Below are 115,033 nucleotides of genomic sequence, written 5' to 3' on the forward strand. Positions count from 1 at the left end.
ACGCCGTCGATCGCATCGCCGTGCTGGGAGATCTGGCCCTCGACCCAGGTCTGGGCCTTGTCCGGGCTCCAGTCGGGGGTGTCGAACTCGCCGAGCACCTTCAGGTTGCTGGCGTCGATGGCCGTGTGGGCGCCCTTCTTGAACTGGGCTGCGTTGCTGTCCGTCGGGGAGCCGTTGACCATCAGGATGCCGCCGTCCGCCTTGCCGCGGCTCGTGAGCTCGTCCACGAGTGCGGTGCCCTGGAGCATGCCGACCTTCTCGTTGTCGAAGGAGACGTAGTAGTCCAGCCCGCCTCCGGCGATCAGGCGGTCGTAGGAGACGACCGGGACGTCCTGGGCCGCGGCCGCGTTCACGATGCTGCCCGCGGAGGCCGCGTCGACCGGGTCCAGCACCAGGACCTTGATCCCGGCGGCCAGCGCGGACTCCGCCTGCTGCTGCTGCTTGGCCGCGTCCTGGTCGGCGTTGCTGTAGACGACCTCGTAGTTGCCCAGGGACTTCAGCTTTTCCTCGAACAGGGGCTTGTCGAACGCCTCGTAGCGTGCGGTCTTCGTCTCGGGGAGCAGCAGGCCGATCTTGACCGCCTCTCCCCCGGAGCCGCCCCCGCCCTCGTTGCCACACGCCGTCAGGGTGCCGGCCGCAAGGGCCGCCCCGAAGGCCACGGCCGCAATCCGCTTGATGTGTTTCCTCATTGAAATACCTCTCGCTGGGCCGATTGGTCGTCGGCGTGGTCCTAGGCAAGTGCCCCGATTGTGGCACCGCTCACATCTTGGCGTCAATTCTTGAACACAAGGATTGGAGGCAAGGTCAGGACACGATTCGGCAACGCCACACCGCGTCCCGCGCGGGGCCCGGAGGGCGGGGGGGAACGCCGGCGGCGGGTTAGGCGGGGTTGGGAACGGTGTCGGCAACGACGTCGACGTGGTCGACGGCCAGCGCGATGGCCCCCTGCAGTTCGGCCTGCGCGGCGAAGCCGGCGGGGACCACCGCGGGGGCCCCGGCGGCCCCGCCCAACACGGAGCGCTCCAGCTCGTGCCGCAGCGGGGAGAGCAGCAGTTCGCCCGCCAGGGAGAGTTCCCCGCCGACGACGATCGTCTCCGGATCCAGCAGGTCCACCAGCGCGGCCGCGGCCCGGCCGATGTGCCGGCCGGCGTCGGCTACGATCCGGCGGGAGGCGGCGTCACCGGCCTCGGCGGCCAGGACCAGGTCCCCGATCCGGTGCATCCCGGAGTCCGGGCCGAAGTGGCGCAGCAGGGCCGGCCCGCCGGCGACGGTGTTCAGGCACCCGCGGTTCCCGCACGCACACGGCTCGCCGTTGGGGTCCACGCTGACGTGACCGAGCTGCCCGGCCTTGCCGGAGTGGCCGGCCTGCACGGCGCCGGCCAGGACCAGCCCGGCGGAGACGGTGTGCCCGGCCCGCAGGTACGCGGCCGTCACGGCCCCGCGGGCCGCCCCGGCGCGGGTTTCGGCCAGCGCCCCAAGGTTGGCCTCGGCCTCCACGTGCACGGGTCGGCCGGTGCGGCGGGCGAAGGCCGCAGCGATGTCGACGTCGGCCCAGCCGGGCAGCATCCACGGGGCCGCGACGGCGCCGGTACGCCGGTCCACGGGCGCCGGGACGCCCATCCCGATGGCCTGCAGCTCACCCAGGGACACGCCCAGCGAATCGGCCAGGTCGGTCAGCAGCAGCACGGCTCGGTCCAACTCGGCGTCGTGGCGGTGGCCCGGGGCCAACGGAACCTGGCTTTCGGCGACCACGGTGCGGCCGATGTCCGCGATGGCCACGCGCAGGCGGCGGGCGGAGAAGTGCAGCCCGGCCACCAGCCCGACCTTTCGGGCCAGCCGGACCTGGACGGCGCGGCGGCCGCTGCGCGAGGTGGCGGAGGTGTCCAGGATCCCGGAGGCGGAGAGTTCCTTGACGATGTTGGATACGGTGGCCGGGGACAGGCCGGTCGCGCCGGCCAGCTCGACCTGCGTCAGCTGGCCATGCTGCTTCAGGGATGCGACGATCCGCGCGCGGTTGGCTTCGCGCAGCGACGTCTGCGAGCCCGGCGTCGGATTTCGGCGTGCCACGGCCCAACCATACACGCTGGCGGGCCCGGCGGCCCGTGGTTCCCGAAAACGCCCGACGGCGGTGCCCCGCGCACGCGTGGGGCACCGCCGTCGGGCGTTGGGGCCTGGGGCTAGGCCAGGTTGACCTCGTGGGCGAAGGCGGCGCCAATGGTCTCACGGACCCGGTCCAGGACGCCGGCGGGCAGCTCGGCGTCGATGGCGAGCACGGCCAGCGCCTCGCCGCCCTCCTCGTTGCGGGAGACCTGCATGCCGGCGATGTTCACGCCCTCCTCGCCGAGCACGTTGCCGAGGGAGCCGATGACGCCCGGGCGGTCGGTGTAGCGCAGCACCAGGAGGTGGTCGGTGATGGGGATTTCGAGTTCGTAGCCGTTGACGCCGACCAGCTTCTCGATCTGCTTCGGGCCGGTCAGGGTCCCGGAGACGGAGAACTGGGCGCCGGTGGAGACGGCACCCTTCAGGGTCAGGACGTTGCGGTATTCCTCCGACACGCTGGTGGTGACCAGGCGGGTGGTGACGCCGCGCTGCTCGGCCAGGATCGGGGCGTTGACGTAGGAGACCTGCTCGGAGACGACGTCCATGAAGACGCCCTTCAGCGCGGCCAGCTCCAGGGCCTTGACGTCCAGCGAGGCGATCTCGCCGGCCACCTCGATGTCCACGGAGGTCAGCGAGCCCTGGGCGAGGGCGGTGAAGATGCGGCCGAGCTTCTCGATCAGCGGGATGCCCGGGCGGACCTCGGGGGCGATGACGCCGCCGGCGACGTTCACCGCGTCCGGGACCAGCTCGCCGGCCAGGGCCAGGCGCACGGACTTGGCGACGGACACGCCGGCCTTCTCCTGGGCCTCCTCGGTGGAGGCGCCCAGGTGCGGGGTCACCACGACGTTCTCGAGCCCGAAGAACGGCAGGTCGGTGCTGGGCTCCTTGACGAAGACGTCGATGCCGGCGCCGGCGATCTGGCCCTCGACCAGGGCGGTGTGCAGGGCCGCCTCGTCGACCAGGCCACCGCGGGCGACGTTGATGACGTAGGCGGTGTCCTTCATCTTGGCGAAGGCCGCGGCGCCGAGCATGCCCACGGTTTCCGGGGTCTTCGGCATGTGGATGGTGACGAAGTCGGAGGTGGCCAGCAGCTCGTCCAGCTCCACCAGGCGCACGCCCAGCTGCTGGGCGCGGGCCGGGGTGACGTAGGGGTCGTACGCGACGATGTCCATGCCGAAGCCCTGCAGGCGGGCGGCGACCAGGGCGCCGATCCGGCCCAGGCCGATGATGCCGGCGGTCTTCTCGAACAGTTCGACGCCGGAGTACTTGGAGCGCTTCCACGCCCCGCCCTTGAGGGAGGCGCTGGCGGCCGGGATGCGGCGGGCCAGGGAGACGACGTGGCCGACGGTCAGTTCGGCGGCGGAGATGACGTTGGAGGTCGGGGCGTTCACGACCATGACGCCGGCCTGGGTGGCGGACTTGATGTCGACGTTGTCGAGGCCGACGCCGGCGCGGGCGATGACCTTCAGCTTCGGGGCCGCGGCGATCGCCTCGGCGTCGACCTGGGTCGCGGAGCGGACCAGGATCGCATCGACATCGGCGATGGCGGCCAGCAGCTGCGCCCGGTCGGCGCCGTCGGCGTGGCGGATCTCGAAGTCGGGGCCCAGGGCCTCGATGGTGGCGGGCGAGAGCTCTTCGGCCAGGAGGACGACGGGCTTGGAGTCTGACACGGGCGTGGCACCTTTGCTGTCAATGGGGGCTGGTTGGGGGCCGGGTCCGCCCTTGGCGCGTCCCTGCCCACTTCAGGGTATCCCCCGTGGCGAGGCCCAAATGCCCCCGCGACGCATGTTACGCACCCAAGTTTGTGAAAAGATTCACTTGGCGCGGGGTTGCCTTGGCCGCCCGCTGCTCCCCCGCCGCCGCCGTCCCGGGCGCAGGCTCGGGAACAACGACGCCGGGGCGCCACCGATCGGTGGCGCCCCGCCGTCGTGCACCTAGGGTGCCGTCCAAAACGAGCGGCCGAGGGTCCCGCCCCGAGCGAAGCGCGGGGCGGGCGGCCGGTGGTCGTTAGCGGGCGGCGGAGCCTTCGGTGTAGTCGTCCGTGGTCTTCCAGGAGAAGAGGCTGCGCAGTTCGCGGCCGGTGGCCTCGATCGGGTGGGCCTCGCCCTTGGCGCGCAGGGCCAGGAACTCCGGCGCTCCGGCATCCTGGTCGTCGATGAAGCGCTTGGCGAAGGCGCCGTTCTGGACGTCGGCGAGAACGGCCTTCATGTTCTCCTTGACCTCCGGGGTGATCACGCGCGGGCCGGAGACGTAGTCGCCGTACTCGGCGGTGTCGGAGACGGACCAGCGCTGCTTGGCGATGCCGCCCTCCCACATCAGGTCGACGATCAGCTTGAGCTCGTGCAGCACCTCGAAGTAGGCGATCTCCGGCTTGTAGCCGGCCTCGGTCAGGGTCTCGAAGCCGTACTGGATCAGCTGGGAGGCGCCGCCGCAGAGCACTGCCTGCTCGCCGAAGAGGTCGGTCTCGGTCTCCTCGGTGAAGGTGGTCTCGATGACGCCGGCGCGGGTGCCGCCGATGGCCTTCGCGTAGGACAGGGCCAGTTCCTTGGCCTTGCCGGTGTAGTCCTGCTCGACGGCGATCAGGTCCGGAATGCCGCGGCCGGCCTCGAATTCGCGGCGCACGGTGTGGCCCGGGGCCTTCGGGGCAACCAGGGCGACGTCGACGTTGGCCGGCGGGGTGATGTAGCCGTAGCGGATGTTGAAGCCGTGGCCGAAGAACAGGGCGTCGCCGTCCTGGAGGTTCGGTGCGATGTCCTCGGCGTAGACGAAGCGCTGGACCTGGTCCGGGGTCAGGATCATGATCAGGTCGGCTTCGGCGGTTGCCTCGGCGACGGAGACGACGCGCAGGCCCTCGGCCTCGGCCTTGGCGCGGGACTTGGAGCCTTCCTTCAGGCCGACGCGGACGTCGACGCCGGAGTCGCGCAGGTTCAGGGCGTGGGCGTGGCCCTGGGAGCCGTAGCCGATGATGGCCACGGTGCGGCCCTGGATGATCGACAGGTCGGCGTCGTCGTCGTAGTACATTTCGGTCACTTTTTACTCCTTGTGGTGGGGCGTTGTGTCAGGCGGAGACGGAGCGCAGGGCGCGGTCCGACATCGACTTGGAACCGCGGCCGACGGCCAGGGTTCCGGACTGGACGATCTCACGGACACCGAACGGTTCCAGAACGGCCAAGAGGGCGCTCAGCTTTTCGGCGGTTCCGGTGGCCTCGATGGTCAACGAGTCGGTGGACACGTCCACCACCGAGGCGCGGAAGAGGTCGGCTGCCTGGGTCACTTGCAGCCGCATTGCGGCATCCGCGCGGACCTTGACCAGGATATGGTCCCGCTGCACGGACGATTCGGGGATGAGTTCGACGATCTTGATGACGTTGATCAGCTTGTTCAGCTGCTTGGTCACCTGCTCCAGCGCGTCGCCCTCGGCATCGACGACGACGGTGATCCGGGAGATCCCGGGCACCTCGGTCGGGCCGACGGCCAGCGAATGGATGTTGAACGCGCGGCGGGCGAACAGGCCGGCGACGCGGGTCAGGACGCCGGGGACGTCTTCGACCAGGACGGAAAGGGTGTGGCGTGCCATGGGTTAGTCCTCCTGCTCCCATTCCGGGGTCATCCCGCGGGCGATCTGGATTTCGTCGTTGCTGACGCCGGAGGGGACCATCGGCCACACCATGGAGTCACGGCTGACGACGAAGTCGATGACCACCGGGCGGTCGTTGATGGCCAGCGCCTGCTGGATGGTCGCGTCGATGTCCTCGTCGCGTTCGCAACGCAGGCCGACGCAGCCGTAGGCGTCCGCCAGCTTCACGAAGTCGGGCACGCGCACGGTGCCGTGGCCGGTGTTCAGGTCGGTGTTCGAGTACCGCTCGTCGTAGAACAGGGTCTGCCACTGGCGGACCATGCCCAGCGACGAGTTGTTGATGATCGCCACCTTGATCGGGATGTTGTTGATGACGCAGGTGGCCAGTTCCTGGTTGGTCATCTGGAAGCAGCCGTCGCCGTCGATGGCCCAGACCACGCGGTCCGGGTTGCCGACCTTGGCACCCATGGCGGCGGGCACGGAGTACCCCATGGTGCCCAGGCCGCCGGAGTTCAGCCACTGGCGCGGGCGCTCGTACTTGACGAACTGCGCCGACCACATCTGGTGCTGGCCGACGCCGGCGACGTAGACGCCCTCCGGTCCGGTCAGCGCGCCGATGCGCTCGATGACGTGCTGCGGCGCGGAGAGGCCGTCGGCCGGCTGGGTGAAGCCGATCGGGTAGGTCTCGCGCAGCCGGTTCAGCATGGCCCACCACTCGTCCAGGCGCGGGGCGCCGTCCTCGGCGAAGCGGGTGCGGCAGGCATCGGCCAGTTCGGGGATGATCTCCTTCACCGAGCCGACGATCGGGATGTCGGCGGTGCGGTTCTTGGAGATCTCGGCCGGGTCGATGTCCGCGTGGATGACCTTCGCGAACGGAGCGAAGGTGCTCAGCACGCCGGTGACGCGGTCATCGAAGCGGGCACCGAGGGTGATCAGCAGGTCGGACTGCTGCAGCGCGGTCACCGCGGAGACGGACCCGTGCATGCCGGGCATGCCGACGTGCTGCTGGTGCGAATCCGGGAAGGCGCCGCGGGCCATCAGGGTGGTGACCACCGGGGCTCCGACGAGCTCGGCAAGCTCGCGCAGCTCCGCGGTCGCCTCGCCCTTGATGACGCCGCCGCCGACGTAGAAGACCGGGCGCTCGGCCGCGGCGATCAGCTTGGCGGCCTCGCGCACCTGCTTGGCGTGGCCGCGCACGACGGTGCGGTAGCCGGGCAGGTCGATCTTCGGCGGCCAGGAGAAGTGGGTCTTGGCCTGCTGCGCGTCCTTGGTGATGTCCACCAGGACCGGTCCCGGGCGTCCGGTCGCCGCGATGTGGAACGCGGAGGCGAGGACGCGGGGGATGTCGTCGGCCTTGGTCACCAGGAAGGAGTGCTTGGTGATCGGCATGGTGATGCCGACGATGTCCGCTTCCTGGAAGGCGTCGGTGCCGATGAACTGGCTGTTGACCTGGCCGGTGATGGCGACCATCGGGACCGAGTCCATGTGGGCGTCGGCGATGGCGGTGACCAGGTTGGTGGCGCCCGGGCCGGAGGTGGCGATGCACACGCCCACTTCCCCGGTGACCATGGCGTAGCCCTGTGCGGCGTGGCCGGCTCCCTGTTCGTGGCGCACCAGGATGTGGTTGATCCGGGTGGAGTCCATGAGGGGGTCGTAGGTGGGGAGGATGGCCCCACCCGGCAACCCGAAGACGTCTGTGACGCCGAGTTCTTCCAATGAGCGGACGATGGCTTGTGAGCCAGTCATCTCCGTGGGTGCAACGATGTTGTTCGAGCCCTGGACCGGGTTCGACGCATCCACGACGGAAGAGACAGGAGTGGCATCCTTGGCACGGCCGGCGGCTTGGGCCACCAGCGACGGGCTGGCGGGTGTTCCGTTACTCATAGGAGTCTTCCTTCTCTTCTCTGCATTCTGCACATAAAAAAACCCCCTCGGCCTTGCGGCGTCAGTGGGGTTTGCGCGTCACCGGGTCCCTATCAAGGGGCCTAGGCCACGCGCTTGATAACGACTAGTACGGTGTTGCGGATCTGCATGCCACTCAGTCTCCCCGTCCTAGGCGAGTACTGTCAACACGCACCCCCTGCGTCTCACAATGCGGACAAGCCGTCCGATGGCTGGACACCAGCCATCGGACGGCCCGTTCCGCTAGCCGCAGTACGCGCCGGTGCTGGCGGAATTGACCAGCTTCGCGTACTTGGCCAGGACACCCGTGGTGAACTTCGCCGGCAGCGGCTCCCAGCCGACCTTGCGCGCTTCGAGCTCCGCCGGCTCGACCAGCAGGTCGAAGCTGCGGGCGGCGATGTCGACGCGGATGCGGTCGCCGTCCTTCACGAAGGCGATCGGGCCGCCGTCGACGGCCTCCGGCGCGACGTGCCCGATGCACAGGCCCGTGGTGCCGCCGGAGAAGCGGCCGTCGGTGAGCAGCAGGACGTCCTTGCCCAGGCCGGCGCCCTTGATCGCGCCGGTGATGGCGAGCATCTCGCGCATGCCCGGGCCGCCCTTGGGCCCCTCGTAGCGGATGACCACCACGTCGCCGGCCTTGATCGCGCCGTTGTCCAGCGCGTCCAGCGCGCCCTGCTCGCGCTCGAACACGCGGGCGGTGCCCTCGAAGACGTCGGCGTCGAAGCCGGCGCTCTTGACGACGGCGCCTTCCGGGGCCATGGAGCCGTGCAGGATGGTGATGCCGCCGGTCTTGTGGATCGGGTTGTCCATGGCGCGCAGGATCTTGCCGTCCACGTCCGGCGGGTTGATCTCGGCCAGGTTCTCCGCCACGGTCTTGCCGGTGACGGTGAGGCAGTCGCCGTGCAGCAGGCCGGCGTCGAGCAGGGCCTTCATGATCACCGGCACGCCGCCGATCTTGTCGACGTCGGTCATCACGTAGCGGCCGAACGGCTTCAGGTCGCCCAGGTGCGGGATCTTGTCGCCGATGCGGTTGAAGTCGTCGAGGGTCAGCTCCACTTCGGCTTCGCGGGCGATCGCCAGCAGGTGCAGCACGGCGTTGGTGGAGCCGCCGAAGGCCATCGTGACGGCGATGGCGTTCTCGAACGCCTTCTTGGTCATGATGTCGCGGGCGCGGATGCCCTTGCGCAACAGTTCAACGACGGCCTCGCCGGAGGCGCGCGCGAACATGTCGCGGCGGCGGTCGGCCGAGGGCGGGGCCGCGGAGCCGGGCAGGGACATGCCCAGCGCCTCGCCGATGCAGGCCATGGTGTTGGCGGTGTACATGCCGCCGCAGGCGCCTTCGCCGGGGCAAATCGCCTTTTCGATGCGGGTGAGGTCTTCCATGCTCATCTTGCCGGCGGCGCAGGCGCCGACGGCCTCGAAGGCGTCGATGAGGGTGACTTCCTTCTCCGTGCCGTCCTCCAGCTTGACCCACCCGGGCATGATGGAGCCGGCGTAGAGGAAGACCGAGGACAGGTTCAGCCGCGCGGCGGCCATGAGCATGCCGGGCAGGGACTTGTCGCAGCCGGCGAGCAGGACGGAGCCGTCCAGGCGCTCGGCCATCATGACCGTTTCCACCGAGTCGGCGATGACCTCGCGCGAGACCAGGGAGAAGTGCATGCCCTCGTGGCCCATGGAAATGCCGTCGGAGACGGAAATGGTCCCGAACTGCATCGGGAAGCCGCCCCCGGCGTGGACGCCTTCCTTGGCGCCCTGGGCCAACCGGTTCAGGGAGAGGTTGCAGGGGGTGATCTCGTTCCAGGAGCTGGCGATGCCGATCTGCGGCTTGGCGAAATCGTCGTCGCCCATGCCGACGGCACGGAACATGCCACGGGCGGGCGCCGCGTGGATGCCGTCGGTCACCACGCGGCTACGGGGCTTGATGTCTGGAGTGTTTTCGGTCATGGGTCCTACTTTATGACGCCCCGGGACCCCCCACGAACCCGTGACCCCGCCCTGCAACATTCCGGGCCGCAGGCCTGGTTCCATCCCGCAGAATCCCTTCCCCGCCTCCGCCGCCTAGCGTCCAGGCGACTCCCGCCCCTCGCTTCGCCCGGAGCGGGGCCCTCGCCGCCTAGCGTCCAGGCGACTCCCGCCCCTCGCTTCGCCCGGAGCGGGGCCCTCGCCGCCTAGCGTCCAGGCGACTCCCGCCCCTCGCTTCGCTCGGAGCGGGGCCCTCGCCGCCTAGACTTAGGGGCATGGCGAACCAGAACGACGGCGCCGACGCTGCGCTCAAGGCGCACCTGCACCGGGCCTTCGATGGACAGATCCCCAATTTCGGTTCCTACAACCTGGTCTATGCGGCCGGCCGGGCGGGAGGCGCCGGAATCTTCGTCGTCGGCTACCGGCGCCAGCCCATGGAACTGCTCGTGGCGCCCCTGGACGGCCACACCCTGGCCGCTCGCGGACCCGCCGTCGCGGTGAACCTGACCAACGTCAGCCACATTGCCCAGCCGCTGGAAGGCGGGCACGAGATCGGCACCACCACCGGCCGCGTCTACCGCTTCGACGTCGCCGCCCACCCCTTGGTCGACACGGTCGACGGCGCCCGCGTCAGACTGGAGCAGGATGCGGATGCGGAGGATTTCGCCCAGTTCATGGATGAGTTCATGGCCGTGCTGGACGGCTACGCGGGCGACCCCGAGCCCTGACCCCCACCGGAATTTTGCTACCTCCCGGGCGCACTGCCCCGGAGGTAGCAAAATTCCGGGGGGACCCGCACTTACGCGTCAGGATTCCGGCCAGGACCCGCACTTACGCGTCACAATTCGGGAGGGGTCAGAGCCTGGCGCCGGGGTGGACGAGGTTTTCGGGCTCGCGGCCCGCGGCAAGGGCCTCCAACTGGCGGCGCAGCAGCGCCACGACCCGGCGCGGGAAGGCCTCGGTGTTGCCCCCGTTGTGCGGGGTGATGAGTGCCCCGGGCATCCGCCACAGCGGATGCTCCGCTGGCAGCGGCTCCGGATCGACGACGTCCAGGGCGCAGCGCAGCCGGCCGGTGCCGACCTCGGCGGTCAGCGCTTCGGTGTCCACCACCGGCCCGCGGGCGACGTTGACGACGACGGCCCCGTCCGGAAGCGCCGCCAGCACCCGCCGGCCCACCAGTCCCTGGGTGGCGTCGGTCAGCGGGACGATGCAGATCAGGACCTCGAGTCCGGGCGCCAGTGCCTCCAGCTCATCGATTCCGTACACGGGGCCGTGGGCGTCGGTACGCGCGCTGGTGCCGAAGCGCACCAGGTCCACCTCGAACGGTTCCAGCCGGCGGCGGATCTCCTCGCCGATGCCGCCCACCCCCAGGACTCCGACGCGGCGGTCGGCCAGCCCGGGCCAGCGGCGCGGAGCCCAGGTGCCGGTGGCCTGGTCGCGGGCGGCCTCGCCGATTCCGCGCAGCGACGCCAGCGCGAGCCCGACGGCCAGCTCCGCGGTGGCCGCGGCGTGGACCCCGTGCGCCGAGGCGACGGCGACGTCCTCCCCCACCAGGGCGGACACGCCGTCGTACCCGGTGGATTGGGTCTGCACCAGGCGCACGTTCGGGGCCTCGCGGACGGCCGCGAAACGCTCCGTCCCTCCGGTATAGGGCAGCACCACCGCTTCGACCTGGTCCAGCGGCACGCCGACCGGCGGGCTCTCCAGGTCCCAGACGCCGGCGCGAAGCCCCGCGGGCAGGGGTTCGCAGGCCTGGAGCAGGGCGGAATCGGGAAAAGTGACAACGTTGATGGGCTTCACCCCGCCAGCGTAGGGCCGCCGGGCCCGCCGGACTGTGATCCGCGCCGCAAAACCGCCCCCGATTTGGCGTTTGGCGAAAAAGGGCCTAGAGTATTTCCTCGTTGCAGACGCCAACCACGCAAGTGGGAGCCCGTCCGGCAGCGATGCACCTCTAGCTCAATTGGCAGAGCAATTGACTCTTAATCAATGGGTTCCGGGTTCAAGTCCCGGGGGGTGCACCAGGGAAAATCCCCAACGAAAATCCCCCGATCCGGTCCGCCGGGTCGGGGGATTTTTGCGTTCCCGCACAGCGGCCGGCGGACCCGGCCCGCGGGCATCCGGCAACCGCCTGGGCGGACGGCCCGCGCGTCCGCCCGGATCGGCAGCCGAGTCCGCCGCCGCGGCCACGTCGGAGCCGCTTTCCGGTCCCTTTTGCGGGCCGGCTGTCGGGCGGCCGGCGGCGGTCAGCGATGTGGAATGGCCCGATTTGGAATTGGACCGCGGAGACGCTATTGTTTTATCTCGTTGCGAACGACGCCGGACTCCGGCGCAGGACGCGATGATGCACCTCTAGCTCAATTGGCAGAGCAATTGACTCTTAATCAATGGGTTCCGGGTTCAAGTCCCGGGGGGTGCACCAAAACAGGGAAGGTCAGCCGAAAGGCTGGCCTTTCTTGGTATCCGGCCCCGTCCAGGGGCGCGGCCCGCGGCGCACCGCCCATCCAGCCCAAGGAGAGCACCATGACCGACCAGCCCACCCGCCTCGGCACCGGCGATGCCGCGCCCGTCTTCTCCCTGCCGGACGCCGACGGCAACACCGTCTCGCTCGCGGACTTCGCCGGCTCCTCCGTGGTGGTCTACTTCTACCCGGCCGCCTCCACCCCGGGGTGCACCAAGCAGGCCTGCGACTTCCGCGACAGCCTGGAATCCCTCGCGGCCGCCGGGTACCAGGTGGTCGGCGTCTCCCCCGACGCCCCGGCCAAGCTGAAGAAGTTCACCGAGGCCGAGGCCCTGACCTTCCCCCTGCTCAGCGACGAGGACCACGCCGTGGCCGCCGCCTACGGGGCCTGGGGCGAGAAGAAGAACTATGGCCGCACCTACGAGGGGCTCATCCGCTCCACCGTCGTCGTCGACCCTGACGGAAAGGTGGCGGTGGCCCAGTACAACGTCCGGGCCACCGGGCACGTCGCCAAACTGCGGCGCGACCTCGGACTCGACGCCGCCTAGCGTCCAGGCGACTCCCGTCCCGACTGCCCGGTCCTCCGGGTCCGTTCCGATACACTGGGTGTGCCGAACGGGCCAATGGCACCGGCAAGCGAGCGTGGCGAAATTGGCAGACGCGCTGGATTTAGGTTCCAGTGTCTTCGGACGTGGGGGTTCAAGTCCCCCCGCTCGCACCCACCCGGCCGCGGCAAGCACCGCGGAACGCCGGCACGCAGGGCTCCCGGAACTTTCCGGGAGCCCTGCGTGTTCCCCCGACCGACGTCCCCAACACCAAGGAGCACAACCGCGTGGACCGCAGCACCGGGTTCGGCGACGGCCCCTCCACTCCCGGCGCCCCAGGGCTCTCGCGCCGCTCGTTCCTGGGCCTGGGCGCGGTCCTGGCCGCGACGCTGACCGGCTGCACGGCGGCCTCCACCGCTTCCCCGTCGGCCTCCGCCACGGGCACCGCGGCCGCGCCGGCGCTCCAGTCCTTCGTCTTCGGCACGCCCGCGATCCCCCGGACCCTTGACCCGGCCCTGGTGGCCGACACCGACACGTTCCGCATCACCCGGCAGATCTTCGAGGGCCTGGTCGGCGTGGACCCCAACACCGGCAGCCCGATGCCGGCGCTGGCCACCGAGTGGTCGGCCAGCGACAACGGACTGGTCTACACCTTCACGCTGCGCCAGGGCGTCCGCTTCCACGACGGCACCGACTTCGACGCCGCCGCCGTGGTGGCGAACTTCACCCGCTGGGCCTCGCTGCCGGCCACAAGCTCCGGCCGGGCGGCGCTGTCCTTCGAGTCCGTCTTCCACCAGCACCAGAAGGTGCCCGCCGAGGACGGATCGGGCACCGTCCCGGCCGGCCACTTCAGGTCCATCCGCGCCACGGGGCCCTACACCGTGATCCTGACCCTGACCCGCCCGCTGCCCTCCCTCATCGAGGCCCTGACGATGCCGGGGTTCGGCATCGCCTCCCCCGCCGCCCTGGAGGAAACCGACGCCGATTCCCTCAGCGTCGACAAGTACGGACGGGTGGCCAACGGCTTCGGGGAGCGCCCCGTCGGCACCGGCCCCTTCTCCTTCTCCGCCCGGGACGAGGACACCGTCACCCTCAAGGCCCACCCCGGGCACTGGCGCGGGGGCGGGCAGATCGGCACCGCCACGTTCCGCACGCTGCGGGACCCGGACTCCCGGCTGCGCTCGCTGCGCCGCAAGGACATCGACGGCTACGACCTGGTCACCGTCGAGGGCCTGCGCGACCTGGTCCGCGGGGGCCAGCAGGTGGTCCAGCGCGACCCGTTCTCCGTCCTCTACCTGGGCATGCACCAGTCCAACGAGTTCCTCTCCCGTGACGCGGTGCGCCGCGCGGCGGCCCACGCCGTGAACCGCCAGTCCCTGATCGACTCCTTCTTCATCAGCGGCACCAAGGAGGCGCGCAGCTTCATCCCGCCGAGCCTGGGCATCCCCAACCCGGAAACGTACCGCGGCTACGACCCGCAGCAGGCCCGCCAACTGCTCGCCTCCAGCGGCTACGACGGCGAGCCCATCCCCTTCGCCTACCCGCTGAACGTCACGCGCGCCTACCTTCCGCTGCCCGAACGGATCTACGCGGAGATCAGCCGCCAGCTCACCGCCGTCGGATTCACGATCCGGCCCGTGCCCGTCCCGTGGGACGAGGGCTACCTGGAGCAGGTGCGCGCCGGCCGCCACAAGGGCTTCCACCTGATGGGCTGCAGCGGCGGCTACCGCGACCCGGACAACTTCCTCGGGGTGCTGTTCGGGACGCCCTCCGCCGCGTTCGGCTACAACGACGGCGGGGTGCGGCGCCGCATCTTCGAGGCCCGCGCCCTGCCCGCCGGGGAGCAGCGCACCAGCGCCTACCAGGAGATCGGCGAACAGCTCGCCGCCGACCTGCCGGCCCTGCCGCTGGCCTACCCGATCTCGGCGCTGGCGCTCAGCGACCGGGTGCGCAGCTACCCCTCCAGCCCGGTGCTGGACGAAACGTTCGACCGTGTGGGCCTTGCCACCTAGGAACCGTCCCGCGGCATGCTGATTTCTTGCCGGTCCCGCCGTGGCGCTACCCTTGGCACTGAGCCACCAGACCCGTCGGATGGAGATTTCCCGTGCCCTCGCAACCCACCCAGAACCTCGACGTCGCGTTGATCGGGGGTGGCGTGATGAGCGCCACGCTCGGCACCTTCATCAAGCAGCTGGAGCCCGAGTGGAGCATTGGCCTGTTCGAGAACCTCGACCAGGCCGGCCTTGAGTCTTCCGACCCATGGAACAACGCAGGCACCGGCCACGCCGCCCTGTGCGAACTGAACTACGCCCCCGCCGGCAAGGACGGCCGCGTCGATCCGGCCAAGGCCATCGGCATCAACGAGCAGTTCCAGGTTTCCCGCCAGTTCTACGCCCACATGGTGTCCCAGGGCCTGATCGGCTCCCCCAAGACCTTCATCAACCCGCTGGCGCACATGAGCTTCGTCATGGGCGATGCGCACGCCGACTACCTCAAGGCCCGATACGAGTCCCTGAGCGCGCAGCCTTTGTTCGAGAAGATGCAGCATACCGAGGACCTGGCCACCATCAACGAGTGGGCCCCGCTGGTCGCCGAAGGGCGCGACGCGTCCGTGCGCGTTGCCGCCTCCCGCGTCGAGGGGGGCACCGACGTCGACTTCGGTTCCCTGACCCGCCAGCTGACCAGCTACCTCGGCGTCGCCGGCGCCGAGCTGAACTTCGGCCACCGCGTCACGAACCTGGAGCGCTCGGGCAACGGCTGGCAGCTCACCGTCAAGAACCGCGCCACCGGGGCCAAGCGCACCGTCAACGCCAAGTTCGTCTTCGTCGGCGCCGGCGGCGGCGCCCTGCACCTGCTGCAGGCCTCCGGCATTCCCGAGGCCCAGGGCTTCGGCGGGTTCCCGGTCTCCGGCCAGTTCCTGCGCTGCACGAACGAGGAGATCATCTCCCGCCACCACGCCAAGGTCTACGGCCAGGCTTCCGTGGGCGCCCCGCCGATGTCCGTCCCGCACCTGGACACCCGCTTCGTCGACGGCAAGCGCTCGCTCATGTTCGGCCCCTACGGCGGTTTCTCGCCCAAGTTCCTCAAGACCGGCTCCTACCTTGACCTGGTCGGCTCGGTCCGCCCGCACAACCTCATCCCGATGCTGGCCGTCGCCAAGGACAACACGGGCCTGGTCAAGTACCTGGTCACCGAGGTGCTCAAGTCCCGCGCCAAGAAGGACGACGCGCTGCGCGAGTACTACCCCGGCGGCGAGGGCTCCGACTGGGAACTGATCACCGCCGGCCAGCGCGTCCAGGTCATCAAGAAGGACACGCAGAAGGGCGGCGTGCTGCAGTTCGGCACCGAGGTCATCACCAGCGCCGACGGCACCATCTCCGGCCTGCTGGGCGCCTCCCCGGGCGCGTCCACCGCGGCCCCGATCATGATCGAACTCCTGAACCGCTGCTTCCCGCAGCAGTTCTCCGGCTGGGAGTCCAAGCTCAAGGAGATCATCCCCAGCTACGGCTCCAAGCTGAACGAGAACCCGGGGCTGCTGGCCGAGGTCACCGCCGCCACCGACAAGGTCCTCGAACTGGCCTAACGGCTCCCCCCACGCAAGGAGTGCCGATGCATCGGCTCGCTTCACTGTCCCTGGGCAACCGCGCCCTGATCGCCCTGGTCACCGTCTTCACGGCGGTGTTCGGGGTGCTCACGATGGGTTCCCTCAAACAGGAACTCATCCCCTCGCTGGAATTCCCGCAGGTCACCGTCGTCTCGACGCTGCAGGGGGCCTCCGCCGAGGTGGTGGACAAGCAGGTGAGCCAGCCGCTGGAATCGGCGCTCCTCGCCGTGGAGAACCTGGACTCCTCCTCCGCGGTCTCCTCCGCCTCCGTCTCCCGGATCTCGCTGAGCTTCGCCTACGGCACCAACCTGGACCGCGCCCGCAACCAGGTGGAGCGGGCCATCGCCAACGCGTCGGCCGCGCTGCCCAAGGACGTCTCCACGTCCTCCTTCGCCGGCTCCATCTCCGACTTCCCCGTCATCTACCTGGCCGTCGCCGGCCGGGAGGACCTGAACGAGCTGTCCGCCGACGTCGAACGGCTGACCGTGCCCGCCCTCTCCAAGGTCGAGGGCGTGCGCGGGGTGGACGTGACCGGCGCGGCCGGGCAGCGCATCACCATCACCCCGGACGCCGACGAACTGGCCGCCAACGGACTCACCGAGAACAGCCTCAAGAGCGCCATCGAGGACGCCGGGATGCTCGTCCCGCTGGGCACCGTGCGGGACGGAACGCTGACCCTGGCCGCGCAGGCCGGCGGCGGTATCGACTCGCTCAAGGCGCTGCGCGCGGTCTCGCTGGCCGGGCCGAACGGCGTCGTGCTGCTCGGCGACGTCGCCGACGTCGAACTGGCGGACAACCCCACCACCAGCATCACGCGCACCAACGGCGCGGAGACGCTGGCGGTGTCCGTCACCAAGACGCCCGACGGCGACACGGTCGCCATCTCCCACGCGGTCGCCGCGCTGATCCCGCAACTGGAGTCCGAGCTCGGCCCGGACGCCGACATCACCGTGGTCTTCGACCAGGCCCCGTTCATCGAGCAGTCCATCCACGACCTCACCGTCGAAGGCCTGCTGGGGCTGGGCTTCGCGGTGGTGGTCATCCTCATCTTCCTGACCAGCGTGCGCTCCACCCTGGTCACCGCGATCTCCATCCCGCTGTCCCTGCTGGTCACCTTCATCGGCATCAACGTGGCGGGCTTCTCGCTGAACATGCTCACGCTGGGGGCCCTGACCATCTCGATCGGCCGCGTCGTGGACGACTCGATCGTGGTCATCGAAAACATCAAGCGCCACCTCGAATACGGCGAGGACCGGCGCCGGGCCATCGTCACCGCGGTCCGCGAGGTGGCCACCGCGGTCACCGCCGCCACCCTCACCACGGTCGCCGTGTTCGCCCCGGTCGCGTTCGTCGCCGGCGTGGCCGGGGAGCTGTTCCGCCCCTTCGCCCTCACCGTCACGATCGCGCTGCTGGCCTCCCTGCTGGTGTCGCTGACCATCGTGCCCGTGCTGGCCTACTGGTTCCTCGGGCGCAAGCGAACCGCCGCCGCCAGGGACCGCGAGCAGGCCCAGGCCAAGGAGCTGCGGTCTTGGCTGCAGCGCGGCTACGCGCCGGTGCTGCGCGGAACCCAGCGCCACCCGGTCATCACCCTGCTGGCCTCCGTGCTGGTGCTCGCCGGCACCGTGGCGATGGTGCCGCTGCTGCAGACCAACCTGCTCGGCTCCAGCGGGCAGAACTTCTTCACCGTCACCCAGGCGATGCCGGCGTCGACCTCGCTGGCCGCCACCTCCAAGGCCGCCAAGCCGGTCGAGGAGGCGCTGCGCGGACTCGACGGCGTCGAGGCCGTGCAGGTCTCCATCGGCGGCGGGAGCTTCGGCCGGCCCGGGGCCGCCGACTCCGCCTCCTACACCGTGATCACCGCCTCCGGCGCCGACCAGGCCGCCGTGCAGGACGCCGCCCGCGCCGCGCTCGCGGAGGCCGCCCCGCAGGGCGAGGTCGCCGTCGGCGGCGGCAGCGGGGGCACCATGGGCGCCTCCAGCACCATCGACGTGCAGGTCAAGGCGCCGACGCCGGAGGTCCTCGCCGAGGCCAACGACGCCGTCGTGGCGGCCCTGCGGGACATCCCGGACGCCCAGGCCCCGGAGAGCGACCTGACCGGCACCGTGCCGCGGCTGGAGGTCGAGGTGGACGCCCAGGAGGCCGCCGACCGCGGACTGACCCAGTCCCAGACGGCGATGCTTGCGGCCGCAGCCATCCAGCCCACCAGCTCCGGATCCGTGCGCATCGGCTACACCGACTACTCGGTGTACATCGGCGAAGGCCGCACGCTCACTTCCCCCGCCAAGCTGCGCGCGCTGGAACTGGCCACCCCGACCGGACCGGTGAGGCTCGACGACGTCGCCACCGTCCGCACCGTCGATGCGCAGGCCTCCATCTCCAGCTCCAACGGCGACCGCATCGCCACCGTGGCCGTCACCCCCGGCGAGAACAGCCTCGGCACGGTCTCGGCCGAGGTCGGCAAGCGCCTCGACGGGCTGTCCCTGCCGGAGGGCGCCACGGCGAGCCTCGGCGGGGCGGCCACCGAGCAGGCCGACTCCTTCGGCCAGCTCTACCTGGCCCTGCTGGCCGCCGTCGCGATCGTCTACGTGATCATGGTGGCGACCTTCAAGTCGCTGGTGCAGCCGCTGCTGCTGCTGGTCTCCATCCCGTTCGCCGCCACCGGGGCGATCGGCCTGCTGCTGCTCACCGGCGTCCCGCTCGGGCTGCCCTCGCTGATCGGCATGCTGATGCTGGTCGGCATCGTGGTGACCAACGCGATCGTGCTGATCGACCTGATCAACCAGTACCGGCTCCCGCGCGGCGCCGAGCCGGCGATGCCGCTGGAGGAGGCGATCTTCCACGGCGCCCGCCAGCGCCTGCGCCCGATCCTGATGACCGCGCTGGCCACGGTGTTCGCGCTGACCCCGATGGCGCTGGGCCTGACCGGTGGAGGAGGGTTCATCTCCCAGCCGCTGGCCGTCGTGGTGATCGGCGGCCTGGTCTCCTCCACCCTGCTGACCCTGGTGCTGGTGCCGGTGCTCTACCGCCTGGTCGAGGGCGCCAAGGAACGCGCGGCGCTGCGCCGCGACCGCGGACGGCCCGCGGGCACGCACGGCTCCGAAGCCGCCTCCCGGCGCGACGGCAATCTGGACGGGGACCTCGACGAGGACGCCGTGGGGGCCCGCGTCTAGCGCGCCTCCGCACCCCGGAACCCGCACGACGGCGGGCCGCACCTTCCGCAGGTGCGGCCCGCCGTCGTTTGGCGTTGGGCGTTTGGCGTCTGGCCGAAGGACCCTGCCCCATCTCCGCGTTTCGCCAAAGGAAGATGCGGGGTTTGGCCTCCAAATCCGGCATCATCCTTTGGCGAAACGCATCCCCGGAACGGGAAGCCTCGGCGAAGCCCGCCAGCGAGGGACTGCGCCCTAGGCCGGCGGACCGCCAGCGGATGCCTACTGCCCCGGGAGTCCTGCCTCGTCCGCCAGGCGGCGGACGGTCAGCTCGAACAGCTCCGCGGGGTCGGTGAAGGTGCCGGCGCCGTACTGGCCGAAGACCTCGAAGTTCACGGCCCCGAACAGGCCGGACCAGACGCCTACGCCCCGGGCCAGGACGTGGGCCGGGGCCGCGGCGCCGAATTCCTCGCGAATGCGCTCGAGGTCCTCGGCGAGCCGGGGTGGCAACCGTCTCACATCTGATTCTTCACGCGGCCCGCCTCCGGCGGCCCAGGCCTCGTCGAGGATCCGGAGCAGGCGGGCCACCACCCGGATGCCCGGACCGGTGGTCCGTTCGGCCGGGGCGTGGTAGCCGGGGACCGGGCTGCCGAAGAGCAGTCCGTAGCGGGCCGGTTCCGCCAAGGCCCACGTGCGCACCGCTCGGGCCAGGGCCGCGAAGCGCTCGAACGGGCCGCCGGGGGCGGCCTCCACGGCGGCGTCCACCCGGTCCCCCAGCTCCGTGTAGGCCTCCACCACCAGCATGGTCAGGAGTTCGTCGCGGCTGGCCACGTAGCGGTAGACGGCCGAGGAGACGACCCCCAGTTCCCGCGCCACCGCCCGCAGGGACAGCGCGGCGGCGCCTTCGCTGGCCAGCTGTTCGCGCCCGATGCGCAGGATCTCGGCGACGGTGCGCTCGCGGGCCTGCTGGCGGGGGGTTGGCGTCTTTCCCATGGGGCCATCACACATCACGTGCGCGAGCACCGTCAACTTTTGAGAGCAGTGCTCTTGACTTGATTCCGCGACGGACCCTAACCTCATATCGAGAGCAGTGCTCACTTTTTTGCCACCTCGACCACCAAGGACCCCGCCATGTCGCAGCCCCACCCCCAGCAGTCCCGCGCCCGGCACTACCTCGTCACGGGCGCGGGCCCGATCGGCTCCACCGTCGCGCTCCAGCTGGCGAATGCAGGGCACTCGGTCACCTTGGCCAGCCGCTCCGGCTCCGGTCCGGAGCACCCGGGAATCCGCCGGACCCGCACGGACGCCACCGACCCCGTGCAGCTGGCCGAGGCCGCGACGGGCGCGGAGGCCATTTTCCACTGCATCCACGCCGCCTACTCGGCGGAGGCCTGGAGGAAGGTCCTGCCGCAGGCCGAGGCGGTGGTCCTGGCGGAGGCCACCCGGGCCGGAATTCCCGCCGTCTTCCCGGAGAGCCTGTACTCATACTCGGAGCCGCGCGCAGTCATGCGCGAAGATTCGCCGCGCCGGGCCTCCGGCGGCAAGCGCGGGGTCCGCACGGCCCTGCTGGACGCCCGGGAGGCCTCGTCCGCCAACACGGTCAGCGTGGTGGCCTCGGACTACTACGGACCCGGCGCGGAGAACGCCCACGCGGGCACCCGCATGCTGGAGGCTGTCTTCGGCGGCAAGCGCCTGGCGGCCATCGGCAATCCCGATCTCCCGCACTCGTTCACCTACCTGCCGGACCTGGCGGCGGCGATGGTTCGCGCCGCGCAGCGGCCCGAACTGTGGAACCGGGTCCTGCATGCGCCAACGGCCCCGCCCACCACGCAGCGAGCCATGGCCGAAGGCTATGCCCGCGCCGCGAGCCTCACTGCGCCCAGGGTCTCCGGGATCCCCGGCTGGGTGCTGCGGGCCCTGGGCACCGTGAACCGGGACATGCGTGAACTCGCGGAGATGGCCTACCAGTTCGATGCCGCGTTCGTGATGGACTCCGCGCGCAGCGAGGCGGCGCTCGGCCTCTCCCCGACCCCGCTCGAGGAAGGCTTCGCCGCCACCGCGGCATGGTGGACCGAACGCTCCGCGGGCGCCTGAGCGCGGTGGATCTCGGCGCCCGCGGGCCCGCCCCCGCGTCGTGGCTCCTAGACTCAGGGGATGGCCACGGGAAAGCGGAGGGTAGAGGTGCGCGCCAGCAGTTACGAGACGTTGGAGATTCCGTTCGACCGCATTCGGAACGCGCTGGACCCGGGAACGGACCTGACGGTCGAACTGTTGAATGAGGGCCTGGAGCTTGTCATTGGCCGGCCCGAAGACGACGAAGGGTGGATCGCCCTGTCGATCGATCCGCGAAAGACCCTCTGGCCGCAGTGGAACCTGGGCAGCGGAAAGTTGGCCCAACTTCTGGAATTCGATCTCGGACACCCATCCCAGGAGGCAGTGGCATCGCTACTGCTGGACCGACTGGGAGTTCACCCCCTGCTCCTCGAGACCGATCCCCAAGACAAGCATGGGAAACGGTGGACACTTTGGCTCGGCAACGAGGCGATCGACCGCGGGCGGATCATGGACGGGCCGCCGCGGAGCGGCACGCTTTCCGTCCTGATCCCCGGCCGGCGCTAGCCCGCCGCCCACCAACGCCGCCGGAGTTGCGCACCCCATGAGTCCTCCAAGACGCACACTTCCCAGACAGCGTGTGCCCGCACGCCAGCACGTCCGGTGCAGGGCCCTACGGTCCAGGCGACGAGACGCATCCCACACCCCCGGGCGGGAATGATGTGGGGCCTTCGCGCGCTTTTACATGCAATTGCATAGATTTTCTGGCATCATGGATACAGGCCAAGCGAAGGAGCACACCATGCAGATCGGCGTTTTCAGCGTCAGCGACATCACCACCGACCCCACCACCGGCAAGACGCCGTCCGAGCAGGAGCGCATCCGCGCCTCGGTGGAGATCGCCAAGAAGGTCGAAGAGATCGGGATGGACGTGTACGCCCTCGGCGAGCACCACAACCGCCCGTTCTTCTCCTCCTCCCCCACCACCACGCTGGCCTACATCGCGGCGCAGACGGAGCGGATCATCCTCTCCACGGCGACCACCCTGATCACCACCAACGACCCGGTGAAGATCGCCGAGGACTTCGCGATGCTGCAGCACCTCTCCGGCGGGCGCGTGGACCTGGTCCTCGGGCGCGGCAACACCGCACCGGTGTACCCGTGGTTCGGCAAGAACATGCAGGACTCGGTGGAACTGACGGTGGAGAACTACCACCTGCTGCGCCGGCTGTGGGACGAGGACGTCGTGTCCTGGACGGGCAAGCACCGCACGCCGCTGCAGAACTTCACCTCCACCCCGCGCCCACTGGACGACGTCGCCCCGTTCGTGTGGCACGGTTCCATCCGCACCCCGCAGGTCGCGGAGATCGCCGCCTACTACGGCGACGGGTTCTTCGCGAACAACATCTTCTGGCCCAAGGAGCACTACCAGCAGCTGATCAGCCTCTACCGCGAGCGCTACGAGCACTATGGCCACGGCCGCGCCGACCAGGCGATCGTGGGCCTGGGCGGACAGTTCTACATGGCAAAGAACTCCCAGGACGCCGTTCGGGAATTCCGCCCGTACTTCAACAACGCCCCGGTCTACGGGCACGGCCCCTCGCTGGAGGACTTCACCGCCCAGACCCCGCTGAGCGTCGGGTCCCCGCAGGAGGTGCTGGAGAAGACTCTTTCCTTCCAGGAGTTCTTCGGCGACTACCAGCGCCAGCTGTTCCTGGTCGACCACGCCGGCCTGCCGCTGAAGACGGTCCTGAACCAGCTGGACCTCTTCGGCGAGTACGTGCTGCCGGAGCTGCGCGCCGAGTTCGCCAAGCGCAAGCCGGCCGACGTCCCCGAGGGGCCCACGCACGCGAACCGGGTCGCCGCCCGCGAGGCCAAGGCCGCGGAGGCCTCCCATGCCTGACACGCCCACGGTGCGCGAGGCCGCCGAGGCGTGGGAGGCGCTCTTCCGCTGCCAGGTGGGCATGATGCGCCGGCTGCAGAAGCTGGCCGAGTTCAAGGAACTGAACATGCGCGAGTACGACGTGCTGTTCAACCTGGGCCGCTGCCCCTCCGGCAGCAGCCGGCTCAGCGACCTCAACGAGCACCTGCTCATCAGCCAGCCCAGCCTGAGCCGGATGGCCGAGCGGCTCGAGGCCAAGGGCCTGGTGGAGCGCCGCACCGACCCGAGCGACCAGCGCGCGGTGCTGGTCTCGCTCACCGACGCCGGGCGGGACCTGCAGCGCAGGATCGGCCGCGAACACGTGCGCCACATCCACGAGCTGCTCGCCCCGGCGCTGGACAGCGGGGAAATGGCGCAGCTGAAGGAGCTGACGGGAAAGATTTCCGCGGCCCTCGACTAGCTCGCCCGAAAATCCAGCGCCCGGCGAAAAGTGACGCGTTTGTGCGGGTCCGACGCGGAATCCTGACGCGTTTGTGCCGGTGCGCGGCCGAATAATGTTCGGCAGCCGGGCCCCCGGACGCCGGGCAAGCGGCCGAAAACGGACGACGGCGGCACCCTTCCTTGGGTGCCGCCGTCGTTCGTGCCTCCGGACCCGGGGATCCCCATTCCCCCTGCCGGTTGCCGCGGATCAGGAGTCGATGGAAACCGGCTCGGCGATGGAGGAGACGATGATCGGCAAAGAGGAGGTGACCGGTACCTCAATGGTGTCGGTGTTGTGGTTTCCGTCCGGGCTCGGGGCCACGGAGCGGTAGCTGACCAGGTAGTCCTCGGCGCGCTCGGACGTCTGCGTGACGTCGTAGACGACGCGGGCTTCGCCGTCGTGCCAGGTGCCAACCATCCCGGGGGTGATGTTTTCGACCGGGATTTCGGTGACAGTACCGCTGGAGTGTCCGTAGGGCATGGGGTTGTCCTTTCGGGTCGGGTTCGGGTGTCCCAACCGTACAAGGTGTTTCTACATCCTGTCGAAAGGGACTTGTCAGCTGGCGTAATGCTTCCGGGTGCCCTAGGGCGCTTCCCGCCGTCGTCCGCGGGGCGGCCGCCGTTCCGGCCACCGTGTCAACAAATCCGGACTTCCGGTCAGTTTTCTCCCATGTCACGGGCCATTTAATGGCATGCCCCTACGCGGGGAGCCAGGCGTAGCCGCGTTCGGGCCGGCCGGCGCCGTAGCGCAGCCGGATCTCGACCCTGCCGACCTCGTTCAGGTACTCCAGGTACCGCCGGGCGCTGACCCGGGACGTTCCCAGCCCGGCGGCGGCCTCCGTGGCCGAGAGGTCGCTGGGGCTTGAGCGCAGCAGGTCCACCACGCGCTGCAGGGTCTCCATGCTGCAGCCCTTGGGCAGCGGCTGCTGGCTGCTGGCAACGCCGAAGATGCGGTCGATGTCCGACTGTTCGGCCGGATTGCTGGATCCGCTCAGCGGCTGGTACGCCTGCCGGTAGTGCTCCAGGCGGTCGCGCAGGTCCGCCGCGGAGAACGGCTTCATGAGGTAGTGGACGATGCCGCCGCGCAGGGCCCGGCGGACGGTGTCCGCTTCGCGGGCGGCACTGATCACCAGGACGTCCAGCTCCGGGTCGACCTCGCGCAACTGCTGGAGGAGGTCGAGCCCGTTGATGTCCGGAAGGTGGATGTCCAGCAGGGCCAGATGGGGGCGGTGCGTCCGGATGGCTTCGAGGGCGCTCGCCCCGGTGTGCGCGGCGCCGACGACGCTGAAGCCCGGCACCTGCCGCACGAATCCGGCGTGCACCTTGGCGACCATGAAGTCGTCGTCGATGACCAGAACCTTGATCACGTGTCCGCCCCGTCCTTGGCGAGGAACGCCTCGAAGACCGCCCCGCCGTCGTTCCTGATGCCGATGTCCCCGCCGCGCCTGATGCACACCAGGCGCGTGAGCGCGAGTCCGAACCCCCGGTCGCCGTCCATGCCCGGCTGCTTCGTCGTGTAACCCTGGCGAAAGATGTCGCCGATGTTCTCGGGCGGGACGCCGGGCCCGTTGTCCTTGACCCTGACCTCGATGGCACGCGGAGTGTCGCGGATCGTGACGTCGACGCCGGGCGAGGGCGTGCCGATCACGGCGTCCATGGCGTTGTCCACCAGGTTGCCGACGACGGTCGTCAGGTCCCGCGAAAGGTCCTCGGGCAGCCGGCCCAGCAGGGACGTCCCATCCAGGTGAAGCCGCAGCCCGCGCTCGGCCGCGATGCTGGCCTTGGCAATGAGCAGCGCCGCGACAGCCGGATCCTCGATGCGCGAGGTGACCTCGTCGTGGAGGCGGGTGCGGCTCAGGTGCACGCCGTCAACGAACTTCACGACCTCCTCGTGCTCCCCGATCTGGATCAGGCCGGAGATCGTGTGGAGCTGGTTCGCGAACTCGTGCGTCTGGGCGCGCAGCATGTCCGTTGCCGCCCGCGTCATGCCCAGCTCCCGCTCCAGCGTGGACAGCTCGGTCCGGTCCCGGAGCGTGGTGACGGAACCGATCAGCCGGCCGTGCGAGCGCAGGGGCATGCGGTTGAGGGCAACGACCCGTTCGGCGACCAGGACCAGGCGGTCCGGCTGTTCCTGCTCGGAGGTGAGCACCTCCTGGAGCTCCGCGGCCAGGGGAAGGTCCCTGAGCTGGCGGCCCACGCAGTCGGGCGGAAGCGAGAGCAGCCGGCGCGCGGTCTCGTTCGCCAGCGTGACCCGCTGGCCGGGGTCCAGGGCGAGGACGCCTTCCTTGACTCCCTGCACGATGGCCTCGCGGTGCTTGACCAGTCCCGCGATCTCATCGGGTTCCATGCCCAAAGTTTGGCGCTTGACCCGCCGGGCCAGCAGCAGGGAGCCGGCGGTCCCCAGGGCCAGGGAGATCCCGAGGTACGTCAGGAGGTTCGGGGCCGCCTCGACGAGCCGTTCCGGGACCGAGGGATAGGCGCGCGCGGCCGCGGCAATGCCGACCATGGCGCCGGAGTCGTTGAACACGGGCACGTGGGCGGCCAGGTACGGCTGGCCACCCATGTCCAGGGGTCCCGTCCACGACCGCCCCGCCTGGACCTGGCTTTCCCCCAGCGGCAGCTTCTCGCCGATCTGCGACGGGTCCGGGGACGTGAGGATGGTTCCGTCCCACTTGGCCAGGGCAACGTAGCTGAAGCCGGATACGCTGCGCACCGACTCCGCCACGGCCGGCAGCGCCGCCCCCAGGCGCGGCTCGGCGGTGGGAAGCAGGGACCGGACGGCCGGGTTGGCCGCCAGGGATTCGGCGGCCGAGAGGGCGCGGCGTCCCTCGACGCGCTCGAACGACTCGGCGGCCTGGGCCAGGGACAACGCGACGACGCCGATCAGCACGGCGACGACGATCGCGAGCTGGAGCACCAGGTACTGCCCCGCGAGGGTCGTGCCGCGGGAGCGCATGCGCCGGCCAGGCGGCCTCTGCTGCGGCATGCGGTGTCCTCCCGGCTGGCATCCCCGCGCGTCCGCGGGTCCTTAACTACTGGTTCAATATAGGCGCCGCCTACCCAACGGGGCTCCGAAAAGTGAACACAATGAACACAAGTTTCTTTGAGAACGCAAGTGTGGCCGCCGTCACACCCACTCCTAGGGTGGAGTGCACTCAGCCACTTGTTCCGAAGGAAGTACATCATGCGTGGAAAGAACACCTTGCGCCTGGCCGCTGTAGCAACGGCGCTACTGCTGACCGCCACGGGGTGCGGCGTCACCGGATCAGGCAGCGGCGCCGCCAGCTCAAGCGCGGACGGTCCCGTCGACGGTCTCCGGATCCTGGTGCCCAACACCCCCGGCGGCGGCTACGACACCACCGCCCGCGTGGCCGCGAAGGTCATGGAAGAGGGCGACATCGCCTCGAACATGGAGGTGTTCAACCTGGCCGGGGCCGGGGGCACCGTCGGCCTGGCGCGCATCGTCAACGAAAAGGGCAACGGCGAACTGGCGATGCTCATGGGGCTCGGCGTCGTGGGCGCCAGCTACACCAACGATTCGCCGTCCAAGCTCACGGACACCACGCCGCTGGCGAAGCTGATCGAGGAGCCGGGCGCCATCATGGTCTCCAAGGATTCCCCGTACCAGACGATCGACGACCTGGTGCGGGCCTGGAAGGCGGACCCGTCCAAGGTGGCCGTCGGCGGTGGCTCGTCCCCCGGCGGCCCGGACCACCTGCTGCCGATGCAGCTGGCGCAGGCCGTGGGCCTGGACCCGAAGGACGTCAACTTCGTCTCCTACGACGGCGGCGGAGACCTGCTCCCGGCGATCCTGGGCAACAAGCTGGGCTTCGCGGCCTCCGGGGCCGGGGAGTACCTGGACCAGATCGAGTCCGGCGCCATCAGGGTCCTGGCCACCAGCGGCGAGGAACGCCTCGAGGGCGTCGACGCGCCCACGCTGACCGAGTCCGGCATCGATCTGGTCTTCACCAACTGGCGCGGCATCGTCGCCCCGCCGGAGATCTCCGCCGAGCAGCGCGAGCAGTGGACCGCCGTGCTGGAGAAGACGCACGCCACCGAGGCCTGGAAGGCGGAGCTCAAGAAGAACGGCTGGACCGACGCCTTCGCCACGGGCGAGGAGTTCGAGACGTTCCTGAAGGACCAGGACCAGCGCGTGGCGGACGTCCTGAGCGAGCTGGGACTGGGATGACCTCGCTGGCCGCGCGGCTCAAGGGCCGCTCCGAGCTCGGGATCGCCGCCCTGCTGGCGGCGGTCGGGGCGGTGGTCCTGTGGGATGCGTCCCGGCTCCACGTGACGTACTCGCAGGCGGACGCCGTCGGACCCAAGACCATGCCGTACATCGCCGCGGCCCTGCTGCTGGTGTGCGCGGTCCTCCTGGCGGTGGACGTTCTCAGGGGCGGCCGCGGCGAAGCGGAGGAAGGCGAGGACGTCGACCTCACGCACCCCAGCGACTGGCGCACCGTGCTCCCGCTGGTGGGGGCGTTCGCACTGAACATCGTGCTGATCGACGTCGCGGGGTGGGTGATTTCGGGGGCCCTCATGTTCTTCGCCAGCGTGTGGGCGCTGGGCAGCCGCCGGTACGTCCGTGACGCCCTGATCTCCGTCGCGCTGTCCCTGGCAACGTTCTACGGCTTCTACAGCGGGCTCGGCATCAAGCTGCCGGCCGGACTCCTGGAAGGGGTGCTCTGATGGAAACGCTCGACCTCCTGATGCAGGGCTTCGCCGCGGCGGCGACCCCGATGAACCTGCTCTTCGCCCTGGCCGGCGTGCTGCTGGGAACCGCCGTCGGCGTCCTGCCGGGCATCGGGCCGGCCATGGCCGTGGCCCTGCTGCTGCCCGTGACGTACAACCTGGAGCCGACCAGCGCGTTCATCATGTTCGCGGGCATCTACTACGGCGGGATGTACGGCGGATCGACCACGTCGATCCTGCTCAACACCCCGGGCGAATCGGCCACCGTGGTCACGGCCATCGAGGGCCACAAGATGGCCAAGGCCGGGCGCGCCGCGCAGGCGCTGGCCACCGCCGCGATCGGATCGTTCATCGCCGGCACGATCGGCACCGCGCTGCTGGTGGTGCTCGCCCCGGTGGTCGTGAAGTTCGCGGTCAGCCTGGGAGCGCCGACCTACCTGGCCATCATGGTGCTGGCCTTGGTCGCCGTGACCGCGGTCCTGGGCTCGTCGAAGATCCGCGGATTCGCGTCCCTGGGCCTCGGACTGGCGATCGGGCTCGTCGGCACGGACCCGGTGTCCGGTCAGCAGCGGCTCATCTTCGGGCAGCCGCTGCTGACCGATGGGCTGGACATCGTTGTGGTCGCGGTGGCGATCTTCGCCGTCGGCGAGGCCCTCTGGATCGCGGCCCACCTGCGCCGCAGCCCCCTGAGCACCATCCCCGTGGGCCGGCCCTGGATGGGCAAGGAGGACTGGAAGCGCTCGTGGAAGCCCTGGCTGCGCGGAAGCGCCTACGGCTTCCCCTTCGGCGCGCTGCCCGCGGGTGGCGCGGAGATCCCGACGGTGCTGTCCTACATCACGGAGAAGAAGCTCTCCAAGCACCCGGAGGAGTTCGGACACGGGGCGATCGAGGGCGTTGCGGGCCCCGAGGCCGCGAACAACGCCTCCGCCGCCGGAACGCTGACGCCGATGCTGGCCCTGGGCCTGCCGACCAACGCGACCGCCGCCGTGATGCTGGCCGCCTTCATCCAGTTCGGCATCCAGCCCGGGCCGCTGCTCTTCGAGCGGGAGCCCGAGCTGGTGTGGGCGCTCATCGCGAGCCTGTTCATCGGCAACACGCTGCTGCTGCTGGTGAACCTGCCGCTGGCTCCAATGTGGGCGAAGCTGCTGCAGCTGCCGCGACCCTACCTCTACGCGGGCATCCTGTTCTTCGCGACGCTGGGCGCCTACGCGGTGAACCTGCAGGCGTTCGACCTGGTCATCCTGCTGGTGCTGGGGCTGCTCGGATTCGCCATGCGCCGCTACGGGCTGCCGGTCCTGCCCCTGATCATCGGGCTGATCCTGGGCCCCCGCGCCGAGGAGCAGTTGCGCCAGGCGATGCAGCTCAGCGGCGGGGAGGTCTCCGGACTCTGGGGCGAACCGCTGGCGGTGGGCATCTACGGCATCGTGGTCCTGGTGCTGCTCTTCCCGCTCGCCGCCGCCCTGGTGCGCCGGCTCCGCCCGCGCGCCACGGTGCCGGCGGCACCCACGGGCCCGCAGGCCCCCACGGATCAGGAAACCCCCGCGGACCAGGAAACCCAGGACGGCTCCGTGGCAGCCGGTTCCGAACACCGCGGCATTCCGTCACTGGCGGCCCACCGCAACGAACCCGGGGAGAAGGCATGAGCATCGTCGTTGGCTACATCCCCACGCCCGAGGGCGAGGCGGCCTTGGAGCGGGCCATCGAGGAGGCCCGCTCCAGCGGGACGCTGCTGGTCGTCGTCAACTCCTCCCGCGGGGACGCCCTGGTCGACCGGAGGTTCGTCCAGCAGGACGACGCCGGCGGCCTGGTGCGGCGGCTCGAGGCCGACGGCGTCGAACACCTCCTGCTGCAGCCCCTCCGCGGGCACGACGCGGCCGACGAGGTCCTCGAGGCCGCGCGGGAACACCAGGCCGGCCTGGTCGTCATCGGGCTGCGGCGCCGGACCCCGGTCGGAAAGCTGATCCTTGGCAGCACCGCTCAGCGGATCCTGCTGCAGGTGGAGGCGCCGGTGCTCGCCGTCAAGGCCTAGGCGCGCGCTGCCGCGCCGGCATGGAGGCCGGGCAAGCGGAAACAGGGCAGCAGGAAGACCCGCCACGGTGGAGTCCCCCAGGGACCACACCGTGGCGGGCCTCCCTTGTGCCGGTCAGAGACCCTTTCCGGAAGGGGACACGAGGATCTTCACCGCCGAGTCGTTGTGGTTGATCAGGGTGTCGAATCCCTCATCCACCAGCCCGTCCAGCCCGATCCTGCCGGTGATGAACGGCTCGAGGTCGATCTTCCCGGACTCCACCAGCTCGATCGTCGCCGGGTGGGAGTTGACGTAGGCGATGGTGCCGCGCAGGTCGATCTCCTTCATGACCAGCTTGTGCATGTCGAACTCCGCGCGCTTTCCCCAGATCGAGACCACCACCAGCACCCCCGTGGGGCGGAGGGCGTCCATGAGGGTGTCCAGCACCACCTGGACGCTGGTGCACTCGAAGGCCACGTCCGCCCCCCTGCCTCCGGTCAGGCGCCGGACCTCCGCGGCGACGTCGGCCGTGCGCGGGTCCAGCGCATGGTCCGCGACGCCGGACTCCGTGGCCTTGCGCCGCCGCAGGTCGCTGACCTCCGAGATCACCACGGTGACCCCGAGCGCCTTCAGGACCGCGGAGGTCAGCAGCCCGATCGGGCCCGCGCCGCCCACCACCGCGACGTCCCCGGCCTTCGCCCCGGACCGCTGGACCGCGTGGTAGCCGACCGAGAGCGGCTCGATCAGGGCCGCCTGGTCCAGCGGCACCGAGTCGGCGATGGGGTGCACCCACCGGCGCTGCACCGCGATCTTCTCCCCCAGCCCGCCGCCGCGGCCGGCCAGGCCGATGAAGTTCATGTCCCTGGACAGGTGGTAGTCGGTGCTGTGCGGGCCCGTGTCGACCTCGTCGCGGATGATGTAGGGCTCGACGACGACGTGCTGGCCGACCGCGATGTCCGCCACGCCCTCCCCCACGGCGTAGACCACCCCGGAGAACTCGTGGCCCAGCGTGATGGGCGAGGTTTCCCCGGAGATCGGGTGGGGCGTGTCGTGGGTGGGGCAGAAGATGGGCCCCTCCAGGTACTCGTGCAGGTCCGTTCCGCAGATCCCGCACCATGCCACCTCGATGCCCACGGTCCCAGGGCCGACCTGCGGCTCGGGCAGGTCGTCGATGCGGATGTCCCGTTGTCCGTAATAGCGCGCCGCTTTCATCGCTGCTCCTCCACGTCCTGCGGCCGCGGACGTCCCGCGCCCGCTCACCATGCTACGGAGATTCTCCGGGCAATACAGGGGTGCCGGCCGCCGGTCCCGACGGAGCAATCCATCTCCTGGCCGAGTACACCCGGCGCCGGCCGCGGCCCGAGAATTTACCCTGCCGCGCCACATCCGTGATCTGCCGGAAATCATAGGTATATGTACTTATGGACACATAGCCCGTTATGAATGAAACTAACAGGCACGATCCATCCACATATCCAAACTTTTGGACATGATCCCTTGGGACTTCCCTCCCGAGCCAGAGGAGTAAACGTGGTTGTCGCACTTGTCGATCCCGGTTCCACAGACATCACCCCTTTGATCCACCACCCTGTCCTTTGGGCATCCGCGGCGGGCGTTTTTGCCGTCGTCATCCTCCAGTCGGCCATCTACTTCAAGGCCATCCGGAAGGCGGCACCGGCCGCTGACCTCACGCCGGGACAGGTCAGGAGTTCGGTCCGCTCCGGCGCCGTGGCGGCCATTGGGCCGTCCCTCGCCGTTGCGCTCATCGCCATCTCCCTGCTCCCGCTTTTCGGAACGCCCGCGGTACTGACGCGCATCGGGCTGGTTGGATCGGCCGCCTTCGACGTTGCCGCGGCCGGGATTTCGGCGGGAACGCAGGGTGCCCAATTGGGCGGGCCCACCTACACCCAGAAGATCTTCGCCCTGGCCTTCGCCGCCATGACGATCGGCGGCCTGGTCTGGATGCTGTCCGCGCTGGTCCTGACGCCCATCCTCAGCAAGGGCGACGCCAAGCTCCGCAAGGTCAACCCGGCCGTGATGGCCATCGTCCCGACGGCGGCGCTGCTGGGCGCGTTTTTCACCCTTGCCTTCCAGGAAGTGCTCAAGTCTCCCGTCCACCTCGGCACCATGCTCGCCTCGGCGGCGGCGATGGGCGTCTGCCTCCTGCTGGCCCACAGGCTGCGGCTTCCCTGGCTGCGCGAGTGGGGGCTGGGCGTGGCCATCATCGTGGCACTCTCTGCCGCCTTCTTCATGACCTCAGCAGCCTGAAACCCCCGACAGGAGCCATTCCGATGTCCACCTCGACCTCCGCTGGAAGTTCCGCCCGCTTTGCGGCCTTCGACCGCACCACGTCCCTGTGGGGACCCATCACCCTGGCCCTTGGGCTGCTGATTTCCCTGGCTGCCGCCCTGTATGCCGCTTTCGGCACGGGAGTGGGGGTGACGCCCCTGGAGCTGGCCACCGCCGTCGGTGCGGTCCTGGCCACCTTCGGCATCATCGCCGTGATCGAGCCGGTGTCCTACTTCCCCATCCTGGGACGTTCCGCGATGTACCAGGCGTTCCTGATCGGCAACATCGCCAACAAGCTGCTGCCGGCGGCCATCGTGGCCCAGGCCAACCTGGGCGAAAAGCCGGGCACCCGCCGGGCGGAACTCATCGCCGGCAGCGCCATCATCGGCGCGGTGCTGGTCCACATCACCACGCTCATCCTCTTCGTGGGCGTGCTGGGGACCTGGCTCGTGGGAATGCTCCCCGCCCCGCTCATTGCCACGGCCCGGGCCTACATCCTGCCGGCGATTTTCGGCGCCGTGCTGCTGCAGAGCGTCATGGCCATGAAGAGCCGCCGCACCACCCTCGTGGCGATCGCCGTTGCCGCCGTCATCGTGTTCGTGGTGGTGCCGCTGGCTCCGGGGCTCACGTACTTCGCCACCGCGCTGGCCGTCATCCTCACCATCGCGGCCTCCTGGTTTGCCCGGGCCCGGACGCCCCAGTCCCCCGAGGCGGGCACCGGCGAAGCCGGCCGGTCCACCCGGATTTCCGAACCCAGCCACTGACCAACCCAGCCACCGAAAGGAAAGGCAGCAATGACCACCACCACAGGCGTACGCCTGACACCCGCCGTCGAAGTTCCCGAAGCGTTCGTGGAGGACTACGTCGGCGTCTACAAGCACCTGCATGCGCACCCCGAACTCTCGGCCCAGGAACACCGGACCGCGGAGTACATCGAAAGCCACCTCGCCGGACTGGGCATTGATTCCTTCCGCTGCGGGGGAACCGGCGTTGTCGGCATCCTAAGGAACGGCGACGGCCCGGTCATCGGCTTCCGCGCCGACACCGATGGCCTGCCGATCGCCGAGCGGACGGGCCTGGACTACGCCAGCGAGGCCACCGGCACCCTGCCGGACGGAAGCACCGCGCCGGTGATGCACGGCTGCGGCCACGACACCCACATCGCGGCCGCCCTGGCCCTGGCGTCGCTGCTGAAGGAACGCAGCGAGCTGTGGGGCGGGACGCTGGTGCTCATCTTCCAGCCCGGCGAGGAGACGGCCTACGGCGCCAGGGCGATGGTCGACGACGGCCTGTGGGACCGGGCTCCGAAGCCCGAGGTGGTGCTGGCCCAGCACGTTATGCCGATGAGCCACGGAAAGCTGCTGATCCGGGGCGGTCACATGGCCAGCCTGGCGGACTCGTGGAAGATCACCGTCCACGGCGAGCAGGCGCACGGGTCCCAGCCGGAAAAGTCCATCGACCCGATCGTCGCGGCCTCCGCCATGGTGCTGCGCCTGCAGACCATCGTCTCCAGGGAACTGCCCCCGTCGACGCCGGCCGTCGTCACCGTGGGGACCTTCCACGCGGGCCTGAAGGAAAACATCATTCCGGATTCCGCCGAGTTCTCGGTCAACGTCCGGACCCCCGATGAGGACACCCGCACGAAGGTCCTCGCGGCGATCCGGCGGATCGTTTCCGCAGAGGCCGCCGCCTCGGCGGCGCCGGAGCCGACCATCGTCGAGCTGAACAGCTTCCCCCGCTGCTACAACGATCCCGCGTCCGCCGACCGGGTGATCGACGCGTTCGCGGCGGACTTCGGCACCGATGCGCTGATCGACGCGCCGCTGGGCATGGGTTCCGAGGATGCGGGGTGGCTCAGCGACGCCATCGGCGTTCCGGGCGTGTTCTGGGCCTTTGGCGCCTTCGATCCGGAGCTCTTCGAGGACGGGGCGGCACCGGCCGGCAACCACTCGCCGCACTTCGCGCCGGACGCACGCGCCGCCGTCGTCGGAGGAACGGGTGCCGCGCTCTCCGGAGTGCTAGCCTATCTGGGCCGGAACTGAGATGGGCGGGGCGGCGGCACGGCTGCCGCCCCGCTCCGTTCCGCCGGGGCCGGCTGCCGCCGTCGCACCTTTCCGGCCGCAGTGAAAGGAGCGGGACGTGGAGCAGCTCGATGCCCTGGACCGGCAGATCGTGGCCGCGCTGGTACGCAACGGCCGCGCCCCGTGGCGCCTGATCGCCGAGGTGCTGGGGCAGCAGGAACGCACCGTGGCGCGCCGCGGCAACAAGCTGCTGGAATCCGGCGTGGTGCGCACCAATTCCTTCATCAACCCGGCGACGGTCAGTTCGCGGTCCGCCTTCCTGCTACGCGTGACGGCCGCCCCGCGCGAGCTGCGCACGGTGTGCTCGTGGCTGGCGGAGCAGGGCGAGTCGTCCTGGGTGAGCGCGCTGTCCGGCACGAACGAGGCCGTGGCGGAGCTGTTCCTTGCTCCCGATGAGCTGGGCGGGTTCCTCTATCGCCGCCTGGCGGAGGTGGAGGGCGTGGTGTCCTTCACCCTGGCCCCGATCCTTGAATACTTCCGGACCCCCAGCGGCTGGACGCCGGAGATCCTGACCAAGGAGCAGTACGGGACCCTCCACCGCGACGAGGACGGCCAGTTGGCGGGAATCCGCAGCGGCCAGGCCCTGGCCTCGCTGGATGACACCAACAGGTCGCTCGCCGAACTGCTCCACCGCAACGGACGGGCCACGGTGGACGAGTTGGCCTCCGAACTGTCCGTTTCCAAGGCAACCGTCAGCCGCAGGCTGGAAGCGATGACCAGCTCCGGTGTCCTGTTCATCAGGGCCGTGGTGGACCCCGCCTCGCTCGGGTTCCCCGTGGAGGCCCTCATCAGCCTGATCCGCTCCGGCACGGCGGCGGACGGGCCGGGAAAGTATCTCGCGGCCCTGCCGGTGACCCGGTGGGCGGCCGCCTCCGGCGACCAGGTGATGGCGCAGGTGGCCGTCGCCACCCTGGACGAACTGCGCAGACTGCTCGACGACGTCCGCCGGCTGGACGGGGTCACGTCCCTCCGGTCCTCGATCTACGCCGAGGTTTTCAAGCGCAGCACCGTGATGTACCGGGACGGGGTGCCCGAGAAGCCCTTGGAGGCAGCGGCCCACGTCTACAGTCCGACGGCGAACATCACCGCGGCTCCCGCTTCCCGCTAGGCCGGCGGCATGTCGCTTGGGAAGCCGTCGCGCGGCAACTCAGCGCAGGAAGACCGGGACCCCGGCTCCGGGATCGGCGGCATCCTCCGCCGCAACGTCCCAGGTCGCGTCCACCTTGAGTTCGGCCAGGCGCAGCGAGCCTCCCACGGTGGAAAGGAACGCGGTGTCCGAGGCGTCCGCGCCCGTGGAGATGCGCAGCAGACCCTGCCGCGGAGCCAGGCCGGTGGCGTCCACCACGTGCCACGCGCCGTCCACGTAGGCCTCCACGACCGCGTGGAAGTCCATAGGGTCCAGCCCGGGGGCGTAGCAGGCCACCAGGCGGGCCGGCACGTTCTTGCCGCGCAGCAGGGACGCGACCAGGTGGGCGTAGTCGCGGCACACCCCCCGGCGGGCCAGCAGCGTGTCCACGGCGCCGTCGATGGGACGGGAGGAACCGGGCACGTAGGCCAGTTCGGCCGCCACCCAGTCGCGCACCGCGTGCAGCAGTTCAACGCCCTGCAGCGCGCCGAACTCGGCGTAGGAGGTCGGCAGCAGCTTGTCGGACTCGCAGTAGCGGGAGGGACGCACGTAGCGGATCAGGTCGGCCGGGTCGGCCGCGGACGCGTCGGCCTGGCCGCGGACCTCGGCCCGGTACTCGACGACGACCTCGGCCGCGTCGGGAGTCTCCAGCACGTGGAAGCGGCCGCCGTGGTGGTCGGCGACCTCGGTGATGGAGACTGCGACGCCGTCGATGGTGACGGTCAGTTCCTCGGCGAAGGAGTCGTAGCCGGGGTCGCGCACGGCGGCGACGGCGTAGACCAGCCGGGTGCCGGGCTGGGTGCGCGCGACAAGGCGCGACGTAACGGTCCTGTTCATGGGTGGGGGTGTCCTGCGGGTCGAAGGGAGGCGTGCCGGAACGGAACGGCCCGGACCGGCATGCCTTCCAGCGTACTGCCTGCCGCAAGCGGCTAGAGCCCGGCGACCGCCTTCACGGCCGCCACCGTCGCGCGGGCCGCCTGCGCGATCTCCGCCTCCTTGACCCCGCGGCTGAAGCTGAGCCGGACCGCGGTCAGGGCGGTGTCGGCGTCGTACCCCATCGCCAGCAGCACCGGCGAGGGGTCCGAGGACCCGGCGTGGCAGGCGGATCCTGAGGAGCAGACCACGCCGCGGCGCTCCAGTTCCAGCAGCACGGCCTCCCCGGCGGTGCCCGGGAAGCAGAAGGACACGATGCCCGGGACCCTTTCGGTGGGGTGCCCGGTGAGCAGGGCCGCACCGTCCAGGCCCTTGAGCACGTAGTCGGCCAGGAAGCGGCCGTACCCCTCGGCCGCGCCGCCGGCGGAAGCCTCCGCGGCCAGCTTCAGCGCAGTGGCCGTGGACACGGCCCCGGCCACGTTCTCCGTCCCGGAGCGGCGACCGCGTTCCTGCCCGCCGCCGTGCAGCACGGGTTCGGCCTCGAGCCGGCCGCGCAGGTAGAGCAGCCCGGCCCCCTTCAGCCCGCCCAGCTTGTGCCCGGAGACGCTGAGCGCGTCGGTGGCCGCCGCCAGCGGGGCCAGGTCCACCCATCCGGCCGCCTGCACGGCGTCGGTGTGCACCAGCGCACCCACCGCCCGGGCGGCCGCGGCCGCCTCGGCGACCGGCTGGATGGTGCCGACCTCGTTGTTCACGGCCATCACGGAGACCAGCGTGGTGTCCGGACGCAGCGCCGCGGCGATGCGCGCGGGATCCACCCGGCCCTCGCGGTCCACCGGGACCACGTCCACGGCGAAGCCGTGGTGGCGGACCAGGTAGTCGACCGATTCGCGCACCGAGGAGTGCTCGACGGCAGTGGTCACCAGGTGCCGCCCGCGCGGGTTGGCCAGGGCCAGCCCCTTCAGGGCCAGGTTGTTGGATTCGGTGCCGCCGGAGGTGAAGACGATGTCCCCGGCGCGCACCCCAAGCACGGAGGCGGCCAGGGTGCGCGCGTAGTCCAGGGCGCGCGCCGCGCTTTCGCCGATGGTGTGCCGGCTGGAGGGGTTGCCGAACTCGGTGGTCATCAGCGGCCACACGGTGTCCAGGATCTCCGGCCGGACCGCGGTGGTGGCCGCGGCGTCGAGGTAGATCACCACGCACCGTCCGCGGCCGGCGCCGCGTCCAGCCGGAAGTCCAGCCCCAGGTCCAGGGCGCGCACGCTGTGGGTGAGCGCGCCGGAGGAGATCACGTCCACGCCGGTAGCGGCGATGGCGGCCACGGTGTCCACGCGCACGTTGCCGGAGGCCTCCACCAGGCAGCGCCCGCCGACCCGGCGCACGCCCTCGGCCAGGTCCTCCAGCGAGAAGTTGTCCAGCAGGACGGTGTCCACTCCGGCGGAGACGACGGCTTCCAGCTGGTCCAGCCGGTCGATCTCCACCTCGAAGTGCACCGTGTGGCCCAGCCGGGCACGGGCCTCGCGCAGCGCCCGGGTCAGCTGCTCGCCCTCGCCCAGCAGGGCCAGGTGGTTGTCCTTGGCCATGACCGCGTCGGAGAGCGAGTCGCGGTGGTTGAACCCGCCGCCGCAGCGCACGGCGTAGCGTTCCAGCACACGCAGGCCGGGGGTGGTCTTGCGGGTGTCCGCGATGCGGGCCCGGGTCCCGGCGGCCGCGTCGGCGTACGCCCGGGTGGCGGTGGCGATGCCGCTGAGGCGCTGGAGCAGGTTCAGGCCCACGCGCTCGCCGGCGAGCAGGCCGCGCGCGTTGCCGCGGGCGGTGGCCAGCACGTCGCCGGCGGCGAAGGCCTCGCCGTCGGCCATCCGGGCCTCGACGGCCAGGCTCGGGTCGGTCAGTTCCATGGCGGCTCGGAACGCGTCCAGCCCGGCGCAGATCCCGGGTTCGCGGGCCACGACGTCGGCGGTGGCGGTCGCCTCGGCCGGGATCAGCACGGCCCCGGTCAGGTCGCCGGTGGGGGCGTCCTCGGCGAGCGCGGCGGCCACGATGGGCTCCAGCACGCGGGTGGGCACGGGGTACGGGGCGGGCTTGAGGGCGGTGCTCATGCGGTGGCGGGTCCTGTCTGGGTGGTTCGGGAGCGGATCGTTGCCGCGGCGGTGGTTCCGCGGCGCACGAAACCGTGGCGGGCGGCGGTTGCGGGCGGCTGCGGGTGGTCGGTGCGGTAGTGCGCGCCGAGGGAATTCTCCCGCAGGGCGGCGGCCGCGGCGACCACGCGGCCCAGGACCAGCAGGTTGGAAAGTTCGACGGCGGGCCGTCCTGCGTCCTCGGGGCGTCCGGCATCGTGGTGTTGGGCCTGCAGCCGTGCCAGGCGGCCGGCGGCGTCGCGCAGCCCCGCGGCGTCGCGTTCGACGCCCAGGGCGGGCCCGGTGACCGCGTGCAGGCCGGCCAGATTCACGGGTGGGGCATCCACCGGGGCGGCGTGCCCGGCGGCGGGAACGGTATCCAGCGTGTCCACTGCCTCCAGGGCCGCCGTTGCGGCGGTGCCCTCTAGGCCGGCCGAGGTGAACTCATCTCCCGCAGGATCCGCCGCGGCGGGATCCAGGGCGGCGACGGCGCGCCAGGCGTAGACCAGGGCCTCCAGCAGCGAGTTGGAGGCCAGCCGGTTGGCCCCGTGGACGCCGGTGCAGGCGGTCTCCCCGGCGGCGAGCAGTCCGGGCACGGTGGTGCGGCCGGCGTCGTCGGTCAGCACGCCGCCCATCCAGTAGTGCTGGGCCTCGGCGACCGGCACGGGGCCGGCGGCGAGGTCGAAGCCGAGTTCGGCGAGCCGGGCGGTGATCCCGGGGAAGCGGCGGGCCAGGAATCCGGTCCCACGGGCGCGATCGACGCCGGTGGCGTCCAGGTGGACGGCGCCGGTGGCCGCACGGGTGCGGTGGATGGCGCGGGCGACGACGTCGCGCGGTGCCAGCTCCGCGTCCGGATGCAGGTCCGGCATGAAGCGGCGTCCGGTGCCGTCCAGCAGCACCGCGCCCTCCCCGCGCACGGCCTCGGACACCATGAACGGGCCCTGCGGGACCAGCGTGGGGTGGAACTGGACGAACTCGGCGTCGGCCAGCACGGCGCCGGCCTCCCAGGCCAGGGCCGCACCGTCGCCGGTGGCGCCGGCCGGGTTGGTGGTCTGCGGGTACAGTCCGCCGATGCCGCCGGTGGCCAGGAGCACGGCGTCAACGCGCAGTTCAGTGGCGCAGTGCAGCTCGGTGATGCCGCGCAGTTCGGACGGCGCGTCCGCGCCGAAGGGGTCCCGCTCCCCCGGCCCGGACCCTGAGACGCCGGCCCCGACGGCAACGAGTTCGCGCTCGCGGACTACGGCTTCCCGTTCGGCGCCTCGTTCGGAACCCAGCAGCCGCACGCCGGCGACCCGGCCGGCGTCGTGCAGCAGCGCGGTGACGAACGCGCCCTCGCGGATCTCCAGCCGCCCCTGTGCCTCGAGCCGGCGGCAGGCGGCGATCAGGGCGCGGGAGAGGGCGCGGCCGGTGGCGTCGCCGCCGGCGTGCAGGATGCGCGGGTGCGCGTGCGCGGCCTCCAGGCCCAGCAGGTAGCGCGTCCCGGTGGCGTCGGTGTCGAACCGGGAGCCCAGCGCGGCCAGGTGCTCAACCTGCGGCCAGGCGGCGGCGCAGAGCAGGCGGACGGCGCCGGCGTCGTTCAGCCGGGCCCCGGCACGCAGGGTGTCCGCCACGTGCTGCTCCACCGAGTCGCCGGCGGCGATCCCGGCCGGGCCGACCGCGGCGAGGCCGCCCTGGGCGTACCAGGAGTTGGAGTCCTGCAGCCGGTCCTTGGTCAGCAGGACCACCGCGTGGCCGCGTTCGGCCGCGGCCACTGCGGCGTAGAGCCCGGCCACGCCGGAGCCGACGATCGCCAGCGACGGGCGCGTGGTCACGGCCGGGCCGCCAGCATCCGCTCGAGGGCGGTGCGCGCGTCGGCGGCGACGTCGTCGTCGACGGTGATGCGGTTGACGATGCGCCCGGCGACCAGCTCCTCCAGGACCCAGGCGAGGTAGCCCGGGTGGATGCGGTACATCGTCGAGCAGGGGCAGATCACCGGGTCCAGGCAGAAGATGGTGTGCTGCGGATACTGGGCGGCGAGGCGGTTGACCATGTTGATCTCGGTGCCGATGGCGAACGTGGTCGGTTCGGTGGCGGCGGCGATGGCCTTCTGGATGAAGTCGGTGGAGCCGGCCGCGTCGGCGGCGTCCACGACCTGCATCGGGCACTCGGGGTGCACGATCACCCGGACCCCGGGGTGCTCGGCGCGGGCCTTGTCGATCTGGGCGACGGTGAAGCGCTTGTGCACGGAGCAGAAGCCGTGCCACAGGATCACCCGGGCGTCCTCGAGAGTGTCGCGGGTGTTGCCGCCCAGGGCCTTGCGCGGGGTCCACATCGGCATCTGCTCCAGCGGGACGCCCATGGCCTTGGCGGTGTTCCGGCCCAGGTGCTGGTCCGGGAAGAAGAGCACGCGCTGGCCGCGCTGGAAGGCCCACTCCAGCACGGTGGCCGCGTTGGAGGAGGTGCAGACGATGCCGCCGTGGCGGCCGACGAAGGCCTTCAGCGCGGCGGAGCAGTTCATGTAGGTGACCGGGATGACCGGGACGCGCCCCTGCTCGTCCGGCTCGGTGCCGTAGAGCTCCTCGAGCTGTTCCCAGCACTCCTCCACCGAGGACTCGTCGGCCATGTCGGCCATGGAGCAGCCGGCGGCGAGGTTGGGCAGGATCACGGCCTGCTCGTCGCGGGAGAGCACGTCGGCGGTTTCGGCCATGAAGTGCACGCCGCAGAAGACGATGTACTCGGCCTCCTGGCGGGTCAGCGCCGCGTTGGCCAGCTGGAAGGAGTCGCCCACGAAGTCGGCGAACCGCACCACTTCGTCGCGCTGGTAGAAGTGCCCCAGGACCACCACGCGCTCGCCCAGGGTTTCCTTGGCGGCCAGGATCCGGGCGAAGAGTTCCTCGTCGGAGGCCTCGCGGTACTCGGCCGGGATCTCGCCCTGGCGCGGGGTGCTGGCCGGGGTCTCGTCGAAGCGGGACGCCCCGGGGCCGTAGGCGGGCGCTCCGGCGTCGAAGGCCCACGGGGCCTTGGCCAGGTCCGTGCCGCAGGTGGATTCCGGGGTCCGGGAAAGGACCAGGCGCTGGATGGTGGTGTTGACGCTGCTCATGGTGTGTCCGTCTCATGGGGGTCTGGATGGGGTGCTTGCTGGGGTGCTGCCGCCTCGGCTGTGGGCGGTGGCGCGGGCGGGCCGGTGGCGGCCGGGTTGGTGTCCCCGGTGTACCGGTACAGCCGCGGGGGGCGGTGCTTGCCGCCCTGGAGGAATTCGTCGGTGGCCTCGATGTCCGGGGTGCCGCGAAGCTGGCGGCGAAAGTTGGCCGGGTCCAGGGCACGGCCCAGGACGGCCTCGTAGACCTCCCGGACCTGGGCCAGCGTGAAGCGCTCGCCCAGCAGCCGGTGGGCGATCGAGCCGTACTCGACCTTGTTGCGCAGCCGCCAGAGCGCGTACTCGACGATCTGACGGTGGTCGAAGGCCAGCTCCGCCAGGACCCCGGGGTCCTCGGCGCGGTACCAGGCCACGTTGGGGTCCTCCCGAAGCCTGTCGGCAGAGTGCCGCCCATCAGCAGAGTGCACCGCATCGGCGGAATGCGGCCGGTCGGCGGGGCCGGGGTCTCCGGCGGCCGGTTCGGCGCCGCGCACCAACGCCCAGTAGACGATGGAAACGACCCGGCGGGAGGGCGAACGGTCCAGCCCGCCGAACGCGTACAGCTGTTCGAGGTACTGCGGCACCAGTCCCGTGGTGGTGCGCAGGTTGGCCGCGGCGGCGTCCTGCAGGGACTGGCGGGCGCCCAGGGGTCCGCCGGGCAGCGCCCACCGGTCCTTGAACGGTTCGCGGGTCCGGCGCACCAGCGGCAGCCAGAGCGTCTTGCGCCCCACGCGCTCGTCCTCGCGCAGCGCAAAGATCACCGTTGAGACGGCCAGGCCCGGGGGCTGTTCACGGCGTTCGGCGACGTTCGCGTACTCCATATGCCCACCACCCTTCCGCTCGCCGGCACCGGCCGACCTCGGCTCTTGCCGAACCTGGTTCTCGCCGGCACTAGTTATTGTCAAATTGACCTTAACTCAGGGTACGCCCCGGCCGCGTCCTTCGGCAATTCGTGACACCGGCGGGTCCGTTGAGCCGCCCCTGACTTCGGCATACGGTATCCCCATGGGTACGCATCGCGAGCATCTGGTCGAAGGATCCCCCAACGCGCTGGCGGTGGCGGTGCACGAGCCGGCGGAGGACGCGGGCCTGCGCCCGGTGCTGCTGCTGCACGGCTTCGCCTCCTCCACCGCCCTGAACTGGGGGAACACCGGCTGGATCCGCGCGCTGACCGACGCCGGCCGCCGGGTGATCGCCGTCGACCTGCCCGGGCACGGGACCAGCCCCGCGCCGGAGGAACTGGATGCGTACACGCCCAGCCGGATCCGCGCGGACCTGCTGCAGACCCTGCAGGACTGCCATGTGCGGCCGCTGCGGGACGGCGACCCCGCCTCCGGCGTGGACGTCGTGGGCTACTCGCTGGGGGCGCGCCTGGGCTGGGAATTCGGCGGCACGCAGCCGCAGCTGGTGCACCGCCTGGTCCTGGGCGGGCCGGCCAGCATCGATCCGCTGGCGGACTTCGACCTGGCCGCTGCACAGCGCTTCCTGGCCGACGGGGCCCCGATCGAGGACCCCTCGACGGCGGACCTGCTGCGAATGGCCCAACTGGTCCCCCACAACGACCTCTTCGCGCTGCTGAGCATGGTCGAGGCCATCAAGACCGAACCGTTCGACCCCGCCCACGCCACGCCCTCCATGCCGGTGCTCCTGATCGCCGGGGAACTGGACACGCTGGCGGAGACCATGCCCAAGCTCTCCGCGCTGCTGTCGGCGCGCGGCAACGAGGCCTCGGAGCAGCGGATCGCCGGACGTGACCACGCCAGCACCCTGACCTCGCGCGATTTCAAGCAGGCGGCGATCGACTTCCTCGGCGCCTAGCCGCGGCCGGCGGCACAACGAAGCGGCCGGCGGCCTCCCGTGGGAGTCCGCCGGCCGCCGTCGCGTGCCCGCTAGGCGGTTAGTGCGCCTCGGCGCGCGTCGTCGTCGTCGGCCCCTCCGCCGCGTGCAGGTCCACGCCCTTGGGCTCCTTCACGAAGGAGACGGCGATCAGCGAGATCAGCGCGGCCACCGCGATGTACACGCCGATGCTCCACGAGACCTTGAACTCGTTCATGAGCAGCTCGGCGATCATCGGGGCGAAGGCGCCGCCGACGATGGCGCCGAGGGCGTAGCCGATCGAGACGCCGGAGAAGCGCACCCGAGCGGGGAACATCTCGGCGTAGAGGGCCGCCTGCGGGCCGTAGGACAGGCCGAGGCCGACGGTGAGCACGAACAGCGCCACGAAGTACAGGACAATGCTCTTGGAGTCGATCAGGAACCACATCGGTATGGCCCACAGCGCCAACACGACGTAGCCGATCTGGAAGGTGCGCACGCGGCCGATCCGGTCAGAGAGCCGGCCTCCGTACAGCGTGAACGCGAGCCAGCCGAAGGACGCCAGCGTGGTGGCCAGCAGCACCGTTCCGCGGTCCATGCCCAGCCCCAGCTTGTCGACCGGACGCGAGGCGTAGGTCGCGAAGAAGGCGATGAGCAGGTAGCCGGCGGCGTTGTTGGCCAGGAAGATCAGCGCGGTCAGGATGACCTGCTTGGTGTTGGTGCGGAACAGCTGCCGCAGCGGGGCGTCGGACTCCCCATGCTCCTTCTGCATCTGCTTGAAGACCGGGGACTCCTCCACCGCCTTGCGGATGAGGTGGCCAACGATGATAAGCACGATCGAGAAGAGGAACGGGAGGCGCCAGCCCCAGGCGAGGAAGGCCTCGTTGCCCAGCACCGTGACCAGCAGCCAGATGGTAAAGGTCGCCAGGATCATGCCGCAGGGGACGCCGATCTGCGGGAAGGCGCCGAAGTAGCCGCGCTTGTTGGTCGGGGCGTGCTCGACGGACATCAGCGCCGCGCCGCCCCACTCGCCGCCGGCGGAGAAGCCCTGCAGCACACGCAGCAGGATCAGCAGGACCGGAGCCAGGATCCCGATCTGGGCGTAGGTGGGCAGCACGCCGATCAGCGAGGTGGCCGCGCCCATCAGAATCAGCGTTGCAACCAGGACCTTCTTGCGCCCGAACCGGTCCCCGAGGTTTCCGGCGACGATCGCGCCGAGCGGACGGAACAGGAAGGAGATGCCGATGGTGGCGAAGGACAGCACCTGGGCCAGTCCGGGGTTTTCCGCGGCCACGGGGGCCAGGAACAGGGGGGCCAGCACCAGGCCCGCGGCCTGCGCGTAGATGAAGAAGTCGTACCACTCGATGGTGGTGCCGACCATCGTGCCGGCGAGGACCTTGCGCTCTTCCGCGCGGTTCGCTCCCGTCGAAGGGATGGTAGAGGCCATGGGATCTCCGTTGTCAGGCGCAGGTCTGCGCATTCCTTCTTAACGACCATTCGGTCAGTTAATGTGACTTGGATCATCATAGCCGCAATTCGCTGTGGTTCACATCACCGGGCGTTCGGAAACAGGCCCCGCCTCCCGGTCAGACGATGCCGCCGGCGTCGAGCGCCAGGCCCAGCCGCGAACCCTCCCGCCCCTTGCTCACCCGCAACTGGACGGGAATGCGCTGCTTCATGTCCGCGACATGGCTGACCAACCCCACCACCCGGCCTCCGCGGCGGAGGCCGTCGAGCGCGTCCATGACCTGCTCCAGCGTCCGCTCGTCCAGGGAGCCGAAGCCCTCGTCGACGAAAAGCGTTTCCATGTCGACGCCGCCCGATTCCTGCTGCACGACGTCGGCCAACCCCAGCGCGAGCGCCAGCGAGGCCATGAAGGATTCGCCGCCGGAGAGCGTGGAGGTGTCGCGCCGCTGCCCGGTCCAGGCGTCCACGACATGCAGGCCCAGCCCCGACTTGTTGTTGCCCTTCTTGGAGTCGTCGTGGACCAGGGCGTAGCGGTCGCTGGTCATCACCAGCAGCCGTTCGGTGGCCGCGGCGGCGACCGCCTCGAGCCGGGCCGCCAGGACGTAGGTGGACAGGGTCATCTTGTACTGGTTCTCCCCGGCTCCGCGCACCAGCTCGGCCACGGAGCGCACGGTGGCGTAGCGTTCCAGCGCCGGCCCCTGGGCCTCGACCAGGTCGGCGATACGGCGGGAAGCCGCGGTGCAGCGCCCGGCGAAGGCATCCAGCACCGCCGCCGACCGCAGCGCGGCGTCCCGCCCGGCCGCGGCCTCGACGGCACGCTCGGCGGCCTCCTCCAGGGCGGCGCCGGTCGGGGCGGCCACCCCCCGCGCCAGGTCCGCGCGGGCACGGACCACCGCCTCGGCCTCCTCCAGTGCCGCGAGGCGGACGTCCTCGTCGTCATGGTCCTGCACCCGTGCGGTGGCCTCGGCCAGCGCGGCCGCCGGCAGCAGCGCGGCACGCTGGTCCTCCGCCGAGCCGAAACCGGCCTCGGCCAGCGCCTCCGCGCAACGGGCCCGGGCGACGGCCACGGCGGCCCGTGCCTCCCGGAGCCGGCGCGCTGCCGTTTCCAGCCCGGCGAGTGCCTCCGCGGCATCGGCCACCGCCGCATGCCTCTCGCGCAGGCTGGCGTGGCCGGCGCGCAGTCCGGCGAGCTTGCCGTCCAGTTCGCGACGGCGGGCCTCCAGCTGCTCCAGCGTTGCCTGCGCGGCAGCCCTGCGGGCCTGGCCGGCCGCCAGCCGTTCGGCGGCGGCCTGGGCTTCCCGTTCGGCGGCTGCAAGCGCCGAACGGGAAGCCTCCACTCCGTCGGCGGCGGCGGCGGCCGCGGCGGCGGCCTCCGCCGCCTCGGCCAGCGCCGCCTCGGCGTCGGCCTCCGGCAGGCTTCCGGCGCGGGCCAGCACCCGCGCCAGTTCCGCCTGCGCCGCATCGAGGGAAGCGCGGTCGCGGGCCTCGCGGGCCTCGGCGGCCTCCAGGCGTTGCCGGGCCCGGTCGTGGTCCTCCTGCCCCACGGCTTCGCCTGCGGGCAGCACGGCCGGGGCGGGGTGCTCGGCCGATCCGCACACCGCGCACGGTTCCCCGTCCGTGAGTTTGGCGGCCAGCCCCGCGGCGGCCTGGGCCAGTTCCAGCCGGCCCACCGCAATCAGCTCCTCGCGCCGGTCCAGCGTTTCCTTGCGGCTGGCCAGCAGGGTTTCCTCGGCGCGGGCGGCCGCCGCCTGGGCCGCGGCCCGTTCGCGAACGGCGGCCAGGACCCCGGCGGCGGCGTGGCGGGCCGCCTCCAGCGCCCCGCGGGAGGCACCGGCCAGCACCAGGCGGTCCACCTCGACCTTGAGCCCGGGCAGGCCGGCCTGGGCGCCGTCGCGGGCCGCGAGGGCCGCCTCAACGGCGTCCTGTCCGGCGGCCAGCTCGCCGCGTTCACCCGCAATCCGGGTGTCCAGTTCCCGAAGGGAGTCCTCGTCGGGCAGGGCCGCGGCAAGCACCGCGGCCTCCTCGGTGGCGGCTTGGGCCGCGCCTGCGGCCGCCAGCTCCAGCGCCCCGGGTTCGTCCAAGCCTTCGGGCTGCCCGGCAACCGCCGCCCCGGCGTCGGGGACCTGCCCGCGCGGGGTCGATGTCTCCTGGGACGACGCCTCAAGGTGCGCGCGTGCCAAATCCTCGGCCCCGACGCGGTCCGCGGCGCGCCCCAGCACGAAGGCTGCCTCGTCGACGGCGTCCTCGGCCCGGGCCAGCGCCTCGGCCAGCGGCACGACGCCGGCGGCGCGGCCGTGCGTGGCCAGCGCGGCCCGCAGCGCGGCGACCGCTTCCGTTCCGGCGGCGTGGCGGCTCCGGCGCTCCTCGAGGTCCGCGAGCTGCCGGTGGTCCTCGGCGCGCCGGCCGATGGCCTCCAGGTCCGCCCGCGCGGCCCGCTCCAGGGCCTCGGCCCCGCGGACCGCTTCCCCGGCCTCGTCCGTGCGCCGGGCCAGCCGGTCCCCCACCGTCGCTACGAGCGCCAGCGCAGGGGGGAGGGCCGGCCCGTCCGGAACGGATTCCTCCGGCGCGGATGCCTCGGGTGCGGGCCCGTCCCCGAGGGTGGCGTCGGCGTCCTCGCGCAACTGCCCGACGGCGGCATCGAGCGTGCGCTCGGCCTGCTCCGCCGCGGCGCGGACCTCGGCCAGCTGGGCGGCCAGCAGCCGTTCGACGGCGGCGTAGGTGGTGGTGTCGAAGAGCCGCTGGAGCAACGCCTCGCGGTCCGTGTCCTTGGAGCGCAGGAAGGCGGCGAACTCGCCCTGCGGCAACATGGCGACCTTCGTGAACTGGTCCTTGCCCATGCCGAGGATCTCGGTGAGCTCCGTGGAGACCTCGTCGTTGCGGGTGGACTTCTCCACCCAGTCCCCGCGCACCAGCTCCCGCAGCCGGCTCTGGGCCTGTTGCTTGGTGGTGCCGGCGCCCCGCGCCTTCGGGCGGTCCCAGGCCGGCGAGCGGGTGACCTCGAAGCGGCGCCCCCCGGTGCTGAACTCGCAGACGACCTCCGGGGTGGCACTGGCGGCCGCATGGTCGCTGCGCAGCCGGGTGGAGCCCGCGCGGGCCCCGGGCAGGCCTCCGTAGAGGGCGAAGCAGATCGCGTCCAGGACGCTGGTCTTGCCGGCGCCGGTTTCCCCGTTGAGCAGGAAGAGCCCGGCGGCGGATAGTTCATCGAAGTCGACGCTCTGGCGCTCGGCGAAGGGCCCAAAGGCCTCGATCTCCAGACGGTGGAACCTCATCGGGAGACCGCCTCGGACGCCGCGTCGGCCAGGACCTCGGTCAGGAGCCGGGACTCGGCGTCGTCGGTCCCGCGCTGGCGCACGTGCTCGACGAATCCGCAGCAGACCTCCAGCGGGTTTCGCGCCTGGGCGAGCCGTTCGCCGTAGCTGCGCTCCGGGCGCTCCTCGCGTCCCTGCGGGTCGAAGTGCAGCACCAGGGTCTCCGGGAACCGTTCGCGCAGCCGTTCCATGGCCCGGGCCGGACGGTCGGCATCGGTGAGCGTGGTCTGGCACCAGGCGGATTCGGCCCAGGCCAGCGCCGGATCCGCCAAGAGTTCCTCCAACTCCCCGCGCAGCACCGCCAGCGGCTGCGGGCACGGCCATTCGACCGGCCGGACCGAGCACAGCCCGGAGGCGTCGAAGTCCACCAGCAGCCCGCCCTTGGACTGGCTGGCTTCCGCAAAGGAGTACGGCAGCGGGGACCCGCAGTATCGGACGGACTCGGCGAGCCGCTGCCGGCCGTGCAGGTGCCCCAGCGCCGCGTAGTCGAAGTCTTCGAAATAGGGCACCGGAACGACGTCCAGCCCACCCATGCTCAGTTCGCGCTCGCTCTCGGCGGGGGTGCCCCCGGCGGCGAAGACGTGCGCCATGACCAGCGAGTGCACCGGCCGGTCCGCGGCGGCGCGGCGCCTGCCCAGGTCCGCGCGGACGCGGTCCAGGGCGGCGGCGACCACCGCCGGGTGCCGGGGCTCCTCGACGCCGAGCCGGGCCGCCACCATGCGCGGCTCCAGGTAGGGCAGCCCGTAGACGGCGACGTCGAAGCCGCTTCCCCTGAACAGCGCCGGCGTGTCCAGGTCCTCCACGCGGGTGCGCAGGTGCAGCCCGGCGGCGGCGAAGAGCCGCCCGCCAAATCCCAGCCGCGTCGCGGAGTCGTGGTTGCCGCTGGTCACCACCACCTGGGCCCCGGCCTCCCGCAGCCGCACCAGGGTCTCGTCGAACAGGGTGACCACGTCCACGCCGGGCAACGCGCGGTCGTACACGTCGCCGGCCACGAGCACCACGTCCACTGACTGCTCCACGACGGTTGCCACCAGGGCATCGGCGAACGCGCGCTGCGCGTCGAGCAGCCCCGCGCCGTGGAAGGAACGGCCCAAATGCCAGTCGGAGGTGTGCAGCAATCGCATGGGGCCCACCCTACCGGGGTGGTCCGACACCAAGCGTCCGCGGCGCCTAACGTCCAGGCGGCTCCCACACCTCGCTTCGCTCGGCGCGGGTCCCTCGCCGCCTAGCGTCCATGAGCCTCCCAATCCTCGCTGGCGCTCGGATCGGGGCCCTCGGCTCATAGACTTCTCCGGTGACCGAAACTCCCGCATCCCCGACCCCAGAGTTCCCCGACCGCGTCCTGGCGGTGTTGGCCGCCACGGCAACCGCACAGCGGACCGGAACCCGCCCCGGCGCCGAGGCCTCCCTCCAACTGTTCCTCCTCGACGGCCTGCTCGAGGCCCTCGAATGGGCCAACGACGGCATTGCCGCCGACGAGGCGGCCTGCATGTGGCTCGCCGGCCTGCGCTGGCACTGCGCAGTGACCGGCACCTTCCCGGAGGGCGCCCCCGAACCGATGCCGCGGTGGATCGACGAGGCGTTCGGCCCCGCCCTGGCAGCCGGCACGGAGCCGGGCGACCCCGCCAACCTCGCCGGACTGTCGGCGCCCGCCATGGGCACCACCTCCCATCCGCCGGCCGGGGACGCCGACGGCACCGGTGTGCTGGCCCGAGCCGCCGGGATGGCGCTGCTGCCGCTCGTGACCACCGAAACCACCACGAAGCTGGCCGTGGACGCGGCGGCGCTCACCCACGGCTCCCCCGCCGCCTGGGCCGGGGCCGCCGCGGCGGCCCGCCTGGTCCGCGCCGCGCTGGACGGACGCGAGGCGGCCCTGGTTGCGCTGGAGGACGTCACGGCGACGGAGGACCTCGCCGGTGAACCTTCCGAAGGGACCGCGTGGGCCGCCGTCCGCGGCTCCGCCGCGGCCGCCTCCGCTGCCCTGGCCGACCCCTCCCTGAAACCGGCGGAGGCCTTCGCGGCGGCCGGGGCGGCCGCCCCCGCGGGCGCCGCAGGCCTGGCCGGCGCCGTCGTCGCCGCCGCGCTGGGCTCCGAGGCGGTGCCCGCCGGGTGGGAGGCGGCGCCCGAGGGCCCGGTCATCGCCGAACTGGCGGCCCGCTGGACCAAGGCCATCCTGGGCTAGGCGCGTTCCCCGCGCCCGTTAGGTCACGCGCCCGCGGACACGTGGCATCAAGGAGGCTTCGGGGGTGTCTACGAAAGCCGTCGCATCCCCCGGATCCGTCAGTCCTCGATCACGTCCGCGATGGCCCGCAGCAAGGCGGCCACCTTCGCCGCCCGGGCCTCCGAGGTGCGTGCCGGGACGGGCATGGAAACGTCGGCGGAAGGCGGAGGCGACACGGGGACCATCCCGCCGGCTGCGGGTACGGAAACAGCTCCGTCGCTCGCGACGGCCAGCAGGATCCGTCCACGGCCGGAGACGGGACCATGCAGCTCGGGATGCTGCCGGGCATCGAATCCGTCCGCCACCTGGGCGTGGAACTGCTCGTTGGTCAGGCGGCCGAGCGCTGCGCCCAGCAGCGGGGCGGCTCTGGTGGTGAAGACGCCGTGCCCGGCGACTTCGAAGGCGAATTCGTCCGGACGGCACGCGCTGAAGAGGACCTCTCGCTGTGGCCCCCGGGCCCGTGCCTGGGTGGACGCGGCGGCCCTTCGGGCTCCGGCGGCGGACCCGTCGTCGTACCCGCGGCACCGCCGGAACTGGCGGCGGTCCTCCGCGGCGAGCACGGCGTACCGCCGCTTCACTCCCTTCGCCGCGTCCTCGGCTGCAGCACGGGCCTCCTCCTCGAGGCTTTGTACGACGCGCTGGGCCGATCCGGAGTGGCAGGAGTCGAAGAACAGCGTGAGCGCCACCCCTTCGGGCAGCACGTCCCAGACGAGGCCCAGATCGTCGTCGATGATGAGCTCTCCGGAGCGGAAATCCACCGGGCACAGGGCCTCGTCCTCGGTGTTGCCGACCTGCCCGGAGGCCGCCTCGTCGCCGTCCAGGTCCGGAGCCGTCGTGCCGTGGCCCGCGTACTGGATGACCAGCACGTCGCCGGAAACGCTCCCGGAGACCATTTCCAGCATCCGCAGCAGGATGTTCTCCCGGGTGGCCGCCGCGTTGACGACGGTGTGCACGGCGAACCCGGCGCGTTCCAGTTCGGTGGCCCAGGACCCGGCGTCGGCCACGCAGCCAGCCAACTGGTCCCTGGGGTCGGGGTACTCGTCGATACCGATGCAGAGGGCCTTGCGCGTTGCATCCCGGGGCCAGGCAGGCTCCGGGGCGGCAGGTGCCGCCGCCTGCCACGTGGTGGCGCGGGAGCGTTGGCCGGGCAGCTCCTCGACGTCGTCCCGGCCGACGATCCGGCGCAGGACACTGGACATGGTGGCACGGTCGTCGTCGAAGTCGCCATGGCTCGTGGCCTTGCTGCTGTTCCGCGGACCCGCCTCCACCGGAGCCCAGACCACCTCCGCCGGCAAACCGGTGCCTGCGGGCCGGAAGAAGGTCCGCAGGGTGTCGTCCGCCTCGATGCATTCCTGCAGACCCAGGATCGGCGCCTTTTCCTCGGGTTCGAAGGAAGCCCGCACCAGGTACAGCAGCGACTTGCCGTAGATGCGGGCGCAGTTGTCGGCCTTCTCGCTCTCCTCGGTCATGGTGAAGAGGTCGACGCGCCCGATGCTGCGGCCCACCTCGGGCAGCAGCTTTTCCTTGAACAGGTCGGTGCGTACCGCCGGGGCCAGAAGGCTGAGCGACTCGACGCGGTCCACCCCTGAGAAGCGGGCGGCTGGCAGGAAATGCGAGTGGAAGATCGCTCCGGCGCTGTGCCCCACGGCGTGCACGGATACCGAACCGGGCCGCTGGTTGAGGTAGGTACCCAGACGGTCCGCGAAGGCGAGCGCTCCCCCGCCGTCCGCCACGGCGGCCTCGGCATCCAGCTTCATGTCTTCCCAGATGCGCCGGCCCTGCCCGAACCGGGCAGCCACTTCCACGACCCGGTCCTTGACGTCGCCAAGCCCGCGGCTGCCGCTGAGCCAGCCGGCCAACGCATCCCCGAGCGCTGGCACCAGTCCCGTTTCCCAGGCGAAGTAGACGGGATAGACGCCGTTCGCCTTCCACCACGGGATCTGCCGGTGCGCGGCGCGGAGGCCGTTGGCCTCGGTGACCAGGCCGCCGTGGGCGAAGAGCACCAGCGGAACGGTGCCACCGCGGCCGGTGAAGGCTGGCAGGTGGCGCGTGAAGAGATCGTCCAGGTCCTGCAGCGTGGTGTAGAGCTCGCCTTCGCCGCCAGGCCCCGTGGCCAGTTTGCCGTCGCGGAGGTTGACGATATGGGGACGGAGGGCGGCGAGCTGGGCGGGAGAAAGCCCCGAGCCGCGGGCGGCCGCCGCGGCTGGCAGGGGACCGGAGGTGGTGCTCATGAGAGGTTCCTTTCGGGACGGGTGGCAGGTGTGCTACGAGCCGAAATCCACGGTGGCGAGCGGGTGGGCGTAGGCGGTGTAGGCAAGCCAGGAGGCGTCACCGGCTGCCCGGGCGGCAAGGCGCCCGGCCCGGACTGCCGCCGAGACCGGCTCTCCCTTCCGCAGCGCTGAGTAGAACGCCTCGGCGAACCCCCTGGCAGGACGGTCCCCCACGCTCCACAGGCAACCGACGAACGCAGCAGCACCCCCTGCCAAAAACGCCGGGGCGAAGGCCTCTGCCCCGGTGCGCGGGACGCTCGCGAGGCGACAGGCATTGAGCACGACGAGGGGACCCGGTTCCGCGCCGGGTACCGCCGCCCGCCGGGGAAAGTCGGCGGCAAGGGCCGTGGCAGGGTATCCGCCTTGGGGTGAGAGAAGCAGCCGCTGGCCGCCAGCGGCATACTCCCCATGCCCGCCGAAGTGGAGCAGGTCGAAGCTTCCGCCGCGAAGCAGCGCGGCGATCGAGCCGGCATCGCCCGGTTCGAGGGCGGTTGCCTGCAGCTCGGTGGCCAGGAAGTCGGCCTCGGCGCCAGCCTGCGGCAATGCCAGGGCGGCAGGGTAGGCGGGGCAAAGGTAACGGATGCGGCCCGGCCGGGCGTGCAGCCGGCCGGGGTGCGCCACGTTGAAGGCCCACCGGCCCAAGCCCGTCTCGCCGAGGAAGCGCGCCGGCCTGCCCGCGGGCGCCAGCTGCAGGATTTCCCACGGCAGTTGCACCTCGGAGCTCAGCACCGCCAAGCCCTCCAGCCGGTCCCAGGCGGAGTCCAGCCGTGAAAGGAGTTCGGGTGGAGCCACCTGGACAGCCAGCTCACGGCCCAGGTCCGCGAGGCGGTCCTCGAAGGCTGCGGCCCGCTGTGCCGGATCCAGCCCGCGGGTCTGGTCCCAGAGCCCGTCGATTTCGGCGTAGAGCCGGTCCAGCAACTCGGCCTTCGGTATCGAGGGAGTCATGGTGAAGCGTTCGCGGATGTCGTCGTGCAGGTCCAGGTCGTATTCGAGCGTCCACTGCCCATCGTTGAAGTCTTCGTCCACGCTCAGCACCGGGACGGTCGCCAGACGCGGGTCCGGCGGGACGACGGCCGCTTCCTGGCGCTCCGGCGGCGCCGGCGGCGTGGCCTCCACGGTGACCTGGACCTCCAGCCGGAGCTGGGCCAAGGGCACCACCGTTCCCTGCGTGAATACCAGCTCCGCCAGGGCGGGCCCGGGGCCGACCCCCATGACGCGGAATTCGTTCTCGGCCGTGGCGCCCGGCAGCGGCAGGAACAGCTCGAGCCGATCCGGCGTGCCGGGCAGCACGCGCAGGTTGAGGCGGCGAAGCTTGACCTCCACTGGGCGGGCCGGATCCACTGCGATGCGCCCTGCGTCCCGGGCCTGGCCTGGGAGCGCCGTCAGCTCGTCCAGGGACAGCCGTACCAGAATGCGGACGGGTTCGCCCACCTGTATGGCGGAGGGCATCGAGGCATCCACGTGGGCGTCGATCCTGGGCACATCGGCGTCCGGCCGGGGCAGTCCCCGCGTAGGCGGCGGTTCGGCGCTTTTGTCCCCCTCGTCGTCCGCGGACGGTGCCGCGGCCAACAGAAGCCTCTTCAGGATGAGCACCACCAGCAGGGAGCCGGCATCCTGCGGTTCCAGGCCGAGGCGGAACCGCAGGACACCTGCGGGACCATCTTCGGGCACGGGATCCCACCTCAGCGGCGGCTGCCCCGGCCTGCACAGGAGCGCCAGCACCTCGAACCGCCGGGGAACCTCCACCGCAACGTCCATGGCCTCGGCGCTGCGCGGCCCCTGCTCCTGCCCCTGGGGGTTGAACTTCAGGACAGCCAGCACCTCGGGCCTCCGGCGCCCGAACACCTCGAGGACCTCGGGCGGAACCGACCGGCTGTGGAGCCGGCGCCAACTGCTGCCTGCCCGTACCCGAATCTCGCTTGGCGATGGACCATTGGTAACCACAGCCGCCTCCAGCCGCTGCAGGCCCGGCCCCATGGCCGGTGACCGACATCGCCATGGTGGCACAACCGGTGTCGGCGCGGAAGGGAATTTCGACGGAGCGGAACCGGAATGGGAAGCCTTCCCCAGGCTCGCACCGCCGCTCTCCCTGGGGCCATGGAATCATCCGGGAAAGCGGAAGGCCCCCGTCCTGGTTTCCCAGGACGGGGGCCTTCTTCTCGTTGCGGGGAGAGGATTTGAACCTCTGACCTCCGGGTTATGAGCCCGGCGAGCTACCGAACTGCTCCACCCCGCGGCGTGAGATCAATCCTCTCACACCTTGGGCGGAAACGTGAAATCGGCGCTTCGGGACCTATTTTCCGGTCGCCGCGGCGATCTCCTCCTCGGCGGCCAACGCGTCCTCGACGGCCTTCTGCAGCTTCTGCTGCTGTTCGCCGTACTCCGCGAAGTTGCCCGCGGCGAGGGCTGCCTGGCCAGCCTGGATGGCCTCGTTGGCCGCGTCCAGGGCCTGCGAGAGCCGCTGCTGCGCGGTTTCGGGGACCACCGTGCCGCCGTCGGTGCCGGGCTTCACATTGGGGTCCTCGCTGGTGACAGCTCCGGAGGAGCCCTTGAAGAGCTGGTCCAGGGCGTCGGAGAGGGTGTCCGCGAAGCCGACCTCGTCGCCGAAGGACACCAGCACCTTGCGCAGCGTCGGGTAGGCGGTCTGCCCGGTGGACTGGACGTACACGGGCTGCACGTACAGGATGCCGCCGCCGACGGGCAGCGAGAGCAGGTTGCCGTTCTTGACCGTCGAGGCGCCCTGGCGCAGCAGGTTCAGCTGGGTGGAGACCTCCGTGTTGGAGTCGAAGTTCTGCTGCGCCTGGCCCGGTCCGGGGACCACGGTGGAGCGCGGCAGCTCGAGCAGGCGCAGGGTGCCGTAGCCGTCGGCCTTCTCCCCGTTCTTGCCGGTGCCGGCGTCGGCCTCGGCCGAGAGGAAGCCGAAGAGCACGTTGCGCTGCTGTCCGCCGGTGGCCGTCTGCGGGATGAACGTCGAGGTCAGGGAGAAGGTCTCCGCATCCTGGGTGGGCATCTTCAGGGACAGGTAGTACGGCGGCTGCTTGACCGCGGAGTTGGACTGGGTGGGGTCGTTGGGGACCGCCCAGGCGTCGTTGGAGTCGTAGAAGCTGTCCGGGTCGGTGACGTGGTACTGGCCGAGCAGCTCGCGCTGGACCTTGAAGAGGTCTTCCGGGTAGCGGACGTGGTCCATCAGGTCGGCGGACATTTCCGAGTACGGCTTGATGGTGTTCGGGAAAACCTTCTGCCAGGCCTGCAGCAGCGGCTCGTCAGGCTCCCACGCGTACAGCGTGACGGAGCCGTCGTAGGCGTCCACGGTGGCCTTGACGGAGTTGCGGATGTAGTTGACCTGGCCGGTGAGGGCGCTGGTGCGGGTGCCGCCGGTGAGCGAGTCGGTCACCGCCGACTCCAGCTGTTCGGCGGTGGAGTACGGGTAGTTGTCGCTGGTGGTGTAGGCATCGACGATCCACTTCACGCGGCCGTCCACGATCGCCGGGTAGGCGTTGGAGTCGACCCTCAGGTACGGGGCGACCTTCTCGATACGCTCCTTGGGGGTGCGGTCGTAGAGGATCTGCGAATCGGAGTTGATCGCGTCGGAGAGCAGCAGGTCGGTGGAGCCGAACTTCATCGCGTAGACCAGGCGGTTGAACTGGTTGCCCACGCTGGGCCCGCCGTTGCCGCTGAAGGTGTTGCGGGTGTCCTGGCCTTCGGTGCCGCTCTGCGGGCGGTCCAGCTCGCGCGGTTCCCAGCCCTCGGGCCCGCCCACGATCGAGTATTCGGGCGAGTACTCGCCGAAGTAGATGCGCGGCTCGTAGGTGCTGTCGCTGCCGAGCACGCCCGCGGTCGGTATGCCCTTGAGCATGAAGTCTGGGCGGCCGCCGGAGGCCACCTTCGCGCCGTAGGCGGCAACGACGCCGTAGCCGTGGGTGTAGGTGATGTGCTGGTTGACCCAGCTTTCGGTGGTGTCCACGTTGACCTCGCGGACGGCGATGACCGTGTCCTCCGTCTTGCCGTCGATGTCGTAGCGGTCGACATTCAGCGTGTCGGTGAACTTGTAGTAGGTGCGGAACTGCTCCAGCTGGGCGAACGCGTCGGAGACGAGGTTCGGGTCCAGCAGGCGGATGTTCGTGGTGGTGGCGCTGTCCTGGGCCAGCGCGTTCTTCTGCGCGTCGACGGTGGCGTTGTAGGGCGTCACCTCGATGTCGGAGAGGCCGTAGGCGGCCCGCGTCATGTCGATGTTGTGGCCGATGTAGTCCCGTTCCATCGACTTCTCGGACGGACGGACCTGGTACTGCTGGACGATGAACGGGTAGATGCCGCCGGCGACCAGCGCGGTCACCACGAGCATGGCGCTGCCGACCAGCGGCAGCTTCCACCGGCCGAGGATGGCGCCGATGATGAAGAGGATCGCCACGAGGATCGCGGCGACGGCCAGGATCGTCTTGGTGGGGATGACGGCGTTGACGTCGGTGTAGAGCGCGCCGGCGACGCGGCCGTCCTGGTTGTTCAGCGTGCCGAAGCGGTCAAGCCAGTAGTTGGCGGCCTGCAGCAGCAGGAACAGGGCCACGGCGACGGAAATGTGGATGCGCGCGGCCTTGCTGATGAAGACGCCGCCGCGCTCCTCGATGCGGATGCCGCCATAGAGATAGTGGGTGAGCAGGCCGGCGATGCCGGCAATCAGCACGACGGACACCAGGTACCCGACCACCAGTCCCAGGAACGGGAGGGTGTTCAGGTAGAAGCTCAGGTCCCTGCCGAAGACGGGGTCGGTTTCGCCGACCGGAACCTGGTTGAAGAAGAGCAGTGCTTCCTTCCACTGGGAGGTCACCGCCGCGGCGGCGAACGCGCCCAGGACCACCGGGATGCCGACCATGAGCAGCCTCCGGATCGGTTCAAGCTGCGACTGGTACCGGTGCAGGCTGTCCCGCACCTGCGTGTCCGGGGCGTAGACCGGACGGGTCCGGAAGGCCACGCGCAGGCTGATCCAGACGGCGCCGGCCATCAGCAGGAAGGCCGCGACGAACAATCCTGCCTTGGTCAGGTTCTCCATCCAGAACACCGAGGTGAAGCCCAACTGGTCGTACCAGAGGATGTCCGCGTAGACGTTCGCGAAGACCACGAAGGCCGCCACGAGGATACCGATCGCCACGACCGTGGGCAGCAGCGGGGACGGTCGGCGCGGGGATTGGGGCCCGTTCTCGCCGCCGGGGGCTTGCGGGCGCCCCCCGAAGGGACTGTCAGATCCGAAACTCACTCTTACCTCATCGTCGTAAACGGGTTTTGCCGTCCGGCCAAGGCACGGCTTGTGACCATTCTGCCTTGACCGTGGGCGCGGCAGCGAAAAAGTGGGCTGTGAGTGTGGATCGTAAGGCGATCGTGACTAGGAAGCATAAGCGGGAATCAGGGGCAGGTGGGCAGTGCGGTGGCATCCTTCCCGGCCACGACGCCCTCCACCGCGGCTCGCGCGTCCTCCAGCGTCGCCACCTTCAGCACGGTGAGCCCGTCGGGGATGCGTCCGGCGACGGCGGCGCAGTTGGCGGCGGGGGCAAGGAAGTATTCGGCCCCGAGCGAGCGGGCACCGGCCATCTTCTGGGCAATGCCGCCGATCGCCCCGACATTGCCGTCGGCATCGATGGTGCCCGTGCCGGCGAAATGCCTGCCGCCGGTGAGTTCGCCCGGGGTCAGCGTGTCCACCACCCCGAGCGCGAACATCATGCCGGCGCTGGGCCCGCCCACGTTTTCCAGGTCGAAATTGACCTCGAAGGGGAAGTCGAAGGTGGTCTGCAGGTACACGCCGAGCTGGCGCTGCCCGCCCTCGCCCGCCGTCGTCGTGGCTTCGACCGTGCTTTGCTCGCCGCCGCGTTCGATCCCCAGGGCCACCGGCGCGTCCCCCGCCGCCTGCAGCGCGTCGCGCAGCATGGACAGGTCGGTGATCGGCGTCCCGTTGATGCTGGTGAGCACGTCCCCCACGCCGAGCACTCCCTCGTTGGTCGTGGCGGCGAGGCCGGCAACGGAGAGCTTCTGCCCGTAGCCGATGCCCAGGTTGCCGAGCGCGGCGGCCACCGCGACGGACTGGGAGTCCGCCATTTCCTGGGTGTTCTGCTCGCTGACCTGTTCGTCGCTGACCCCGCGCTGGTACACCGCCTCCTCCGGCAGCACGTCGCGGGAGGGGTCGAGCCAGCCCTGCAGCACCTCGAACGTGGACACCTCGCGTTCCGGCCCGCCGCTGACGTACACGGTGGTCAGGTCCAGGTTCCCGCTGGTCGGGAAGGTTTCGCGCCCCTCCACGCGGATCACGGGGGTCCCATCGACGCTGCCGATGGTGTTGATGGCCGGACCCGGAGACTCCACGACGAAGGGTGCCGGCAACGCCAGCGCCACGAACCCCAGCACGACGGCGACGGCCGTCGCCCCGACGAGGGTGCGGTTGGTGCGGCCGCGGGCGGCCTGTTCGGCGGGGGTGGCCTGCTCGGCGGGTGCGGCAGGCGGCTCGTCGGCGGACGGCTGCGGACTGGACTGCTGGGGCTCTGACACCTTGGGGGGTTTCCCTTCTGCCGGCCGCGGGGAGGTAGGTGGGCGATCCGGCGGACGAATCTAGGCTACAAGGCTTTCCTGCGGCGTTTCCGCCCCGGCGCGGACCCGCGCTTTGCCTTCAGCGAACTGGAAGTCCGCACACGGTCCCCTCACCGGCTGCCGGGGTAACGTGGAGGCATGGCTGACAATCCCCCAAGCAATCGTCCCAACGGTTCCGAGGAGCCGGACGACTCCGGGAAGAAGGATCCCTTCGCCGAGATGCTCTCCGGCCTCTTCGGCGGTGCCACCCCGGCCGGGTTCGACCCCAAGAACCTCCCGGAGGGCTTTGGTGCCGCGATGGGCCTGCCCAACGACCCCGAAGCGCTCGCCGCCATCTTCCGCCAGGCACAGGCCATGATGGGCGCGATGGCTTCCGGCAGCGGCGAACCGGTCAACTGGAAGCTCGCCCGCGATGCGGCACGCCAGGCCGCCGCCGGCGACGACCCCTCCGTCACCCCGGCCCGCTCCGGTGCCGTGGCCGACGCCGGCCGGCTGGCCGACCTGTGGCTGGACCAGTCCACCGCGTTCACCTCCGACGGCGCAACCTGCGCGGCGCTCAGCCGCGCCGACTGGGTCGAGAAGACCCTGCCGCTCTGGAAGACGCTGACCGAACCGGTCGCCGTGAGGGTGGGGCAGGCGATCACCTCCGTCCTGCGTGACCAGATGCCGGAACAGATGCGCTCGATGCTCGGCGGCGCCGAGGGCATGTTCCAGAACCTCGGCGGGGCGATGTTCGGCATGCAACTGGGCACCGCCGTCGGCGGCCTGGCCAAGGACGTGCTCGGCTCGACCGACATCGGCCTGCCCCTGGCCGGACCCACTCCCGCGCTCGTGCCGGCCAACGTCACCGCCTTCGGGGCGGGACTGGACGTGCCGGAGCAGGAGGTGCTGCTCTTCGCCGCCCTGCGCGAGGCCGCCCACACCCGGCTGTTCCTGCGCGTGCCGTGGCTGCGCTCGCACGTGGTGGGCCTGGTCGAGGAGTACGCGCGCGGGATCCACATCGACGTCTCCCGCATCGAGGAGGCCGTCCGGGACATCGATCCCATGAACCCCGAGTCCTTCCAGGGCGCGATCACCGAGGGGTTGTTCGCCCCGCAGCGCACCCCCGCGCAGGAGGCCGCACTTGCCAAGCTGGAGACCGCGCTGGCCCTGATCGAGGGGTGGGTCGACGAGGTCGTGGCCGCGGCGGCGCACAACCTTCCCTCGGCCGCCGCGCTGCGCGAGACCATCCGCCGCCGCCGCGCCACCGGCGGACCGGCCGAGCAGGCCTTCGCCTCGCTCGTGGGCCTGGAACTGCGCCCGCGCCGCCTGCGCGAGGCGTCCGCCTTCTGGGCACTCATGCTTCAGGAACGCGACATCGAGGGCCGCGACGCCGTCTGGGACCACCCCGACCTGATGCCCACCGCCGAGGACCTGGACGACCCGGCGGGGTTCGGTGCCCGCCGGGCGCTGGCCGAGGCCACCGACGACGAGCTCAATGCGGCGCTGGGCAAGCTGCTGGCCGGCGGGTTCGAGTCCTCCGCCGGCGAGTCCTCAACCGACGCACCCTCCGGCCAGGAGCCCGGCGACGCGGGTGACGGCACGGACACCGACGACGGCACCGGCGAGGCCCCGGAGGGCAAGGCCTAGCCAACGCGCAGGACCCGCGGCACCGGGCCCGGCATCCGCGACCTCCGCGGGTGCCGGGCCCGGTGCGTTGGGACGGGTTCAGGCGGTCCCGGCGCCGTCGTCCGGGTCGTCGGCACACCCGCCGGGAGCCTGTCCCGGGCCGAGGCGGTGCAACGCGAAGGACACCCCCTCCAGGTACGCCTTCGCCTCCGCGGTGCGCGGGTAGCGGGCCTCCAGCGCCCTGAACTCGGGCCCGTGGCCGTCGGTGGCCAGCAGGTGCGCCAGTTCGTGGACCAGGACGTAGTCCTGGACCCATTCGGGCATCCCGCGCAGTCGGTCGGAGAGGCGGATGGTGCCGTCGGCGGGGGTGGCCGACCCCCAGCGGCTGTTTTGGTTGGAGACCCAGCAGACCGAGGCGGGCAGGGCGCGGCCCCCGAGGTGCCCCGCGTCCAGCCGCTGGGCCCGCCGGTACAGGTCGGCGTCGGAGGCTACCTTGCGGCCGCCCTGCCGGCGCCCGTCCGGGGACCGGCCGTCGCGCAGCTTCCGGACCATGGTCCTGACCCACTCCTGCTCCTGGGCGGTGCTCAGCCGCGCCGGAACGGAGACGACGGCGGCGCCGTCCCGCCAGCTGGCCGAGACGGTGCGGGTGCGCCGCGCCGACCGCAGGACCCGCACGCGCACCCCGTCCTCGGACGTGAATTCGTGCTCCTTGGGGTGTGCCGGCACGGCGCGCTCCTTTCTGGTCGGTGTGGGACGTCGGGTCGGTGTGGGACGGCGGATCAGGGTGGGGCGGCGCGGGCCGGATCCGCCGGACGGGCCGGTCAGCCGTCGGGCCACGCGTAAGGCGTGCCCGTGTTCGGAGAGCCCGATTCCGACTTGCCCGCAAAACCCTGTGGATAACGGCCTGCGGGCCCCGCGGCAGTGTCAGGATGGCTGTCACGCCGGCATCCGGCCGGCCCACCGAAGGAGGCCATCATGCGGATCAATCCCGGCTACCGGGTCATCAGCCTAGCCGACGGCAGGGTACGGATCGGCAGCGGTGCCGGCGGATTGTGGATCGAAGGGCTCTGCCCGGCGGAGGTGGATTTTGTGCTCTCCCTGGCCGGCCCTGCGGCCGGACCCACGGCCGGCCCGGTTGAGTCCGCGGGTTCGGCCGCGCATTCCGGCGCGGCCCCGGCGTCGGGCGGGGGCGCCTCCGCCGGCGAAGGCCTGGATCCGTGCCGGACGGCCGCGATCCTGGACCTGCTGCGCCCCGTGCTCGTGGACCAGGCCACGTATCGCATCCCGGGTTCCCGCTCCGGCGTGCTCGCCCCCGACATCAGGCAATGGTCCGCGGCCTACGGGCGGCACGCCGGACCGCTGGTGGTCCGGCGTGCCCGGGCCACCGTGCGGATCCACGGCCTGGACCGTGCCGGCCAGGAACTGGCCCGCCTACTCGCTTCGGCCGGGATCGGATCCCTGCAGCTGTGCGATCCGGAACCGGTGGGTCTCGGCGACCTCTCCACCGGGCTGCTGAAGGTTCCCGACCTGGGCCGGTCCCGGGCCGGGGCCTGCGCCATCCACCTGCGCCGGCTGGCACCCCACCTCCGAGTTCAGGAGCTCCGGGTGCGGGAGTGGACCCGGCGCCCGGCGTCCCCGGAGCCGGAAACCGACGTGGCGGTGGTGTTTGCCCGCGAGCGGGTGCCGGCCGAGATCCAAGCCGGCTTCGCCTCCGCGCAGGCTCCCCACCTGCGTGTGCTGTTCGGCGACGCCGGTGCGTCCGTGGGCCCCCTGGTGCTGCCGGGGTCGACCGCGTGCCTGGATTGCGCGCCGGACGCGCCGGACCCAACCGACCCCTCCCCCCAGCCGCCGTCCGAACCGGAAACGGCGCTGGCCGCCACGGTTGCCGGCCTGGCGGCGGTCCAGGTCCTGATGCTGCTGGACGGGATCAACGTCCCGGCAGCGGTGGACGGGATCCTGCACCTGGATCTGGCCACCGGCGGGGTCGTGCGGGAGGCGATCGCCCCGCGGCCGGACTGTCTGTGCCGGGCGCTGGCCGCCTGAGCCGGACCCGCCCCGGGCTGCGGCACGGGTTCGGGAAATCCCCGGCTCCAAAATCCAGGCCCCGAAGACGGGGCCCGAACCCCATATCTCTCCCAGCGTCCCGTTGGTAGAATCCAGTCACTCGGCCCCAAGCTCCCAGCGTCAAATCCATGCCGCCTTCCGCCGGCGGGCCGCCAGCAACACCAGCACTGCATAAATGAACTGCGTTTGTACCGCACCGGCCCGAAGGCCGCCCGGCATGCCGCACCATGCTGCCGGGACTTTTGCCCGTCCCACGGCCTCGGCGGTACCAGGGAGCGGCTCGCGCCGCGCATTTTGGACTTGTCCGCATGGAATCCAAGGGTTCCTGAGGGAAGAAACGGTGTGGCAATGGCAGTTTGGTCCGCAGAGATCGGAGCCCGAAATGCCGGCCCCGGCGCGGTGACGCTTCTGGCCGGTACGTCCTTTTGCATCTCGTCGGCCAACGGCGACATGGATGCCCGGCGGCCCCATGGCCTGTTTTTCCGCGACACCCGCTTCATCTCGGGCTGGCACCTGCGGATCCACGGCCGCCCCATCGAGCCCCTGAGCGGAATGGCCGCGGAAACCTACCGCGCCACCTTCGTCGGCAGGATGGCCCGCGCCGAGGGCGAGGAGGACAGCCATCTGCTCGTCGAGCGGCACCGCCACCTCAACGGCGGCCTGCGCGAACGCATCATCGTCACCAACCATTCAGGCCTTCCGGTGCAATGCCAGATCCACCTGGCCCCCGAGGCGGACTTTGCGGACCTGTTCGATGTGAAGGAGGGCCGCACGAAACCGGTCCATGGCATCGAGGTGCGCGAGACAACCAACGGGATCCTCTTTGAATCCATCCATGGGGGCCAGACCCGGACCGTCGCGGTCACCGATCCCCATGCGGTGGTCAGCGGCCACTACCTGGCCTATCAGATCGACCTTCCGGCCCAGGGCGAGTGGAGCACGGAGGTGGCCGTCACCCCCTGCCTCGACGGAGTGGGGCCGGACGAGGATGTGCACGCCACCAGGTATGGCGCCCTGAGCCTGCCCGAGTTCAGGGAACGCGCCTGGCGGGAACGGATCCCGCGGGCAACCTACAGCCACCCGTCCCTGGCCAGGATCATGGAAACCAGCCGCACCGACCTCGGTTCCCTGCGGATCTTCGACCCAGACCGCCCCGAACGGGTGGCGGTCGCCGCCGGTTCCCCTTGGTTCATGGCGCTTTTCGGCCGCGACGCGATCCTCTCTTCCTTCATGTCCATGCCGCTGGATCCGTCGCTGGCCCACGGCACCATCCAAACCCTGGCCGAACTGCAGGGCACGAAGGTGGATCCCCGCAGCGAAGAGCAGCCGGGGAAGATCCTGCATGAGGTCCGGCTCGGGGCCAGCACCCTGTTGGCCCTGGGCGGCGGCAAGGCCTACTACGGGACCGTCGACGCCACGCCGCTGTTCGTGATCCTGGCCGGCGAACTCACCCGATGGGGATTCGAAGCCGACATCCTGGAGCACCTCCTGCCCGCCGTGGATCGGGCCATGGCCTGGATCACCGACTACGGCGACGCCGACGGCGACGGCTTCGTCGAATACGAGCGGGCCAACCCGGAGGGGCTGATCAATCAGGGGTGGAAGGATTCCTGGGACGGCATCACCTTCGCCGACGGCACGCTCGCGACCGCCCCTATCGCCCTTTGTGAGGTGCAGGGGTACGTCTACGCCGCCTACATCAGCAGGGCCCTGATGGCCATCCGGGCCGGGGACTCGGAAACGGCCCGGCTGTGGGCCTCCCGAGCGCAGCGGCTCAAGGAGGAGTTCAACGACCGCTTCTGGCTGCCCAAGAAGGGATACTTCGCCCTGGCCCTGGACGGCGACAAGGTCCCGGTTGACTCCTGCGCCTCCAACATGGGGCACGCCCTGTGGAGCGGCATCGTCGACGAGGACAAGGCCCCGCTGGTGGCGGAGCGTCTGATGGCCGATGACATGTTCTCCGGCTGGGGCGTCCGTACCCTGTCCACCCGCATGGGAGCCTACGACCCGGCCAGCTACCACAACGGGTCAATCTGGCCGCACGATAATGCGCTGATCGCCGCCGGGCTGATGCGCTTCGGGTTCGTCGAGGAATCCCAGCGTCTCGCCGTGGCACTGCTGGAAGCCGCGGATGCCTTCGGCGGCAGGCTGCCGGAACTCTTCTGCGGCCTGGACCGCAAGCTTCAAGCGGCCCCGGTCCCCTATCCGACCTCGTGTTCCCCGCAGGCGTGGGCCGCAGCGACCCCGGTCCACCTGATGCGGGTCATGCTGCGCCTGGACCCGTTCCTGCCCACCGACGAACTCTTCCTGGCGCCGGTGCTACCCGCCGAATGGGGAGAAGTGCGGGTGGACAATCTTCCCTTGGGGGCCTCGCGGATCTCACTGCGGGCCACCCGGAACCAGGCGGCCGTGGAGGGGATGCCGCCGGAGATGGAACTGCGCCAGACCGCGCGCAGGCCGCTGGCCGACCTGATAGATGTCCTTCCCCGAACGAGGTAGGCCGCAACACAGCAGGAGTACAACATGCGCATCGGAATAATCGCCCCTCCCTGGCTTCCCGTCCCCCCCACGGCCTATGGAGGCATCGAGGCGGTGGTGGATCTCCTCGCCCGCGGGCTCGTCGAGGCCGGCCACGACGTCGTCCTGGCCGCCTCGGCGGACAGCACCTGTCCGGTCCCCCGCGTCGAGGGACTCGCCGTCAGCGAACCCCAGGAAATCGGGCGCAACCTCGACGAACTGAGCCACACCATCGCTGCCTACGCGGCGCTGGAGGGGATGGACCTCATCCACGACCACACCCTGGCCGGTCCCCTCTACCGCCACCGCCCGCCGCAGATGCCCATTGCCGTCACGGCGCATGGGCCCTTTACCGCAGAGACCTGCTCGATCTACCGGGCAATGGTCCGGGACACGGCCCTCATCGGCATTTCCCGCCACCAGGCCACCACGGCGAGGGGGTTCGCCGTGCAGCGCGTCATCCACCACGGCATCGAGGCGGCCCCCATCCCGGTCGGCGCGGGCGACGGGGGGTACGCCTGCTTTCTGGGCCGAATGCACCCGAGCAAGGGCGTCCTGCAGGCCATCCAGGTGGCCAACATGGCCGGAATTCCGCTGCGGATCGCCGCCAAGATGTACAGCAGCGACGAGCACGAGTACTACCGCACGGTCATCAAGCCCCTGCTGAACAAGGACATCGAGTACGTCGGAGAGCTCAACACCACGCAGAAGTACCACCTTCTGGGCGGGGCCGTCGCGCTCCTGAACCCCATCCAGTGGTCCGAGCCCTTCGGCATGGTCATGATCGAGTCCATGGCCACGGGCACCCCCGTTGTCGGCACGCCCCGCGGGTCCGCGCCGGAGATCGTGCGCGAGGGCGCCACCGGGTTCCTGCGCACCGGGCTGCGCGACCTCGCCGAGGCCCTCGCCCAGGCATCCACGCTCGACCGCGCGGCCTGCCGGACGGCAACCACCACGGACTTCAGCGCCCATCGGATGGTGGCCGAGCACATCGACCTCTACGCAGGGCTCGTGCGGGGCGGACCGCAGGCCTCCGCCCTGCTCCAGCCCTCCACGTCCTAGCGCGCGGTGCAGGCCCTCTCGTGTCGACTCCGTCGCCACGAAGGGAACCCGGCTGCCCCGCGCTTTGCGGGGCGGAGCGGCGGGTTAGGCCGCCGGGCCGCCCTGGTTGAGGATGTCCAGCACGTCCTGCCCGTAGCGCTCCAGCTTGCTGCGTCCAACGCCGGGCACCTTCGCCAGGCCGGATACGTCCGCGGGCTTGGCCTCCGCCATCGCCATCAGGGTCGCATCGGTGAACACCACGAAGGCCGGGACGGCCGCGTCCTGGGACACTTTCAGGCGCCAGGCCCGCAACTCCTCGAATACCGCCTCGTCGTAGTCCGGCGGACAGTTCGCGCAGCGGCCCAGCTTCCGCTCGGCAGCGGTGGCCAGCAGGGTCCCGCAGACCCGGCACAGCGGCGGACCGGCGGGACGGCGGCGGCGGGTGCCGGCGGCGGACTGGCCGGTCCGGCCGGCCGAGGCAGGCCGCAACCCGTCAAGGAAGCGCGAGGGACGCCGGTGGGCCCGCCCGCCCGGGGTGCGGGACAGGGACCAGCTCAGCGACAGGTGGACGCGGGCACGCGTGATGCCCACGTACAGCAGGCGGCGCTCCTCGTCGTACCCGGCCTGGTCCTCGGCAAAGGAGATCGGCATCAGCCCCTCGCTCAGCCCCACCAGGAACACCGCGTCCCACTCCAGGCCCTTGGCGGCGTGCAGCGACGCCAGCGTGACGCCCTGCACGGTGGGCGCGTGCTGGGTGGCGGCGCGCTCGTCCAGTTCGGCCACGAAGTCGGCGAGCGCGAATCCCTCCTCCCGCTCGGCGCGGGAGGCTGCCAAGTCCCCGGCGAGCGCCACCAGGGCGGCGAGGGATTCCCAGCGCTCGCGCACGGCCCCGCTGGCGGCGGGCGCCTCCGGGGTGTAGCCCAGCGAGGCCAGGATGTCCCCGCACTGCTGGGGCACGGGGTCATCGGTGGGGGCGCGGGAGGCGGCGCGCAGCTGCAGGATGGCCTCACGGACCTCGCGGCGCTGGAAGAAGCGCTCGCCGCCGCGCAGCTGGTAGCCGATCCCGGCGGAGGCCAGGGCCTGCTCGTAGGCCTCCGACTGGCCGTTGGTGCGGTAGAGCACGGCGATCGACGCCGGGGCGCGCCCGCCGTCGATCAGGGCCCGGATGCGGGAGGCGACGTGGGCGGCCTCGGCGACGTCGTCGGCGCACTCGGTGAACTCCGGGTCCGGGCCGGAGTCGCGCTGGGCCACCAGTTCCAGCGGCGGCGGCCATTCGACGCCCTGCCCGGGGACGCCGGGTTCGGGGCGGCGCGCGGCCAGCAGCCGGTTGGCCAGGTGCACCACCTGCGGGGTGGAGCGGTAGTCGCGCACCAGCCTGACCACCTTGGCCTCGGGGTAGCGGCGGGTGAAGCCGAGCAGGTGGGCGGGGGTGGCGCCGGTGAAGGAGTAGATGGTCTGGCTGGAGTCGCCGACCACGCACAGCTCGTCGCGCCCGCCCAGCCACAGGTCCAGCAGCCGCTGCTGCAGCGGGGAGACGTCCTGGTACTCGTCGACCACGAAGGTGCGGTACTGGCTGTGGATCTGCGCGGCCACGCGCTGGTCCTCGTCGAGGATCGCGACGGTCAGCAGCAGCACGTCCTCGAAGTCGATCAGTTGGCGGTCGGTCTTCACGTCCTCGTAGGACTGGAAGAGGCGCGAGACGGTGGTCAGGTCCAGGCCCGCCGGTGGGGTGCGGTCCGCGGCCGCCTGCACGTACCCCTCGGGAGTGTGCATGGAGACCTTCGCCCATTCGACCTCGGCGGCCAGGTCGCGCAGGGTGGCCCGGTCGGCGTTGATGCGCAGCCTGCGCGCGGCCTCGGCCAGCAGCTGGGCCTTGTGGTCGACGATGCCGGGCAGCTGCCCGCCGATCGCCTGGGGCCAGAAGTACTGCAGCTGGCGCAGGGCGGCGGCGTGGAAGGTGCGGGCCTGCACGCCGCCGGCCCCGAGCTCGCGCAGCCGGGTGCGCATCTCCCCCGCCGCGCGGGCCGTGAAGGTGACGGCGAGCACCTGCTGGGGAACGTAGACGCCGGTGTGCACGCCATAGGCGATGCGGTGGGTGATGGCCCGGGTCTTGCCGGTGCCGGCGCCGGCCAGCACGCACAGGGGCCCGCGCAGGGTGGTGGCGACCTCGCGCTGCTCGTCGTCGAGCCCGGCGAGGATCAGGTCCTCGATCGCTGCCATGCGGCTAGTTCCCCAGCACGCGCGGTTCGGGCAGCGGCCCGCCGTACCACTGCTCGATCAGGGCGCTGGCGATCGACAGGCCGGCGGGCACGGAGAGCCGGCCCTCCTCGACGTCGGCGGCCAGCTCCGCGCGGGTGAACCAGCGCAGGTCCACGATCTCCTCTCCATCGGGCACCGCCTCGGTGCCGCTGGCGCGGGCGGTGAAGCCCAGCATCAGCGAGCACGGGAACGGCCAGGGCTGCGAACCGGCGTACTGCGCCCCGGTCACGGCGATGCCGGATTCCTCCGCCACCTCGCGCACCACCGCGGCCTCCAGAGACTCGCCCGGCTCGACGAAGCCGGCCAGGGTGGAGTAGCGCTTCCCGCCCCACTGGGCATTGGCCCCCAACAGCAGCCGGTCGGCGTCGTCGGTGACGGCCACGATGATCGCCGGGTCGGTGCGCGGGAAGTGCAGGCTCCCGTCGGCGGTGCAGGAGCGCACCCAGCCGCTCTGGACCGGCACGGTCGGGGCACCGCAGCGCGGACAGTGCGTGTGGGTGGCGTGCCAGTTGACGATCGCCACCGCCTCCACGAACAACGCCGCGTCCCGGGCCGGCAGCCCGGCGGCGACATCGCGCAGGCCCAGCCAATCGCCCTCCCCCGCTAGGGCGTCCGGGACCTCGTCCCAGGCGGCGGCCACGAATTCCTGCCCCTCCGCGGCCCCGAGGTAGACCAAGGTCTGCGGCTGGGGCAGTCCGGCGGGACTGTGCAGCACCAGGGCGCCGTCGGCCACCGGCGCGTTGCCCTTGACCAGCGCCACCACCCGGGTCGCGGCGTCCGCCATCAGTCCCGGCAGCCATTCCGGATCGGTGCGGCGCTCGCAGCCGCGGTCGACGTTTCCCTGCGACAGCGGCAGGACGCCCAGCGCGGGCAGGGACGCGGGAGCGGACGGAGGCAAAGTCATGCCTCCACCGTACCGACCCGGCCCGCCTGCGCGCACACCGGACCGCGCGCCTGTGGACGGCGCCTGCGGCGGTCGGCGGCCTCCGTGTGGGGCGCGACGGCGGCGGCGTCCGGCCCGTGGCGGCCGGTCCGATCGGCGACTCGCCGCCGACACGCCGCGGTGCGCGGGCGCGGGCGGCTTACGGTGGACCAGTGAAACGCTCTCCCATGGAACTCGCCGCGATCGCGACCGCTGCGGTGCCGGGTCTGTCGCCGACGGGCGTGGCCGGCATGGCCGACGACGCCGACGACTTCGACTCCGCGCTGATCGTCGACGACCGGCGCAACCGCTGGCGCGTCCGCTCGCCGCGCCACGAGGAAGCGAGCATGCGCCTGGAGACCGAGCTGGCCGCGCTGCGGTCCTTCTCCCCCGGCATCCGCGCCGGCCTGCCGTTCCTGCTGCCCTCCGTGGCCGGGACCGTCCGCCAGGGACCCCTGCGCACCTTCGTCTACAACCACGTGCCCGGCTCCCTGTACGACCTCGAGTCGCTGGTGGCGTTGGGCGGGCGCACCGCCGAGGACCTGGGCAAGGTGATGGCAGCGATCCACGGCCTGCCCCCGTCCGTGGTGGACCGCGCCGACCTGCCCAGCTACACCGCCAACGAGTTCCGCCAGCGCAAGCTCAACGAGCTGGACCAGGCGGCCACCACCGGGCGCATCCCGGCCCGGCTGCTGCGCCGCTGGGAGCACGCGCTGGAGGACGCCGCGCTGTGGCGGTTCAACCCCACCGTGGTGCACGGGGACCTGCACGAGGACCACATGCTGCTGGAGGACGGCCGGATCACCGCCGTCACCGGCTGGACGGACCTGCGCATCGGCGACCCCGCCGACGACTTCGCCTGGCTGGCCGCCGCGCACGAACAGTCCTTCGCGGACGCGGTGCTGGAGGCCTACGTGGGGGTCCGCGGCGAACAGGCGGACCCGCACATCATGCGCCGTGCCGCGCTGGCGGCCGAATTCGCGCTCGCCCAGTGGCTGGTAAAGGGGCTGCTGACCTCCGACGAGGAGCGGACCGACGAAGCGGCGCAGATGCTGCGCGAACTCGACGAGGACATCGCCGAGTTCGGCGGACAGCCGATCAGCATCGTCGAGCCGCCGCGCCCGCCCCGGCCCGAGGACGGCGCCGGCTTTTTCGACGACACGGACGACGCGCAGGACGGCGAAGGGGTTCCGGCCGCGGACAGTGCCGGCACCCCCGCCACGGGGACCTCGGGCGCGGGGGCCGCAGGCACGGAGACCGCGGACGCCGAGGGCCGGGACGGCACCGCCGCCGCAGCGGCGGATGCGCCCGGCGGCGCCGACGCCCCGGCAGGGGACGACGATGCCTCCGACGGCGACGACGCGGCGGAAACGGACAGCGCCGGAGGCGACCCCGGGAACGGCAGCGCCGAGGACGAAGACAGCGAGGACGAAGATACCGAGGACGCCGTGATCGTCGAGAAGGAGGGCCCCGCACCGGGGCGCTCCTCCGAGCCCACGGGCCGGGTCATCGAGCTTCGGCCGGCGGGACCGAAGCGGTCCGCCGCGCCCGTCGCGTCCGGCGCCGATGGATCCGATGGATCCGATGAGGATTCCGGGCAGGAATCCGCCCACGAATCGGGCGACGACTCTGGGCAGGACTCGAGGCAGGACTCCGGCCGAGGCTCCGGGAAGGACTCCGCCGGCGACCTGCAGGGCGCCGGCGGCTCCGAGGAGGAAACGTCGGCCCTGCCGGTCATCCAGATCAATCCGCGCGGCCGGGCCTAGCCGGCCAAGCAAACCCAGGACACCGTCCCGGCCCGGCCTACGAGCGCTTGGTCCCCGGGCGCTTGGTCCCCAAGCGCTTAGTTCCCAGGCGAGGAGGGATCCCCGAGCGAGGCGGCGACCAGGCGCTCGAGTTCGGCTTCCTCGGCGAGGTCGTGCGGGCGCACGGTGCGGCCTTGGCCGACGTAGTAGAACGCGGCCTTGACCTGGTCCAGCGGAACCCCGCGCAGCCGCGACCAGGCCAGCCGGTACACCGCCAGCTGCAGGGACTTCACGGCCAGCTCGCGGCCGGAGGGCACCCGTCCGGTCTTCCAGTCGACCAGGTCCCAGGCGCCGTCGTCGTCCCGGAAGACGGCGTCGATGCGTCCGCGGACGGTGACCGGTCCTACCCGGGTCTCCACGGGCACCTCGATGAACGCCGGCTGGCGCTCGGCCCATTCGGAGGCGAGGAAACGCTCCTTCATCTCCTCCAGGCCGTAGAGCTCGTCGACGAAGGCATCGGCCGCGCCCGGGAACTCCCCCAGGTCCAGCATGCCGGTGCTTCCGTAGTGCTCCTCCACCCACGCATGGAACGCGGTGCCGCGGCGGGCAGCGGTGCCTGGGCGGCGCGGCACCGGACGGCGCAGCTGGCGCAGCACCGCCTCGGCGTCGGTGGCCAGGTCCACGAACAGCGAGGCGCGCACATGCGGCGGGAGCGCGGTGCGTTCGCGCCCCTGCCCCTCTCCGAGGTGGCGCGCCAGCAGCAGCCCGGCCTCGTGGTCCCAGCCTTGGCCCTGTGCGGTTTCGGCCCCGGACGGCGCGGGCGGCTGCCCTGCCACGTCTAGGGCGTGGGCCAGGCGCTGCCGGATCCTGTCCTCGACGGCGGCGGCCGCTGCCGCCAGGCGCTCGCGCCGGCCCGCCGGACGCGGCTCGGGGCGGCCGTTGCGCAGGCGCACCGGACCCTCGAGCGGGTCGTAGGGCCAGGTCGCTTCGACCGGTTCCTCCCGGAACGGGTTGGCCTCGGGCGCGTCCGCGTCCTCCACCCAGTGCACGACGGCTGCGGCCGGCGTCGGTTCCTCGGCCAGCGGGCGCAGGTCCTCGAGGAACACCGACGGGGCGGTGGGCTTGGACCGGGTCCCGGTCCAGACGGTCGATGAGCACACCAGCAGGTCCTTGGCCCGCGTCAGGGCCACGTAGGCAAGCCGCCGTTCCTCCTCCTCGCCGTGGGCGAGCACGTCGGAGCGGAACCGTTCCTCCGCCTTGACGGCCTCCGACAGGCTGGGCTGCTCGGTGTCCCACTGGGGCAGGTCGTGGCGGTCCCCGCGCAGCGGCCAGGGCAGCGAGCTGTCGCCGCTGGTCCAGCGCGAATCGCGCGCGGAGGGGAAGACCGTGTCGTTGAGCCCGGTGACGGCGACGACGTCCCACTCCAGCCCCTTGGAGGCATGGATGGTGAGCAGCTGCACGGCCTCCGTGGACGCCTCCGCCTGCACGATCTCCAGGCCGCCCTCCTTCTCGGCGGCGGCGTCGAGCCAGGCCAGGAACCCGGCCAGGTCGGTGCGCAGCCCCGATTCGGCAAATCCGGCGGCGACATCGGCAAAGGCGTCGAGGTGCCGGCGCGCGGCGTGGATGTCCGTGCCGGGCCGGGCCGCGACCTCGATGTCCAGGTGCATGGCCCGCTCGACCTCCCCCAACAGGACCGTCAGGTCGTCGTCGACGAAGGAGCGCAGGTGGCGGATCTCGCGCTGCAGCCGGATCAGGCGCTCAAGCGCCGCCGGGGTCAGCGAGCGTCCGTCGGTGCTCGTCCAGCCGGGCTTGGGGAGGGTGTCGAGGGCCTCGACCAGGCTGGCGGCGTCGTGCAGTTCGGCCCGGGCCTCCGCCTGGACGGCGTCGTCGGGATGTTCCGGGGAGTCCAGGTCCACCGGACGGCGGTGGTTGACCGCGTGGTCGCGGCGCCGGGCCAGGAAACGCGACCAGTCGGAAAAGGCCATGAGATCGGCCGGGCCCAGCCGCCAGCGGGCGCCGGAAACCAGGCGCAGCAGGGCATCGGAGCGGCCCGGATCCACCAGCACGCGCAGGGTCGCCACCAGGTCGGTGACCTCGGGCATGCCCAGCAGCCCGCCCAGGCCCACGATCTCGTAGGGGATCCCCTGGCCGGTGAGCGCCTCGGCAATGCCGCCCAGCTGGCCGCGCGTGCGGCACAGCACGGCCATCGTGGGCAGGTGCCCGTGGGCGGTGCGGAAGGCGTGGCGTTCGGCACCCAGCCGGCGAGCCAGGCCCGTGGCCTCGTCGGCGCTGGTGGCGGCCCGGACCAGTTCCACGCGGCCAGGACCGGCGAAGGGGCTAGCCACCAGCGGGGGCACCTGCAGCCGTCCCGACCCGGCATTGGTGCCGGTGCCGGGGGCCCTGTCCAGATGGGCCCTGTTCAGCGGTGCGGAGACCGCGTTGGCGGCCTCGAGGACGTTGATGGAATTCCGCCAGGCCGTGGTCAGGAAGGCGACCTCCGCCGGGGACCGGCCCCCGGGTCCGGCGGAGGGGAATTCCTGCGGGAAGCGGAAAAGCTGGCCCGCGGACGCGCCCCGGAAACCGTAGATCGACTGGTTGGGGTCACCCACCGCGGTCACCGCGTGGCCCCCGCCGTACAGGCAGGAGAAGAGCACCATCTGGGCGTGCGAGGTGTCCTGGAACTCGTCGAGCAGGACCACCTTGAAGCGGGAGCGCTCGGCCGCCCCGGCGGCGGGGACGGTCCGGGCGATGCGGGCCGCCAGCGCCACCAGGTCGCCGTAGTCGAGCACGCCGCGGCGGCGCTTCTCCCCGGCGTAGCCCTCGGCCAGGCCGGCGACGGTCGAACGGGTGCGCAGCCTGTCCAGCAGCTCCAGCGCCTTCTGCGCGGGGGCCGCCGGCTTGTCCTCGCGGTACGGAAGGGCGGACAGCGTCCCGACCAGCTCGTCCAGCCAGGCACGCGCGTGCCCCGGGTCAACGAGGTGCTCGGCGCATTCGCCCGCGAAATTCACGACGGCGTCGATGAGCGTGGCCTTGGAAGCGCTCAGGTGCGCGTGGTCCCCGTCGTAGGCGTCCACCACAGTTGCCGCGAGCTGCCAGGCCTGGGCCCCGCCGAGCAGGACGGTGTCACTTTCGACGCCGATGCGCAGCCCGTGGTCCTGGACCAGGGTGTTGGCATAGGAGTGGTAGGTGGAAACCGTGGGTTCGAGGGACGCGTCGTCCTCGGCCTCGGGCAGCAGCCCGCTGCGTGCCAGCTTGGCCAGCTGCTGGCGGATGCGCTGGGCCAGTTCGCCGGCGGCCTTGCGGGTGAAGGTCACCCCGAGGATCTGTTCGGAGCGGACCAGCCCGTTGGCGACGAGCCACACCACGCGGTCGGCCATGGTGGCGGTCTTGCCGGAGCCCGCGCCGGCGACCACGAGCATGGGAGCCAGCGGTGACGAGATGATGGCCGACTGTTCGGCGGTCGGCTGGTGCTGGCCGAGCAGGTCGGCCAGTTCCTCCGGGGTGAAACGCGGTGCCGCCGGATCCCCGCCGGTGTCCTCCCCTGCCGTCTCCGTCATCGTCTTCTCGGTCATGGTCTCCTCCGTCACGGTTCGGTGACCTGCTTTCCTTCGCTGCACAGCGGGCAGACGGAGGGCAGCCGGCAGGCGGACCCGCCGCGGCCCCCCTTGGAGGGGTCGTGGCGGGCCAGGAAGTCGGCCGCGCCCATCAGTTCGGCGGCGGCCAGGACCATCGGGGTGGCCCAGTCCTCACCCTCGACCGGCGGCTGCGCCTGTTCGCGGGGGCTCTTGGTGCCGGTGCCGAGCTGGACCAGGGCGGCCCCGGCCGGCTGCTGCGGGACCAGCACCTCCAGCTTGCCCTCCAGCGCACCGGCGAGCACGGCGGCCTGGTAGCTGCCCAGCTGGGCGTGCTTCTCGACGTCCTTGCCGGCCGGCTGCGACTTGCCCGTCTTCAGGTCCACGACGTAGGCGCGGCCGTCCGCGTCGATCTCGACGCGGTCCATTACCCCGCGCAGGCGGGCCGAGCGCGTCCCGCCGGCCACCTCGACGTCGAACGCGACCTCGCGTCCGGCCAGGGTGCGGCCCTGGCCACGCATGAGCAGCGCGTATTGGGCCAGCTTGCGCAGCATGGAATCGGCGCGTTCCTTGTCCCGGGCGCTTTCCCAGTTCACGGGCATGTCCAGGTCCGGCCAGCGCCGTTCAAGTTCGGCCGCGTACTCGCTGCCGCTGGCATCCGGCAGGTCCTCGGCGATCCCGTGGACCAGGGTGCCCAGGCTGCGCGCGAAGTCGGTGGCCGCCTCGCCGCCGGCAGCCTGGACAAACCAGTTCAGCGGGGATTCCAGGACCGCTTCGACCTTGGACGGGGACACCCGCACCGGCTGGCCCTCCGGGGTGACGGGGGCGTCGGTGGTGGACGGCAGCAGGCCCCACCAGTGTTCCGGGGCGGCGCCGCGCACCGGTCGCGGGCTGGCGGCGAGGCGGGCCAGCACCGTGGCCGCGTCGGTGCGCACCGCCGCATCGTCCTCGGCCTCGGCGGCCTGGCGCAGCCGCGCGACGAGGGCTGCGAGGGTGCGGGGGCGGGCGACCGGAGTCACCGGGCGCGGACGGTCGGGTTCGGTCCACGGCACCGCGAGGTCCAGGAACTGGGAGGGCTGGTGGTCCTCGGAGGAGACGGCCACGCACACCACGCCGTCCCGGGCGCGGGAGAGCGCCGTGGCGAAGGTGCGCAGCTCATCGGCCCGGGTGGCGCGCAGCCGCGAGGCGGGGTCGCGCTGGAGCAGGATGTGCGGGCCGTGTTCGACGACGTCGGCCAGCGCGCCCGAGCCGAGGAGTTCGCCGCGCAGCCGGGTGTTCGGCCAGATGCCCTCCTGGAGCCCGGGGAGCAGCACCAGGCCCCATTCGCGCCCTGCCGCGGCGGCGGGGGTCATGACCTCGACGGCATCGACGCTTTCGCCGCGGTTCGCCAGGGTGTCCATGGGCAGTTCCTGGCCAAGGACGTGCTCGACGAACTGCAGGACGGTGGAGCCGGGCAGTTGGTCCACGAAGCGTTCGGCCGCCTGGAAGAGCGCCATCACGGCGTCCAGGTCCGCGTCGGCACGCACCCCGGCGCTTCCGCCCTCGTGCGCGGCCTGCGTCCAGGCCTTCTCCATGCCGGAGGCCTCCCACAGGGCCCACAGCGCGGTTTCGGCATTGGCCCCGAGGTCGGCCAGTTCGGCGCGCAACGCCTCGAACATGCGGACCAGGCGGCGGGCCCCGGCGGCTTCGCGGCCGAGCCCCTCCAGGGCTGCGGACTCCTCGAAGAGCGCTGCGAGCAGTTCGTTGGAGCCGCGGGTGCCGCCGGCGACGCGTTCCTCGCGGCGCAGTGCCTGGCGCAGCCGGCGCACGTCCAGGGCGGTGGAGGTGCCGTACCGCGAGGAGAGCAGCAGTTCGACGCCGGCGGTGTCCGCCGCGGTGTCGGGCGCGAGCGCCAGCACCATCAGGTCCAGCAGCGGCCGGACGGCCGGTTCCTCGCGCAGCGGGGTCTCCGCCGGCGGGACGGTCACGGCGATCCCTTGGCCGGTGAGGTAGCGCGAGACAGCGCGGACCTGGCCGCCGTTGCGCACGATCACGGCGATGGAGGCCAAGGGCCGTCTCTCCATGAGGTGCTCTTCCAGGATGCGCTGGGCGAGCAGGCGCATCTCGTGGATCGGGGAGTCCACGAGATGGGCTTCCACGGTCCCGGCCTCAGGGCCTTGGGCAGCGTCGGCCGGCGGGTGCTCCCCCGGCACGTTCCAGGGCACCTCCCGCGGCTCGCGCTCGAAGGTGCGCCCGCCGGCGCCGGCAGCCACGGGGATGCGCCGGGCGATCCGCTGCCAGGCCTCGGAAAGCGCCGCCGGCATGCGCAGCGAGTGCGTGAGCTGCAGGTGCCGGGCGGGACGCTCGTCGCTGCCGAAACGGGTCTCGAAGGCGGCCAGGAGGTCGGGCCGGGCGCCGCGGAAGCCCTGCACCACGCTGTCCGGGGAGGCGAAGGCGAGCAGGTCCCGGCCGGCGCCGAGCAGTTCCAGCAGCCGATGCTGCGAGGGGGTGGCTTCCTGCAGGTCGTCGACGACCACCAGCTGCAGCCGGTCCCGTTCACCCTCCAAGAGTTCGGGGATGCCGGCCAGCAGGTCGGCGGCGGCAGTGATCAGCCCGGCGGGGTCGAAGGCTTCGGAGCTGCCCAGGTCCAGCAGGTCGCGGTACTCCTGGTATAGCTCGGCGGCGGCCGACCATTCCGCGATCCCGGTGGACTCGCCGAGGTCCGCCAGGTCTCCGGCCTCAAGGCCGTGCTCGGACAGGCGGTCGAAAAGCTCACGGACCTCCTTGCGGAAGCCGCGAGTGTCCACCGCCTCGCCGAGCGACTCCGGCCAGGCGGGCCCGGGCGTGAAGCCGGCGGCGTGGCCGGCAAGCAGCTGCCCGATGAGGGTGTCCTGCTCGGGGCCGGACAGCAGGCGCGGCGGGCGCTGCACGTAGGGCAGGTGCCCGGCGACGCGGGCCCGGCGGATCAGGTCGAAGGCGTAGGCGGACCAGGTGCGCACTGCCGGTTCGGAGAACGTGGTCTCGGTGCCCGCGGACAGCGCATCGCGCAGCCGGGTCGCGGAGGCGCGCGAGGGCGCGATGGCCAGCAGCCCCTGCGGGTCCAGGCCGCTGTCCAGCCGGCGCACGACGGCAGCGAGCGCCGTCGTCGTCTTCCCCGTCCCGGGCGCGCCCAGCACCAGCACCGGGCCGTGCCCGGGCCCGAGCCCGACGATGCGCTCCTGCTGCGGCGTCAACGGCAGTGCCTGCGGATGGTCCATGGGGTCCATCCAACCAGCACCCTCCGACAACTTGGGTCCACGCCCGCCCTGGGCCGGTCGCGGCGCCGCCGGCAACCGGGTCACGAACGCCGCGCCCGCGGGGCCGGAGCAGGGGCGGCCAGCGCTTCGGCAAGGCGGTCGATGGCGGCGAATCCGGCGTCGTCCGGCTGCCAGCGGGCCGCGGCCATGTCGATGCGCGCTCCGCGCCGCGGCGTGCCCTCGGCGTCCCAGTGCGGTGCCGCACGCTCGGCCAGGTCGTCCGGCAGGGTCCCGTCGGCGCGCAGGATCCGCCACCACGGCAGGTCCGTGGGCGCGGCGGCCATGGCGGCGCCGACCTGGCGCGGACCGCCCGCACCGGGCCGCTCGGGTGACGTGAGCAGTTCGGCGACGTCCCCGTAGCTGAGCACGCGCCCGGGCGGGACCAGCGCGGCCAGGGCGTGGACGGTGTCGGCGTAGGCGTAGGCGTGGGCGTGGGGCATGGAAGCCCAGTGTAGGCGGCGAGGGGCCCGCGCCGAGCGAAGCGAGGTGCGGGAGCCGCCGGAACGGTAGGCGGCGAGGGGCCCGCGCCGAGCGAAGCGAGGTGCGGGAGCCGCCGGAACGGTAGGCGGCGAGGGGCCCGCGCCGAGCGCAGCGAGGTAAGAGAGCGGCCAGGGGTCCCCGCGCGCGAAGCGTGTGGGGCAGGCCGCGAACGGGGAGCCGCCGGAACGGTATCCGGTGTCCGGGCCCCGGGGCGGAGACGGCGGCCCAAAGTGACGGCGGCCCAAACTGACGGCGGAGCCCGGTAGCGTTAAGCCCCATGAGCAACTGGCATGAACTCCCCCGCGCGGCCTTCGACCTCGAGACAACCGGACGGGACCCGCAAACGGCCCGGATCGTGACCGCGTCCATCGTGATGGTCAACGGCCGCCAGGAGATCGTGCACCACCGCGAGTGGCTGGTGAACCCGGGCGTGCCGATCCCGGAGGAGGCCGCCGCGATCCACGGGGTCAGCACCGAACGCGCCGTCGCCGAGGGCATGGATGCCGCCACCGCCGTCGCCGAGATCACCGGGCACCTGCGCGACCTGTTCCAGACGGTCCCCGTCATGGCGTTCAACTCCTCCTACGACTTCACCGTGCTGGCCCGCGAATGCGAGCGCTACGGCATCGCCGCGCTGGAGCCGGCCCCGGTGATCGATCCGTACGTCCTGGACAAGCGGGTGGACCGCTACCGCCGGGGCAAGCGCACGCTGGCCGCCATGTGCGAGTTCTACGGGATCCCGCTGCGGAATGCGCACACCTCGCTGGCCGATGCGGCAGCCACGATCGGGGTGGCCGACGCGCTGGCGGCGAAGTATCCCCAGGAACTCCAGGTCGAACCGCTGCAGCTGCACGGGGCGCAGGTCCAGTGGGCCGCCGAGCAGGCGGCCAGCCTGCAGGAGTGGCTGCGCCGCACGGACCCGGCCGCGGTCGTGGAAGGAACCTGGCCGGTCAGGTAGCGGGCCCGTGCGGTGGCGGACCCGTCGGCGCCCAAAAGGTGATGTGACAAGTTTCACGACTTACGCCGCGTCATGTTCGCCCTGACGGGGCCGCCGGGCATCGCCGCATCGTTCGCCGCAAGGCCCCTTGGACGGGGCATCGTTCGGCCAAACGGGTGGAACCTCCGGGAATGTCGGCCCCGAAGGGCGCATGACGGCGATTGGCGCACGATTATTCGGCGATGCTTCAATATGGGGTAACTTTCTCTCCCATCCTCAGGGGTTCCTTTTGATCACAGTGACCGACCTGCGCAAGGTCTATCGCCAAGGAGACCGCGACGTCGTCGCGCTCGACGGCGTGACGCTCAGCGTCCCGAAAGGCTCGGTCCACGGGATCATCGGCCACTCCGGCGCCGGCAAATCCACCCTGGTGCGCTGCCTGACGCTGCTGGACCGGCCGACCTCCGGCAGCGTCTCGATCGGGGACAAGGAGCTCTCCAGCGTCTCCGACGCCGAACTGCGCGGGGCCCGCCGGCGCATCGGCATGGTGTTCCAGCACGCCAACCTGCTGGACTCGCGCACCACCGCGCAGAACGTGGCGTTCCCCCTGGAACTGGTGGGAACCCCGAAGCGGGAAACCGCCAAGAAGGTCGCCGACCTGCTCAAGCTCGTGGGCCTGGACCGCTTCGCCGACGCCTACCCCTCCCAGCTTTCCGGCGGGCAGCGCCAGCGCGTGGGCATCGCCCGCGCCCTGGCCACCGACCCCGACGTGCTGCTGTGCGACGAGCCCACCAGCGCACTGGATCCGGCAACCACGGAAGAGATCCTCGACCTGATCAAGGCGCTGCGCGACCGCCTCGGGCTGACGGTGCTGATCATCACCCACGAGATGCACGTCGTGAAGCGGGCCTGCGACTCGGTGTCGCTGCTCGAATCCGGGCGGATCGTCGAAAGCGGCAAGCTCTCCGACGTCGTCGCCACCCCCGGCGGACGGCTCTCCATGGCCCTGCTGCCGCTGCCCGGGGAGGCTCCGGAGACGCTGCCCGGGGGCCCCGTCCTGGACCTGCTCTATTCCGGGGACACGGCCGCGGAGCCGGTCATCTCCGGCATCGCCCGGCGCTTCGACACGGACGTCAACGTCCTGGCCGGATCCGTGGAGCACCTCGGCGACGCCCAGTTCGCCCACCTGCGCATCCAGCTGCCGGCCAGCGCCGACCTCGCCGCCATCATCGCCCACCTGACCGCCAACGGCATTGCCGTGACCACGAAGGAGGCCTAGGCGATGGACGTGATCAACGACTTCTTCTCCAACCCGGGCATCACCAAGGCCCTGCCGACCGCTTTCTACGAAACGCTGCAGATGGTGGCGATCTCCGGAGTGTTCGTGGTGCTGATCGGCCTGCCGCTGGGCGTCATCCTGCACACCACCGCCCCGGGCGGGCTGACGCCGGTACGGTGGATCAACGCCGTGCTGGGCAGCATCATCGTGAACATCACGCGGTCGATCCCCTACGCCATCCTGATGGTGTCCCTCATCCCGATCACCCGGATGCTGGTGGGCACCTCGATCGGCCCGGTCGCGGCCTCGGTGTCCCTGACCGTCGGCACGGTGCCATTTTTCGCCCGCCTCGTGGAGACCTCCCTGCGCGAGGTCAGTTCCGGCAAGATCGACGCCGCCCTCGTGATGGGTTCGACCCGCCTGCAGGTGGTCCGCAAGGTGCTGCTGGCCGAGGCGATGCCGGGCCTGGTCGCCGCCCTGACCACCACGCTGGTCACGCTGGTGGGATTCTCCGCGATGGCCGGCCTGATCGGCGGCGGCGGCCTGGGCCGTCTCGCCTACAATTACGGCTACCAGCGTTTCGACACCACCGTCATGCTGGCCACCATCGTGATCATGGTGGTGCTGGTCCAGCTGATCCAGCTCGCCGGCGACCGCCTTTCCCGCAGGGTCGACCACCGCTGAGGCCCTGCCCCCTCGATTCCCGCCGCCCAGAGGCGGCGGTCCCGCGGCCAGTAGCCGCTAGCCGCGGAAACCCTCCGGACCCATCCATGGCGTCCGGCCGGAAGAATAGGACGCATTCCATGCGTAAGCAGCTCACCCTTGTGGCCACCGGCCTCGCCGCCCTGTTCGCGCTGACGGCTTGCGGTGGTGGAACCTCCACCACCCCCAGCGCGGAAGCCACGCTGGATCCGGCGAACCCCACGGTGGTCAAGGTCGGCGCCGTGCCGGTGCCGCACGCCAAGATCCTCGAGTTCATCGACGCCAACCTGGCCAAGGAGGCCGGCATCGACATCGAGGTCACCGAGTTCGACGACTACCAGACCCCGAATGTCGCCCTCAGCGAGGGCAGCATCGACGCCAACTACTACCAGCACCTGCCGTGGCTCGAGGACCAGATCAAGACCAAGGGCTACAACTTCGAGCACGGCGCGGGCGTCCACATCGAGCCCTACGCCGCGTTCTCGGACAAGTACAAGGAAGCGTCGGAGATCCCGGACGGCGCCACCGTGGCGATCACCAACGACCCGTCCAACCAGATCCGTGCGCTGCGGGTGCTGGAGTCGGCGGGGCTGCTCACCGGCATCGAGGACGACTCCGCCGTGCTGACGCTCACCGACGCGCAGAACCCCAAGGGGCTGAAGTTCGAGGAGAACCAGCCGGAGATCCTGATCACCCTGGTCGCCGACCCGAAGGTCGACGTCGCGCTGGTCAACGGCAACTTCATCCTGCAGGCCGGCCTGAGCACCGAGGACGCGCTGGCCGTCGAATCCGTGGAGAACAACCCGTACGCCAACTTCCTGGCCTGGCGCGCCGGCGAGGAGACCCCCGCCATCGCCAAGCTCGATGAGCTGCTGCACACGGACCAGGTCCGCGACTACATCACCGAGACCTGGCCGAACGGCGACGTCACCCCCGCCTTCTAGCACGCGGGGCAGGCCCTGCCCTTAGCGGGGCCCCTGTACGACGACGGCCCGCACCTTCCCCCGGGAAGGTGCGGGCCGTCGTCGTACCGCGTGCGGGCCGGCTACTCCGGCTGCGCGGCAGCGGCGGCACGGGCGGCCGCCGGCAGGGCGGCGTGGATCTTCGCCATGGCCTCGTCATCGTGGGCGGCGGAGAGGAACCAGGCCTCGAACACGCTCGGCGGCAGGTAGACGCCGGAATCGAGCATGCTGTGGAAGAACGGGCGGTAGCGGAACGCCTCCTGCGCCTGCGCCTGGGCGTAGTTGTGCACACCGGTCGCCGAGGTGCCGAAGGCGACCGAGAACAGGTTCCCGGCACGCTGGATGGAGTGGTCCACGCCCTCGGCGTCCAGCGCGGCGGAAAGCGCGGCGGACAGTTCCAGGGAGCGCCGGTCGATGAAGGCGTAGACCTCCGGGGTGGCCAGGGTCAGCGTGGCGACGCCGGCGGCCATGGCCACCGGGTTCCCGGAGAGCGTGCCGGCCTGGTAGACCGGGCCGATCGGCGCCAGGTAGTCCATGACCTCGGCGCGCCCGCCCAGCGCGGCGGCGGGCAGGCCTCCGCCGATGACCTTGCCGAAGGTGAACAGGTCCGGGGTCCAGCCCTCGTTCGCCCCGGTCAGGCCCCAGTAGCCGGCCCAGCCGGTGCGGAAGCCGGTGAGGACCTCGTCGAGGATGAGCAGGGCGCCGTGCTCGGCGGTGGTGCGGGAGAGGAACGCGTTGAAGCCCTCGTCCGGGGTGACCACGCCCATGTTGGCCGGCGCGGCCTCGGTGATCACGGCGGCGATGCGGTCGCCGTACTTGGCGAACGCGGCCTTCACGGCGGCGGTGTCGTTGTAGGGCAGCACCAGGGTCTCGGCGGTGGTGGCCGCGGTGACGCCGGCGGATCCGGGCATCGCCATGGTCGCCAGCCCGGAGCCTGCGGAGGCCAGCAGCGAGTCCAGGTGGCCGTGGTAGCAGCCGGAGAACTTCACGATCAGGTCCCGGCCGGTGAAGCCGCGGGCCAGGCGCACCGCGGTCATGGTGGCCTCGGTGCCGGTGGAGACCATGCGGATGCGTTCGACGCCGGGCACGCGCTCCATGACCAGTTCGGCCAGCCGGGTCTCGTCCGGGGTGGAGGCCCCGAAGGAGAGCCCGTGGTCGACGGCGGCGTGCACCGCCGCGAGCACGTCCGGGTGGGAGTGGCCCAGCAGTGCCGGGCCCCAGGAGCAGACCAGGTCCACGTAGCGGACCCCGTCGGCGTCGGTCAGGTAGGCGCCGTGGGCGTCCACCATGAAGCGGGGGGTGCCGCCCACGGAACCGAAGGCGCGCACCGGCGAGTTCACGCCGCCGGGCATCAGCTTCCGGGCGCGCTCGAAGAGTTCGTTGGAGGAGGTCATGGTCTACTTTCCTTCTTTCAGCCAGCCGGCCAGTTCGGCGGCCCAGTACGTCAGCACGGTGTCGGCACCGGCGCGGCGGATGCCCAGGACGGATTCGGTGATGGCGGCCCGGCGGTCGATCCAGCCGTGCGCGGCGGCGGCCTCGATCATCGCGTATTCGCCGGAGATCTGGTAGGCGGACACCGGGACCGGGGACATCGCGGCGATGTCGGCGACGATGTCCAGGTAGCTCATGGCCGGCTTGACCATGACCATGTCGGCGCCCTCGGCCAGGTCCAGTTCCACCTCGAGGATCGCCTCGCGGCGGTTGGCGGCATCCATCTGGTAGGTGCGGCGGTCCCCCTGCAGCTGGGAGTCCACGGCCTCGCGGAACGGCCCGTAGAACGCGGAGGCGTACTTCGCGGCGTAAGCCAGCACCGACACATCCTGGTGGCCGGCGAGGTCGAGGGCCTGGCGGATCACGGCGACCTGGCCGTCCATCATGCCGGAGGGGCCGAGCATGTGCGCGCCGGCCTCCGCCTGCGCCACGGCCATCTCCGCGTAGATTTCCAGCGTGGCGTCGTTGTCCACGCGTCCGGCCTCGTCCAGGACGCCGCAGTGGCCGTGGTCGGTGAACTCGTCGAGGCAGACGTCGCTCATGACCACCAGCGCGTCGCCCACCTCGGCGCGCACGTCGCGGATGGCCCGGTTGAGCACGCCGTCGGGATCCACGCCGGCGCTGCCGGTGGCATCGCGCTCCTCGGGGATGCCGAAGAGCATGATGCCGCCCAGGCCCAGCCCGGCGGCCTCGGCGGCGGCACGCTTGAGCGTGTCCGTGGTGTGCTGCACCACGCCGGGCATCGACTGGATCGGGTTCGGTTCGGCAAGGCCCTCGCGGATGAACGCCGGCAGGATCAGTTGCTGGGGGGCGATCAGGGTCTCCGCGGCGAGGCGCCGCATGGCGGGAGTGGTGCGCAGGCGGCGGGGCCGGTGCTGGGGGAAGCTCACGTCGGTTCCTTCGTGGTCGGTTCTGCGGGCGGGGTCGGTCATGTGGATGGGGCCGGCGGGGGTGGTGCGGCGGGGGCCGCCAGCGCGGTGGCCCAGGCCTCGGCAAGCCCTGCCGGGGTGGGCAGGGACGCGGTCGCGGCCGGCGCCAGGCCCAGCCGCTGGAGTTCGGCGGCGGTACTGCGGCCGATCGCCACCAGCGCCACGGAGGCCGGCGGAGCGGGCGCGAGCGCGGCGAACCGGCGCGCGATGCTCGGCGAGGACAGCAGGACCGCGTCGATGCGGCCGGCCTCCAGCCGCGCCGCCAGCTCCGCCGGCGCCAGGATCTCGGCGCCGCGCCGGCCACCCCGTTCCGCAGCGGGTTCGACGGCGGGTTCGGCGGCGGATCCGGCCTCGGGTTCGGCGCCGCCGGCCACGCGGCGGGCGGGGTCGGCGGGGGCGTCCACCGTCCGGTAGGCGACCACCGCCTCGGTGTCCCAGCCGCGGGAGCGAAGGCCCTCCTCCAGCGTGGGCGCGGCCAGGTCCGCCTGCGGGAGGTAGACCGTCCGCTCCCGCCGTTGCGATGAGGTTGGCGGCTCCGCGGAGGGGGACGCCTCGGGCCAGCCGGCGACGAGGCCTTCGGCGGAATGGTCGGAGGCCGGGAGGAAGTCGACGTGCCATCCGGCGTCCGCGGCGGCGCGGGCAGTGGCGTCTCCGACGACGGCCAGGCGGGTTCCGGCGGGCACCGCCAGCTCCAGGCCCAGGGCCCGGCAGCGCTGCTGCAGCACCCGCACCGTGGTGACGCTGGTGAGGACGATCCACCGATGGCCGCCGGCCAGGAACCGGCGCAGAGAATCGTCCAGGGCCGCGGTGTCGGCAGGCAGTTCGAAGTCGATCAGCGGGCACACCACGGCGCGGGCTCCCCGCGCCGCGAGCTCGGCCACGGTGGTGCCGGCCCGGTCGGGGCTGCGCAGCACGGCCGCGGTCAGCCCGGAGAGCGCCCCGGCGGAGGCTCCGGGAGCACGGCCGGGTGCGCCGGCGGGCACTGGCCCCTCCGGCGCACCCTTGGACGCATTGCGTGGCCTGCTTCCGGGCACGGGGTCAGTGCCCTTCCGGATCGACCGGGGCATCCGTGTGCAGGTCCGCCAGGGCCGCGGCGCCTTCGCCGAGCAGCAGCTCGGCCAGCGAGCGGCCCACCAGCTCGGCCCCGGACACGGTGAGGTCCTGGCCGGTGGCGGAGCGGCGCAGCACCTCGGTGCCGTCGGTGCTGCAGACCGCGGCCTCAAGCACCAGGGTCTCCCCCTCCACCCGGGCCAGTGCGCCGATGGGCGCACTGCAGCCGGCCTCGAGCCGGGCCAGCAGGGCCCGCTCGGCGGTGACGGCCAGCCGGGTGCCGTTGTCGTCGAGGGCGGCCAGCGCGTCGGCGAGCTTGCCGGCCGCGGCGGTCTCCGGGCGGCATTCCACCGCCAGCGAGCCCTGCCCGGGCGCTGGCAGCATGACGGCGGGGTCCAGGTACTCGGTGATGTGGTCCTGCAGGCCCAGCCGGAGCAGTCCGGCGGAGGCCAGCACGACGGCGTCCAGGTCGCCCTGGGAGCCGCGGCCCACGCCGCCGTCGTCCGCCGCGGGCGCCTGGCCCTTGACCCGGCCGAGGCGGGTGCCCACGTTGCCGCGGATGTCCACGACCTCCAGGTCCGGGCGGGCGGCGCGCAGCTGCGCGGCCCGGCGCGGGGACCCGGTGCCGACCGTCGCGCCGGCTGGCAGCGTGTCCAGGGTCAGCCCGTCGCGCGCGCAGAGCGCGTCGCGCACGTCCACCCGGCGCGGCGTTGCCGCGATGACCAGGCCCGGGGGCTGCTTGGAGGGCAGGTCCTTGAGCGAGTGGATGGCCACGTCGCATTCGCCCTCCAGAAGGGCGACGCGCAGCGCCGCGGCGAACACTCCGGTGCCTCCCAACTGGGACAGCGGCCCGGATTTGACGTCGCCCTCGGTCTTGACGCGGACCAGCTCGTAGGGCAGCCCGGATTCGGCGGCCAGCGCCTCGGCGACCGTGGTGGTCTGCGTGACCGCCAGCGCGCTGCCGCGGGTGCCGACGACGAAGCCGGTCTCGGTGCCCGTCGTCGCGTTTTCGGCGGTCAGGTTTTCCGTGCTCATGCCTGCGGCACCCCCACTTCCGAGTCGACGGCGGCGACGGTCGGCCGCACGGTCCCGTCCCGCATCACCTTGACGCAGCAGTTGGCCCGGCAGACGTCGAACCAGGGGCCCAGCTCCGCCTCGGTGGCGCGGCCCTCAAGCAGCGCGGAGCCGTCCGGGCCGGCCAGGCGTTCGCAGACCATGTCCACGATGCCGCGCACGAACTTCGCGTGCGTGCCGGCGGTGGGGACGCGGTGGAAGGCCAGCCCCAGGTCGGCGCAGGTCTGCTTCGCCTCGGTGTCCAGGTCCCAGACCACCTCCATGTGGTCGGAGACGAAGCCGATCGGCACCACGACGGCGCCGCGGGTTCCGGCCGCGGCGTACCCGGTGAGCGCGTCGTTGATGTCCGGCTCCAGCCACGGCACGTGCGGGGCGCCGGAACGGGACTGGAACACCAGCGACCACTCCACTCCCTCGGCCTCCGGGACGCGGGCCAGGATGGCGCGGGCGACGGAGAGGTGCTGGGCCGAGTAGACGTCGGTGTCCAGTTCGGCCGCGAGTTCGCGCGGGCCGGCGGCCTCCGCGTCGGAGGTCGGGATCGAGTGCGTGGTGAACACGATCCGGATCGGGCCCTCGGGCTCACCGGCGGCGGCCAGCTGGGCGCGCACGTCGGCCAGGCCGGCCGCGAGGCCCTCCACGAACGGTTCCACGAAGCCGGGGTGGTCGAAGTACTGGCGGACCTTGTCCACCTCCAGCTGGCCTTCCAGCCCGGTCTCCCGCAGTCCCACGCCGAGGTCCTCGCGGTACTGGCGGCAGCTGGAGTATCCGGCGTAGGCGCTGGTGGAGAACATCAGGACCCGGCGGTGGCCGTCGGCGTGGATCTGCCGCAGCGTCGGCTGGATGTAGGGCGCCCAGTTGCGGTTGCCCCAGTAGACCGGCAGCTCGAGCCCGCGCGCGGCGAGCTCGGCCTCGAGCGCGGCCTTCAGCGCGCGGTTCTGCGCGTTGATGGGGCTGATGCCGCCGTTGGCGCGGTAGTGGGTGGCGACCGCCTCAAGGCGCTCGTCCGGGATGCCGCGGCCGGCGGTGACGTTGCGCAGGAACGGGATGACGTCGTCCTGGCCCTCCGGCCCGCCGAAGGACGCCAGCAGGAGGGCGTCATAGGGCTTCGGGGCCATCCGTCCGGCGGCGTCGTACCCTTCCCGCGGGTCGAACACGTGCTGGGGGGCCTGCATCAGCGCAGGACCTCGGCGACCTCGGCGGTGGAGATCCGGCGGCCGGTGAAGAACGGAATCTCCTCGCGCACGTGCTGGCGGGCCTCGGTGTAGCGCAGGTGGCGCATCATGTCGACAAGGTCGATCACGTCCGGGGCCTCCAGGGCGATCATCCACTCGTAGTCGCCAAGAGCGAACGCCGCCACCGTGTTGGCGAGCACGTTCGGGAAATCGCGGCCGAGGATGCCGTGGTCGCGCAGCATCTTGCCGCGTTCCTTCGGGTCCAGCAGGTACCAGTCCAGCGAGCGGACGAACGGGTAGACGCAGAGCCATTCCTTCGGCTCGACGCCGCGGGCGAACGCCGGCGAGTGGTCCTTGGCGAACTCGGCCTCGCGGTGCACGCCGAACGAGGACCAGACCAGGCTGGTCTCGGCGAACAGGTAGGTGCGGCGAACCTTGCGCAGGGCCTCCTGGAGGCCTTCGAACGTCGCGCCGTGCAGCCACACCATCACGTCGGCATCGGCGCGCATGGCGGAGACGTCGTAGGTGCCGCGCAGCTCAACGCCTTCGGCGGCCAGTTCGGCCACGAGCGCGTCGAACGCGGCCACGCCCTCGGAGCGGTCCAGGTCGGAGTCGCGCTTGAAGACCGACCACAGCGTGTAGTACATCGTCGCGCCCTCGGCGTTGGCGCGCTCGGCCATCACCGGGCTGTTGTGCTCCGGCTGGTACGGGGTGGGCTGGCTCATGGGATGTGTGCCTCTTTTTCTGCGGGTGGATCGGATCTGGTCTGGATTGTTTCAGGTGGCGCTGACGGCCAGCCGGGAGCGGGTGTCGGCGACGACCGCCGCCAGCCCGGTCCCGGAGAGCCAGCCGCCAACGACGTCGAGCCCGGGCAGCGCCTCGATGGCGGTGCGGAAGGCGGCGACGCGGTCGCGGTGCCCGGTGGTGGCAAAGGGCAGGGCGCCGTCGAAGCGGACCACGTCCCAGCCCAGCACGTCCTTTTCCTCCAGCGCGGTGCCCAGCAGCGCGGACGCGTCGGCGACGGCCTGGTGGCGCAGGGTGGCGTCGTCGGCGTCGGCAAGCCGGGCGGCCTCCGCGGAGAGCCGGCCGTAGGACAGGCGCAGCACGTGGGTGCCGGGGCCGGCCTCGTCCGCGAGCCACTGCCACTTGGCGCTGGCATGGGTGAGCGCCTTCGCGCCGATGCCGGCGGTGCCGGGCGCCACCAGCAGGCCGGTGCCGCGCGGGGCCGCATCGAGTTCGGGCTTGTCCACCACCAGGGTCACCAGGGACACCCCGGCCCCGGCGGCGGGCCGGTGTTCGGCGAGGACGGGCAGCAGCGGGGAGAGCAGGTCGACGGCGGCCGGGCCCTCGGTGGCGACGACCACGCGTGCGGCTCCCACCGTGCGCTGGCCGTCCGCGTCCGCGACGGTGACGGACCACGGCTGTTCCGTGCCGGCGTCGTGCCCCACCCGCACCACCTTGGTGCCGGTGTGCAGGACGGCGCCGCGGGCGCGCAGGTCCTCCACCAGCGCCGTGGTGAGCCGGTTCATGCCGCCGGCGATGCCGCCCACGGCGGAGCCCGCCGGGGCGGCGGCACGCAGCGCGGCCACGGCGCGGGCCAGCGAGCCGTGCTCGACGACAGCCGCGCGCAGCCCGGGCGCCACGGTGTCCACGTCCAGGGTGTCGGGGTCGGCCGAGTGCACGCCGGCAACGACCGGGGTGACCAGGGTGTCCAGGACGGCCGAGCCCATCCGGGACCGGACCAGGGAGCCCAGGCTGAGCGTGCCTTCGGCCAGGCGCTTGGGCACCGGCAGGGCCAGGTCGGCGGCGGCGCGCAGGCAGCCGGAGGTGCCGATCGCGGACTTCACGTCCTCGGCCCAGGGATCCCCCGGGATGCCGAGGATTCCGGTGGCCGGCAGCGGCTGGGCCACCGGCTGGCCGTGGCGTTCGAAGTGCAGCCAGGCGCCGCCGGGCCGGGGGGCGACGATCAGCTCGCCCAGGCCGAGTTCGGTGGCCAGGTCCGCGACGGCGGTGGAGCGGGTCGCGAACGATTCCGCGCCGGCGTCCAGGGCCAGGCCGGCGACCTCGTGGCCGCGGACGCAGCCGCCCCAGGCGGCGGAGGACTCGAAGACCTCGACGCTGTGCCCGCTGAGCGCAAGTTCGCGGGCAGCGACCAGGCCGGAGATGCCGCCGCCGACCACGACGGCCCGCGGACCCGGGGGCGCGGCGTCGGGGTGGTGCGCGTGGCCGGGACGCAGCCGCTCCAGGCCGTGGTGGAGCCCTTGCTGGAGTGAGTTCCGGTGTGGCATCGGAAGTCCTTTCGTCGCGGGTGCCGGGCGGGACCCTTGGGCCCTAGGCGAGCGGAGACTCTCCCGGGGCGATCGAGTGGATGAGGTCGACCACGCGGGTCAGGACCGCGGGGTCGGTTTCCGGGGGCACCCCGTGGCCAAGGTTGACCACGTGGCCCGGGGCGGCGGCGCCGGCGGCGAGGACCTCCCGGACGTGTCCTTCGAGCACCTCCCACGGCGCGTTGAGCAGTGCCGGGTCGATGTTCCCCTGCAGCGGGGTGGTCCCGCCGAGGCGGCGGCTGGCCTCGTCCAGGGGAAGGCGGTAGTCCACGCCCACGACGTCCACGCCGACGCTGCGCATGGCGGCCAACAGTTCGGAGGTGCCGGTGCCGAAGTGCACCAGCGGGGCGCCCAGGTCGCGGACATGGTCCAGGGCCCGGGCGGAGGCGGCGGCGACGTGGCGTTCGTAGTCGGCCAGGCCCAGGCTGCCGGCCCAGGAATCGAAGAGCTGCCCGGCGCTGGCGCCGGCCTCGAGCTGGGCGCGCAGGAACGCGCCGGACGCATCGGCGGCCCACGCCGCAAGGGCCTGCCAGGCCTCCGGATCGGCATGCATCATGGTGCGCGGGCCCAGGTGGTCGCGGGAGGGCTTGCCCTCCACCATGTAGGCGGCCAGCGTGAAGGGGGCGCCGGCGAAGCCGATCAGCGGAGTGGAGCCGAGTTCGGCAACGGTCAGGGCGACGGCCTCGCGGATCGGGTCCAGCGCGGAGTCCTCGAGGCGGGGCAGCTTGCGCACGTCGCTGGCGCTGCGCACCGGGGATCCCAGCACCGGGCCGACGCCGGGAACGATGTCGACGTCGACTCCGGCCAGGCGCAGCGGGATCACGATGTCGGAGAAGAAGATGCCGGCGTCCACGTCGTGGCGGCGGACCGGCTGCAGGGTGATTTCCGCGGCCAGTTCGGGCTTGAGGCACGATTCGAGCATGCCGATTCCCTCGCGCACCTTGCGGTACTCGGGCAGCGACCGGCCGGCCTGGCGCATGAACCACACCGGGCGGCGGCTCGGGGCACCTCCCCGGTAGGCAGTGATCAGCGGGGATCCGGCAGTACGGCCATCCATCAGCGGGTGGCTTGCGCTCAACGTCATGCCTCCGATTCTGCCAAGTTGCGCCCCGGAACTGTAATCCGGGACCGATCCGGGCCCACGAAGTGGCGGAGGACACCCCCTACGGGCCGCGCGGGTGGGTCCGGGCGCCCCGAAGGGGGGCTACCATGGGACCATTGTGGTTTTCGTATCGCTTGTCGCCTCCCATTCGGATATTGACCTCGAGACCGTTGCGCTGCTGAGCGCCGGATCGTCCGGGGTCGCTTCCGCCGTGCTCGACGGCACCACCCCGGTTTCCGGTGCGGTGGTGCTGGCCACCTGCAACCGCTACGAGGTCTACTGCGAGGCCCCGCGCGAGGACGACGTCGAGGCCGCCCGCTCCGCCGTGATCGCCCAGATCAGCCGCGCGTCCGGACTCACCGAGCACCAGGTCTCCACGGCCCTGGCCACCAAGACCGGCGCGGACGCCGTCGACCACCTCTTCTCCGTGGGCGCCGGGCTGGACTCCGCGGTCATCGGCGAACGCGAGATCGCCGGGCAGGTCCGCCGGGCCCTGATCGAGGCCCAGCAGAAGGGCACCGCCTCCGGGCCGCTGGTGCGCCTGTTCCAGATCGCCTCCCGCACCGCCAAGGAGGTCGGCACCCGCACCGCCCTGGGCGGCCGCGGCCTGTCGATCGTGTCCGTCGCCCTGGACCTGGCTGCGGACCTCTCCCCCGATGCCGGGTGGGCGGACAAGTCCGTCGTCGTCTTCGGCACCGGCGCCTACGCCGGCGCCACGATGGCACTGCTGAAGGAACGCGGCGTCGTGGACCTCTCCGTCTACTCCGCCTCCGGGCGGGCCGAGGCGTTTGTCGCGACCCGCGGCGGCACCGCACTCGACGATGAAACGCTCACCGCGGCCCTGGCCTCCGCCGACGTGCTGGTGGGCTGCTCGGGCGGGGACCGGCGCATCCTGGCCGCGGACATCGCCGCGCTGGACCGGGCGGAGCGGCCGCTGGTGGCCATCGACCTGGCCCTGACCCACGACTTCGACCCGGCCTTCGAGGACCTTGACGGGGTGGACCTGATCACCCTCGAGTCGGTCCGCATGGCCGCCCCGACGGAGCAGGCCGAGGCGCTGCGCGAGGCCCGCCGGATCGTGCGCACCGCGGCCGACGAGTTCGAGGCGGAGCAGCGCGAGCGTTCCGCGGATGCGGCGATCGTCGCCCTGCGCAAGCACACGCAGTCCGTGCTCGAGGCCGAGGTGGAAAAGGTCCGCGCCCAGCACGGCTGCACCGCCGCGGCAGAGGAAGTGGAGTTCGCGCTGCGCCGGATGATGCGCCAGCTACTGCACGTCCCGACCGTGCGCGGCCGCGAGCTCGCCGCCGAGGGGCGGGTCGACGAATACGAGGCCGCCCTGGAGACCCTCTACGGGATTTCGCCCGCCGCGGCCGGGCAGCCGGCGCCCTCCGTCAAGGCCGCCCCGCCGGCCGCCTTGGCCCACCCGCCCGTGGACTTCGGGCAGGCGCCCGGCGCCGGCCAGTGCCGGGCCACCGGCACCAACGGCTAGCTCTCCTGCACCCGCCTCTTCGCGAAAAGTGACGCGCATTCCACGAAAGTGACGCGTAAGTGCGGGTGCCCTGGCGAATCCTGACGCGTAAGTGCGGGTCCCCGCCGGAATTTTGCTCGCTTGCGGTGGGTGTTTCCGGGATTTTGCTACCTCCGAGGCAGTGTTCCGGAGATTTTGCCGCCGCCGGAGCCCTGTTCCTCGACCCCTGAGGCTGCGCTCCGCGAAGCGCAGTCCCTTGCGGCGGCCCGGTTCAGGGCACCCTGCGCACAATTCGCTGCAGCACTGCCTCCAAGCGAGCAAAATTCCTGGGGTCGGCCGAGGGGCAGGGCCGGCTGGGGCAGGACCGGCAAACAACAGGGACCCGCCGGAAACGCGGACCGGGACCACACGATTCGCGCGGGAACCCGCACAAACGCGTCAGGATTCGCCAAGGCACCCGCACTTACGCGTCACTTTTCCGCGGAAGGGCTCGCCGCGCGGGCCCGACTCGGGCGGCTCAACTCAGGCGGTCAGCCGAGGCAGGCCCGCCTCAAACGGGCGTGGTCAAGGCGGGGAACGTCAGTAGACGGGCTTGCCGGGCTCGATCCGGCTGATCCACTCGAGGATGCCGCCGGCGAGGTGGCGGGCGTCGTACCCGCGGTCCAGCAGGTGGCCGAGCACCTCGGCGGAGCGTGCACCCGATTTGCAGTGCAGCACCACGGGCACTTCGCGCGGCAACTCGGTTTCTCCGGAGAGCAGTTCGCCGCGCGGGACCAGGACAGCGCCGTCAATGGCCACGATGGCCGCCTCTCCCGCCTCGCGGACGTCCACCAGCAGGAACTCGGTCTCCCCCGCGGCCCGGGCGACCAGCAGCCGTGCCAGCTCGGCGGCGTCCAGAACCGGCAGTTCCCGCTCGGCCGGCAGACCGCAGAAGTCCGCGTAGTCGGGCAGCAGTTCGGCCGGGCGGACGGCCTCCGGGTCCGGGCGCAGCCTCACCTCGCGCCACCGCATGGCCAGCGCGTCCAGCACCAGCACCCGCCCCAGCAACGGCTCGCCGATCCCGGTGAGCAGCTTGATGGCCTCGGCGGCCATGGCGGAGCCGATCTGCCCGCACAGGGCCCCGAACACCCCGCCCTCGGCGCAGGACGGGACGGTTCCGGGCAGCGGCGGCTCCGGGTGCAGGTCCCGGTACGTCGGCCCGTTCCCGGCCCAGAACACGGTGACCTGCCCGTCGAAGCGCAGGATGGATCCCCAGACGCAGGGCTTGCCCAGGATGGCCGTGGCGTCGCTGACCAGATAGCGGGTGGCGAAACTGTCGGTGCCGTCGAGGACCAGGTCGTACCCGGCCATGATGTCCAGCGCGTTGGAGGCATCGAGCCGCTCGCGGTGCTCCACCACCCGCACCAGCGGGTTGATCCCGCGCACGGTCTCCGCGGCCGACGCCGTCTTGGGGCGCCCGACGTCGGCGGTCCCGTGGACCACTTGGCGCTGCAGGTTGGAGGCGTCGACGGCGTCGTCGTCGACGATGCCCAGCGTGCCCACGCCGGCGGCCGCCAGGTAGAGCAGCACCGGCGATCCCAGCCCGCCGGCCCCGACCACCAGCACGCGCGCGTTCTTCAGGCGGCGCTGGCCCTCCATTCCGACCTCGGGGATGATCAGGTGCCGCGAATAGCGGTTCAGTTCCTCCGCCGTCAGTTCCGGCCCGGGCGCCACCAGAGGGGCGGGGGCCGCACTGCGCACCCCGTCCCTGCCCGCGAAGTTCACGATTTCCATGCCCAACACTCTAGTTCCGCGAAGACTCCCCGGAGACGTTACCGCGCAGTAGACTGAGGGCGGTCGGAGCGCCCTGGCACCGCCCGGTCCGAAAGGCAGAAGTGAGCACCACCCCCCAGCGCGCGGCCCGCACGCCGCGCATGCCCCGCGAGGAGCGCCGCCAGCAGCTGCTGCGCGCTGCGCAGCAGGTCTTCGTCGCCCACGGCTACCACGGCGCGGCGATGGACGAGATCGCCGAGGTCGCCGAGGTCAGCAAGCCGGTGCTCTACCAACACTTTCCGGGCAAGCGGGAACTCTACCTGGCCCTGCTCGACTCCCACCTCGAGGCCCTGACGGAACTGCTCGCCCAGGCCATCGCCGGCACCCAGGACAACCGGCAGCGCGTCGACGACACCATCCGGGCCTACTACCGGTTCGTCTCCCAGGACAGCCAGGGGCACCGGATGATCTTCGAATCGGACCTGATGAACGACCCGGACGTCAGCGCCCGGCTGGAGACCTTCAACGCCCGCTTCGCCTCGGCGATCGCGGACGTGATTGTCGCGGAGACCTCCGTGCCGCATGCGCAGGCGACGCTGCTGGGCCGCGCGCTGGCCGGGATGGCGCAGGTTTCCGCGCGCTACTGGCTGGAACTGGGCGATGACGTGCCCCTTGAGGAAGCCAGTGAACTCGTGGCCCGTTTAGCTTGGCGCGGAATCGGTCGCTTCCCCAAGGAAAACTGACGTAGATTCGGTACCGGACAACCACCCGCGCCGTCCGCCGGCGCCGCCACGAAAAGGAGCGCCAATGGACGTGCGCATCGGAATCCAGAATGTCGCCCGCGAAGTCGTCGTCGAATCCGGGCAGACCGCCGAGGAGGTCGCCGCGGCCGTGAGCAAGGCCCTCACCACCGGCGGAGCCGAACTGCGCCTGACCGATGCCAAGGGCCGCGTCGTGATCGTGCCCGCCGGCGTGATCGGCTACGTGGAGATCGGCGCCGAGGAACAGCGCCGCGTGGGCTTCGCCCACTCCTGATCCCGGTCAACGAACCGCAGGGGGCCACGGCCCGCCCGCCAGGGCGGCCGTGGCCCCTTTGCGTGCCCCGTCCTTTCGTAGGCCCGCAAGGCACGACGCCGGAGCGGCCCCGCAGGCGGGCGCCGTGGCCTGCCCGGCTACGGACCCGGCCGGTCCTCCGTGACGACCTTCGCGCCGGCGTCGTGCGCGGCCGCGGAGACCGCACGCGCCAGGGCGAGGTCCTTTTCGGTGACCCGGCCCCCGGCGTCGTGCGTGGTGGTGGCCAGATGGACGGTGTTGTAGCGCCAGTCGAGGTCGGGGTGGTGGCCCTGCTCCTCCGCCAGCGCGCCGACCGTTCCGATGAACGCCACCGCGGGCGGTGCGCCGCGGAAGCGGTAGGAGGCCACCAGCCGGTCGGTGCGCAGCCGCCAGTCCGGAAGCCCGGCCAGGGCCTCCGCGAGGCCGTCCGGCGCCTGCGCGTCCGGTTCCTGCGTGTTGTCCCGAGGTGCCGCGTCGTTCATGGGAGTTCCCTTCGTCCGTGCGGCGCCGGCCCCGCCTAGCCTGTCCGGTGAATCTAGGCGGTGAGCCCCAAGGCGCTCATGCGCCGCGAGTGGTTTTCGACCAGCTTGGCGAAGAGCTCGGAGATGGCTTTCCGGCGCTCCTCCTCGCTGCCGTGCTGGAGCAGGTTGCCCCAGAAGTCGTGCTCGTCCCCGATCAGCCGGGCCTGCGTGAGCGCCTCGCCCAGCAGCCGCCGCCCCCACAAGGCCAGCCGGGAGGCCAGCCGGGGGTCGTCGGCGAGCGCGGCGCGCAGCCGTCCGCGGATCCAGCCGGTCTGTTCCTCCATGGACTGGACCTCGGCGACCAGCAGCCGGGCCTCCGCATCCAGGGCGTGGGCGATGGCACGGTAGAAGTCCCCGGAGACGGCGTCGATCACGTAGGCCTTCATCAGCGACTCGTGCCAGTCGGCGGGGCGGGTGCGCGCGTGCAGCGCGTCGATGGAGGCGACGAACGGTTCCATCGCCGCCTCCGGGTCGGCCCCGCGCGCCAGCAGGCGCTCGCGGACCGCCTCGTAGTGCCCGAACTCGGTGACCGCCAGCCGGGCCAGGGCCTCCCGGTCGGCCAGCGTCGGAGAGAACCGGGCGTCGGAGGACAGCCGCTCGAACGCAGTCAGCTCGCGGTAGGCCATGAGGCCGTAGAAGGCCGTCTCGTAGTACTCGCGGGTGCGTTCGTCGATCACGGGCGAGGACTGGTCGGTCATGCATCCAGCCTACTCCGGGCGCGGATGGGTAGGCTGGCCTCGTGGTGTATCAGCACATCGATCTGACCGCCGGAGCCCGGCGGACCGGCCTGGCCGCGGCGTTGGCCGCCCTGGAGGAGGAGTTCGGGCTGCCCCGCGGGTTCCCGGAGGATGTGCTGGCGGAGGCCCTGGCGGCGGTGGCCGCGCACCGCCGCCCCGCCGATGACCGCACCGGCATCCCGTTCGTGACCATCGATCCGCCCGGGTCCACGGACCTGGACCAGGCCGTGCACCTGTCCCGGGACGGGGAGGGCTACATCGTGCACTACGCCATCGCCGACGTGCCCGCCTTCGTGGCCGACGGCGGGGCGGTGGACCGGGAGGCCCGGCTGCGGGGGCAGACCGTCTACCTTCCGCACCGGCGCATCCCCCTGCACCCGGAGGTGATCAGCGAGGACGCCGGCAGCCTGCTCCCCCACCGGCGCCGCGGCGCCTACGTGTGGACGTTCCGGCTGGATCCCGAGGCGCGGGTGGTTTCGACGGCGCTGGTGCGCGCCGCCGTCGTCAGCCGCGCGCGGCTGACCTATGCCCAGGCGCAGAAGGCGCTCGACGCCGGCACCGCGGACGAATCCCTGGCCCTGCTGAAGGAGGTCGGGCTGAAGCGGGTGGCGCTGGAGCACGCGCGCGGCGGCGCGCACCTGCGCATCCCGGAGCAGGAGATCGAGGCGGACGACGACGGCGGGTACCGACTGGTGGCGCGGGCCCCGCTTCCGGTGGAGGACTGGAACGCGCAGATTTCGCTGCTGACCGGGATGGAGGCGGCCCGGATCATGGTGGCGGGCCGGATGGGCATCCTGCGCACGCTGCCCGAACCCGAAGGGACCGGGGTGGCCTATTTCCGCCGCAGGGCCCTGGCCCTGGGCCGGGAGTGGGAGCCGGGCATCCACTACGGGGACTTCCTGCGCTCGCTGGACCTGGCCGACCCGCGCCAGCTGGCCCTGATGCACCATGCCGCTGCACTGTTCCGCGGCGCCGGCTACACGGCGTTCGACGGCAAGGTGCCGGCGGAGCACGTGCAGGCCGCGATCGCCGCCCCGTACGCACATGCCACGGCGCCGCTGCGGCGGCTGGTGGACCGTTTTGTGCTGGTGGTGTGCGACCACCTCTTGCGCGGCGAGCCGGTTCCGCAGGGGGTGCGGCAGGCGCTGCCGCTGCTGCCGGAGCTGATGCAGCGCTCCGGCCAGCTGGCTTCGCGGGCGGAGCGGGCGGCGATCGACACGGTGGAGGCGGCACTGCTGGCCGGCAGGGTCGGCGGGCTGTTCTCCGCCGTCGTGATCGAGCCGCCGGCCGCGGCCGGACCCGAACGCGGCGGGCAGGACGGCAACGGCGGGAACGGAAAAGCGGCCGGCAACGGCGGCGGGCCGTACGGCACGCTGCAGATCGCCGATCCGCCGGTCTCCGCCCGGTTCGAGGACACCGGGCCCGAAGGCGCCCGGGTGGCGGCCGGGGAGCAGGTCACGGTCCAGCTCGCCGAGGCGGATCCGGCCACCCGGAAGGTCCTCTTCCGCACCGTGCGTGGGAACAACGGCTAGGGCGTTCGGGTGCCTCCCCGGCGCCATGGAGGGCGTCCCGGAGCGTGCCGCGACGGAGGGTGTGGGCCCGCAAGATACACTGATTGGGTATACATGGATGCCCGGTCGCTCTACGTCACGAGTTCTTCGGCAGCGTTTCACCAGCAAACCTGCCCCATGGCGCGGTCAGCTTCTTCCGCGCCGGCAGCCCGCGATCGGCTCCGCTGGATGCGCCGCTCCCGCGGTGGTCTCCGTCCCGCCCTCCGTGCGGTGCACGTTGAGCACGCCCGGCCGCGGCACCCTAAATGAAATTGAGAATGCCTTGAACGCTGAACACCATCTGATTGCCGACTCCGGCACCGAAGAGATCGACGTCGAAGAGTCGCTGACTACCAACGAAGCCCCGCACGAGATCCCGGAGAAGACGTTTGCCGACTTCGGCGTCCGCCAGGACATCGTCGACTCGCTGGCCTCCGCCGGCATCACCCACCCGTTCCCGATTCAGGCGATGACGCTGCCGATCGCCCTCAGCGGCCATGACATCATCGGCCAGGCCAAGACCGGCACCGGCAAGACCCTCGGATTCGGCCTGCCCGCGCTGCAGCGCGTGGTGGGCCCCGGCGACGAGGGCTACGACCAGCTTCCCGTTCCGGGAGCCCCGCAGGCACTGATCGTCGCCCCGACCCGCGAGCTGGCCGTCCAGGTCGCCCAGGACCTGGAGACCGCGTCCAAGCAGCGCAACGCGCGCATCGCCACCATCTACGGCGGCCGCGCCTACGAGCCGCAGATCGAGCAGCTGCAGGCTGGCGTCGAGGTGGTCGTCGGCACCCCCGGGCGCCTGATCGACCTCTACAAGCAGAAGCACCTGAGCCTGAAGAACGTGCGGATCGTGGTCCTGGACGAGGCCGACGAGATGCTGGACCTGGGCTTCCTGCCGGACGTGGAGACCCTGCTGGCCGCCACCCCGGCCGTCCGCCAGACCATGCTGTTCTCCGCCACCATGCCCGGCGCCGTCGTGGCCATGGCCCGCCGCTACATGTCCCAGCCCACGCACATCCGCGCCGCCGACCCGGACGACGACTCGATCACCAAGAAGGACATCCGCCAGGTCATCTACCGCGCCCACCAGCTGGACAAGGACGAGGTCGTCGCCCGCATCCTGCAGGCCGAGGGCCGCGGCAGGACGATCATCTTCACCAAGACCAAGCGCTCGGCCGCGAAGCTGAGCGACGAACTGGTGGACCGCGGCTTCGCGGCCGGATCCATCCACGGCGACCTCGGCCAGGGCGCCCGCGAGCAGGCGCTGCGCGCCTTCCGCAACGGCAAGGTCGACGTGCTGGTCGCCACCGACGTCGCCGCCCGCGGCATCGACGTCGACGACGTCACCCACGTGATCAACCTGCAGTGCCCGGAGGACGAAAAGACCTACCTGCACCGCGTGGGCCGCACCGGCCGCGCCGGCAACAAGGGCACCGCGATCACCTTCGTGGACTGGGAAGACGTCCCGCGCTGGGGCCTGATCAACAAGGCCCTGGGCCTGGACCAGGCCGAGCCGGTGGAGACCTACTCCTCCTCCCCGCACCTGTACACCGACCTGGACATCCCGGCCGGAACCAAGGGCCGCCTGCCGCGCCACAAGCGCACCCTCGAAGGCCTTTCCGGAGAGGTGCTTGAGGACCTCGGCGAAACCGGCAAGAAGACTTCCGGGCGCGCCGGTTCCCGCGGGCGCGGCGAGGCCGAGGGCAAGCACCACGCCCACGGCCGCGGCCGTTCCGACCGTCCGGTCCACGCCGAGGGCAAGGGCCGCCGCCGCGGCTCCCGCGCCGAGGGCGCCGGGAACGACGCCGGCACCTCCGCGGCTCCGGCCGGCGACGGTGCGGCGCAGCAGGACGCCGCCGCGGCGAACGCGGCACCCGCGCAGACCCCGGCCGCCGAGGGCGGCGCCGAGGCCCTGCGCCGCCGCCGTTCGCGGACCCGCCGCCGCAACGGCGAGGTCGTGTCCCGCCCCGAGGGCGAGTAGCCCACTTGGCCGCGAGCGTTTCCGTCGAAGCCGGAGCCGCGGAGGTCCCCCACCGGGGGCTCCGCGGCTTCGGCCGTTCCCGCCCGCCCGCCTGGTCCCCCGACGGCCCCGACCTGGTGGTGCAGGCGGACAACGCGGACTACCTGCCCAAGCTGCCCGATGGCACCTTCACGCTGATCTACGTGGACCCGCCGTTCAACACCGGACGCACACAGAAGCGCCAGAACGCGAAGATGGTGCGCGCGGTGCCCGGCGAGGGGGACCGCGTCGGCTTCAACGGGCGCACCTACCAGACGCTGCTGGGGCAGCTGCACAGCTACGACGACGCGTTCGAGGACTACTGGTCCTTCCTTGAGCCGCGGCTGCGCGAGGCCTGGCGACTGCTGGCCGAGGACGGCACCCTGTACGTGCACCTGGACTATCGCGAGGTGCACTACGCCAAGGTGCTCATGGACGCGATCTTCGGGCGGGAGTGCTTCCTGAACGAGATCGTCTGGGCCTACGACTACGGGGCCCGGTCCAAGAGCCGCTGGCCCACCAAGCACGACAACATCCTGGTGTACGTCAAGGACCCGGAGCGCTACCACTTCGACGCCGCGGCCGTGGACCGCGAGCCCTACATGGCCCCGGGCATGGTCACCCCGGAGAAGGCCGCCCGCGGGAAGCTGCCCACGGATGTGTGGTGGCACACCATCGTCTCCCCCACCGGCAAGGAGAAGACCGGCTACCCGACGCAGAAGCCCGAGGGCGTCCTGCGCCGCATCGTGGCCGCCAGCAGCCGGCCCGGAGACTGGGTGCTGGACTTCTTCGCCGGTTCCGGGACCACCGGCGCGGTCGCGGCCTCCTTGGGCCGGCGCTACGTGTGCGTGGACTCCAACCCGCAGGCGGTCAAGGTCATGGCCGACCGGCTGCCGGGCGCGAAGGTCTACCCGGCGCGGCTGCGCCGGGGTTCCAGGGCCTGACAGCCGGGCCGCGCCCCTCCCTGGCCCTCCCGTCGCGGGAGGGCCAGGGAGGTGCAAGGCGGGGCAGCCGCCGGAAGCGTTGCCAGTGGCTGGCCGCTACTTGCTTTCGGAGGCGTGCTCGATCATCTCGCCGTCGGGCGCCACGACGTACCACACCTCATTGACGTCCTGGCCCAGCACGTCTCCGGGCGCCTTGTCCTTCACGTAGTAGTACAGCGGCATGCCGTTGAGGGTCAGCTGCTTCTGCCCGTCCGGGCTGTCGATGGTGCCCACGGTTCCCGTCACGGACGGATCGACCGCCGGCTGGTTTCCGGCGGCCACGGCGATCGGCCACGCCTCCAGGCAGTCGCCCGTGCAGGCGCTCTTCCCCGAGTCCTTCACGTCCTTCGTGTAGTAGTACAGCGTCATGCCCTTGCCGTCCACCACGATCTCGCCGAGCGAGGAATCGGCGGTCTTCAGGTCCACGGACTCGCTCGCCGGCGGGCTCACCGTGGACGTCTCCGTGGAGGTCTCGGTGGCCGTGGCGGTCGCGGTGGTGGTGGCGGTCGCGGTGCTCTCGGGTTCCTCCGGTCCGCAACCCGCCAGTGCCGCGGAGGCCACCAGCGCGAGCAGCGCCAGCGCCGCCGAAGGTCTGTTGTGGAGACGATTCATGGGATCGATCCTTTCCCTGCGGATGGGCCGGCGCACCGAACCGGATGTTCGGGACCGCGCACCCCTGTTTTCCAAGACGCACAGGGGCCAAGGTTGGTTCAACGCGGCTTGGATACGTTTGAACGGGACTGCGGTGAACTGGACTGCGCTGAACTGGACATCGGGAGAGGACGCCGGGGAGGTCGGGGCCTCCGGCGGGGACCTGGTGGAGCGGATCTACCGGGAGCACGGCGATGCGCTGCGCCGCTTTGTCCTCCGGTCAGCGCCCGATGATCCCTCCTGCGCCGAGGACATCGTCCAGGAAACGGTGCTGCGCGTGTGGCGGGCGGCACCGCGGATCACCGGCAGCCTGCGCGGCTACCTGTACCGCACCGCGCGCAACGTCATGGTGGACGCGTACCGCCGATCGGCGGTCCGGCCCCCGCTGGCGCCCACGGACGGCGAGGCGGACCTGCTGCCGGACGCGGCAGACCCCATCGAGGAACTGCTGGGCCGGCTGCTCATGGAGGAGGCGCTGCTGCGCCTGAGTGCCGAACACCGGGAGGTGGTCGTGGCCCTGCACTACCGGCGGGAAACGCTCGCGGAGGCGGCCGAACGCCTCCGGATCCCGGTGGGCACGGTGAAGTCCCGCGCCCACTATGCGCTGCTGACGCTCCGGGGCGTGCTTACCGCGATGGGGGTGGAACGCTGAACCGGCCGGCGTCCCTGCCGGGCCCCACCGCGACGGCCCGCTACAGCGGGGGCATGTTCACCGGGGCCGAGCCGGTGCCCGCCTCCAGGATCCGGGCCAGCATCTGGGGTGAGGTGGTGTTCTCCCCCAGCCGGTTGGGCTTGCCGGTGCCGTGGTAGTCGCTGGAGCCGGTGACGATCAGCCCGTGGTCGGCGGCCAGCCGGCGCAGGTAGTCCCGGCCTGCCGGGGGGTTGTCGCGGTGGTCGATCTCCACTCCCAGCAGGCCGGCCCCGATCATGGCCTCGAACGTCTCCGGCCCCACCACGCGGCCGCGTTCGGACGCCACCGGGTGCGCGAACACGGGCACCCCGCCGGCGTCGCGGACCAGCTTGATGGCGGTGACCGGATCCACCGCGTAGTGGCCCACGTAGTAGCGCGAGCGGGCGGTGAGCACGTGCGCGAACGCCTCGGAGCGGGTGGACACCACGCCGGCGGTGACCAGGGCGTCGGCGATGTGGGGCCGGCCGATCGTCGCGCCGGGCACGGCATGCCGGCTGACCAGCTCCCAGTCCACCGGGTAGTCCTCGGAGAGCAGCGAGACCATCCTGCGGGCCCGGTGCACGCGGGCGTCGCGGGCCTTGTTGATCTCCTCCAGCAGGCCCGGGTGCGTGGGGTCGTGCAGGTAGCCGAGCAGGTGCACGCTGATGCCCTCGTCGGTCTTGCAGGAAATCTCGATGCCGGGAACCAGCCCGACCCCGAGCGCAACGGCAGCCTCGGCCGCCTCGGCCCATCCGGCGGTCTGGTCGTGGTCGGTCAGCGCCAGGACGTCGAGCCCGGCGGCCTTGGCCGCGGCGACGACGTCGGCCGGGGGCTCGGTACCGTCCGAGACATGCGAGTGGGTGTGGAGGTCGATCCGCATTGCCTAAGCTTAGTGGCCCTGGTTCGGTCGTGGGCCGACCCGGCGCTCCGCGCGGCCCGACGCGGGCAAAGATTTCCGGCGGCCGCGGGCGGCCTGGGAAATCCGCTGCCCGCTTCCCGGGCCCCGCTGCGCACCTCGTGCCGTGGGGAGCACCTGTGGGAGCCCATCGACCCTCCGGCCGCCTCTGCGAGAATGGAGGGGTGATGAGCGAACACACTGAAACCCCCGGCAGCGAGCAACCCCTCGAGGACCGCGTCAACAACCGATCCCAAAAGCCGACCTCCAAGGCCTTCAAGGACTTCATGGCGTCCCAGTGGGCACCGGCTCCCGAGCAGGCCCCCGAGCCGGATGCGGTCGCGCCCTACGCGGCGCGGCGCCGTCGTGCGCTTTCGGAGCGGTTCGCCGGCGAGCGCCTGGTGGTCCCGGCCGGACCGCTGAAGGTCCGCTCCAACGACACCGACTACCGCTTCCGCCCACATTCGGCGTTCGCGCACCTGACGGGCCTGGGGCTGGACCACGAGCCCGAGGCCGTGCTGGTCCTGGAACCGACCGACCCGGGAGCCGGCGACGACGGCGGCAACCACGAGGCCACCCTCTACTTCCACCCGCTGGCCGGGCGCGACTCCGAGGAGTTCTACGCCAACGCCCGCAACGGAGAGTTCTGGATCGGCGCCCGCCCCACCCTGGCCGAGCTGGACGCCCGCCTCGGAATCCGCACCTCCGACCTGAACGCGCTCGAGGTCGCGATCACCAAGGACGCCGGCGCCGTGGAGTTCGGCGGCCTGCGCATCCGCCTGGTGCGCGACGTCGACCTGAACTGCGATGCCCTGGTGGATACCTCCCGCATCAACACCGGCGTGGACCTGGAAATCTCCGACGGCCTGGACGGCGAGCTGGCCGAGGCCCTCTCCGAGCTGCGCCTGGTCAAGGACGCGTGGGAGATCGAGCAGATGCGCCTGTCCGTGGCCGCGACCGTCAACGGCTTCCACGAGGTGGTCAAGGTCCTCCCCCGCGCCATCGCGCACGACCGCGGCGAGCGCGTGGTCGAGGGCGCGTTCTTTGCCCGGGCCCGCGAGGAGGGCAACGACCTCGGCTACGACACCATCGCCGCCGCCGGCAACAACGCCACCGTGCTGCACTGGATCCGCAACACCGGCGCCGTGGTGCCGGGCGACCTGCTGCTGCTCGACGCCGGCGTGGAGGCCGATTCCCTCTACACCGCGGACGTCACGCGCACCCTGCCGATCAGCGGCCAGTTCAGCGACATCCAGCGCAAGATCTACCAGGCGGTCCTGGACGCGGCGGACGCGGCCTTCGCCGTCGCCAAGCCGGGCAACAGGTTCCGCGACCTGCACAAGGCCGCCGTCGAGGTCCTGGCCCGGCGCCTGGACGAGTGGGGCCTGCTGCCGGTGTCCCTCGAGGAGGCCCTGTCCGAGGAAGGCCAGCACCACCGCCGCTGGATGCCGCACGGCACCAGCCACCACCTGGGCCTGGACGTGCACGACTGCGCCCAGGCCAAGCGCGACCTGTACCTGGACGGCGTGCTGGAGGAGGGCATGGTCTTCACGATCGAGCCCGGCCTGTACTTCAAGGCCGAGGACCTCTCCGTGCCCGAGGAATACCGGGGCATCGGCGTGCGCATCGAGGACGACGTCCTGATCACCGCGCACGGCTGCGAAAGCCTCAGCGCCGCGCTGCCGCGCAGCCCGGAGGAAGTCGAGTCCTGGATGCGCGGGATCTACGCCGCCGAAGGCGAGTAGGCCTCACCCCCTGCCAACGCCGAAGCGCCCGTCCCCTGTGGGGACGGGCGCTTCGGCGTTGGCGGCCGGGACGGCGACGGCGGGAGGCCGGGCCTTCTTCTGAGGCCTTCTTGGCTGGGCCTTCCCGCTAGGCCTTTTTGTCCGTGTGGGGTTCCGGGGACGGAGTGGCCGGTTCGCCCGCTTCCGGGGCGGACGGGCCGGACCCGGTCTCGGCGTCGGGCTGGCCGCCATCCGCCGGTGGCGCGGGTGTCCCGGCGGCCGGCGAGGCTTCCGGCTCCCCGGCCGCCGCGGGCGCGGGCGCGGGGTTCTGCGTGTCGATGCGGACGCCGAACTGCGGGCGCCCGTCGGGAAGGTCGTGGTAGCCGCTGGTGCTCGGCGCCGGCGGGGCCTGCTCCGCTCCGGCGGGAGGACCGGGGACCTGCAGCGGGCCGGTCGCCTGCGGCGGCGCCCAGGCCGGGGCGCTGCGGTGGGCATCGACATGGCTCATCGGCAGCTTGGAGGCCATGGCCCGCGCGGCCGCGGCGTGTTCGAACGCGACCACGACGTCGTAGCTGGTGGCCAGCACCTGGCTGGAGGAGGCAAAGTCGCGCTTGCCCTTGCGGAAGGAGTAGCTGACCACTCCAAAGATCATCCAGATGGCCATGCCCAGGCCCACCGCGGAGACCAGTTGCATGGGGTTGGAGGCCGAGGACCCGAAGATGCTCAGGATCAGTCCAACGAAAAGGCCGAACATCGCACCCTGGGCGGCACCGGCGATGGCGACCTTCGGGTAGCTGAGCTTGGCGGTCACGTGTTCCACCGTCTTGAGGTCGTTGCCAACGATTGTGACGCTGGCGACCGGGAAGTCGTTGTCCGCGAGGTAGTCGACCACCTTCTGCGCATCCAGGTAGGACTCGTAACGTCCCAGCAGTTCCCCACGCGGCAGCCCGTTGGGCAGCCCGTTGGACGATGCGGAGTTCGACGGAGGACCGAATAGGGAGGACATGGTTCCATTGTGCCTTGCGGGAGCCGGATCGGCTCCTTCTTATCGCTCCGGGTGAACCTGTTTGCCGCCCCGGTCGGTGCCACGGGTGGAGCCGCGGGTGGAGCCGCGGGTGGAGCCGCGGGTGGAGCCGCGGCTCCGGGCCGGCGCACGGCACGGGATGCGCGGACGGGAACCGCGGTGCCGGTCCCCCGGGCAGGCAGTAGCCTAGGGGGGTGAGCAGCTCTTCGAACAAGGTTTTCATTGCGCGCCTGCTCGGCCTCGACGTTTTCGACCCCTTGGGTGACCGGCTGGGCCGGCTGCGCGACGTCGTGGTCTTCGACCGGGGTCCTTCCAGACCGGCGCAGTGCGTCGGCATCGTGGTCGAGGTCCCCGGCCGAAAGCGCGTGTTCGTGCCCATGACGCGCATCCAGGCCATGGAATCCAGCCAGATCATCTGCTCCGGGCTGGTCAACCTGCGCCGCTTCCAGCAGCGCGGTGCGGAGTCGCTGGCCGCGGCCGAACTGTTCGACCGCCGCGTGGCCTTCAAGGACGGCAGCGGCAACGGGGTCGTGGAGGACATCGGCCTGGAGCGCCAGCGCAACGGCGATTGGACGGTCGCCGAATACTTCGTGCGCCGCGGCGAACCCGGCGGGTTCCGCGCCCTGCGCCGGCTGGCCCGCGGCGAACGCGTGCTGGTGCGCTGGGACGAGGTCACCCGCGGGTTCACGCAGGAGCCGCAGGCCGCCACCCAGTTCGTGGCCGCCAACGAGGAGCTCAAACCCGCCGACTTCGCCGAGGCCCTGCATGAGATGAGCGACAAGCGACGCGTGGAGGTCGCCACCGAACTGCAGGACGACCGCCTCGCCGACGTGCTGCCCGAGCTTCCCGACGACGAGCAGGTGCAGATCCTGTCCTCGCTGGACATGGAGCGCGCCGCGGACGTCCTCGAGGAGATGGACCCGGACGACGCCGCCGACCTGCTCGCCGAACTCAGCCACGAGCAGCAGGAGGCCCTGCTGGAGCTGATGGAGCCGGACGAGGCCAACGACGTGCGGCGCCTGCTCGAGTACGAGGAGAACACGGCCGGGTCGATGATGACCCCGGTGCCGGTGATCCTGCCTCCGGAGGCGACCGTCGCGGAGGCCCTGGCCTCGGTGCGGCGCGAGGAGCTCAGCCCGGCGCTGGCCTCGACCGTGTTCGTTTGCCGTCCGCCGCTGGAGACCCCCACCGGGCGCTACCTGGGCGTGGTGCACATCCAGGCCCTGCTGCGCTGCGCCCCGCCCGAGGCCCTGGGCTCGATCCTGGACTCGGATCTGGAGCCGGTCTCCGACCTCGCCGACATCAGCGAGGTGTCCCGGCGGCTGGCCACGTACAACCTGACCTCGCTGCCGGTGGTCAACCCCGCCGGCCGGCTGGTGGGAGCGGTGACGGTGGACGACGTCCTGGACCACCTCCTGCCGGAGGACTGGCGCACGCATGACGACGACGACAAGCTGACGGGAGGCCGTGCACATGGCTGACAAGACCACGCGGCACAGCACTTCCTCCTCCGCGTCGGGGCTGGACACGCCGCTGAGCGCGAAGACCCGCTTCTGGCCGCGGTTGAGCCCGAACCCGGACGCCTTCGGCAAAGCCACCGAGAACTTCGCCCGCTTCATGGGAACCCCCGCGTTCCTGCTCTGGATGACGGTCTTCTGCGCGCTCTGGCTGGTCTGGAACACGTGGGGTCCCGAACCGTTCCGCTTCGACAGGGCGGCGCTGGGGTTCACCGTGCTGACGCTGATGCTCTCCCTGCAGGCCTCCTACGCCGCTCCCCTGCTGCTGCTGGCGCAGAACCGCCAGGATGACCGCGACCGCGTCTCCCTGACCGAGGACCGGAGCCGGGCGGAGCGGAACCTGCACGACACCGAGTACCTGACCCGCGAGCTGGCGGCGCTGCGCATCGCCCTGCGCGACGTCGCCACCCGCGACTACGTGCGCAGCGAGTTGCGTTCGGCGCTGGAGGAACTGCTGGAGGCGAACGAGGGCGAGGAGATCCGCCTGCGCGGCCGATCCCCGCGCAAGCGCGAAAAGGTCTCCGAGGCAACCACCCAGCTCGCCAAGGTGTCCCGGAAGGCGGACTACGCCGGCCGGAAGCCCAGCGGGTCCGGGAAGCGGGCAGCCGCCCCGGGAAAGCACAAGGCGGAGCCCAATGCCAAAGCGCAACCGGATGCCAAGACCCAGCCCGGCGTGCGGGTAAAGCCCGACGCCGGAACCGAACCCGATGCCCGAATGGAACCCGATGCCTGAGCCCACCGCCGTGGACCCCGCCGCACCGGACCTTGCGGGACGGGTTCACGCAGCGCTGGGCGCCGTGCAGGACCCGGAGCTGCGCCGTCCGATCACCGAACTGGGCATGGTCGACGCCGTCGCCGTTGCCGCGGACGGCACCGCCACCGTGCGCGTGCTGCTGACCGTGGCCGGCTGCCCGCTGCGCAACACGATCGTCGAGGACGTCACGGCAGCGGCCGGGACGGTGGAAGGCGTCGAGGCGGTCCGGGTGGACGTGGGCGTGATGACCCCGGAACAGCGGGCACAGCTGAAGGAGGGCCTGCGCACGCGCACCGTCCCGTTCGGCGCGCCCGGTTCGCTGACCCGCGTGATCGGCGTGGCCAGCGGCAAGGGTGGGGTCGGAAAGTCCAGCCTGACGGTGAACCTGGCCTGCGCCATGGCCGCTGACGGGTTGCGCGTGGGCATCATCGACGCCGACGTGCTGGGCTTCTCCGTCCCCGGCCTGATGGGCATCACGCAGGCCCCCACGCGGGTGGACGAGATGATCCTGCCGCCGGTGGCCTACGGGGTGAAGGTGATCTCGATCGGCATGTTCGTCAAGGACAACCAGCCGGTCATTTGGCGCGGGCCGATGCTGCACCGGGCCCTGGAGCAGTTCCTGACGGACGTGCACTTCGGGGACCTGGACGTGCTGCTGCTGGATCTGCCCCCGGGCACCGGCGACGTGGCGATCTCCATGTCCCAACTGCTGCCCGGATCGAGCCTGCTGGTGGTCACCACTCCGCAGTCGGCCGCCGCCGAGGTGGCGGTGCGGGCCGGTTCGGTGGCGACGCAGACGGGACAGGACGTCCTCGGCGTCGTGGAGAACATGTCCTGGCTCGAACTGCCCGACGGCACCCGGATGGAGCCCTTCGGCTCCGGGGGCGGCGAGAGCCTGGCCGCCCGGCTCTCGGAGATCCTGGGCGCCTCCGTGCCGCTGCTGGGGCGCATCCCGCTGGAACCGCGGTTGCGGGAGGGCGGGGACAACGGCGTGCCGATCGTCGTATCCGCCCCGGACTCGGCGGCCGCGGCCGAACTGCGCGCTATAGCCCGCACGCTGGCCATCCGGCCGCGCGGCCTGGCCGGCCTGCCGCTGGGCATCACCCCCACCCGTCCGGGTTCCGCCCCATAGAAGGGAAAACCCAAGACCCTGCCGCCCGATCCGCAGGCTCGTGCGTCGGGTGCATGGCGACGCGTCGGCCTGCACCCGACGCACGGGCATGCATGCCATTGGCCGGGACGGAAAACGCCGCCGCTTCCCTGGGCGTCCCAGGGGAGCGGCGGCGTTCGCAGGCCAGGGCGTGCCGGCGTGTCAGGTGGCTTCGGAATCGAAGGGTGCCGCTTCGCCGGGCTCCAGCTGGCGCTCGGCCTGCCGGGTGGCGACGGACCGCTGCGCCGCGGCAGGCTGGGGGCTTTCCTTCGCGGCGGAGATGGCGTCGTCGAAGTCTTCGAGCAGCGCGTCCTTGATGATCTTGCGCGGGTCGTACTGCCGCGGGTCAAGCTTGCGCCAATCGATGTCCGCGATCTCGTCGCCGACCTCCTCGCGCAGCTGCTCCTTGGCGCCGGCGGCCATGCGGCGCACTTCCTTCACCAGCCGCGCAAGCTGCTGGGCATACGCCGGCAGCTTGTCGGGGCCCAGGATCAGGACCGCGAGCACGGCGAGCACCAGAAACTCGCCACCGTTAATTCCAAACACGTTATGAGACTACCTGTTCGCTGCGTGCGCCCGGCATTCGGCGATCCCGATCGTCGCTGCGTTGCGCACTGTTTCGGGGAGGCACCCTGGGAGCGCTTGCCGCGGGTTTCCCTGCCGCCGGCTTCACTGTTCGATGTCCACGACGGTGAGTTTCGCCAGCCCCCGGCCGATGCGTTCCAGCGCGGGCTGTTCCTCGAGCCCCCGGGCATCAAGCCGCGCGTGCTCGGTCACGACGATCCGGCGCAGCAGGGCACGGGTGCTGTCCTTGTCCAGCGTGGAGACGAGCTCGTACTCGGCGGATTCCATGCTCAGGACCGAACGCCCGTCCGCGCCGGTTTCCACGGTGGAGACCTCGCTGGCGGCGTTCAGCGCCAGGCTCTTGCTCCCGGAGGACGCAGCCCCGGCCGTGGCGGGATCCCGGCGCCGTTCCGTCACGACGGCCGTGCCTCCAGGCCCGGCCAGTTCCAGCGTCAGCTCCGGCACGCCCTCCACCACGGCGCCGCGGGCGCCGGTCAGCGCCAGGCCGAAGGCGGCGAATTGCGGGCAGTTCCAGCCGGCGTCGCGCAGCCGGTCCAGGTCCTCCTCCTTGAGCGGGATGCCCGTCTCGGTCCAGGATCCGACCACGGAGGACGCCGAGGCCGTGCGCCCGCTGTCCGGCTCGCCCAGGACCCAGGCCACGGCGAGGATCGCGGTGAGCAGGCCAATCACCAGCGCACAGGCCAGCGCCGGCAACAGGGAGCGCCAGCGCTCGGGCCCGGGCGGTGGCTGCGGCGGTTCGCCGGCCGCAGCGAAGCCGAACTCCGAGGTCCGCACCAAGCGGTTGAGCAGCTCGGCTCCCGGGGCGGGTGCCGAACTCCGGGAGGCCGAATGGGCATCCAGCCGGCGCATCAGCCGGCGCCCGTCCTGGACGAGCGCACCGCAGCTCCGGCAGCGCCCGAGGTGCTCCTCGAAGACGCTTCTGCGTGCCTCGGGAAGTTCACCGTCCAGGTACGCGTCGATCCAGCGCTGATAGCGGTGCATGCGCTAATGGGCCTGCGGAAGGGCCCGCCCCGCCTTAGGCAGGGACACCGGGCGGCGTGCGGGGTTGCGGTGGGCGAGCTTCTCGCGCAGCAACGAGCGGCCGCGGTGGATACGCGACCGGACGGTGCCCAGCTTCACGCCCAACACGGCGGAGACCTCCTCGTAGGACAGGCCCTCCAGGTCACACAGCACGACGGCGGCGCGGAAGTCCGGCGGCAGTTCCTCCACGGCGCGCTGGACGTCCACGTCCAGGTTGTTGAACTCGAAGCTGCGTTCCGGGCCGGGGTCGGTGCCCGGCACGCGGGCCTCCGCGTCCTCGGCGAATGCATCGAAGCGGATACGGGTGCGCCGCCGCGCCTGGTCGAGGAACAGGTTGGTGGTGATCCGGTGGATCCAGCCGTCGATGGTGCCGGGCGTGAAGTTGTGCAGCGACCTGAAGACCCGGACGAACGTTTCCTGCGTGAGGTCCTCCGCGTCCTGCCGGTTGCCGGTGAGCCGGTAGGCCAGGCGGTAGACCTTGGGCGAATGCCGTTCCACGATTTCATCCCAGCCTGGCACGGCGTCGACCGGTTCGGCGGGAACTGAAGTGCTGGGTTGTGCGTTCACGTCTTCAATCTTGGCCGACCAGTCTGTGAGCAAGCTGGACAGCTCCTCGGTGGTTCCCCAGTTCCGCTTCCCCGCGGCCACTAGGATGGGAACGGGCCCCGGGCCCGTCCACTCCCCTCTCGATCCCGAAGGAATCCGCCCCGCCATGAGCGCCGACAAGCAGAGCAGCTGGTCCTACACCGAGGCCTTGCCCGAGGAGGACGATGTCCTGCTGCGCGCGCGCGAACGCGGGCACGAGCTCGGGGTGCTGCCGGTCGGTGCCGGCACGGCTGCCCTGCTCACGGTCCTGGCCGCGTCCTCACAGGCGCGCACCGCCGTCGAGGTCGGCTCCGGGGTGGGCGTCTCCGGAGTCAGCCTGCTTCGCGGGCTGGGGCCCCGTTCCGTCCTGACCACCATCGACATCGACGTGGATCACCTGCATGCGGCACGCGAGGCCTATCTGGAAGCCGGCATTCCGGCCAACCGCACCCGCACCATCACCGGGCGCGCCCAGGACGTGCTGCCCCGGCTGACCGACGCGGCCTACGACCTGGTGTTCATCGACGCCGACAAGGCCAACCTGGTGGGCTACGTGGAGCAGGGGGCCCGGCTGCTGCGCCGCGGCGGCACGCTGCTGGTCCACGACGCCCTGGACCAGGACCGGGTCCCGCAGCCGGCCATCCGCCGTCCCAGCACCGTGGCGGCCCGAATGGTGGTGCGGATGCTGCGCGACCGCGACGACTTCGTCACCGCCACGGTCCCCACCGGCACCGGGCTGCTGCTGGCCACCAAGGTCCGCTGACGCGAAAGGCCCGGGGGCTTGCCGCCCCCGGGCCTTTCGCAACAACTTGGCGCATCTACTCCGTGACGCCCACCAGGCATTCGCGCAGCTGCGCGGCCTCGTCCGCATTCAGTTCGACCACCAGGCGGCCGCCACCGTCAATCGGTACGCGCATGATCAGGCTACGGCCTTCCTTGGTGACCTCCATGGGGCCATCCCCGGTACGCGGTTTCATCGCAGCCATTGGCGCAGTGTCCCTTCCCTCAATGAAGCGGAGCGGGCCCCGCTGATCGATCTCGAGCGGCATCCCCGCAAGTGGGAATGCGTTCAGCTTGCACTTCACATTATCCCGGAGTTGCCCGCGTGCCGCTAATCACACGCCCTGTCCGCGCGTCGCCAATTCAGCGCGGAGGCGTTCGATCTCCCCGCCCAGCACCCCCAGCACCTCATCGACCTGGTCCGCGCGGTACCCGCGCAGCCCGACCGCGAAGCGCACCTTGCCGATGTCCGACGCCGTGGGGCGGGCCGGCAGCAGGACCGGCGGCAGCGAGGGAACCGGTTCCACCAGCCCCACCAGCAGGCCGCGGTCGGCTTCCCGGGGCGCCCCGGAGGTGCGCCGCCTCCCGGAGAGAGCGAAAACGGTTCCCCCGAGCGCAAGGACCGCGACGAAAAGCAGAACGATCTCCACGCCGCCTCCTACGGGTTGTGGTGGTGGGCGGAGCCCTCCGCGGTGATGCGCACCGCTTCGGCCGGATCGTCGGTGATCCGGATCAGGTCGACGTCCGAGGCCGAGATGGTTCCTTCCCCGACCAGGGTGGTGCGGATCCATTCCATCAAAGGACCCCAGTAGTCGGTGCCGACCAGGATGATCGGGAAGCTGGTGACCTTCTGCGTCTGGACCAGGGTGAGGGCCTCGAAGAGCTCGTCCAGGGTGCCGAACCCGCCGGGCAGGACGATGAAGCCCTGCGAGTACTTCACGAACATCGTCTTGCGGGCGAAGAAGTACCGGAAGTTGATGCCGACGTCGACCCACTCGTTCATGCCGGTCTCGAAGGGCAGTTCGATGCCCAGTCCCACGGAGGTTCCGCCGGCCTTGAAGGCGCCCTTGTTGGCGGCCTCCATCGCGCCCGGACCACCTCCGGTGATGACGGCGAAGCCGGCCTCGACCAGCCGCTTGCCGATTTCCTGCGCCTGCCGGTAGCGCGGCGAGTCGCGGGCGGCGCGGGCCGAGCCGAACACACTCACCGCGGGCCCCAGGTCGGCCAGGGTCCCGAACCCCTCCACGAACTCCGCCTGGATGCGCAGCACCCGCCAGGGGTCGGTGTGGGTGAAGTCCTTGAACTCCTTGGTGTCCAGCAGGTAACTGTCAGCCTGCGGCGTCGTTGCCCGGCTGCGGCGCAGGATCACCGACCCTTTGCGCCGGCCTCGGGTCGGGGCGGGCTCTTCGAAAGGTTCGGTGTCATCGTGGCGTAGCATGCACACAGCCTAGTCCTCC

The 115,033-nt window shown here is 71.5% G+C and carries 92 protein-coding genes and 4 tRNA genes (1 of these 96 running past the window's edge); 43 read left to right on the forward strand and 53 right to left on the reverse strand.

What is annotated here, in order from left to right:
* From ABD912_RS03140 to ilvD, 7 genes are all read right to left on the reverse strand, one after another.
* On the reverse strand, positions 1–689 hold the 5' portion of the coding sequence (locus tag ABD912_RS03140; RefSeq protein ID WP_345148402.1) for a sugar ABC transporter substrate-binding protein. 382 nt of this gene lie to the left of the window's left edge; only the first 689 of its 1,071 coding nucleotides appear in the window; the start codon lies at positions 687–689; the stop codon falls past the left edge of the window.
* A gap of 190 nt (positions 690–879) precedes the next feature.
* Positions 880–2,067: an ROK family transcriptional regulator gene (locus tag ABD912_RS03145; RefSeq protein ID WP_345148403.1), complete on the reverse strand. Its 1,188-nt coding sequence runs from the start codon at positions 2,065–2,067 to the stop codon at positions 880–882.
* Between the two features lie 110 nt (positions 2,068–2,177).
* Entirely contained in the window at positions 2,178–3,770 is a 1,593-nt protein-coding gene (serA, locus tag ABD912_RS03150) for a phosphoglycerate dehydrogenase (RefSeq protein WP_345148404.1), read from the reverse strand.
* Positions 3,771–4,107: 337 nt separating this feature from the next.
* Positions 4,108–5,130, reverse strand: a complete 1,023-nt coding sequence (ilvC, locus tag ABD912_RS03155; protein ID WP_345148407.1) for a ketol-acid reductoisomerase — start codon at positions 5,128–5,130, stop codon at positions 4,108–4,110.
* 28 nt (positions 5,131–5,158) lie between these two features.
* A complete protein-coding gene (ilvN, locus tag ABD912_RS03160) occupies positions 5,159–5,677 on the reverse strand; it encodes an acetolactate synthase small subunit (RefSeq protein ID WP_345148408.1) in 519 nt (172 codons plus the stop codon).
* 3 nt (positions 5,678–5,680) lie between these two features.
* Positions 5,681–7,561, reverse strand: coding sequence for an acetolactate synthase large subunit (locus ABD912_RS03165; protein ID WP_345148409.1), 1,881 nt, complete (start codon positions 7,559–7,561; stop codon positions 5,681–5,683).
* A gap of 261 nt (positions 7,562–7,822) precedes the next feature.
* A complete protein-coding gene (gene ilvD / locus ABD912_RS03170) occupies positions 7,823–9,523 on the reverse strand; it encodes a dihydroxy-acid dehydratase (protein ID WP_345148410.1) in 1,701 nt (566 codons plus the stop codon).
* Between the two features lie 293 nt (positions 9,524–9,816).
* Between ilvD and ABD912_RS03175 the strand changes: the two genes are divergently transcribed.
* Positions 9,817–10,269 carry a hypothetical protein gene (locus tag ABD912_RS03175; protein WP_345148411.1) on the forward strand — a complete coding sequence of 151 codons (453 nt, stop codon included), beginning with the start codon at positions 9,817–9,819 and terminating at the stop codon, positions 10,267–10,269.
* 127 nt (positions 10,270–10,396) lie between these two features.
* Here the strand turns inward: ABD912_RS03175 and ABD912_RS03180 are convergent, their stop codons facing one another.
* Positions 10,397–11,341, reverse strand: coding sequence for a 2-hydroxyacid dehydrogenase (locus ABD912_RS03180; protein ID WP_345148412.1), 945 nt, complete (start codon positions 11,339–11,341; stop codon positions 10,397–10,399).
* Positions 11,342–11,486: 145 nt separating this feature from the next.
* Here ABD912_RS03180 and ABD912_RS03185 point away from each other — a divergent pair.
* From ABD912_RS03185 to ABD912_RS03215, 7 genes are all read left to right on the forward strand, one after another.
* Positions 11,487–11,562, forward strand: a tRNA-Lys gene (locus ABD912_RS03185).
* Positions 11,563–11,884: 322 nt separating this feature from the next.
* Positions 11,885–11,960, forward strand: a tRNA-Lys gene (locus ABD912_RS03190).
* A gap of 101 nt (positions 11,961–12,061) precedes the next feature.
* Positions 12,062–12,547: a thioredoxin-dependent thiol peroxidase gene (gene bcp, locus ABD912_RS03195; RefSeq protein ID WP_345148413.1), complete on the forward strand. Its 486-nt coding sequence runs from the start codon at positions 12,062–12,064 to the stop codon at positions 12,545–12,547.
* An 88-nt stretch (positions 12,548–12,635) separates the two neighbouring features.
* Positions 12,636–12,717, forward strand: a tRNA-Leu gene (locus ABD912_RS03200).
* 114 nt (positions 12,718–12,831) lie between these two features.
* Positions 12,832–14,556 carry an ABC transporter substrate-binding protein gene (locus ABD912_RS03205; protein WP_345148414.1) on the forward strand — a complete coding sequence of 575 codons (1,725 nt, stop codon included), beginning with the start codon at positions 12,832–12,834 and terminating at the stop codon, positions 14,554–14,556.
* 92 nt (positions 14,557–14,648) lie between these two features.
* Entirely contained in the window at positions 14,649–16,127 is a 1,479-nt protein-coding gene (locus ABD912_RS03210) for a malate:quinone oxidoreductase (protein WP_345148415.1), read from the forward strand.
* 26 nt (positions 16,128–16,153) lie between these two features.
* On the forward strand, positions 16,154–19,318 hold the full coding sequence (locus tag ABD912_RS03215; protein WP_345148416.1) for an efflux RND transporter permease subunit: 3,165 nt from the start codon (positions 16,154–16,156) through the stop codon (positions 19,316–19,318).
* 258 nt (positions 19,319–19,576) lie between these two features.
* Here the strand turns inward: ABD912_RS03215 and ABD912_RS03220 are convergent, their stop codons facing one another.
* Positions 19,577–20,287 (reverse strand): TetR/AcrR family transcriptional regulator, encoded by a 711-nt coding sequence (locus ABD912_RS03220; RefSeq protein WP_345148417.1) that lies wholly within the window; start codon positions 20,285–20,287, stop codon positions 19,577–19,579.
* Between the two features lie 138 nt (positions 20,288–20,425).
* On the opposite strand from ABD912_RS03220, the gene ABD912_RS03225 reads away from it, so the two are divergent.
* From ABD912_RS03225 to ABD912_RS03240, 4 genes are all read left to right on the forward strand, one after another.
* Positions 20,426–21,388 (forward strand): NAD-dependent epimerase/dehydratase family protein, encoded by a 963-nt coding sequence (locus ABD912_RS03225; protein ID WP_345148418.1) that lies wholly within the window; start codon positions 20,426–20,428, stop codon positions 21,386–21,388.
* Positions 21,389–21,448: 60 nt separating this feature from the next.
* Entirely contained in the window at positions 21,449–21,913 is a 465-nt protein-coding gene (locus ABD912_RS03230; RefSeq protein ID WP_345148419.1) for a hypothetical protein, read from the forward strand.
* 235 nt (positions 21,914–22,148) lie between these two features.
* Positions 22,149–23,249 (forward strand): LLM class flavin-dependent oxidoreductase, encoded by a 1,101-nt coding sequence (locus ABD912_RS03235; protein WP_345148421.1) that lies wholly within the window; start codon positions 22,149–22,151, stop codon positions 23,247–23,249.
* Entirely contained in the window at positions 23,242–23,688 is a 447-nt protein-coding gene (locus ABD912_RS03240) for a MarR family winged helix-turn-helix transcriptional regulator (RefSeq protein WP_345148423.1), read from the forward strand. The genes ABD912_RS03235 and ABD912_RS03240 overlap by 8 nt, the downstream gene beginning before the upstream one ends.
* A gap of 228 nt (positions 23,689–23,916) precedes the next feature.
* On the opposite strand, the gene ABD912_RS03245 is transcribed toward ABD912_RS03240, so the two are convergent.
* The 3 genes from ABD912_RS03245 to ABD912_RS03255 form a co-directional block, all read right to left on the reverse strand.
* Entirely contained in the window at positions 23,917–24,189 is a 273-nt protein-coding gene (locus ABD912_RS03245; protein WP_345148425.1) for a hypothetical protein, read from the reverse strand.
* Positions 24,190–24,406: 217 nt separating this feature from the next.
* A complete protein-coding gene (locus tag ABD912_RS03250) occupies positions 24,407–25,075 on the reverse strand; it encodes a response regulator (RefSeq protein WP_345148427.1) in 669 nt (222 codons plus the stop codon).
* Positions 25,072–26,694 carry a sensor histidine kinase gene (locus ABD912_RS03255; RefSeq protein ID WP_345148430.1) on the reverse strand — a complete coding sequence of 541 codons (1,623 nt, stop codon included), beginning with the start codon at positions 26,692–26,694 and terminating at the stop codon, positions 25,072–25,074. The genes ABD912_RS03250 and ABD912_RS03255 overlap by 4 nt, the downstream gene beginning before the upstream one ends.
* 198 nt (positions 26,695–26,892) lie before the next feature.
* Here ABD912_RS03255 and ABD912_RS03260 point away from each other — a divergent pair, with 198 nt between their 5' ends.
* Genes ABD912_RS03260 through ABD912_RS03275 form a run of 4 tightly spaced genes read left to right on the forward strand, consistent with a single transcriptional unit; the run spans position 26,893 to position 30,429 of the window.
* Positions 26,893–27,897 (forward strand): Bug family tripartite tricarboxylate transporter substrate binding protein, encoded by a 1,005-nt coding sequence (locus ABD912_RS03260; protein WP_345148431.1) that lies wholly within the window; start codon positions 26,893–26,895, stop codon positions 27,895–27,897.
* Complete coding sequence (locus ABD912_RS03265) at positions 27,894–28,397, forward strand: tripartite tricarboxylate transporter TctB family protein (RefSeq protein WP_345148433.1); 504 nt, start codon at positions 27,894–27,896, stop codon at positions 28,395–28,397. The genes ABD912_RS03260 and ABD912_RS03265 overlap by 4 nt, the downstream gene beginning before the upstream one ends.
* A complete protein-coding gene (locus ABD912_RS03270) occupies positions 28,397–30,043 on the forward strand; it encodes a tripartite tricarboxylate transporter permease (protein WP_345148434.1) in 1,647 nt (548 codons plus the stop codon). The genes ABD912_RS03265 and ABD912_RS03270 overlap by 1 nt, the downstream gene beginning before the upstream one ends.
* Positions 30,040–30,429, forward strand: a complete 390-nt coding sequence (locus tag ABD912_RS03275) for a universal stress protein (protein ID WP_345148435.1) — start codon at positions 30,040–30,042, stop codon at positions 30,427–30,429. Before ABD912_RS03270 ends, ABD912_RS03275 begins: the two co-directional genes overlap by 4 nt.
* A gap of 114 nt (positions 30,430–30,543) precedes the next feature.
* On the opposite strand, the gene ABD912_RS03280 is transcribed toward ABD912_RS03275, so the two are convergent.
* Positions 30,544–31,620 carry a 2,3-butanediol dehydrogenase gene (locus ABD912_RS03280; protein WP_345148436.1) on the reverse strand — a complete coding sequence of 359 codons (1,077 nt, stop codon included), beginning with the start codon at positions 31,618–31,620 and terminating at the stop codon, positions 30,544–30,546.
* 318 nt (positions 31,621–31,938) lie between these two features.
* Here ABD912_RS03280 and ABD912_RS03285 point away from each other — a divergent pair, with 318 nt between their 5' ends.
* The 4 genes from ABD912_RS03285 (at position 31,939) to ABD912_RS03300 (ending at position 35,886) form a co-directional block, all read left to right on the forward strand.
* Positions 31,939–32,676 (forward strand): DUF5058 family protein, encoded by a 738-nt coding sequence (locus ABD912_RS03285; RefSeq protein WP_345148437.1) that lies wholly within the window; start codon positions 31,939–31,941, stop codon positions 32,674–32,676.
* A gap of 23 nt (positions 32,677–32,699) precedes the next feature.
* Positions 32,700–33,461 (forward strand): hypothetical protein, encoded by a 762-nt coding sequence (locus ABD912_RS03290; protein ID WP_345148438.1) that lies wholly within the window; start codon positions 32,700–32,702, stop codon positions 33,459–33,461.
* Between the two features lie 30 nt (positions 33,462–33,491).
* Complete coding sequence (locus ABD912_RS03295; RefSeq protein ID WP_345148440.1) at positions 33,492–34,739, forward strand: amidohydrolase; 1,248 nt, start codon at positions 33,492–33,494, stop codon at positions 34,737–34,739.
* 97 nt (positions 34,740–34,836) lie between these two features.
* Complete coding sequence (locus tag ABD912_RS03300) at positions 34,837–35,886, forward strand: Lrp/AsnC family transcriptional regulator (protein WP_345148442.1); 1,050 nt, start codon at positions 34,837–34,839, stop codon at positions 35,884–35,886.
* Positions 35,887–35,925: 39 nt separating this feature from the next.
* Here ABD912_RS03300 and ABD912_RS03305 read toward each other — a convergent pair whose 3' ends face one another.
* The 6 genes from ABD912_RS03305 to ABD912_RS03330 form a co-directional block, all read right to left on the reverse strand.
* On the reverse strand, positions 35,926–36,741 hold the full coding sequence (locus ABD912_RS03305) for a transglutaminase-like domain-containing protein (RefSeq protein WP_345148444.1): 816 nt from the start codon (positions 36,739–36,741) through the stop codon (positions 35,926–35,928).
* A 92-nt stretch (positions 36,742–36,833) separates the two neighbouring features.
* Complete coding sequence (locus ABD912_RS03310) at positions 36,834–37,967, reverse strand: cysteine desulfurase family protein (RefSeq protein WP_345149391.1); 1,134 nt, start codon at positions 37,965–37,967, stop codon at positions 36,834–36,836.
* Complete coding sequence (gene nadC / locus ABD912_RS03315; RefSeq protein ID WP_345148446.1) at positions 37,964–38,869, reverse strand: carboxylating nicotinate-nucleotide diphosphorylase; 906 nt, start codon at positions 38,867–38,869, stop codon at positions 37,964–37,966. Before nadC ends, ABD912_RS03310 begins: the two co-directional genes overlap by 4 nt.
* A complete protein-coding gene (locus tag ABD912_RS03320) occupies positions 38,866–40,698 on the reverse strand; it encodes an L-aspartate oxidase (RefSeq protein ID WP_345148448.1) in 1,833 nt (610 codons plus the stop codon). Before ABD912_RS03320 ends, nadC begins: the two co-directional genes overlap by 4 nt.
* Entirely contained in the window at positions 40,695–41,966 is a 1,272-nt protein-coding gene (nadA, locus tag ABD912_RS03325; RefSeq protein ID WP_345148450.1) for a quinolinate synthase NadA, read from the reverse strand. Before nadA ends, ABD912_RS03320 begins: the two co-directional genes overlap by 4 nt.
* On the reverse strand, positions 41,963–42,823 hold the full coding sequence (locus ABD912_RS03330) for an NUDIX hydrolase (RefSeq protein ID WP_345148452.1): 861 nt from the start codon (positions 42,821–42,823) through the stop codon (positions 41,963–41,965). Before ABD912_RS03330 ends, nadA begins: the two co-directional genes overlap by 4 nt.
* A 184-nt stretch (positions 42,824–43,007) precedes the next feature.
* On the opposite strand from ABD912_RS03330, the gene ABD912_RS03335 reads away from it, so the two are divergent.
* Entirely contained in the window at positions 43,008–43,820 is an 813-nt protein-coding gene (locus ABD912_RS03335) for an alpha/beta fold hydrolase (protein ID WP_345148454.1), read from the forward strand.
* Between the two features lie 79 nt (positions 43,821–43,899).
* Here the strand turns inward: ABD912_RS03335 and ABD912_RS03340 are convergent, their stop codons facing one another.
* From ABD912_RS03340 to ABD912_RS03350, 3 genes are all read right to left on the reverse strand, one after another.
* Positions 43,900–45,264 (reverse strand): MFS transporter, encoded by a 1,365-nt coding sequence (locus ABD912_RS03340; RefSeq protein WP_345148456.1) that lies wholly within the window; start codon positions 45,262–45,264, stop codon positions 43,900–43,902.
* A 139-nt stretch (positions 45,265–45,403) separates the two neighbouring features.
* Positions 45,404–48,553 (reverse strand): SMC family ATPase, encoded by a 3,150-nt coding sequence (locus ABD912_RS03345; RefSeq protein WP_345148458.1) that lies wholly within the window; start codon positions 48,551–48,553, stop codon positions 45,404–45,406.
* Complete coding sequence (locus tag ABD912_RS03350) at positions 48,550–49,716, reverse strand: exonuclease SbcCD subunit D (RefSeq protein WP_345148460.1); 1,167 nt, start codon at positions 49,714–49,716, stop codon at positions 48,550–48,552. The genes ABD912_RS03345 and ABD912_RS03350 overlap by 4 nt, the downstream gene beginning before the upstream one ends.
* Positions 49,717–49,886: 170 nt before the next feature.
* Here ABD912_RS03350 and ABD912_RS03355 point away from each other — a divergent pair, with 170 nt between their 5' ends.
* On the forward strand, positions 49,887–50,774 hold the full coding sequence (locus tag ABD912_RS03355) for an ADP-ribosylglycohydrolase family protein (RefSeq protein WP_345148461.1): 888 nt from the start codon (positions 49,887–49,889) through the stop codon (positions 50,772–50,774).
* Between the two features lie 98 nt (positions 50,775–50,872).
* Here the strand turns inward: ABD912_RS03355 and ABD912_RS03360 are convergent, their stop codons facing one another.
* The 5 genes from ABD912_RS03360 to ABD912_RS03380 all read right to left on the reverse strand — a co-directional run bounded on the left by ABD912_RS03360 (position 50,873) and on the right by ABD912_RS03380 (position 59,611).
* Positions 50,873–53,044 (reverse strand): caspase family protein, encoded by a 2,172-nt coding sequence (locus ABD912_RS03360; protein WP_345148462.1) that lies wholly within the window; start codon positions 53,042–53,044, stop codon positions 50,873–50,875.
* Positions 53,045–53,077: 33 nt separating this feature from the next.
* The gene (locus tag ABD912_RS03365; protein ID WP_345148464.1) at positions 53,078–54,904 is read right to left on the reverse strand and encodes a CHAT domain-containing protein; all 1,827 of its coding nucleotides are present in this window, start codon (positions 54,902–54,904) and stop codon (positions 53,078–53,080) included.
* 341 nt (positions 54,905–55,245) lie between these two features.
* A tRNA-Met gene (locus ABD912_RS03370) sits at positions 55,246–55,319 on the reverse strand.
* 57 nt (positions 55,320–55,376) lie between these two features.
* A complete protein-coding gene (locus ABD912_RS03375) occupies positions 55,377–58,226 on the reverse strand; it encodes a UPF0182 family membrane protein (RefSeq protein ID WP_345148465.1) in 2,850 nt (949 codons plus the stop codon).
* A 251-nt stretch (positions 58,227–58,477) separates the two neighbouring features.
* Positions 58,478–59,611 carry a YlbL family protein gene (locus ABD912_RS03380; RefSeq protein WP_345148467.1) on the reverse strand — a complete coding sequence of 378 codons (1,134 nt, stop codon included), beginning with the start codon at positions 59,609–59,611 and terminating at the stop codon, positions 58,478–58,480.
* Between the two features lie 177 nt (positions 59,612–59,788).
* On the opposite strand from ABD912_RS03380, the gene ABD912_RS03385 reads away from it, so the two are divergent.
* A complete protein-coding gene (locus ABD912_RS03385; protein ID WP_345148469.1) occupies positions 59,789–61,279 on the forward strand; it encodes a zinc-dependent metalloprotease in 1,491 nt (496 codons plus the stop codon).
* A 78-nt stretch (positions 61,280–61,357) separates the two neighbouring features.
* Here ABD912_RS03385 and ABD912_RS03390 read toward each other — a convergent pair whose 3' ends face one another.
* A complete protein-coding gene (locus tag ABD912_RS03390) occupies positions 61,358–61,984 on the reverse strand; it encodes a M48 family metallopeptidase (RefSeq protein WP_345148471.1) in 627 nt (208 codons plus the stop codon).
* Positions 61,985–62,233: 249 nt separating this feature from the next.
* On the opposite strand from ABD912_RS03390, the gene ABD912_RS03395 reads away from it, so the two are divergent.
* The 3 genes from ABD912_RS03395 (at position 62,234) to ABD912_RS03405 (ending at position 66,901) form a co-directional block, all read left to right on the forward strand.
* Complete coding sequence (locus ABD912_RS03395) at positions 62,234–63,301, forward strand: ThiF family adenylyltransferase (RefSeq protein WP_345148473.1); 1,068 nt, start codon at positions 62,234–62,236, stop codon at positions 63,299–63,301.
* A gap of 369 nt (positions 63,302–63,670) precedes the next feature.
* Positions 63,671–65,821, forward strand: a complete 2,151-nt coding sequence (locus tag ABD912_RS03400; protein ID WP_345148475.1) for an amylo-alpha-1,6-glucosidase — start codon at positions 63,671–63,673, stop codon at positions 65,819–65,821.
* A 24-nt stretch (positions 65,822–65,845) separates the two neighbouring features.
* The gene (locus tag ABD912_RS03405; RefSeq protein ID WP_345148476.1) at positions 65,846–66,901 is read left to right on the forward strand and encodes a glycosyltransferase family 4 protein; all 1,056 of its coding nucleotides are present in this window, start codon (positions 65,846–65,848) and stop codon (positions 66,899–66,901) included.
* 84 nt (positions 66,902–66,985) lie between these two features.
* Here ABD912_RS03405 and ABD912_RS03410 read toward each other — a convergent pair whose 3' ends face one another.
* Complete coding sequence (locus ABD912_RS03410; protein WP_345148478.1) at positions 66,986–69,100, reverse strand: ATP-dependent DNA helicase UvrD2; 2,115 nt, start codon at positions 69,098–69,100, stop codon at positions 66,986–66,988.
* A gap of 4 nt (positions 69,101–69,104) precedes the next feature.
* A complete protein-coding gene (gene nudC / locus ABD912_RS03415) occupies positions 69,105–70,043 on the reverse strand; it encodes an NAD(+) diphosphatase (protein ID WP_345148480.1) in 939 nt (312 codons plus the stop codon).
* Positions 70,044–70,234: 191 nt separating this feature from the next.
* On the opposite strand from nudC, the gene ABD912_RS03420 reads away from it, so the two are divergent.
* A complete protein-coding gene (locus ABD912_RS03420) occupies positions 70,235–71,827 on the forward strand; it encodes a phosphotransferase (protein WP_345148481.1) in 1,593 nt (530 codons plus the stop codon).
* A gap of 77 nt (positions 71,828–71,904) precedes the next feature.
* On the opposite strand, the gene ABD912_RS03425 is transcribed toward ABD912_RS03420, so the two are convergent.
* From ABD912_RS03425 to ABD912_RS03435, 3 genes are all read right to left on the reverse strand, one after another.
* Positions 71,905–75,378 carry an ATP-dependent helicase gene (locus ABD912_RS03425; RefSeq protein WP_345148483.1) on the reverse strand — a complete coding sequence of 1,158 codons (3,474 nt, stop codon included), beginning with the start codon at positions 75,376–75,378 and terminating at the stop codon, positions 71,905–71,907.
* Between the two features lie 11 nt (positions 75,379–75,389).
* Positions 75,390–78,614, reverse strand: a complete 3,225-nt coding sequence (locus tag ABD912_RS03430) for an ATP-dependent helicase (RefSeq protein WP_345148485.1) — start codon at positions 78,612–78,614, stop codon at positions 75,390–75,392.
* 80 nt (positions 78,615–78,694) lie between these two features.
* Positions 78,695–79,093, reverse strand: a complete 399-nt coding sequence (locus ABD912_RS03435; RefSeq protein ID WP_345148487.1) for an MGMT family protein — start codon at positions 79,091–79,093, stop codon at positions 78,695–78,697.
* 317 nt (positions 79,094–79,410) lie between these two features.
* On the opposite strand from ABD912_RS03435, the gene ABD912_RS03440 reads away from it, so the two are divergent.
* The 4 genes from ABD912_RS03440 to ABD912_RS03455 all read left to right on the forward strand — a co-directional run bounded on the left by ABD912_RS03440 (position 79,411) and on the right by ABD912_RS03455 (position 82,995).
* Positions 79,411–80,091, forward strand: coding sequence for a 3'-5' exonuclease (locus tag ABD912_RS03440; RefSeq protein WP_345148489.1), 681 nt, complete (start codon positions 79,411–79,413; stop codon positions 80,089–80,091).
* Between the two features lie 268 nt (positions 80,092–80,359).
* A complete protein-coding gene (locus tag ABD912_RS03445) occupies positions 80,360–81,349 on the forward strand; it encodes a methionine ABC transporter ATP-binding protein (RefSeq protein WP_425548014.1) in 990 nt (329 codons plus the stop codon).
* A gap of 3 nt (positions 81,350–81,352) precedes the next feature.
* A complete protein-coding gene (locus tag ABD912_RS03450; RefSeq protein WP_345148491.1) occupies positions 81,353–82,033 on the forward strand; it encodes a methionine ABC transporter permease in 681 nt (226 codons plus the stop codon).
* Between the two features lie 119 nt (positions 82,034–82,152).
* Positions 82,153–82,995 carry a MetQ/NlpA family ABC transporter substrate-binding protein gene (locus tag ABD912_RS03455; protein WP_345148493.1) on the forward strand — a complete coding sequence of 281 codons (843 nt, stop codon included), beginning with the start codon at positions 82,153–82,155 and terminating at the stop codon, positions 82,993–82,995.
* 101 nt (positions 82,996–83,096) lie between these two features.
* Here the strand turns inward: ABD912_RS03455 and hemL are convergent, their stop codons facing one another.
* The 8 genes from hemL to hemE all read right to left on the reverse strand — a co-directional run bounded on the left by hemL (position 83,097) and on the right by hemE (position 92,140).
* Positions 83,097–84,407: a glutamate-1-semialdehyde 2,1-aminomutase gene (hemL, locus tag ABD912_RS03460; RefSeq protein WP_345148495.1), complete on the reverse strand. Its 1,311-nt coding sequence runs from the start codon at positions 84,405–84,407 to the stop codon at positions 83,097–83,099.
* A 3-nt stretch (positions 84,408–84,410) separates the two neighbouring features.
* Positions 84,411–85,394, reverse strand: a complete 984-nt coding sequence (gene hemB, locus ABD912_RS03465; RefSeq protein WP_345148497.1) for a porphobilinogen synthase — start codon at positions 85,392–85,394, stop codon at positions 84,411–84,413.
* Between the two features lie 38 nt (positions 85,395–85,432).
* The gene (locus ABD912_RS03470) at positions 85,433–86,416 is read right to left on the reverse strand and encodes a uroporphyrinogen-III synthase (RefSeq protein WP_345148499.1); all 984 of its coding nucleotides are present in this window, start codon (positions 86,414–86,416) and stop codon (positions 85,433–85,435) included.
* 55 nt (positions 86,417–86,471) lie between these two features.
* Positions 86,472–87,518 (reverse strand): hydroxymethylbilane synthase, encoded by a 1,047-nt coding sequence (gene hemC, locus ABD912_RS03475; RefSeq protein ID WP_345148501.1) that lies wholly within the window; start codon positions 87,516–87,518, stop codon positions 86,472–86,474.
* Entirely contained in the window at positions 87,515–88,729 is a 1,215-nt protein-coding gene (locus tag ABD912_RS03480; protein WP_345148503.1) for a ferrochelatase, read from the reverse strand. Before ABD912_RS03480 ends, hemC begins: the two co-directional genes overlap by 4 nt.
* Complete coding sequence (hemQ, locus tag ABD912_RS03485) at positions 88,729–89,409, reverse strand: hydrogen peroxide-dependent heme synthase (RefSeq protein ID WP_345149393.1); 681 nt, start codon at positions 89,407–89,409, stop codon at positions 88,729–88,731. The genes ABD912_RS03480 and hemQ overlap by 1 nt, the downstream gene beginning before the upstream one ends.
* Before the next feature lie 96 nt (positions 89,410–89,505).
* Complete coding sequence (locus tag ABD912_RS03490) at positions 89,506–91,017, reverse strand: protoporphyrinogen/coproporphyrinogen oxidase (RefSeq protein WP_345148505.1); 1,512 nt, start codon at positions 91,015–91,017, stop codon at positions 89,506–89,508.
* Between the two features lie 43 nt (positions 91,018–91,060).
* Positions 91,061–92,140, reverse strand: a complete 1,080-nt coding sequence (gene hemE / locus ABD912_RS03495; protein ID WP_345148507.1) for a uroporphyrinogen decarboxylase — start codon at positions 92,138–92,140, stop codon at positions 91,061–91,063.
* A gap of 136 nt (positions 92,141–92,276) precedes the next feature.
* On the opposite strand from hemE, the gene ABD912_RS03500 reads away from it, so the two are divergent.
* Positions 92,277–93,647: a glutamyl-tRNA reductase gene (locus tag ABD912_RS03500; protein WP_345148509.1), complete on the forward strand. Its 1,371-nt coding sequence runs from the start codon at positions 92,277–92,279 to the stop codon at positions 93,645–93,647.
* A gap of 558 nt (positions 93,648–94,205) precedes the next feature.
* Here the strand turns inward: ABD912_RS03500 and moeB are convergent.
* Positions 94,206–95,399: a molybdopterin-synthase adenylyltransferase MoeB gene (moeB, locus tag ABD912_RS03505; protein ID WP_345148511.1), complete on the reverse strand. Its 1,194-nt coding sequence runs from the start codon at positions 95,397–95,399 to the stop codon at positions 94,206–94,208.
* Between the two features lie 140 nt (positions 95,400–95,539).
* On the opposite strand from moeB, the gene ABD912_RS03510 reads away from it, so the two are divergent.
* Positions 95,540–96,121 (forward strand): TetR/AcrR family transcriptional regulator, encoded by a 582-nt coding sequence (locus tag ABD912_RS03510; protein ID WP_345149394.1) that lies wholly within the window; start codon positions 95,540–95,542, stop codon positions 96,119–96,121.
* 64 nt (positions 96,122–96,185) lie between these two features.
* Positions 96,186–96,413: a DUF3107 domain-containing protein gene (locus ABD912_RS03515; RefSeq protein ID WP_345148512.1), complete on the forward strand. Its 228-nt coding sequence runs from the start codon at positions 96,186–96,188 to the stop codon at positions 96,411–96,413.
* A gap of 137 nt (positions 96,414–96,550) precedes the next feature.
* On the opposite strand, the gene ABD912_RS03520 is transcribed toward ABD912_RS03515, so the two are convergent.
* Both ABD912_RS03520 and ABD912_RS03525 read right to left on the reverse strand, forming a co-directional pair.
* Positions 96,551–96,913 carry a 4a-hydroxytetrahydrobiopterin dehydratase gene (locus ABD912_RS03520; RefSeq protein WP_345148514.1) on the reverse strand — a complete coding sequence of 121 codons (363 nt, stop codon included), beginning with the start codon at positions 96,911–96,913 and terminating at the stop codon, positions 96,551–96,553.
* 53 nt (positions 96,914–96,966) lie between these two features.
* Entirely contained in the window at positions 96,967–97,650 is a 684-nt protein-coding gene (locus ABD912_RS03525; protein ID WP_345148515.1) for a ferritin-like fold-containing protein, read from the reverse strand.
* Positions 97,651–97,691: 41 nt separating this feature from the next.
* Between ABD912_RS03525 and ABD912_RS03530 the strand changes: the two genes are divergently transcribed.
* From ABD912_RS03530 to ABD912_RS03540, 3 genes are all read left to right on the forward strand, one after another.
* Positions 97,692–99,221: an RNB domain-containing ribonuclease gene (locus ABD912_RS03530; RefSeq protein ID WP_345148517.1), complete on the forward strand. Its 1,530-nt coding sequence runs from the start codon at positions 97,692–97,694 to the stop codon at positions 99,219–99,221.
* A 301-nt stretch (positions 99,222–99,522) separates the two neighbouring features.
* The gene (locus tag ABD912_RS03535; protein ID WP_345148518.1) at positions 99,523–101,220 is read left to right on the forward strand and encodes a DEAD/DEAH box helicase; all 1,698 of its coding nucleotides are present in this window, start codon (positions 99,523–99,525) and stop codon (positions 101,218–101,220) included.
* Between the two features lie 113 nt (positions 101,221–101,333).
* Entirely contained in the window at positions 101,334–102,182 is an 849-nt protein-coding gene (locus tag ABD912_RS03540; protein ID WP_345149396.1) for a DNA-methyltransferase, read from the forward strand.
* Between the two features lie 96 nt (positions 102,183–102,278).
* Here ABD912_RS03540 and ABD912_RS03545 read toward each other — a convergent pair whose 3' ends face one another.
* Positions 102,279–102,833: a COG4315 family predicted lipoprotein gene (locus tag ABD912_RS03545; RefSeq protein WP_345148520.1), complete on the reverse strand. Its 555-nt coding sequence runs from the start codon at positions 102,831–102,833 to the stop codon at positions 102,279–102,281.
* 148 nt (positions 102,834–102,981) lie between these two features.
* Between ABD912_RS03545 and ABD912_RS03550 the strand changes: the two genes are divergently transcribed.
* Positions 102,982–103,524, forward strand: coding sequence for a sigma-70 family RNA polymerase sigma factor (locus tag ABD912_RS03550; RefSeq protein WP_345149398.1), 543 nt, complete (start codon positions 102,982–102,984; stop codon positions 103,522–103,524).
* Between the two features lie 40 nt (positions 103,525–103,564).
* Here ABD912_RS03550 and ABD912_RS03555 read toward each other — a convergent pair whose 3' ends face one another.
* Positions 103,565–104,422: a PHP domain-containing protein gene (locus ABD912_RS03555; RefSeq protein ID WP_345148522.1), complete on the reverse strand. Its 858-nt coding sequence runs from the start codon at positions 104,420–104,422 to the stop codon at positions 103,565–103,567.
* 203 nt (positions 104,423–104,625) lie between these two features.
* Here ABD912_RS03555 and ABD912_RS03560 point away from each other — a divergent pair, with 203 nt between their 5' ends.
* Positions 104,626–106,182 (forward strand): aminopeptidase P family protein, encoded by a 1,557-nt coding sequence (locus ABD912_RS03560; RefSeq protein WP_345148523.1) that lies wholly within the window; start codon positions 104,626–104,628, stop codon positions 106,180–106,182.
* Between the two features lie 127 nt (positions 106,183–106,309).
* On the opposite strand, the gene ABD912_RS03565 is transcribed toward ABD912_RS03560, so the two are convergent.
* On the reverse strand, positions 106,310–107,167 hold the full coding sequence (locus ABD912_RS03565) for a YflT domain-containing protein (RefSeq protein ID WP_345148524.1): 858 nt from the start codon (positions 107,165–107,167) through the stop codon (positions 106,310–106,312).
* Between the two features lie 212 nt (positions 107,168–107,379).
* On the opposite strand from ABD912_RS03565, the gene ABD912_RS03570 reads away from it, so the two are divergent.
* From ABD912_RS03570 to ABD912_RS03580, 3 genes are read left to right on the forward strand one after another with little or no spacing between them, the layout of a single operon-like run.
* A complete protein-coding gene (locus ABD912_RS03570) occupies positions 107,380–108,666 on the forward strand; it encodes a magnesium transporter MgtE N-terminal domain-containing protein (protein ID WP_345148526.1) in 1,287 nt (428 codons plus the stop codon).
* A complete protein-coding gene (locus ABD912_RS03575; RefSeq protein ID WP_345148527.1) occupies positions 108,659–109,435 on the forward strand; it encodes a DUF1003 domain-containing protein in 777 nt (258 codons plus the stop codon). The genes ABD912_RS03570 and ABD912_RS03575 overlap by 8 nt, the downstream gene beginning before the upstream one ends.
* Positions 109,428–110,588 carry an Mrp/NBP35 family ATP-binding protein gene (locus ABD912_RS03580; RefSeq protein WP_345148529.1) on the forward strand — a complete coding sequence of 387 codons (1,161 nt, stop codon included), beginning with the start codon at positions 109,428–109,430 and terminating at the stop codon, positions 110,586–110,588. Before ABD912_RS03575 ends, ABD912_RS03580 begins: the two co-directional genes overlap by 8 nt.
* A 180-nt stretch (positions 110,589–110,768) precedes the next feature.
* Here the strand turns inward: ABD912_RS03580 and ABD912_RS03585 are convergent, their stop codons facing one another.
* The 3 genes from ABD912_RS03585 to sigE form a co-directional block, all read right to left on the reverse strand.
* Positions 110,769–111,152: a sec-independent translocase gene (locus ABD912_RS03585; protein ID WP_345148530.1), complete on the reverse strand. Its 384-nt coding sequence runs from the start codon at positions 111,150–111,152 to the stop codon at positions 110,769–110,771.
* Between the two features lie 123 nt (positions 111,153–111,275).
* Positions 111,276–112,172, reverse strand: a complete 897-nt coding sequence (locus ABD912_RS03590) for an anti-sigma factor family protein (protein WP_345148531.1) — start codon at positions 112,170–112,172, stop codon at positions 111,276–111,278.
* Positions 112,173–112,175: 3 nt separating this feature from the next.
* Positions 112,176–112,925 carry an RNA polymerase sigma factor SigE gene (gene sigE / locus ABD912_RS03595; protein WP_345148532.1) on the reverse strand — a complete coding sequence of 250 codons (750 nt, stop codon included), beginning with the start codon at positions 112,923–112,925 and terminating at the stop codon, positions 112,176–112,178.
* Here sigE and ABD912_RS03600 point away from each other — a divergent pair.
* Positions 112,924–113,559 (forward strand): O-methyltransferase, encoded by a 636-nt coding sequence (locus tag ABD912_RS03600; protein ID WP_345148534.1) that lies wholly within the window; start codon positions 112,924–112,926, stop codon positions 113,557–113,559. The genes sigE and ABD912_RS03600 overlap by 2 nt on opposite strands.
* 55 nt (positions 113,560–113,614) lie before the next feature.
* Here ABD912_RS03600 and ABD912_RS03605 read toward each other — a convergent pair whose 3' ends face one another.
* The 3 genes from ABD912_RS03605 to ABD912_RS03615 all read right to left on the reverse strand — a co-directional run bounded on the left by ABD912_RS03605 (position 113,615) and on the right by ABD912_RS03615 (position 115,014).
* Positions 113,615–113,782, reverse strand: a complete 168-nt coding sequence (locus ABD912_RS03605; RefSeq protein WP_149955311.1) for a DUF3117 domain-containing protein — start codon at positions 113,780–113,782, stop codon at positions 113,615–113,617.
* 129 nt (positions 113,783–113,911) lie between these two features.
* Entirely contained in the window at positions 113,912–114,226 is a 315-nt protein-coding gene (locus tag ABD912_RS03610; RefSeq protein WP_345148539.1) for a DivIVA domain-containing protein, read from the reverse strand.
* A gap of 8 nt (positions 114,227–114,234) precedes the next feature.
* Entirely contained in the window at positions 114,235–115,014 is a 780-nt protein-coding gene (locus tag ABD912_RS03615; protein ID WP_345148540.1) for an LOG family protein, read from the reverse strand.
* Positions 115,015–115,033: the final 19 nt, after the last annotated feature.

The organism is Arthrobacter ginkgonis (assembly GCF_039540195.1).
Taxonomy (GTDB): Bacteria; Actinomycetota; Actinomycetes; order Actinomycetales; family Micrococcaceae; genus Zafaria; species Zafaria ginkgonis.

What these genes read in the sequence shown, in the direction of transcription:
- ABD912_RS03220 (WP_345148417.1), bottom strand. Translation starts at nt 20,287, where the DNA reads ATGGGAAAGACGCCAACCCCCCGCCAGCAGGCCCGCGAGCGCACCGTC.
- ABD912_RS03395 (WP_345148473.1), top strand. Translation starts at nt 62,234, where the DNA reads ATGCGGATCAATCCCGGCTACCGGGTCATCAGCCTAGCCGACGGCAGG.
- ABD912_RS03305 (WP_345148444.1), bottom strand. Translation starts at nt 36,741, where the DNA reads ATGAACAGGACCGTTACGTCGCGCCTTGTCGCGCGCACCCAGCCCGGC.
- ABD912_RS03480 (WP_345148503.1), bottom strand. Translation starts at nt 88,729, where the DNA reads ATGCAGGCCCCCCAGCACGTGTTCGACCCGCGGGAAGGGTACGACGCC.
- ABD912_RS03400 (WP_345148475.1), top strand. Translation starts at nt 63,671, where the DNA reads ATGGCAGTTTGGTCCGCAGAGATCGGAGCCCGAAATGCCGGCCCCGGC.
- hemC (WP_345148501.1), bottom strand. Translation starts at nt 87,518, where the DNA reads ATGAGCACGGAAAACCTGACCGCCGAAAACGCGACGACGGGCACCGAG.
- ABD912_RS03245 (WP_345148425.1), bottom strand. Translation starts at nt 24,189, where the DNA reads ATGCCCTACGGACACTCCAGCGGTACTGTCACCGAAATCCCGGTCGAA.
- ABD912_RS03455 (WP_345148493.1), top strand. Translation starts at nt 82,153, where the DNA reads ATGCGTAAGCAGCTCACCCTTGTGGCCACCGGCCTCGCCGCCCTGTTC.
- ABD912_RS03230 (WP_345148419.1), top strand. Translation starts at nt 21,449, where the DNA reads ATGGCCACGGGAAAGCGGAGGGTAGAGGTGCGCGCCAGCAGTTACGAG.
- ABD912_RS03255 (WP_345148430.1), bottom strand. Translation starts at nt 26,694, where the DNA reads ATGCCGCAGCAGAGGCCGCCTGGCCGGCGCATGCGCTCCCGCGGCACG.
- ABD912_RS03565 (WP_345148524.1), bottom strand. Translation starts at nt 107,167, where the DNA reads ATGTCCTCCCTATTCGGTCCTCCGTCGAACTCCGCATCGTCCAACGGG.
- ABD912_RS03290 (WP_345148438.1), top strand. Translation starts at nt 32,700, where the DNA reads ATGTCCACCTCGACCTCCGCTGGAAGTTCCGCCCGCTTTGCGGCCTTC.
- ilvD (WP_345148410.1), bottom strand. Translation starts at nt 9,523, where the DNA reads ATGACCGAAAACACTCCAGACATCAAGCCCCGTAGCCGCGTGGTGACC.
- nadA (WP_345148450.1), bottom strand. Translation starts at nt 41,966, where the DNA reads ATGAGCAGCGTCAACACCACCATCCAGCGCCTGGTCCTTTCCCGGACC.
- ABD912_RS03335 (WP_345148454.1), top strand. Translation starts at nt 43,008, where the DNA reads ATGGGTACGCATCGCGAGCATCTGGTCGAAGGATCCCCCAACGCGCTG.
- ABD912_RS03280 (WP_345148436.1), bottom strand. Translation starts at nt 31,620, where the DNA reads ATGAAAGCGGCGCGCTATTACGGACAACGGGACATCCGCATCGACGAC.
- moeB (WP_345148511.1), bottom strand. Translation starts at nt 95,399, where the DNA reads ATGGAAATCGTGAACTTCGCGGGCAGGGACGGGGTGCGCAGTGCGGCC.
- ABD912_RS03275 (WP_345148435.1), top strand. Translation starts at nt 30,040, where the DNA reads ATGAGCATCGTCGTTGGCTACATCCCCACGCCCGAGGGCGAGGCGGCC.
- ABD912_RS03525 (WP_345148515.1), bottom strand. Translation starts at nt 97,650, where the DNA reads ATGACCGACCAGTCCTCGCCCGTGATCGACGAACGCACCCGCGAGTAC.
- ABD912_RS03330 (WP_345148452.1), bottom strand. Translation starts at nt 42,823, where the DNA reads ATGGAGTACGCGAACGTCGCCGAACGCCGTGAACAGCCCCCGGGCCTG.
- nadC (WP_345148446.1), bottom strand. Translation starts at nt 38,869, where the DNA reads ATGAGCACCGCCCTCAAGCCCGCCCCGTACCCCGTGCCCACCCGCGTG.
- ABD912_RS03560 (WP_345148523.1), top strand. Translation starts at nt 104,626, where the DNA reads ATGAGCGAACACACTGAAACCCCCGGCAGCGAGCAACCCCTCGAGGAC.
- ABD912_RS03425 (WP_345148483.1), bottom strand. Translation starts at nt 75,378, where the DNA reads ATGACCGAGAAGACGATGACGGAGACGGCAGGGGAGGACACCGGCGGG.
- ABD912_RS03260 (WP_345148431.1), top strand. Translation starts at nt 26,893, where the DNA reads ATGCGTGGAAAGAACACCTTGCGCCTGGCCGCTGTAGCAACGGCGCTA.
- ABD912_RS03545 (WP_345148520.1), bottom strand. Translation starts at nt 102,833, where the DNA reads ATGAATCGTCTCCACAACAGACCTTCGGCGGCGCTGGCGCTGCTCGCG.
- ABD912_RS03555 (WP_345148522.1), bottom strand. Translation starts at nt 104,422, where the DNA reads ATGCGGATCGACCTCCACACCCACTCGCATGTCTCGGACGGTACCGAG.
- ABD912_RS03175 (WP_345148411.1), top strand. Translation starts at nt 9,817, where the DNA reads ATGGCGAACCAGAACGACGGCGCCGACGCTGCGCTCAAGGCGCACCTG.
- ilvN (WP_345148408.1), bottom strand. Translation starts at nt 5,677, where the DNA reads ATGGCACGCCACACCCTTTCCGTCCTGGTCGAAGACGTCCCCGGCGTC.
- ABD912_RS03225 (WP_345148418.1), top strand. Translation starts at nt 20,426, where the DNA reads ATGTCGCAGCCCCACCCCCAGCAGTCCCGCGCCCGGCACTACCTCGTC.
- ABD912_RS03590 (WP_345148531.1), bottom strand. Translation starts at nt 112,172, where the DNA reads ATGCACCGCTATCAGCGCTGGATCGACGCGTACCTGGACGGTGAACTT.
- bcp (WP_345148413.1), top strand. Translation starts at nt 12,062, where the DNA reads ATGACCGACCAGCCCACCCGCCTCGGCACCGGCGATGCCGCGCCCGTC.
- ABD912_RS03515 (WP_345148512.1), top strand. Translation starts at nt 96,186, where the DNA reads ATGGACGTGCGCATCGGAATCCAGAATGTCGCCCGCGAAGTCGTCGTC.
- ABD912_RS03235 (WP_345148421.1), top strand. Translation starts at nt 22,149, where the DNA reads ATGCAGATCGGCGTTTTCAGCGTCAGCGACATCACCACCGACCCCACC.
- ABD912_RS03600 (WP_345148534.1), top strand. Translation starts at nt 112,924, where the DNA reads ATGAGCGCCGACAAGCAGAGCAGCTGGTCCTACACCGAGGCCTTGCCC.
- ABD912_RS03440 (WP_345148489.1), top strand. Translation starts at nt 79,411, where the DNA reads ATGAGCAACTGGCATGAACTCCCCCGCGCGGCCTTCGACCTCGAGACA.
- ABD912_RS03215 (WP_345148416.1), top strand. Translation starts at nt 16,154, where the DNA reads ATGCATCGGCTCGCTTCACTGTCCCTGGGCAACCGCGCCCTGATCGCC.
- ABD912_RS03385 (WP_345148469.1), top strand. Translation starts at nt 59,789, where the DNA reads ATGGCTGACAATCCCCCAAGCAATCGTCCCAACGGTTCCGAGGAGCCG.
- ABD912_RS03575 (WP_345148527.1), top strand. Translation starts at nt 108,659, where the DNA reads ATGGCTGACAAGACCACGCGGCACAGCACTTCCTCCTCCGCGTCGGGG.
- ABD912_RS03520 (WP_345148514.1), bottom strand. Translation starts at nt 96,913, where the DNA reads ATGAACGACGCGGCACCTCGGGACAACACGCAGGAACCGGACGCGCAG.
- ABD912_RS03240 (WP_345148423.1), top strand. Translation starts at nt 23,242, where the DNA reads ATGCCTGACACGCCCACGGTGCGCGAGGCCGCCGAGGCGTGGGAGGCG.
- hemE (WP_345148507.1), bottom strand. Translation starts at nt 92,140, where the DNA reads ATGACGTTGAGCGCAAGCCACCCGCTGATGGATGGCCGTACTGCCGGA.
- ABD912_RS03430 (WP_345148485.1), bottom strand. Translation starts at nt 78,614, where the DNA reads ATGGACCATCCGCAGGCACTGCCGTTGACGCCGCAGCAGGAGCGCATC.
- nudC (WP_345148480.1), bottom strand. Translation starts at nt 70,043, where the DNA reads ATGACTTTGCCTCCGTCCGCTCCCGCGTCCCTGCCCGCGCTGGGCGTC.
- ABD912_RS03295 (WP_345148440.1), top strand. Translation starts at nt 33,492, where the DNA reads ATGACCACCACCACAGGCGTACGCCTGACACCCGCCGTCGAAGTTCCC.
- ABD912_RS03360 (WP_345148462.1), bottom strand. Translation starts at nt 53,044, where the DNA reads ATGAGCACCACCTCCGGTCCCCTGCCAGCCGCGGCGGCCGCCCGCGGC.
- ABD912_RS03270 (WP_345148434.1), top strand. Translation starts at nt 28,397, where the DNA reads ATGGAAACGCTCGACCTCCTGATGCAGGGCTTCGCCGCGGCGGCGACC.
- ABD912_RS03450 (WP_345148491.1), top strand. Translation starts at nt 81,353, where the DNA reads ATGGACGTGATCAACGACTTCTTCTCCAACCCGGGCATCACCAAGGCC.
- ABD912_RS03615 (WP_345148540.1), bottom strand. Translation starts at nt 115,014, where the DNA reads ATGCTACGCCACGATGACACCGAACCTTTCGAAGAGCCCGCCCCGACC.
- ABD912_RS03510 (WP_345149394.1), top strand. Translation starts at nt 95,540, where the DNA reads ATGCCCCGCGAGGAGCGCCGCCAGCAGCTGCTGCGCGCTGCGCAGCAG.
- ABD912_RS03405 (WP_345148476.1), top strand. Translation starts at nt 65,846, where the DNA reads ATGCGCATCGGAATAATCGCCCCTCCCTGGCTTCCCGTCCCCCCCACG.
- hemQ (WP_345149393.1), bottom strand. Translation starts at nt 89,409, where the DNA reads ATGGCCGAGCGCGCCAACGCCGAGGGCGCGACGATGTACTACACGCTG.
- ABD912_RS03340 (WP_345148456.1), bottom strand. Translation starts at nt 45,264, where the DNA reads ATGGCCTCTACCATCCCTTCGACGGGAGCGAACCGCGCGGAAGAGCGC.
- ABD912_RS03580 (WP_345148529.1), top strand. Translation starts at nt 109,428, where the DNA reads ATGCCTGAGCCCACCGCCGTGGACCCCGCCGCACCGGACCTTGCGGGA.
- ABD912_RS03490 (WP_345148505.1), bottom strand. Translation starts at nt 91,017, where the DNA reads ATGCCACACCGGAACTCACTCCAGCAAGGGCTCCACCACGGCCTGGAG.
- ABD912_RS03265 (WP_345148433.1), top strand. Translation starts at nt 27,894, where the DNA reads ATGACCTCGCTGGCCGCGCGGCTCAAGGGCCGCTCCGAGCTCGGGATC.
- ABD912_RS03435 (WP_345148487.1), bottom strand. Translation starts at nt 79,093, where the DNA reads ATGCCCCACGCCCACGCCTACGCCTACGCCGACACCGTCCACGCCCTG.
- ABD912_RS03410 (WP_345148478.1), bottom strand. Translation starts at nt 69,100, where the DNA reads ATGGCAGCGATCGAGGACCTGATCCTCGCCGGGCTCGACGACGAGCAG.
- hemL (WP_345148495.1), bottom strand. Translation starts at nt 84,407, where the DNA reads ATGACCTCCTCCAACGAACTCTTCGAGCGCGCCCGGAAGCTGATGCCC.
- ABD912_RS03605 (WP_149955311.1), bottom strand. Translation starts at nt 113,782, where the DNA reads ATGGCTGCGATGAAACCGCGTACCGGGGATGGCCCCATGGAGGTCACC.
- sigE (WP_345148532.1), bottom strand. Translation starts at nt 112,925, where the DNA reads ATGGCGGGGCGGATTCCTTCGGGATCGAGAGGGGAGTGGACGGGCCCG.
- ABD912_RS03350 (WP_345148460.1), bottom strand. Translation starts at nt 49,716, where the DNA reads ATGCGATTGCTGCACACCTCCGACTGGCATTTGGGCCGTTCCTTCCAC.
- ABD912_RS03165 (WP_345148409.1), bottom strand. Translation starts at nt 7,561, where the DNA reads ATGAGTAACGGAACACCCGCCAGCCCGTCGCTGGTGGCCCAAGCCGCC.
- ABD912_RS03345 (WP_345148458.1), bottom strand. Translation starts at nt 48,553, where the DNA reads ATGAGGTTCCACCGTCTGGAGATCGAGGCCTTTGGGCCCTTCGCCGAG.